This window comes from Arcanobacterium phocae, assembly GCF_900105865.1.
Classification (GTDB): Bacteria; Actinomycetota; Actinomycetes; order Actinomycetales; family Actinomycetaceae; genus Arcanobacterium; species Arcanobacterium phocae.
The window spans coordinates 634,386-749,728 of record NZ_LT629804.1; the positions used below are offsets into that span (position 1 = coordinate 634,386).

General features: G+C 50.5%; 92 protein-coding genes, 5 tRNA genes, 3 rRNA genes and 1 CRISPR repeat array (2 of these 101 cut by a window edge). Of the genes, 56 read left to right on the forward strand and 44 right to left on the reverse strand.

Annotated elements, in window-relative coordinates:
* The 5 genes from BLT51_RS02685 to BLT51_RS02700 all read left to right on the forward strand — a co-directional run.
* A protein-coding gene (locus BLT51_RS02685; RefSeq protein ID WP_091279607.1) for a galactose-1-phosphate uridylyltransferase crosses the window boundary here: on the forward strand, window positions 1-1,018 show its 3' portion. Its footprint begins 470 nt before the window's first position; the window shows 1,018 of its 1,488 coding nt (coding positions 471-1,488); its start codon lies off the left edge, out of view; it ends in the stop codon at window positions 1,016-1,018.
* A 373-nt stretch (window positions 1,019-1,391) separates the two neighbouring features.
* Window positions 1,392-1,646, forward strand: a complete 255-nt coding sequence (locus tag BLT51_RS09470; protein WP_407922102.1) for a MuF-C-terminal domain-containing protein — start codon at window positions 1,392-1,394, stop codon at window positions 1,644-1,646.
* A 210-nt stretch (window positions 1,647-1,856) separates the two neighbouring features.
* A complete protein-coding gene (locus BLT51_RS02695) occupies window positions 1,857-2,105 on the forward strand; it encodes a hypothetical protein (RefSeq protein WP_091282516.1) in 249 nt (82 codons plus the stop codon).
* 590 nt (window positions 2,106-2,695) lie between these two features.
* Window positions 2,696-2,965 (forward strand): hypothetical protein, encoded by a 270-nt coding sequence (locus BLT51_RS09475; protein ID WP_407922103.1) that lies wholly within the window; start codon window positions 2,696-2,698, stop codon window positions 2,963-2,965.
* A gap of 224 nt (window positions 2,966-3,189) precedes the next feature.
* A complete protein-coding gene (locus tag BLT51_RS02700; protein ID WP_157672847.1) occupies window positions 3,190-3,402 on the forward strand; it encodes an integrase core domain-containing protein in 213 nt (70 codons plus the stop codon).
* 46 nt (window positions 3,403-3,448) lie between these two features.
* Window positions 3,449-9,515: a CRISPR direct-repeat array (repeat unit 29 nt; unit sequence GGAAATACCCCCGCGTGTGCGGGGAAGAG).
* 20 nt (window positions 9,516-9,535) lie between these two features.
* Here the strand turns inward: BLT51_RS02700 and cas2e are convergent.
* From cas2e to BLT51_RS02720, 4 genes are read right to left on the reverse strand one after another with little or no spacing between them, the layout of a single operon-like run.
* Complete coding sequence (gene cas2e / locus BLT51_RS02705; RefSeq protein WP_231943972.1) at window positions 9,536-9,850, reverse strand: type I-E CRISPR-associated endoribonuclease Cas2e; 315 nt, start codon at window positions 9,848-9,850, stop codon at window positions 9,536-9,538.
* Window positions 9,847-10,800: a type I-E CRISPR-associated endonuclease Cas1e gene (cas1e, locus tag BLT51_RS02710; protein ID WP_091279613.1), complete on the reverse strand. Its 954-nt coding sequence runs from the start codon at window positions 10,798-10,800 to the stop codon at window positions 9,847-9,849. Before cas1e ends, cas2e begins: the two co-directional genes overlap by 4 nt.
* Before the next feature lie 4 nt (window positions 10,801-10,804).
* A complete protein-coding gene (locus BLT51_RS02715) occupies window positions 10,805-13,456 on the reverse strand; it encodes a CRISPR-associated helicase/endonuclease Cas3 (RefSeq protein ID WP_091279616.1) in 2,652 nt (883 codons plus the stop codon).
* Window positions 13,453-14,151: a type I-E CRISPR-associated protein Cas6/Cse3/CasE gene (locus tag BLT51_RS02720; RefSeq protein ID WP_091279619.1), complete on the reverse strand. Its 699-nt coding sequence runs from the start codon at window positions 14,149-14,151 to the stop codon at window positions 13,453-13,455. The genes BLT51_RS02715 and BLT51_RS02720 overlap by 4 nt, the downstream gene beginning before the upstream one ends.
* Before the next feature lie 248 nt (window positions 14,152-14,399).
* Between BLT51_RS02720 and BLT51_RS02725 the strand changes: the two genes are divergently transcribed.
* The 4 genes from BLT51_RS02725 to cas5e are packed head-to-tail and all read left to right on the forward strand — an operon-like array spanning window position 14,400 to window position 18,500.
* Window positions 14,400-16,049: a type I-E CRISPR-associated protein Cse1/CasA gene (locus BLT51_RS02725; RefSeq protein ID WP_091279621.1), complete on the forward strand. Its 1,650-nt coding sequence runs from the start codon at window positions 14,400-14,402 to the stop codon at window positions 16,047-16,049.
* Between the two features lie 20 nt (window positions 16,050-16,069).
* Window positions 16,070-16,678: a type I-E CRISPR-associated protein Cse2/CasB gene (gene casB / locus BLT51_RS02730; RefSeq protein WP_091279624.1), complete on the forward strand. Its 609-nt coding sequence runs from the start codon at window positions 16,070-16,072 to the stop codon at window positions 16,676-16,678.
* Window positions 16,679-16,710: 32 nt separating this feature from the next.
* Window positions 16,711-17,766 (forward strand): type I-E CRISPR-associated protein Cas7/Cse4/CasC, encoded by a 1,056-nt coding sequence (cas7e, locus tag BLT51_RS02735; RefSeq protein WP_091279626.1) that lies wholly within the window; start codon window positions 16,711-16,713, stop codon window positions 17,764-17,766.
* Window positions 17,763-18,500, forward strand: coding sequence for a type I-E CRISPR-associated protein Cas5/CasD (gene cas5e / locus BLT51_RS02740; RefSeq protein ID WP_091279629.1), 738 nt, complete (start codon window positions 17,763-17,765; stop codon window positions 18,498-18,500). The genes cas7e and cas5e overlap by 4 nt, the downstream gene beginning before the upstream one ends.
* A gap of 77 nt (window positions 18,501-18,577) precedes the next feature.
* Here the strand turns inward: cas5e and BLT51_RS02745 are convergent, their stop codons facing one another.
* Window positions 18,578-20,077, reverse strand: coding sequence for an SPFH domain-containing protein (locus BLT51_RS02745; protein ID WP_091279630.1), 1,500 nt, complete (start codon window positions 20,075-20,077; stop codon window positions 18,578-18,580).
* 39 nt (window positions 20,078-20,116) lie between these two features.
* Window positions 20,117-20,608 (reverse strand): hypothetical protein, encoded by a 492-nt coding sequence (locus BLT51_RS02750; RefSeq protein WP_091279633.1) that lies wholly within the window; start codon window positions 20,606-20,608, stop codon window positions 20,117-20,119.
* 125 nt (window positions 20,609-20,733) lie between these two features.
* Here BLT51_RS02750 and BLT51_RS02755 point away from each other — a divergent pair, with 125 nt between their 5' ends.
* Window positions 20,734-21,249, forward strand: a complete 516-nt coding sequence (locus BLT51_RS02755; RefSeq protein WP_091279634.1) for a hypothetical protein — start codon at window positions 20,734-20,736, stop codon at window positions 21,247-21,249.
* A gap of 66 nt (window positions 21,250-21,315) precedes the next feature.
* Here BLT51_RS02755 and BLT51_RS02760 read toward each other — a convergent pair whose 3' ends face one another.
* The 4 genes from BLT51_RS02760 to BLT51_RS02775 all read right to left on the reverse strand — a co-directional run bounded on the left by BLT51_RS02760 (window position 21,316) and on the right by BLT51_RS02775 (window position 25,119).
* The gene (locus BLT51_RS02760) at window positions 21,316-24,018 is read right to left on the reverse strand and encodes a transglutaminase domain-containing protein (RefSeq protein WP_157672874.1); all 2,703 of its coding nucleotides are present in this window, start codon (window positions 24,016-24,018) and stop codon (window positions 21,316-21,318) included.
* A gap of 225 nt (window positions 24,019-24,243) precedes the next feature.
* Window positions 24,244-24,738, reverse strand: coding sequence for a carboxymuconolactone decarboxylase family protein (locus tag BLT51_RS02765; protein ID WP_091279642.1), 495 nt, complete (start codon window positions 24,736-24,738; stop codon window positions 24,244-24,246).
* Window positions 24,739-24,873: 135 nt separating this feature from the next.
* Window positions 24,874-24,965 (reverse strand) — tRNA-Ser (locus tag BLT51_RS02770).
* 66 nt (window positions 24,966-25,031) lie between these two features.
* A tRNA-Ser gene (locus BLT51_RS02775) sits at window positions 25,032-25,119 on the reverse strand.
* A 127-nt stretch (window positions 25,120-25,246) separates the two neighbouring features.
* On the opposite strand from BLT51_RS02775, the gene BLT51_RS02780 reads away from it, so the two are divergent.
* The gene (locus tag BLT51_RS02780; RefSeq protein WP_157672875.1) at window positions 25,247-27,508 is read left to right on the forward strand and encodes a DUF2339 domain-containing protein; all 2,262 of its coding nucleotides are present in this window, start codon (window positions 25,247-25,249) and stop codon (window positions 27,506-27,508) included.
* On the opposite strand, the gene BLT51_RS02785 is transcribed toward BLT51_RS02780, so the two are convergent.
* Window positions 27,398-28,333 carry an HAD family hydrolase gene (locus BLT51_RS02785; RefSeq protein ID WP_231943973.1) on the reverse strand — a complete coding sequence of 312 codons (936 nt, stop codon included), beginning with the start codon at window positions 28,331-28,333 and terminating at the stop codon, window positions 27,398-27,400. The two genes, BLT51_RS02780 and BLT51_RS02785, sit on opposite strands and share 111 nt — an antisense overlap.
* Window position 28,334: 1 nt before the next feature.
* Complete coding sequence (gene serS / locus BLT51_RS02790) at window positions 28,335-29,603, reverse strand: serine--tRNA ligase (protein WP_091279647.1); 1,269 nt, start codon at window positions 29,601-29,603, stop codon at window positions 28,335-28,337.
* Window positions 29,604-29,705: 102 nt separating this feature from the next.
* Between serS and BLT51_RS02795 the strand changes: the two genes are divergently transcribed.
* Window positions 29,706-30,866 (forward strand): diacylglycerol/lipid kinase family protein, encoded by a 1,161-nt coding sequence (locus BLT51_RS02795; RefSeq protein WP_157672876.1) that lies wholly within the window; start codon window positions 29,706-29,708, stop codon window positions 30,864-30,866.
* On the forward strand, window positions 30,866-33,043 hold the full coding sequence (locus BLT51_RS02800) for a hypothetical protein (protein ID WP_091279653.1): 2,178 nt from the start codon (window positions 30,866-30,868) through the stop codon (window positions 33,041-33,043). Before BLT51_RS02795 ends, BLT51_RS02800 begins: the two co-directional genes overlap by 1 nt.
* 27 nt (window positions 33,044-33,070) lie before the next feature.
* Here the strand turns inward: BLT51_RS02800 and BLT51_RS02805 are convergent, their stop codons facing one another.
* The 6 genes from BLT51_RS02805 to upp all read right to left on the reverse strand — a co-directional run bounded on the left by BLT51_RS02805 (window position 33,071) and on the right by upp (window position 40,355).
* Entirely contained in the window at window positions 33,071-35,554 is a 2,484-nt protein-coding gene (locus BLT51_RS02805; RefSeq protein WP_091279655.1) for a SpaA isopeptide-forming pilin-related protein, read from the reverse strand.
* A gap of 239 nt (window positions 35,555-35,793) precedes the next feature.
* Complete coding sequence (locus tag BLT51_RS02810) at window positions 35,794-36,735, reverse strand: LuxR C-terminal-related transcriptional regulator (protein ID WP_091279657.1); 942 nt, start codon at window positions 36,733-36,735, stop codon at window positions 35,794-35,796.
* Between the two features lie 134 nt (window positions 36,736-36,869).
* Window positions 36,870-37,640 (reverse strand): glycosyltransferase family 2 protein, encoded by a 771-nt coding sequence (locus BLT51_RS02815; protein WP_197672589.1) that lies wholly within the window; start codon window positions 37,638-37,640, stop codon window positions 36,870-36,872.
* 128 nt (window positions 37,641-37,768) lie between these two features.
* On the reverse strand, window positions 37,769-38,626 hold the full coding sequence (locus BLT51_RS02820; protein ID WP_091279661.1) for a DUF5926 family protein: 858 nt from the start codon (window positions 38,624-38,626) through the stop codon (window positions 37,769-37,771).
* A 90-nt stretch (window positions 38,627-38,716) separates the two neighbouring features.
* Window positions 38,717-39,715 carry an alpha/beta hydrolase gene (locus tag BLT51_RS02825; protein WP_091279663.1) on the reverse strand — a complete coding sequence of 333 codons (999 nt, stop codon included), beginning with the start codon at window positions 39,713-39,715 and terminating at the stop codon, window positions 38,717-38,719.
* Between the two features lies 1 nt (window position 39,716).
* Window positions 39,717-40,355, reverse strand: coding sequence for a uracil phosphoribosyltransferase (gene upp / locus BLT51_RS02830; RefSeq protein WP_091279665.1), 639 nt, complete (start codon window positions 40,353-40,355; stop codon window positions 39,717-39,719).
* Window positions 40,356-40,405: 50 nt separating this feature from the next.
* On the opposite strand from upp, the gene BLT51_RS02835 reads away from it, so the two are divergent.
* Both BLT51_RS02835 and BLT51_RS02840 read left to right on the forward strand, forming a co-directional pair.
* Window positions 40,406-40,894, forward strand: a complete 489-nt coding sequence (locus BLT51_RS02835) for a nucleoside deaminase (RefSeq protein ID WP_231943974.1) — start codon at window positions 40,406-40,408, stop codon at window positions 40,892-40,894.
* A 13-nt stretch (window positions 40,895-40,907) separates the two neighbouring features.
* Window positions 40,908-40,998: transfer RNA gene (locus BLT51_RS02840), tRNA-Ser, on the forward strand.
* A 1,562-nt stretch (window positions 40,999-42,560) separates the two neighbouring features.
* Here the strand turns inward: BLT51_RS02840 and BLT51_RS02845 are convergent.
* From BLT51_RS02845 to BLT51_RS02895, 11 genes are all read right to left on the reverse strand, one after another.
* Window positions 42,561-44,369, reverse strand: coding sequence for an AAA family ATPase (locus tag BLT51_RS02845; protein ID WP_172801305.1), 1,809 nt, complete (start codon window positions 44,367-44,369; stop codon window positions 42,561-42,563).
* A complete protein-coding gene (locus BLT51_RS02850; protein ID WP_091279671.1) occupies window positions 44,366-44,617 on the reverse strand; it encodes a hypothetical protein in 252 nt (83 codons plus the stop codon). Before BLT51_RS02850 ends, BLT51_RS02845 begins: the two co-directional genes overlap by 4 nt.
* Window positions 44,614-44,799 (reverse strand): hypothetical protein, encoded by a 186-nt coding sequence (locus BLT51_RS02855; protein WP_091279676.1) that lies wholly within the window; start codon window positions 44,797-44,799, stop codon window positions 44,614-44,616. The genes BLT51_RS02850 and BLT51_RS02855 overlap by 4 nt, the downstream gene beginning before the upstream one ends.
* Entirely contained in the window at window positions 44,799-44,981 is a 183-nt protein-coding gene (locus tag BLT51_RS02860) for a helix-turn-helix domain-containing protein (RefSeq protein WP_157672877.1), read from the reverse strand. The genes BLT51_RS02855 and BLT51_RS02860 overlap by 1 nt, the downstream gene beginning before the upstream one ends.
* A 162-nt stretch (window positions 44,982-45,143) precedes the next feature.
* A complete protein-coding gene (locus BLT51_RS02865; RefSeq protein WP_091279682.1) occupies window positions 45,144-45,887 on the reverse strand; it encodes a hypothetical protein in 744 nt (247 codons plus the stop codon).
* Window positions 45,880-46,212, reverse strand: a complete 333-nt coding sequence (locus BLT51_RS02870) for a hypothetical protein (RefSeq protein WP_091279687.1) — start codon at window positions 46,210-46,212, stop codon at window positions 45,880-45,882. Before BLT51_RS02870 ends, BLT51_RS02865 begins: the two co-directional genes overlap by 8 nt.
* A 15-nt stretch (window positions 46,213-46,227) precedes the next feature.
* The gene (locus BLT51_RS02875; RefSeq protein WP_091279691.1) at window positions 46,228-47,508 is read right to left on the reverse strand and encodes a tyrosine-type recombinase/integrase; all 1,281 of its coding nucleotides are present in this window, start codon (window positions 47,506-47,508) and stop codon (window positions 46,228-46,230) included.
* 350 nt (window positions 47,509-47,858) lie between these two features.
* Entirely contained in the window at window positions 47,859-48,917 is a 1,059-nt protein-coding gene (locus BLT51_RS02880) for an acyltransferase family protein (RefSeq protein WP_091279694.1), read from the reverse strand.
* Between the two features lie 33 nt (window positions 48,918-48,950).
* Window positions 48,951-49,166, reverse strand: a complete 216-nt coding sequence (locus tag BLT51_RS02885) for a hypothetical protein (RefSeq protein WP_091279697.1) — start codon at window positions 49,164-49,166, stop codon at window positions 48,951-48,953.
* 30 nt (window positions 49,167-49,196) lie between these two features.
* A complete protein-coding gene (locus tag BLT51_RS02890; RefSeq protein WP_091279700.1) occupies window positions 49,197-49,565 on the reverse strand; it encodes a hypothetical protein in 369 nt (122 codons plus the stop codon).
* A 15-nt stretch (window positions 49,566-49,580) separates the two neighbouring features.
* The gene (locus tag BLT51_RS02895; RefSeq protein WP_091279703.1) at window positions 49,581-50,573 is read right to left on the reverse strand and encodes an endonuclease domain-containing protein; all 993 of its coding nucleotides are present in this window, start codon (window positions 50,571-50,573) and stop codon (window positions 49,581-49,583) included.
* 69 nt (window positions 50,574-50,642) lie between these two features.
* Between BLT51_RS02895 and def the strand changes: the two genes are divergently transcribed.
* The 10 genes from def (at window position 50,643) to rbsK (ending at window position 66,508) form a co-directional block, all read left to right on the forward strand.
* Window positions 50,643-51,314 (forward strand): peptide deformylase, encoded by a 672-nt coding sequence (gene def, locus BLT51_RS02900; protein ID WP_091279706.1) that lies wholly within the window; start codon window positions 50,643-50,645, stop codon window positions 51,312-51,314.
* 197 nt (window positions 51,315-51,511) lie between these two features.
* A complete protein-coding gene (locus BLT51_RS02905; protein WP_091279709.1) occupies window positions 51,512-53,005 on the forward strand; it encodes a DUF1846 domain-containing protein in 1,494 nt (497 codons plus the stop codon).
* A 48-nt stretch (window positions 53,006-53,053) separates the two neighbouring features.
* The gene (locus tag BLT51_RS02910) at window positions 53,054-55,411 is read left to right on the forward strand and encodes an HAD-IC family P-type ATPase (RefSeq protein WP_091279712.1); all 2,358 of its coding nucleotides are present in this window, start codon (window positions 53,054-53,056) and stop codon (window positions 55,409-55,411) included.
* Window positions 55,412-55,768: 357 nt separating this feature from the next.
* Window positions 55,769-56,023, forward strand: coding sequence for a GlsB/YeaQ/YmgE family stress response membrane protein (locus BLT51_RS02915; RefSeq protein WP_091279716.1), 255 nt, complete (start codon window positions 55,769-55,771; stop codon window positions 56,021-56,023).
* Between the two features lie 244 nt (window positions 56,024-56,267).
* Window positions 56,268-58,958, forward strand: coding sequence for an SdrD B-like domain-containing protein (locus BLT51_RS02920; RefSeq protein ID WP_157672878.1), 2,691 nt, complete (start codon window positions 56,268-56,270; stop codon window positions 58,956-58,958).
* 287 nt (window positions 58,959-59,245) lie between these two features.
* Window positions 59,246-61,966, forward strand: a complete 2,721-nt coding sequence (locus BLT51_RS02925; protein ID WP_091279719.1) for a sialidase family protein — start codon at window positions 59,246-59,248, stop codon at window positions 61,964-61,966.
* 134 nt (window positions 61,967-62,100) lie between these two features.
* Complete coding sequence (locus BLT51_RS02930; RefSeq protein WP_172801306.1) at window positions 62,101-63,075, forward strand: sugar-binding transcriptional regulator; 975 nt, start codon at window positions 62,101-62,103, stop codon at window positions 63,073-63,075.
* Between the two features lie 159 nt (window positions 63,076-63,234).
* Window positions 63,235-64,578, forward strand: coding sequence for an L-fucose:H+ symporter permease (gene fucP / locus BLT51_RS02935; protein ID WP_231943975.1), 1,344 nt, complete (start codon window positions 63,235-63,237; stop codon window positions 64,576-64,578).
* A 5-nt stretch (window positions 64,579-64,583) separates the two neighbouring features.
* Entirely contained in the window at window positions 64,584-65,603 is a 1,020-nt protein-coding gene (locus BLT51_RS02940; protein WP_091279728.1) for an aldose 1-epimerase family protein, read from the forward strand.
* A gap of 2 nt (window positions 65,604-65,605) precedes the next feature.
* Window positions 65,606-66,508: a ribokinase gene (rbsK, locus tag BLT51_RS02945; protein WP_091279731.1), complete on the forward strand. Its 903-nt coding sequence runs from the start codon at window positions 65,606-65,608 to the stop codon at window positions 66,506-66,508.
* Between the two features lie 60 nt (window positions 66,509-66,568).
* Here rbsK and BLT51_RS02950 read toward each other — a convergent pair whose 3' ends face one another.
* From BLT51_RS02950 to BLT51_RS02970, 5 genes are all read right to left on the reverse strand, one after another.
* Window positions 66,569-67,765, reverse strand: coding sequence for a zinc ribbon domain-containing protein (locus BLT51_RS02950; protein ID WP_091279733.1), 1,197 nt, complete (start codon window positions 67,763-67,765; stop codon window positions 66,569-66,571).
* Window positions 67,766-67,800: 35 nt separating this feature from the next.
* Entirely contained in the window at window positions 67,801-68,052 is a 252-nt protein-coding gene (locus BLT51_RS02955) for a ribosomal protein L7/L12 (protein ID WP_157672879.1), read from the reverse strand.
* 150 nt (window positions 68,053-68,202) lie between these two features.
* A tRNA-Pro gene (locus tag BLT51_RS02960) sits at window positions 68,203-68,279 on the reverse strand.
* 80 nt (window positions 68,280-68,359) lie between these two features.
* The gene (locus BLT51_RS02965; protein WP_157672880.1) at window positions 68,360-69,376 is read right to left on the reverse strand and encodes a metallophosphoesterase; all 1,017 of its coding nucleotides are present in this window, start codon (window positions 69,374-69,376) and stop codon (window positions 68,360-68,362) included.
* Window positions 69,349-71,739, reverse strand: coding sequence for a penicillin-binding protein (locus BLT51_RS02970; protein ID WP_091279740.1), 2,391 nt, complete (start codon window positions 71,737-71,739; stop codon window positions 69,349-69,351). Before BLT51_RS02970 ends, BLT51_RS02965 begins: the two co-directional genes overlap by 28 nt.
* Before the next feature lie 156 nt (window positions 71,740-71,895).
* Here BLT51_RS02970 and BLT51_RS02975 point away from each other — a divergent pair, with 156 nt between their 5' ends.
* Window positions 71,896-72,216, forward strand: a complete 321-nt coding sequence (locus tag BLT51_RS02975) for a WhiB family transcriptional regulator (protein WP_091279743.1) — start codon at window positions 71,896-71,898, stop codon at window positions 72,214-72,216.
* Window positions 72,217-72,260: 44 nt separating this feature from the next.
* Window positions 72,261-72,419: a DUF4177 domain-containing protein gene (locus BLT51_RS02980; RefSeq protein WP_091279744.1), complete on the forward strand. Its 159-nt coding sequence runs from the start codon at window positions 72,261-72,263 to the stop codon at window positions 72,417-72,419.
* A gap of 100 nt (window positions 72,420-72,519) precedes the next feature.
* Here the strand turns inward: BLT51_RS02980 and BLT51_RS02985 are convergent, their stop codons facing one another.
* Window positions 72,520-73,197 carry a Crp/Fnr family transcriptional regulator gene (locus BLT51_RS02985; RefSeq protein ID WP_091279747.1) on the reverse strand — a complete coding sequence of 226 codons (678 nt, stop codon included), beginning with the start codon at window positions 73,195-73,197 and terminating at the stop codon, window positions 72,520-72,522.
* Between the two features lie 185 nt (window positions 73,198-73,382).
* On the opposite strand from BLT51_RS02985, the gene nth reads away from it, so the two are divergent.
* Window positions 73,383-74,072 (forward strand): endonuclease III, encoded by a 690-nt coding sequence (gene nth, locus BLT51_RS02990; protein WP_091279749.1) that lies wholly within the window; start codon window positions 73,383-73,385, stop codon window positions 74,070-74,072.
* A 1-nt stretch (window position 74,073) separates the two neighbouring features.
* Here the strand turns inward: nth and BLT51_RS02995 are convergent, their stop codons facing one another.
* Together BLT51_RS02995 and BLT51_RS03000 are read right to left on the reverse strand one after the other, a co-directional pair.
* Window positions 74,074-74,988, reverse strand: a complete 915-nt coding sequence (locus BLT51_RS02995; RefSeq protein WP_091279751.1) for an alpha/beta fold hydrolase — start codon at window positions 74,986-74,988, stop codon at window positions 74,074-74,076.
* 23 nt (window positions 74,989-75,011) lie between these two features.
* The gene (locus BLT51_RS03000) at window positions 75,012-76,043 is read right to left on the reverse strand and encodes a hypothetical protein (protein ID WP_091279753.1); all 1,032 of its coding nucleotides are present in this window, start codon (window positions 76,041-76,043) and stop codon (window positions 75,012-75,014) included.
* A 182-nt stretch (window positions 76,044-76,225) separates the two neighbouring features.
* Between BLT51_RS03000 and BLT51_RS03005 the strand changes: the two genes are divergently transcribed.
* From BLT51_RS03005 to BLT51_RS03035, 7 genes are all read left to right on the forward strand, one after another.
* Window positions 76,226-77,248, forward strand: coding sequence for a hypothetical protein (locus BLT51_RS03005; protein WP_172801307.1), 1,023 nt, complete (start codon window positions 76,226-76,228; stop codon window positions 77,246-77,248).
* Window positions 77,248-78,408: a TadA family conjugal transfer-associated ATPase gene (locus BLT51_RS03010; protein ID WP_091279759.1), complete on the forward strand. Its 1,161-nt coding sequence runs from the start codon at window positions 77,248-77,250 to the stop codon at window positions 78,406-78,408. Before BLT51_RS03005 ends, BLT51_RS03010 begins: the two co-directional genes overlap by 1 nt.
* A complete protein-coding gene (locus BLT51_RS03015) occupies window positions 78,390-79,085 on the forward strand; it encodes a type II secretion system F family protein (RefSeq protein WP_091279762.1) in 696 nt (231 codons plus the stop codon). Before BLT51_RS03010 ends, BLT51_RS03015 begins: the two co-directional genes overlap by 19 nt.
* Complete coding sequence (locus tag BLT51_RS03020; RefSeq protein ID WP_091279764.1) at window positions 79,086-79,613, forward strand: type II secretion system F family protein; 528 nt, start codon at window positions 79,086-79,088, stop codon at window positions 79,611-79,613.
* Between the two features lie 154 nt (window positions 79,614-79,767).
* Window positions 79,768-79,965: a DUF4244 domain-containing protein gene (locus BLT51_RS03025; protein WP_091279766.1), complete on the forward strand. Its 198-nt coding sequence runs from the start codon at window positions 79,768-79,770 to the stop codon at window positions 79,963-79,965.
* A 106-nt stretch (window positions 79,966-80,071) separates the two neighbouring features.
* Window positions 80,072-80,416 (forward strand): hypothetical protein, encoded by a 345-nt coding sequence (locus BLT51_RS03030; RefSeq protein WP_091279769.1) that lies wholly within the window; start codon window positions 80,072-80,074, stop codon window positions 80,414-80,416.
* A complete protein-coding gene (locus BLT51_RS03035; RefSeq protein WP_091279771.1) occupies window positions 80,409-80,789 on the forward strand; it encodes a flp pilus-assembly TadE/G-like family protein in 381 nt (126 codons plus the stop codon). Before BLT51_RS03030 ends, BLT51_RS03035 begins: the two co-directional genes overlap by 8 nt.
* Here BLT51_RS03035 and BLT51_RS03040 read toward each other — a convergent pair.
* Window positions 80,692-83,031: a DEAD/DEAH box helicase gene (locus BLT51_RS03040; RefSeq protein ID WP_091279773.1), complete on the reverse strand. Its 2,340-nt coding sequence runs from the start codon at window positions 83,029-83,031 to the stop codon at window positions 80,692-80,694. The genes BLT51_RS03035 and BLT51_RS03040 overlap by 98 nt on opposite strands.
* Before the next feature lie 260 nt (window positions 83,032-83,291).
* On the opposite strand from BLT51_RS03040, the gene BLT51_RS03045 reads away from it, so the two are divergent.
* The 11 genes from BLT51_RS03045 to rrf all read left to right on the forward strand — a co-directional run bounded on the left by BLT51_RS03045 (window position 83,292) and on the right by rrf (window position 99,564).
* The gene (locus BLT51_RS03045; protein ID WP_091279776.1) at window positions 83,292-85,100 is read left to right on the forward strand and encodes a ribonucleoside triphosphate reductase; all 1,809 of its coding nucleotides are present in this window, start codon (window positions 83,292-83,294) and stop codon (window positions 85,098-85,100) included.
* Window positions 85,101-85,862 carry an anaerobic ribonucleoside-triphosphate reductase activating protein gene (locus BLT51_RS03050; protein ID WP_091279778.1) on the forward strand — a complete coding sequence of 254 codons (762 nt, stop codon included), beginning with the start codon at window positions 85,101-85,103 and terminating at the stop codon, window positions 85,860-85,862.
* A 7-nt stretch (window positions 85,863-85,869) separates the two neighbouring features.
* Window positions 85,870-87,357 (forward strand): DUF7059 domain-containing protein, encoded by a 1,488-nt coding sequence (locus BLT51_RS03055; protein ID WP_091279781.1) that lies wholly within the window; start codon window positions 85,870-85,872, stop codon window positions 87,355-87,357.
* A gap of 90 nt (window positions 87,358-87,447) precedes the next feature.
* Complete coding sequence (gene topA, locus BLT51_RS03060) at window positions 87,448-90,189, forward strand: type I DNA topoisomerase (RefSeq protein WP_091279784.1); 2,742 nt, start codon at window positions 87,448-87,450, stop codon at window positions 90,187-90,189.
* A 1-nt stretch (window position 90,190) separates the two neighbouring features.
* Window positions 90,191-90,856 carry a dTMP kinase gene (gene tmk / locus BLT51_RS03065; RefSeq protein WP_091279787.1) on the forward strand — a complete coding sequence of 222 codons (666 nt, stop codon included), beginning with the start codon at window positions 90,191-90,193 and terminating at the stop codon, window positions 90,854-90,856.
* Window positions 90,857-90,858: 2 nt separating this feature from the next.
* A complete protein-coding gene (locus tag BLT51_RS03070; RefSeq protein WP_091279790.1) occupies window positions 90,859-92,058 on the forward strand; it encodes a DNA polymerase III subunit delta' in 1,200 nt (399 codons plus the stop codon).
* Between the two features lie 26 nt (window positions 92,059-92,084).
* On the forward strand, window positions 92,085-93,653 hold the full coding sequence (locus BLT51_RS03075; protein ID WP_091279792.1) for an alpha/beta hydrolase: 1,569 nt from the start codon (window positions 92,085-92,087) through the stop codon (window positions 93,651-93,653).
* 180 nt (window positions 93,654-93,833) lie between these two features.
* A tRNA-Thr gene (locus tag BLT51_RS03080) sits at window positions 93,834-93,909 on the forward strand.
* A 565-nt stretch (window positions 93,910-94,474) separates the two neighbouring features.
* Window positions 94,475-96,001, forward strand: a 16S ribosomal RNA gene (locus BLT51_RS03085).
* Window positions 96,002-96,256: 255 nt separating this feature from the next.
* Window positions 96,257-99,350: ribosomal RNA gene (locus tag BLT51_RS03090) — 23S ribosomal RNA — on the forward strand.
* A 96-nt stretch (window positions 99,351-99,446) separates the two neighbouring features.
* Window positions 99,447-99,564 (forward strand): 5S ribosomal RNA (rrf, locus tag BLT51_RS03095).
* The 16S, 23S and 5S rRNA genes sit together here, the layout of an rRNA operon.
* A 492-nt stretch (window positions 99,565-100,056) precedes the next feature.
* On the opposite strand, the gene BLT51_RS03100 is transcribed toward rrf, so the two are convergent.
* A complete protein-coding gene (locus tag BLT51_RS03100) occupies window positions 100,057-101,916 on the reverse strand; it encodes a solute carrier family 23 protein (RefSeq protein ID WP_407922104.1) in 1,860 nt (619 codons plus the stop codon).
* A 193-nt stretch (window positions 101,917-102,109) separates the two neighbouring features.
* Between BLT51_RS03100 and BLT51_RS03105 the strand changes: the two genes are divergently transcribed.
* The gene (locus tag BLT51_RS03105) at window positions 102,110-103,618 is read left to right on the forward strand and encodes a purine-cytosine permease family protein (RefSeq protein ID WP_091279796.1); all 1,509 of its coding nucleotides are present in this window, start codon (window positions 102,110-102,112) and stop codon (window positions 103,616-103,618) included.
* 44 nt (window positions 103,619-103,662) lie between these two features.
* Here the strand turns inward: BLT51_RS03105 and BLT51_RS03110 are convergent, their stop codons facing one another.
* The 4 genes from BLT51_RS03110 to BLT51_RS09285 all read right to left on the reverse strand — a co-directional run bounded on the left by BLT51_RS03110 (window position 103,663) and on the right by BLT51_RS09285 (window position 106,143).
* Complete coding sequence (locus BLT51_RS03110; protein ID WP_091279799.1) at window positions 103,663-103,917, reverse strand: metal-sensitive transcriptional regulator; 255 nt, start codon at window positions 103,915-103,917, stop codon at window positions 103,663-103,665.
* A gap of 25 nt (window positions 103,918-103,942) precedes the next feature.
* On the reverse strand, window positions 103,943-105,568 hold the full coding sequence (locus BLT51_RS03115; protein WP_091279801.1) for an FAD-dependent oxidoreductase: 1,626 nt from the start codon (window positions 105,566-105,568) through the stop codon (window positions 103,943-103,945).
* Window positions 105,569-105,868: 300 nt separating this feature from the next.
* Complete coding sequence (locus BLT51_RS09420) at window positions 105,869-105,988, reverse strand: YccF domain-containing protein (protein WP_253282140.1); 120 nt, start codon at window positions 105,986-105,988, stop codon at window positions 105,869-105,871.
* 11 nt (window positions 105,989-105,999) lie between these two features.
* Window positions 106,000-106,143, reverse strand: a complete 144-nt coding sequence (locus BLT51_RS09285; protein ID WP_231943976.1) for a YccF domain-containing protein — start codon at window positions 106,141-106,143, stop codon at window positions 106,000-106,002.
* A 180-nt stretch (window positions 106,144-106,323) separates the two neighbouring features.
* Here BLT51_RS09285 and BLT51_RS03125 point away from each other — a divergent pair, with 180 nt between their 5' ends.
* The 4 genes from BLT51_RS03125 (at window position 106,324) to ispF (ending at window position 109,043) form a co-directional block, all read left to right on the forward strand.
* Window positions 106,324-107,064 (forward strand): phosphoglyceromutase, encoded by a 741-nt coding sequence (locus BLT51_RS03125; RefSeq protein ID WP_091279804.1) that lies wholly within the window; start codon window positions 106,324-106,326, stop codon window positions 107,062-107,064.
* Between the two features lie 185 nt (window positions 107,065-107,249).
* Window positions 107,250-107,795 (forward strand): CarD family transcriptional regulator, encoded by a 546-nt coding sequence (locus BLT51_RS03130; RefSeq protein ID WP_091279807.1) that lies wholly within the window; start codon window positions 107,250-107,252, stop codon window positions 107,793-107,795.
* Window positions 107,796-107,858: 63 nt separating this feature from the next.
* A complete protein-coding gene (gene ispD, locus BLT51_RS03135; RefSeq protein ID WP_091279809.1) occupies window positions 107,859-108,554 on the forward strand; it encodes a 2-C-methyl-D-erythritol 4-phosphate cytidylyltransferase in 696 nt (231 codons plus the stop codon).
* 6 nt (window positions 108,555-108,560) lie between these two features.
* The gene (ispF, locus tag BLT51_RS03140) at window positions 108,561-109,043 is read left to right on the forward strand and encodes a 2-C-methyl-D-erythritol 2,4-cyclodiphosphate synthase (protein ID WP_172801308.1); all 483 of its coding nucleotides are present in this window, start codon (window positions 108,561-108,563) and stop codon (window positions 109,041-109,043) included.
* Window positions 109,044-109,109: 66 nt separating this feature from the next.
* On the opposite strand, the gene BLT51_RS03145 is transcribed toward ispF, so the two are convergent.
* Window positions 109,110-110,525 (reverse strand): MFS transporter, encoded by a 1,416-nt coding sequence (locus BLT51_RS03145; protein ID WP_091279815.1) that lies wholly within the window; start codon window positions 110,523-110,525, stop codon window positions 109,110-109,112.
* A gap of 181 nt (window positions 110,526-110,706) precedes the next feature.
* Here BLT51_RS03145 and cysS point away from each other — a divergent pair, with 181 nt between their 5' ends.
* The 5 genes from cysS to BLT51_RS03170 form a co-directional block, all read left to right on the forward strand.
* Window positions 110,707-112,131, forward strand: a complete 1,425-nt coding sequence (gene cysS / locus BLT51_RS03150; protein ID WP_091279818.1) for a cysteine--tRNA ligase — start codon at window positions 110,707-110,709, stop codon at window positions 112,129-112,131.
* Window positions 112,131-113,114, forward strand: coding sequence for a 23S rRNA (guanosine(2251)-2'-O)-methyltransferase RlmB (rlmB, locus tag BLT51_RS03155; protein ID WP_091279821.1), 984 nt, complete (start codon window positions 112,131-112,133; stop codon window positions 113,112-113,114). Before cysS ends, rlmB begins: the two co-directional genes overlap by 1 nt.
* 2 nt (window positions 113,115-113,116) lie before the next feature.
* Window positions 113,117-114,403: a hypothetical protein gene (locus BLT51_RS03160; protein WP_091279825.1), complete on the forward strand. Its 1,287-nt coding sequence runs from the start codon at window positions 113,117-113,119 to the stop codon at window positions 114,401-114,403.
* Between the two features lie 15 nt (window positions 114,404-114,418).
* Window positions 114,419-114,943 carry an ASCH domain-containing protein gene (locus BLT51_RS03165; protein WP_091279828.1) on the forward strand — a complete coding sequence of 175 codons (525 nt, stop codon included), beginning with the start codon at window positions 114,419-114,421 and terminating at the stop codon, window positions 114,941-114,943.
* Window positions 114,944-115,037: 94 nt separating this feature from the next.
* Window positions 115,038-115,343: the start of a uracil-xanthine permease family protein gene (locus BLT51_RS03170; RefSeq protein WP_091279831.1), read on the forward strand. The gene runs 1,059 nt beyond the window's last position; only the first 306 of its 1,365 coding nucleotides appear in the window; it begins with the start codon at window positions 115,038-115,040; its stop codon lies off the right edge, out of view.

Genomic DNA, 115,343 nt, shown 5'->3' on the forward strand with positions numbered 1-115,343 from the left:
TAAGAGCAGTGCTACCGCGAAGGCCGGGAATGCGGTTGCCGGTGGATACCCGCAATGCTCGATCTGTCACGAGAATGAGGGCTTTGCTGGGCGTGCAAAATTCACCCTCCGCACGATTCCGGTAACTCTTGGGGATCGGCCCTGGTTCTGGCAGTTCTCGCCATATGGCTATTTCCATGAGCACGGTATTGTGGTTAATCAGGAGCATAAGCCGATGCACGTGAGCCGAGGAACGTTCCGGCGGCTGCTTGATTTCGTCGATCAATTCCCGGAGTTCTTTATCGGTTCTAACGCGGCGCTTGCTGGGACTGGTGGTTCAGTTCTGGGACATGACCATTATCAGGGCGGTAGGAAAACCTTGCCGATGCATACGGCTGGCACCTGGAAATCGTTGCGTTGCCCGGATTTCCCGAACGTGACTGTGGAAATTTTGGACTGGCACAATACGGCAGTTCGGGTCGTGTCCACTGATCGTGATGCGATCGAGGAAGTATCGGAGCGGATTCGGGACGGTTGGGTCAACTATCGTAACGACGAGTTGGGCATTATTCCACGCGATGGCGATCAGGTGTTCTCGTCTGTTTCACCAACGGTGTTGATGACCGATCGTGGCTATGAAATGTCCATTATTTTCCGGTCAAATATCACCAGCGAGAAATACCCTGAAGGCGTGTTCCATGCGCATCCGGAATACTTCGCAATCAAGCAAGAATCGATCGGGCTCATTGAGGCTCAGGGCTTGTTTATTTTGCCGGGGCGTCTGGACGGGCAGCTTGCGCAGATCGGGGAATTGTTGGCTGAAGACCAGAAGCTTCCGGAAGAACTGAGCGAGTTTGCTGGAGTTTTTGCTGAGCTTCGCGAGCGGGTAGGTGATAGCCGAGATCCAGAGCGCATCGCTCAAGCGATCCGCGACGAATTAGGAAGCGTATGCCAGCGAATCTTGCGGAACACTGCCGTGTTCAAAGAACATTCGACGACGCTCAGCTTCCTGGAGGACCTCGGGTTTATTGCTGAATGATAGTGACTGTGCGGTGGAAGATTAGTGATGTTTTCCGCCGCACAGCAGATGGTTATGCACATATGGCTACAAGTTGAAACTCATTCGGTAAACAACCGGAAAACAAAAAGCTCATACCGTCAGCCGAGCTACAATTGCTCGGAACGTATATGAGCCTTAGTTGGTATTGTATACTAAATCTACTGATGTTTGCGCTGAAAACAGAAGTGGTTTGCTAAATATAGTTCGCCTGAATTTTTGGGACGTGGCATATCTATCAAGACCCGTACTATAACGTGTTGTTGTTCTGGACAAAATTCCCCTAGTCAAATAAGCATCCAGCTCAAGAACCATCCCGCGTGTGCAGGGAAAAGCTCCATCGATCTATAAAAACATGGGTTGGAGCAACAGCAATATCTCCCATACACAAAAACATATCTATAAAGAGGTAGAACCCGAGCCGCAAGGGCACGGTCTAAGTGTCGAAACACTAAAGCAGCTACCAGAATTATTAGAGAAGCCCGCAGCAGTGTTCAATAGCCTTACAAAAAGTAATGCATACACTGTGCTCTTGGATATAAAAGACAATGTTGGTCGAGTCATACTCGTTGCTTTACAGCCGGACAGTCGAGCATACTACCGAGGGTGACACGTTAATGAAGCTATCGCACTAAGTGTCTACGGTCGAAGCAGTATTGAGCAATTCCCGCAAAGGAATGTCGAACAAAGCGCTGTCAAGTATGTAAATCTAGAGATATTAAAAGAGCTTATATCGATACCCGCGCTACAATTGCTCGGCTCAAATATAAGCTCTATTGAGAGCGTACAGCAATCACCAGCTATTCCACAACCCCAAACTATGAACAGAATAATGGTCTGCGTACCTATCAGTGGAGCCATAACACAAACTCCTGACGGCGCACGCTTCAGTGTGCGAGTAGAGGATTTGCGAGTAATAGTTGAAGCCCCTGGCGAAGTAGGATCGTTCTTGATCGAGAACACCGATATTTTTCCCGACGGGCAAGATGTATTCATATCCGGAACCCTCAATGAAGCTTCAACACCAATAGTGATTGAAGCTACCAACGTTGGTCTACCAGTGATCTAGGGGCGTAATGAAGTGTCCCGGGTTTTCTTGCGTTTGAGTAGATGGGATAGTCGGGGCTATGTCAAGGAAATTTGTTTCGGATGCTAAGGATCGGGTGGTCGGGCTTATCGTAGATAGGATTCTGAGTGAGGGGTTGACTATCTAGGCTGCTTGCCAAGCTATAGCACCCAAACTTGGGGTTTCGTGGCACTCGGGGCGTCACTGGGTTCAACAATCACGGCGTTCGGGTGGGGTTAAGCGGGCTCAAGAAGAGGTTATTACGGTAAATGCTCGGCTGGGCCGAGAATTCCAGGAGCTACGTGATACGAATGAGGTCAGATAAGCTGCGTCAGCTTTTTCGCGTCCGAACTTGGCTCGTGGGCGTTGGGAAATGATTGCGTTTATTGATGAACATAAGGATCGTTTCGCATGTCGTGTTTCATGTGCGTGACGTTGAATTAAGCATCGTGAGGGAGGATTCATTACCTTTCGTGGCTATCGTTATGCCAGGTCGGTTCCGTTAAGCGCTCGAGCCAGACGCGATAATGATCTTGTGGGGATTATGCGTGGATATTCATGTCTCGAATTATGGTGTGTATGGGGTGGGTAAGATGTGGCGTGCTTTAGGGTGTGCCTGGATCATGATTGGGCGTGAACAAATAGCTAGGCTTATGCGTTTAGCCGGGTTGTCAGGCAAAGGTATAGGCCGATCCTCGGTGGTGAGTCGGCCAAGAAGATGTGAAGATACTCGTCTTGATTTAGTTAATCGTCATTTCCGTGCTGCTAAACCCGGCCAGTTATGGGTGGGGCGGTATGACGTATGTTCGAATACGTCAGGGGTTTGTGTATGTGGCTTTTGTTGTGGAGGTTTTCAGCCGTAAGATCGTGGGGTGGGGGTTGTTGGATTCTATGCGAACCCAGGCTTTACCAGGCGTTAAACCAAGTAATTGCTTGTGCGAAGGAGGTGCGGGCTAGTAGATCATGGTGAGCATGGTTCTCTGTACGTTTCGATTGTGTATAACGAGCACCTAGCACAGGGGAGGGATTATTCCCTCAACCGGTAGCGTGGGTGATAGCTACGATAATGCTTTAGCTGGGAATGTCAATGGTTGTTATAAATAACGAGCTTATTCATCCTCGTACATGGCAAGACGTACTCGAAGTGGAAATCGCTACTTTTGAATGGGTAAGTTGGTGGAATAAGACACGGCTACATCAAGCACTCGACTACCGCACACCGCTCGAAGTTGAAAACGATTACTGGTACACCGTTAACACAACACAGAAAATACAAACACCAACCAGGGCAAAAGCCTAGGAAGAAAACCCGGTACACTTCACTCCATCGAAATTAAAGACAACAAAGAAATACCCCCGCGTGTGCGGGGAAGAGTTAAGCCAATACCTTTTGTTACTGCTCGTACAGGAAATACCCCCGCGTGTGCGGGGAAGAGCTGTCATAACATAGGCTACAATCACCATGAATGGAAATACCCCCGCGTGTGCGGGGAAGAGTCGAGACAGCGTGTAAACAGTTATCTCTCGATGGAAATACCCCCGCGTGTGCGGGGAAGAGATTTTTAAGCAGCATGCCGGCGTCGTTCACAAGGAAATACCCCCGCGTGTGCGGGGAAGAGACCCATACGGGCAAAACAACTGCTCATTCCACGGAAATACCCCCGCGTGTGCGGGGAAGAGCGTTGGTGATCCAAGTGAAAGTAATTTCTGCGCCGAATACCCCCGCGTGTGCGGGGAAGAGGCGATTCTTTTGGCTAATGGCGGTTCGGTTGAGGAAATACCCCCGCGTGTGCGGGGAAGAGCCTTGATTCACCGCAGAGCCAAGGCCGCGTAGTGAAATACCCCCGCGTGTGCGGGGAAGAGTCTTTGGCAGCGTTGAAAGCGCCAGTTAATTTGGAAATACCCCCGCGTGTGCGGGGAAGAGCCCGTAAAACGCAGCGTAACCTTAATGCGCTTGGAAATACCCCCGCGTGTGCGGGGAAGAGCAACTCCAGCCGGTTCTTCCAATCGCGCGGCCTGGAAATACCCCCGCGTGTGCGGGGAAGAGGCGAAAGTTGAGCAGGACGCGCCGAAAGTCCTGGAAATACCCCCGCGTGTGCGGGGAAGAGCCGGACTAAGACACATGGGACAGAGGATCGTCGGAAATACCCCCGCGTGTGCGGGGAAGAGCCTTGATTCACCGCAGAGCCAAGGCCGCGTAGTGAAATACCCCCGCGTGTGCGGGGAAGAGCCTCTCTCTTTAAAGGTGTTTGGGAAAGCCACGAAATACCCCCGCGTGTGCGGGGAAGAGTCTTTGGCAGCGTTGAAAGCGCCAGTTAATTTGGAAATACCCCCGCGTGTGCGGGGAAGAGCCCGTAAAACGCAGCGTAACCTTAATGCGCTTGGAAATACCCCCGCGTGTGCGGGGAAGAGTAAACTGCGCGATCCCTAACGCCATGTGCTGCGGAAATACCCCCGCGTGTGCGGGGAAGAGCCAGAACGGAATCTAATATCTTTAGAAATGATGGAAATACCCCCGCGTGTGCGGGGAAGAGCTTAAAAATAGCGTCCAACCGTTCTAACTCAACGAAATACCCCCGCGTGTGCGGGGAAGAGAAATCAGAAGCTTTCTCCAAAGGACGATCCACGGAAATACCCCCGCGTGTGCGGGGAAGAGGATCTTTGAGCGTTGGTGCTGGAATATCGTTTGGAAATACCCCCGCGTGTGCGGGGAAGAGTTGTGACCGTCGCGTCCGACGGTAAAGTGTTTGGAAATACCCCCGCGTGTGCGGGGAAGAGCACTCAAAGACGCGCAAGAGTTCAAGCATCTCGGAAATACCCCCGCGTGTGCGGGGAAGAGTTGCTCGTGAATACTACTCGCAGTATGCAGGTGGAAATACCCCCGCGTGTGCGGGGAAGAGCGGCGAGCTTTCCAGATTTAACAGGGATGAGCGGAAATACCCCCGCGTGTGCGGGGAAGAGCTGCGGGGTGCTAGCCTGCGGGGTGCTGTCCTGGAAATACCCCCGCGTGTGCGGGGAAGAGGTCGCGTGCGACTAGGACCTCGGTCTGCAACCGGAAATACCCCCGCGTGTGCGGGGAAGAGCGTAAAAGAAACATCACACAAGGGGAACTTATGGAAATACCCCCGCGTGTGCGGGGAAGAGCGTAAAAGAAACATCGCACAAGGGGAACTTATGGAAATACCCCCGCGTGTGCGGGGAAGAGCGCCGGTCAAATCATCACCACGATTCTAAGCGAGAAATACCCCCGCGTGTGCGGGGAAGAGGCGGTAGCAATGATTTGCGTTTCTGGATGTCCGGAAATACCCCCGCGTGTGCGGGGAAGAGGAAAGGTGTATTAGCTGGAGTAGCTTCAAAAGAAATACCCCCGCGTGTGCGGGGAAGAGCCTAATTCAGAGGTGAAGAAATGATCACAGTTGGAAATACCCCCGCGTGTGCGGGGAAGAGACCAGCGTCCAACCCGCCAAGTCTTCTATAAGGGAAATACCCCCGCGTGTGCGGGGAAGAGGCGTGGAATCCAGACGGGACAACCGCGCGTATGGAAATACCCCCGCGTGTGCGGGGAAGAGAGACTAAATCAGTGGGCAATCGAAAACTTATCAGGAAATACCCCCGCGTGTGCGGGGAAGAGATAAGGTCACATCGGGACCATTCCCTTTCGTTGGAAATACCCCCGCGTGTGCGGGGAAGAGTATCTGGCGTTCGCGCACTTATCTACACTGGCGGAAATACCCCCGCGTGTGCGGGGAAGAGGTGAAGATGTTGTTTTTACTCGATAAATAAACGGAAATACCCCCGCGTGTGCGGGGAAGAGAGTGCCGGTAAGTTTGTGCATATACTTCTCTTGGAAATACCCCCGCGTGTGCGGGGAAGAGCTCGGGCTTCGCTCGAAAAGATTATTTCTAGCGGAAATACCCCCGCGTGTGCGGGGAAGAGCCAGGGAAACGCGCGACGTGCATTTCACACATGGAAATACCCCCGCGTGTGCGGGGAAGAGGGTTTGCCAGCAGTCAAGCCAGATCTTGATAAGGAAATACCCCCGCGTGTGCGGGGAAGAGTGGATCCATATTTGCCGGAAAGAAAATTTATCGGAAATACCCCCGCGTGTGCGGGGAAGAGCAAACCGAATCTATTGCGCTTTGGCTTTGGCAGGAAATACCCCCGCGTGTGCGGGGAAGAGTGAGGGTTAAGATCGGCTCACGTTGTGTACCGGGAAATACCCCCGCGTGTGCGGGGAAGAGCTCATAGTCCAAATAGCTAAGCGAGCCAAGGCGGAAATACCCCCGCGTGTGCGGGGAAGAGAATAAAGCAATCGAACACCCGACCACATATTCGGAAATACCCCCGCGTGTGCGGGGAAGAGTGTACCGATTGTTGCTAGATTCTCCATTACTTAGAAATACCCCCGCGTGTGCGGGGAAGAGCGCTGCCGAGGAAAACGCCGCTAATGATTCCAGGAAATACCCCAGCGTGTGCGGGGAAGAGGTAAGATCTCCGAGTAGACGACCCAATGCCCGGGAAATACCCCCGCGTGTGCGGGGAAGAGCCTGTTTAAGGGCTCCAGTAACTAATATAGGTGGAAATACCCCCGCGTGTGCGGGGAAGAGACGGTGCGGATACTTGCCTGCACGGTAGGTGTGGAAATACCCCCGCGTGTGCGGGGAAGAGTTGCTATTACACTAGCTTTATACGGATTAGAAGGAAATACCCCCGCGTGTGCGGGGAAGAGTGGCTAACTTCCTTGCTATTGTCGGTGTGGTTGGAAATACCCCCGCGTGTGCGGGGAAGAGTTGTCTTGGGGTGGCTCTTTCCATATCTGGACGGAAATACCCCCGCGTGTGCGGGGAAGAGCAAACGCTGGCGCTTCATCAGGCTTCTCCGGAGGAAATACCCCCGCGTGTGCGGGGAAGAGCGCCAACGCCGAAATAACACCATTCTTAAAAGTGGAAATACCCCCGCGTGTGCGGGGAAGAGTACGCGGCTACTAGGATTCCAGCCGTAAAATTGGAAATACCCCCGCGTGTGCGGGGAAGAGGACGCCAATCTTTGAATAACGCATAGATCCGCGGAAATACCCCCGCGTGTGCGGGGAAGAGTAGATGGAATACGAAAAACTAACCGGGCTAGAGGAAATACCCCCGCGTGTGCGGGGAAGAGCTAAAACGGCAGTGCCGGTTAAGTGCCGGTTGGGAAATACCCCCGCGTGTGCGGGGAAGAGGTGTGTTACCGGACCAACACTCAAATCTCTACGGAAATACCCCCGCGTGTGCGGGGAAGAGCTGATGCGGTTAGGATCACCGAGGATGCGTCGGGAAATACCCCCGCGTGTGCGGGGAAGAGCTGCGCTAGTATCTTCCCTTGTAGGTGTAAGTGGAAATACCCCCGCGTGTGCGGGGAAGAGGTTAGCATTTTACGTTTGCCGTTTTTATCGTAGGAAATACCCCCGCGTGTGCGGGGAAGAGACATTAGCCTCGCCGAAAATCTCCTTCAACACGGAAATACCCCCGCGTGTGCGGGGAAGAGTCTAGGTAAATGCTGATTCCGCGCTTAATATCGGAAATACCCCCGCGTGTGCGGGGAAGAGTGTGTACCTGTGTGTGTACCGGCTTTTGTATCGGAAATACCCCCGCGTGTGCGGGGAAGAGGCGTAACCAGTCTGGGTATCCGATCAATGAGCGGAAATACCCCCGCGTGTGCGGGGAAGAGTCATACGATCGGTAAGCGCAGCGTACTGTGCCGGAAATACCCCCGCGTGTGCGGGGAAGAGTCATACGATCGGTAAGCGCAGCGTACTGTGCCGGAAATACCCCCGCGTGTGCGGGGAAGAGTAGTCGCACCGATAATCGTCGCACCAGTGATAGGAAATACCCCCGCGTGTGCGGGGAAGAGGAGATCGCGGATGGCGTATTTGACGATTTCGAGGAAATACCCCCGCGTGTGCGGGGAAGAGTGTTTTTAAGATTGAAACTCGAAATCTTGGCGGGAAATACCCCCGCGTGTGCGGGGAAGAGCTAAATCTTCAACAGTCGCGTAAACAGTCATCGGAAATACCCCCGCGTGTGCGGGGAAGAGTCACCGATTCGGTAAAAGCGCAAGAAATCAGCGGAAATACCCCCGCGTGTGCGGGGAAGAGAGCGCTAGTGCGGCTTGTTGCGGTACTACTCCGGAAATACCCCCGCGTGTGCGGGGAAGAGCGGCAAAGACTGGCAAGAAATCAAAAACGGACGGAAATACCCCCGCGTGTGCGGGGAAGAGTACCCAACGGGTGTCGATTTCGCCGAATGCGAGGAAATACCCCCGCGTGTGCGGGGAAGAGTTAGACGAATCAGTAGCCCTGATCCGATACCTGGAAATACCCCCGCGTGTGCGGGGAAGAGATCAACGTCCAGATCAACTAGGCTAATGAGTTGGAAATACCCCCGCGTGTGCGGGGAAGAGATTCGCGAGCGCGTCTACTTCGTCGCTGGTTAGGAAATACCCCCGCGTGTGCGGGGAAGAGCTTCTATTTTTCCTTGGCTTCCCAATAAAAAGTGAAATACCCCCGCGTGTGCGGGGAAGAGACGTCGTCTAAGTTCGTTTCGTCCTTGAATACGGAAATACCCCCGCGTGTGCGGGGAAGAGTGCGATAGTCTCCGCCTAATATGCGGATTTCTGGAAATACCCCCGCGTGTGCGGGGAAGAGCGCCTATTATTATGGCGATTGTTTCAGTGGTTGGAAATACCCCCGCGTGTGCGGGGAAGAGACGGCCGCTACAGACTGATCCAAATAGAATTAGGAAATACCCCCGCGTGTGCGGGGAAGAGCTGTGGTTACGCGCCAGCGCCCGGCTGGGTCGGAAATACCCCCGCGTGTGCGGGGAAGAGACTCCGACGCCATAAGCCCGTGGGGAGCCGCCGGAAATACCCCCGCGTGTGCGGGGAAGAGCTAAGATTTCACTTACAACCGGTAGGACTAAGGGAAATACCCCCGCGTGTGCGGGGAAGAGTAGCAGCCGTTGCTATGGGCGGCGTATATGTAGGAAATACCCCCGCGTGTGCGGGGAAGAGAGATCTTGGCACGGGCTTCCACCCGCAATGATGGAAATACCCCCGCGTGTGCGGGGAAGAGTTTTGAAAGACGGTGCGCTGCGCAGCGTGTCAGGAAATACCCCCGCGTGTGCGGGGAAGAGGTACACGGGGGGGCAAACGGCAACCCGCTAAGGGAAATACCCCCGCGTGTGCGGGGAAGAGCGGCAGCGATTGTTATCGCGATTGCGAACCTAGGAAATACCCCCGCGTGTGCGGGGAAGAGCTTCAGCACTACGATTAACAAACGATGCACGAGGAAATACCCCCGCGTGTGCGGGGAAGAGGCGGTAATGCAGATATCGGGAAATACACGCTAGGAAATACCCCCGCGTGTGCGGGGAAGAGACTAACGAAACCCTTTATTTTCAACGATTTCGAATTTTGGATTTTCCACGTCCGGGACGCATAGCTATAACGGTCAGGCCGTCCAGGTCCAATACTTTTCGTGAATTTTTTCCTGCAGTGAGCATCGAGAATCCTTGTTCTTGTCGCGGGTCGTTATAAATCATAGTAGAAGTTCCTTCGTCGAGCGTAGTGCTCACACGTTCCCACAAGCGTTCACGAACGTTTCGTGAAATATTTCCAACGTAAACACCACTTTCAACCTCAGTGAGGAATCGGGTCACGTACCCATGAAGATGCTCGGGAACTGCGGATATTGTTAAGACTGCAAACATCATTCATCGTCTTTTCCATATTGGACATGCCCAGAAACTTCACCGTGATCGTTGATCAAACGGTCATCATCACGGTTTGGCAGGTGCGGCTCTAGAATTTCCATGAGCGTTCCAAGCATATCTTCCAATATATGCTTGTTGTGAATTTGCCTCCGTAAATCGCGTCTAATTTCGCTGATAGGATCCTCATCGTGTGCATGGCTAAAAACGAGAGGCAAAACGATACGCGCTTTATATAAGTCTGCTAGGTCAAACAGTAGTGCGCGAATGTCTCCACGATGAATAATTCCTAAAGCAGGATTAACCCCTATCGCTGCACACACTGTGGCTGCTACACCGTACATAATGGAATTTGCAACATTAAGGCCAGTATTTATTGGGTCAGCGGCGGCGGTGTCCCTTTTAAAGCCTTTAATCTTGGCTTTTTTAGCTAAATCGCGGTAAGTGGTGCGCATGATGCGCCCTTCAATACCGCGCATTACTTTGATCGAAGCGTCCCTGACCTGTCCAGCGCCGAATTGTTTCGAATAGAGCTTAATAGCAGCAACTTTTTGCGCGTCAAGGGAAGATATTAAACGGGCCTGCGCTATCGCCCATTTTGCAGAAGACGATAAAGGGGTTGCATGTGCATAGGCATTGACGCCGCCACCTCCTGAAAAGGCGACAGTGCATCCTGAACGAGCGCATGACGTTATTGCAGCATTAGAGATACTAGTCCCAGGTCCAAGGCATAGAACTCCTAGTCCGGCAACAGGGAGTTGGATTCGAGTTACGGTTGCTTCGGAGTCTGGGTTATCGTCGTCGTCAGTTGCGTCTTGAATGGCGACGACGCCGGTGCGATCTTGTCGTACGAGGCAATACTCCAGATATAAAAACGATATTCTGTCTTCAATTCGCACCTGATGGTTTGCGGGTATTGTACTGAACGCGAGTGCTTCTTGGGAATAACTCATAGTGTCACGAATTCTGTAGTAGGCCAGTAAAACCGATGGAAGAGTCGTAGAACTGGTCGGCGTTGGGAACGAAATAGTAACCACTCAAAAGTGTACGGGATTCAGTTAATGGGATGGCGCCAAGTTCTTCGAGAAAATCTTCCTTCACATGCGGGTTACTCTCCGAATTGCGGGGAATTGAAAGTGGCATGGAAGCGCGTAAAGCCTCACGAAGGTTTTCTTTATCTTGTGAAGATAAGGCGAGAAGGTCCTCCACCGTTCCAGGCCAAGCACCTGGAATCATAGATTCTGAGCTACCCAGAATAAACCGACCATTAGACCCTTTGTCGATAAGCCGTGTTGTTGATTCGTCCGCCGGGTTATTCGTGGTGAGTGCAACGAAATTCCCAACGATAGAGCGCTCTGTTAAGGCGTCTGTTATCCGGGCGCGGTTAGATTCTGCACGCATCGCCTTCAAAACTCCTTCAGTAACAGCCTCCATGTCAAAATCGGTGAGTGCGTTCTCAAATTTAACGTGAGCAGAGTCAATAAACTCTTGTGCATCGTCTGGAATCACAAGTTGGGAGTGTTGATCAAGCCACTCATGGGTGTGTTTAATCTCCGCAGCTAAATATGGACGGTAGGGCCAGCTTTGGTCAGAATCAAACCAAGTCACAGTGAGTGTTTTCTGGTTTTCTTCAGGGCAACGAGATTCGCGAAGAGGATCATTTCGGCGCCATTGCCTGCCGGCACGCTGAACGAGTGACGGTGCTGGACAAACTTCGGTATTCAAGAAATCAAGATCAATATCGAGAGAAGCCTCGATCGCCTGTGTTCCAACAACGGTGATGTTAGTGCCGGTTCCGTGCGGCCCAAGTAAATCAAGGAGTAATTGTGCATTTTGACGACGATGTTCCGCAGTCATTCGTGAATGTAAAACTACGACAGTCTCGCCGCTTTTAGCGATTTGTCGTGCAGTTTCTTGCGCTCGCGCTACAGTGTTACAAATAATTCCCAGGCGCGCTTGTGGAAACTTCGCACGTACTTCTTTGTGCCAAAGTACGTGGGAGTCAACGAGGGAATCATATTCTGTTTGACGCAGGTCAATTGCCATAGCTGCAGTGAGAGACTCAACTGGAATTGAGGCAGTTTTATTTTTGGTAACGACGTCGATCGATGGGAAAACTGGTGGCTCAAGTTCTTTTTCTACTTGAGAATATGCGGAAATGAGTTGCTGACGTTGTTCACTGGGCATCGTGGCAGTTAGGAATGTTACTCGAGTCCGAGTTTTTGCTAACCACGGCAGTAGCTCCTCCAATAACTTGGTTTGGTAAACATCGAGGGTATGAACTTCGTCGATAACAATATGTGCATTAGCTAGCGCTAGAAGTCTGAAATGTATCCACTTCCCAGGTAATGCAGAAGCCAATGCTTGATCGATTGTTCCTACACAAACAGGAGCGAAAAGTCGGGCGGCTCCGGCTCGCACAAATGATGACGGATATAGTCCACTGGGTTGATCGGTCTGGTTTTCATGTGAAACGTATTGTGCTTCGTCGTCGTAGAGTGAAAGCGGCTGCTGGTAAAAATCTTCCACGGAAGCTAAGCCGTGGGCTAGTGCTGCTACGTTGCTTGTGTCTCGATAAGCATGTTGGACTCGGCGCATAATAGCGTTAGACGTAGCTTGAGTGGGTAGCAAGAAAATGAGACGTTCAGGTCGGGTAGAATGACGCAACAATGCTGCTTCAGTTTTACCGCTACCAGTAGTAGCCATCAATGACCATAACCCTTCTCGAGCATTGAGGGCTTCTTGCTGAATCGGGCGTGGGTCATAATCACCTAAAATTGCATGCTTAGCCGCCTCTTCGTCCTTCCATGGAGAATAAACACCCACTGTGGCACGAACCCGTGATACTGCTTCTTTTTCGCGTTCGATTATCCAACGTGCTGGATTTTCAAGTATGTCAGGGGAGCTCTCAAGCAAAGCAAATCCGCCGTCAACGAATGGTTCTCCAGAAGCGATCCGATCAGCTAAAACAATTAGCCCGGAAAGAAACAACGTCAAAGTTGAATCTAGCTTTTCTGGAATATCTTCGCGACCGAGGTCGCAGGATTTCAATACACCGTCCGTTAAGTCGTTCTGGGCGGCAGACCAGCCGCCGTATTCTAGTTCTTCGAGGAGTTCTTTGGTATCCGATGCGGAAATTATAGTAGTGAACTTTCCGTGATGGCCGCCGAGAGTTAAATGGAGCCATGCTCTCTTAGCTAGTTGGCGTGAAGACGGCAGGATTGGTTGACTAGCGTACGCAGATAGTTGTTCATGTCGGCGAGCTTGCGGATTTGACCGTTCTAAAGCTATTGAATCGTTTGAAAGGCTGGAGTAGCTACCAGATTCCTGTATGTTTTTTCGAATCTTTTCCCAGCGTTGTGCTTTATCTGCTGGACGTTGCTGAAATAGTGGAATGGCTTTACCAACATCATGGAGTCCCGCAACGCATTGGACGATGGATTTAGCTTTGTCTCCAAGATTTTCACGGAATAGTTCGCGTAATCCTTCGCGGAGCCACTGGTCATAGAGAACACCAGCAATCGTTGTGGTGTCAAGTAAATGAGCAAGTAATGGATATGTTTTATCAAATCCGTCTTGTTTTGCCCACAGTTCAGATCGTGTGTTCATGCTAGAGCCTGTACTGTTAATAGGCCACATCCGTACGCTTTGGCTCGGCCAACGCCATGAAGAATGAGGCTGTTGAGTTCTGTCCCATCTACAACAGTTGCTATCGCGTCTACAGTATCGACTTGGACGATCATAGAACCTGTAGACTTCCCGTTTCGGTCAACACCCAAGAGTTCACGTTGATGATTGGTTATTGTTACGTCACCGAGGGCTTTTTTGAGTTTGTTCCTCAGCCAAGGAGTCATTGTTTCGTGATTCTGTGATTTTTCGGAGGCTTTTGGAGAGAAATCGAATGGGATAGGTGCGGCAATAATTTTAGGCTTTGTTAAAGAGGTGCCATCGGTAGTTGTTTTCCGTCGAATGGCGTTAACTGACAATCTCAACCGAACCGGAGTTGCTGTGGGCAGCACTTCAAGTTTCCGTTCGACTGTGAGTGTTCCGGTAGGGGCATGTGTTGGTGGAATTTTTGATTGAACTAAAAAGAAGGGAGCTTGGCCAGCGAGGTAATCTGCACGGAAAAGGATAGCGGCATTCTCACGGGGTTGATCTGACTCAATGGTGTCAAAGAGCGCCATGACTGCACGGTGACGGAATTGTGGATCGGTTTCATCCCAGCCGTGTCGTGGTTTGTTAGCAGCCTTCTGACTAAGCGCAAGATGAATAGGATACTTTGTCAGATACAGTGACTCGACCATGTCCGCCCCTTAAGTGTAGATGCTATTATTATCCAGTTCCCCATTCTTATGGGGGTATTTCCATTGTTTTACAAGTTAGATTCCCCGCATACGCGGGGGTAGGTTTCTCCGAACTTTTGGAGGAATTGCCTTCTCTTATAAAAGTACATGGCTCTTTCAATAAAATCAACATTGTTTTACAAGTTGAAATACCTATATTCTGATACTACAGTTTATGTTATACCAATCACTATGAGGAGTAGGGGAAGATGGATATTAATGCATTAACAGACATTAATTGGGTCTCCACAACACAAGGTGACGTTTCTGTGCGTGAAGCGCTAATACGAGCCCATGAACCGGATTTCATGCTAGATCTACAAAAACCAGCATACGATGTTGCGGCAACGTTCAGATTTCTGCTATCTGTTGTTGCGCTCGTGCTTCGTTATGAAGAGAACTCAAAGTGGGAAAACGCGGGAGACATGGCAATTTTGTCTGCTGATGGTCTGAGTAGTTTTGCAATAGACCGTGCTTTGGGTGTGCTCTCGTCTAGTGCCAATCTCTTTGATTCAGCACATCCATTTATGCAACGGCCGGTTTTGCCCCTCAAATCAGGTAAAGACACTTCGCGTAAAATAGGGCCTGGGGATCAAGAAGTCAAGAAACTTTCTCCTGCCATGCCTTCTGATCGCGGAGAGGATTATTGGGATCTTATTGTCAGCTTTCCAACGAAACTCTCCCTCTCAGAAGCTGTTATGAAGCTAGTGACCTATCATTACTATTCCATGGCCGGAAATAACAAATATGATGGCGATAAAACACGCATGGGTGCTCCAGGAATTAGGTTTCTCGGAAAAGGCAATGCGGCTACAGAATTTATTTGGAAAGTCGATGGAGAGAGTTTCTTATATTCGCTTCTTGCGTCTTTACCAAAGAATTGGGTTGACGGGCAAGGGCTTCCGGCATGGGCAGACCGTGAGATGAATGCATCGAAGCTATTAAATGGGTTACCTCATCCGTTATGGATGGGGACCTGGAGTTCGAATACTGCAGCCTGCTACTGGGAAGAAGAAAACGGCCAGCAACTCCTAACCGGAGTTCGTGTTGGGGGTGTTCCACCACAATGGTTACCAATTGCTTATGTTGGTAAAGACTCAGAAAAAGCATTAAAAGAATGGTGGGATATCCGAAACGAAAATGATCCAATGTATCTCTACATGGGAGATTCGAAAAATGGTGATGGAGCTAAAAAAGCTCAGCGCATTGACTTTGGTCGAGATGGAATCGATCTAGCAATAGAATGGGCTGCGGAAGACAAGCTTGCTGCACTGCTGAACTCCGGTAATGCAAATGTTCTTCCAAGTGACGCGGAAGATCGTACACCTATCTTTTTTAGACATCAGATTGAAGGTACAGCTTCCTCGCCAAGCGTTAGAGCATCGGATGTCTTTTACGCAGATCCAGATGTTTGGGGCTTCGGGTTGCGGTCTCGACAACAGAAAGTGATCAAGCGTAAAGCAACGTTAATTCGTGCTATTCATCGCAAGGTCACTGGAGTGTTCCGACGTCGGAATGCGTCAGATGCGAAAACTGAAGCGAGCGGTTATCCGGCACTCGTGTTGGACGCTCTGGAAAACTCTAGAGCTGATGCCTCGGCAGAATTTTGGCGCCAAATAACGCCAGTTTATGAAGCGTATATGAGTGAGCTTCGAGCTGGTAGCCCAATCGATGAGGAATTATCAAAAGGAATATATCGCGCGGCAATGCAAACTTTTGATCATGTGACAGAGCCTTTTATCGGCCAATACTCGCAACAAATTTATGCAGTTCGAGGAAGCCTTTCCCGCATTATTCAGAAGATCATTCGTGAACACCACAACGTAACCGAAGAAAACAACGTTACCGAAGAAAACTAAGAAGATATAGGAGGAGTAGCGTGGTTAATGATGTACACCAAAGTGCGGAATACGCGTTGATCTATCAAATTCTGGACCGTCGAAGTGTAGATACTTTCCGGCAACAAAGAGCTAATATTCGACGCGGAGCTGATCCGTTTACCGAACATTACGCATATCCGTACATATATCCAGCTTTAGGGCCCGATGCGCGATCTGAGGTCCGGAAGACAGCAGTGCGAGTCGCTGCCCTTATCGCTGAATTCACTGATATTCCACAGTCTCAAGAAAATGGGGAACGAAAATTCAAATCATTTGGTACCTGGTGTAGTGAATTGTCGGTAGCGTGGGCTCGGCAAAAGAAACCAGACCAGCAAGTCTCGTTCGATCCGCGAAACCCTGATGCGGTAGCTCAACGATTGGCTTACATTCACACTCAAGACTTTGAGGAAGCATACAAGTCAATCTGGCGATTGATGCAGATGGCTAACTCATTACAGATCTCACCAGCATGCGACTATTTCTCAATTTATCGTTTACTCAGCCGATGGGGAAATGGTGTAAGCGAGCAGTCACGTGCGTTAAGAATGCAAATATTAAAAGACTATTACGGCAATATCGGCCAAACTGCTGATGCTTCTGAGAACTAATCATTATCCATATAGCAATTGAAGGAACAATCATGGCAAAGAACCTAACATTACACATTATTTCTAACGTCCCATATTCCAACCTTAACCGTGACGATTCCGGAACTCCGAAACGCCTGATGCAAGGTGGTGCATTGCGTGCAATGCATTCCTCTCAGAGTATTAAGCGCGGTATTCGAGGGAAATATGAAGAAGCTAGCCTAGATATTTCGGTGCGTTCTGGAAAACTTGTTGATGAAGTACTTGATATCGCTACCAAGCTGAATCCAGAGACTGATAAAGAAGCGTTACGTAAGCCAGCAGCAAAGCGTATTGGCGAATTGACAAAGGGCGAAGCTGTAGATAAAGAATCAGATCGTTCGGCATGGCTATCAGTCGAAGAACTCACAACTCTCGCGCAGAGCCTCCTTGACGGCGAAGAGAAGAAAGAATTTATTACCGGTGGCAAGACTGGATCATTAGCGATTGCGGCTTTTGGACGTATGTTTGCCAATGCGCCAGGGAAAAACACTGAAGCTGCGATTGCAGTATCGCCAGGAGTTACTACTCACGCTGCAACAATCGAGTCAGATTACTTCTCCACCGGAGATGATGTACGTGAACGTAACCGTGAATCGGGTGCGACTTATCTGGGCGTATCGCGATATGTGAACGGCACATTTTATCGGACAATTTCGATAGATAAAGAGCAACTGAAGGCTGTTTGGACTGCTTTTGACCTTCCAGAAGCGCGGGATAACCTGCGCGAATTCATTCGAGCTACGGTTTACGGCATGCCACGCGGTAAGGAAAATTCTACTGCTCCTTATACAATGCCAAGTCTTGTTTTTGCGGAAGAACAGCGTTACCGCACTGCATACAGCTTTGAAAAGCCAGTAAAAGTAGGTGCAGACGGTGGTTATGAAGCTGAATCTATCAAAGAACTTGCTGCACAATATCAGCGAGCACGATCGTTTGATCCGCATAATTTCGGCCCGCTCGAAGTCGTTTCAGGAACTGCTGAAATCTCCGAAGAACAGTTCGCAGGCGCAGAACGCGACAGCCTTGACGGCATGATCGATCGCATTGTTGATTGGATTGTCCAATGATTGAATCGCTATATATCCGACTGAGTGGACCACTTCAATCGTGGGCTGGCCCGGCGGTGAGCGGTAATATCATTCGCACTGAGCCATGGCCTACCCGTTCTGGCCTTATCGGTCTACTTGCGGGCGCCCTGGGTGCTGAGCGTGGAAAATGGCCGGAGTGGTTAAACGATATCGAATTCGTTGTACGTCAAGATCGGCGTCCTAATATCGTCGATGATTTTCATACAATTAATCCGCGAACGGAATCCGCGCTTTTTCGCAGAAGGCATCTGATTGTTCAGGGACTTTCCTCCGGTAAAGCCAAGGGCAAGGCACTGATTTTCACCCCTGATGCACAAGGTGGGACGTCGGTTGTTAACCGTACCTATCTCGCAGACGGCGAGTTTATCGTGCGAATTACATCCGAAAAACATCTTGATGAGCTGGAAAACGCCTTAGCAACACCTGGTTTTGTAACCTATCTTGGACGCAAAGCGTTTGCTCCAGATTTCCCGTTCTATCTGGGGCGGGGATCTGCCGATTGCATTAACGAGATTCCAGTAGTTTCCAATCTGCATCGAACTGTTGAGAACGAACAACCTCAATCTCAGCCGGTAACAATGGTGACTTATGGTCCATTCCATCCGGCTAGTGGGCGGCGGAATCAAACTGCTATTACCGTAGTCAACCAACGCGATGAGCAATTATCTTTTATCAGCGACCATTTGGTTATCCGACGGCAACTAGCTGCCTGATCCAGAACCGAATAGCGAGGTGGGGGAGTAAACCAAACTTGGTTTACTCCCCCACAGCTGTCAATAGCTACCTGCGCTTACTTCTCATCCGTTTCAGGTTCGGATGCTCCGAACCTGTCTCCGAAGGCGTCAGCGTCATGCTTGACGGCTTGGCCGAGCTTGGTGGATTGCACGATGCTGCCGGTGAGCGCACCTAAGTCGATGCCGAGCAGGTCATGAATCACCTCGTTGAGCTGGCTGACGTTGTTGGTGACGCCGCGGGTGAGCGCGGTGGTACCGTCTGTCGAGATGACGGTCATCTTGTCAACGCCTTCGTAAGCCTTGGCGTATTCGCCGGCGATTTGTGGCAGTGCCTTCACGAGTGTCTCGATAATAGCTGCCTGGCCATACTTCTCTAATGCTTCAGCCTTGGCATCCATCGCGGTTGCTTCAGCCAAACCTTGCGCTTGTTCGGCTTCAGCGCGTGCCAAACCTTGTGCCTTTTCAGCTTCTGCACGTGCCAAGCCCTGAGCCTTGTCTGCTTCTGCCTGAGCCAAACCAAGAGCCTTGCTAGCTTCTGCCTGGGCGTTACCGGTCTGCTTGATCGCTTCGGCTTCGGCTTCTGCCTTTACCAGACGGGCGCGAGCATCAGCCTCTGCCCGCAACACGGCCTCAACCTTGCGTGCCTCAGCCTCTACCTCGACGCGGTAACGCTCCGCATCTGCCGGCTTACGAACCGTTGCCTCCAGCTCGCGTTCTTTCAAGACTGCCTTCTGTTCAGCAACTTCCTGCTCACGTAACGTGATCAGCTTTTCTTGCTTAGCACGTTCGATCGGTTCGGCCGCATCCGCAACCGCGCGAGCTTCCATCGTCATGCGCTTCATTTCAGCCTGGTACACTTCCAGGTCCTTGTTTTGCTCTGCAATCTTGCGCTTCGATTCGGCTTCGGCCTCGTTAGCTTGGGTTTCGTTCTCTGCCGTTGCCACACGCGCAATACGCGAAACTCGCTGTGCTTCGGGAGCACCTAGCGCCATAATGTAGTCGTTCTTATCGGAGATATCTTTGATCTGCAGCGTATCAACTGTGATACCCATACGTGCGAGATCTTCTTCGGCGCCTTGCGCTACCTGGCTCGAAAACATTTCCCGATCAGAAATAAGCTCCGATACAGAAAGTCGGCCAGCAACCGAACGCAGCGTTCCAGAAAGGACTTCGACGACGGAGTCCGGCAAGGTTTCCTGCCGGCCATTAAAACGTTCTGCCGCAGCTCGGATAGAAGAATTTGACGAACCGATCTTGACCATTGCTACCGCCTCAATATCGAGCGGAATCGTGGAGCGGTCTAGGCAGTCAATCAACAACGGAATCTTGTAAGCTTCCAATGAAATTTTGGAAACACTCTGGACGATCGGTACAACAAAAACTTTTCCGCCCGGTGGGACAATTTTCATTGCGCCGGATTCGCCAGCACCCGAAATGACGAGTGCTTCATCAGGGCCAGCAACCCGCAATCGAGATACGAGAAGTTGGAGTGCTGCTAGCACGGCAATGATTGCTAATGCAACAAAAAATGGTGTTGAGGTAAAGAGACCTTCCATGGTTACACCGTCTTTCTTTATAACAGGTTGAAGTAGTTTTTATGACTCAACAACGCGAGAAATTTTAATATATGGGCGCACATCGGAGAGCACAGTAAACCGGTCACCCGGAAGAACAGGCCCATCGTTAGGAGCGTGGGCCAGGAATTCGACGTCGGCACCACGGAACCGCACCGTTCCACGAACGATGTTGTTCGTCGTCGAAACTGCAACGAACTCTTTTCCAACAACCGATTCTTCAATGTCGGAAGTTTTTGCTGCAGAATCTAACAAGCGATAAAGCCCAAGGAAAATCAGTAATCCCACAATAGTCACGGCGAAAATAACGGCGTAGATTGTTCCGCCACGTGCTCCTGCACCCATCGCAATAGCACCCGAACAACCGATTAACGTCAGTGCCAAACCAGCTGAGAGCAGGAGCGGGAAACCGAATAGATCGTCCGGGATAATTAAGTCGAAAATGCCATCAAAAATCAGCGAAAGCACAATGACGGCAGTGCCGATGATAGCTAAAATAGCGAAAGTCAACATAGTAGAATTCCAATTCTTATGGGTATGGAAATATGTCTATATCTTACTGGAATGTGGCTCTAAGATACTCATGTAGTTGTGCTTGATATGCGTGAATTAGCAGATATATGTTTTATATTTAAGATATGAATAAAAAGATTACCATGCTTATCGGTGCTGTTATTCTTGTGTTCCTTATGTATGCTGTTTTTTCTCAAAAACCGCACCATAGAGATGACGAGGAAGACACGTTCCTGAGCAAAAGTGAATCCGGAGCAACACAAGTTGTGAAAATAGGGCAGTCGGTGACGTTCCCCGACGGAATGAAGATTACAGTCAAAGATATGGGCGAATTTACCCCCAGCGCACACGTGACGCTGCCACTTAATCGGATATCGCACGATATTGAAATAACTTTAGAGAACACCGCAGATGAACCACTGAGTCCGGCAACATACACAGTTACTGCCTCATCGTCAACCGAAGAAGCAAAAGGTTTCCGTGACGAAAAGCGTGGCCCCACCGATAGCCCAACAACGAGCATCCTGCCGGGGAGAAAGATTGTTTTCCACCACTTCTTTTCGTTTATAGATCCAACCGACATGGTCGTTGAAGTCCGGCCACATTCCACGTCTAGCTGGCGAGCTATTTTTACCCAATAAACAGGCAGAAAAGCAGGTGGGGAGTAGACCAAACTAGGCCTACTCCCCACCTTGCTATTTCAGGTATTAGTCGGCTTGATCTGCCTGGTCAGCCGATCGTGAATATGTGAAGACAATCTTTTGACCATCTTTGGATAGCTGGATAGCTTGTTCCGTCGTATCCACTTGGTATCCCTTATTTAAGAGATAGCTTTCCGCTTTTTCACTGACTGTAGCGCCAAGGAAATCGATCTTCTTGACTGGGTAGGTCAGCGGTTCGCCAGTTTCCTTGTCTATATGCTCAACTGTGTACGAAACGAAGGTCTTTTCTGAGTGGTCATTCTTGGCTCGCTCAACGACGCCATTGATAGCGCTTGTTGAAGACAGCTCACGAATTTGGCGCTCGTACTTGATCTTCGACGTCATCGAAAGGTTGTTGAGTCGGTCAACGGTCATGATCGCTTCATGCTGGTCAGCCGCAGATGCTGTGTCCGTATCGTCTGTAATATTAACCGTCAGTTCGCGGACTTGAGGAGCTTCTTCCTCATATCGGGCAGTCACCTTTATGCGATACGAACCTGGTTTGCGAACCAAGTCAACCATCTTGATTCCATCAAATAATCGGTTGCCGTCAGCGTCAATAAACATATCTTCTTTCTCATCGTATGGCCATTCCTTGCCAGTGGAATCGATCAGCGAAATGACATCGTTGACTTGAGAAGAAAAACCGAGAGATGTTGTACGTTTAGCAATAAGGTTGACGCTTTCACGCTTGCCTAGGAAGCTATGGAATGATGACGGTGCAATATAGTATTTCGTGTCGGCGGCGATATTAAACGCATCTGCGTTGTTATTAGTAGAAATCGTAACGCTACTTGGTTTTAGTTTCTTATCGACGACGACGGTGTAGTCGGCTTTCGTCCGTAAACCATCTTTACCCTTAGCAACCACGAGGACGGGATAGCTTCCGGGCACATCGACTTTAACGGTATCTAAGCCACGAACGGAGAGCTCAATGCTCGACGTATCGGTAGTTCCGTCTGCGTAGGAGACTTTAACGCTGTTAAGAATTGTCTTTTCTGCTTCGGTACGGCGCTCATCAAATGCTTCTTTATCAGCGCGCGCATCGTAGCTGTCGCCACTTGGATGGATCTGTTCAACATGGATAATGCCGTCTCCGGTGTTGATGCGTGCTAGAGCATGCGATTCTTTTCCCGGTTCTACGACCGAAACAGGGATAGTAAGTTTAGCGCCATTCTGAGCAAGTAGCTGGAGAGTAACATTTTCACCGATCGTGTCTTTAACCGATTCCCAATCGGCTGCGTTGTCAACGAAGACTGGTGAATCTTCAAGTGTGCCTAATACGTAGGGCTTTTCCGATGTGCTAGTAGTGATCCCTTGAATATTCAAAGCCTGTGGAAGGTCTGCAGTTGACGTGCCTGCAGGTACCTCAACTGCGACGTCGTTCTGATGTGGAGAGATTAGTTGTGAAACTGGTTGGGCATTTCCCATTTTCGTGTGTGAAGGGAGATGACTTTCAGTCAGATCGTTAAAATTACCAAGCAGGTGATTCGATCCGTTGAACGCTGGAGATATTGCTCGATACATATCACGTGGGCTAAATAAAGAACCAAAAGACATCGGAGTTAGTGCAGGTTCAGCTTCATTTTTGTTCCAGGTTACGTTGGCATAACCGGTGTAGCTCTTGTTGTCATAAATACCAAGCCACCATGTTGCTGGCTTGTCAAACTCTGCATCTGTTAGTAAGAATGCGCCATAGGTGTATTTGTATAAGGATCGTGCAGCAACCGCATCCACTGTGAGATCCAGGTGGTACCAGTGCCCGTCGATCTTTACCTGATTCCATGCGTGATTCGCCTCTGACCAGCGGCCACCTTTAGCAGCGATTTTTTTATCTGCTTCGGCTTGTTTGTCCAAACGGTCCTTTGTCTTTGTGTCACCTTCGACGTAATAGTCGAATGTTTTCTTTCCACGAAGGAACCGAGTTTCTAGCCCCATTCGAGAAGCAATCCGGTCAAACATAATAGCGTAAGTTTGGCAGACGCCCTTTTTTGCAAATAGACCAGCTTCCAAGGAATGGATTTCGTATTTCTTTCCGTCGCCTTCGGCGGAATTCACAAAATATTGACCATTTGCCGTTTTATCGTCAGCTTCTGGTTCAACATTTTTAATGATGTAATCGTGAATCAGCCGAGCTTTACGGAAATCGTTACTACCATCTGTTCGAGGGATCGGTTTTTGTTCGTCAAGCTTTTTGGTCAGAAACTGTGCAATTTCGTCAATGCGTTGATCGGCGCGAATAGCGTCATTCTTATTCACTAGATAGGCAAAACGAACAGTGTGTTTATAAAGGCCTTTTTCAAAAGAAACTTCTTCTTTGTCAATTTTCCACTCGCCCGCAACATGTTTAACTAAAGAGCCGTACGATGGGCTATAAATAACAGATGTGATAGCTCTATCAGACAAATCATAGTCGCCGTAAAAAACTAGTACCCCTTGCATTTCGCTAATACCTTTAATGAGATATTCTTGTGCGGCTCGAAGATCGATTTTTCCTTGTGGGGCTAATGTGGGTTTACTCCAATCGATCTTGCGAGAAAGATATGATTTTAAACCCTGAGAGGGCTGCCATGGATGTTGGTCACTTTGAGTTTGTGATGCGTGTGCGACAGAATTCATTCCAAAAGGGTCAATGAGTCCAACATGTGCTGAAGTTGTTGCAACACATAACGCAATCGTTGCTCCAATTAAACTTTTCATTTTTTGCATGTGACTCTCCATAAATTACGCGATCAAAATCGCTCAATGCAGTCCTCTAATAGACAAGATTGATAGTAATGAAATAGCGGACTAATTTCCCTATCAACCACTTTTAGGAATTTCACACAACCAATAAACCTTGTAAAACCGGCGAATTGGTAACTTAAGAAAGCGGATGTATCAAACTTCACAGAACGATTTGATACATCCGCCTCATACTAGTAAAAGTGCTAACTATCGCGGATACTTCCGGGTTGGGTGCTGTGAAACTACCGAAACTCGGTTAAATGCGTTGATAGAAATAATGCCCCACTCCAACGCAACTAGCTGTTCCTTCGTAAACAGTGTCAATGCCTCCCCGATCAGCGCATAATAATCAGCGCTTTCTGGTAATCGAGTAATAGTCTCTGCCAATCGGATTGCCATAAGCTCTTGCTCAGAGAAAACCCGCTGTGAATGACGCCATGCTGGCAACATGTCGATCTGACGCTGGGAAACTCCCGCCTGCAATGCGCGTGGCACATGAACAGACAAGCAGGTTGCACAACCGTTAAGTTGTGAAGCACGCACATAAGCAAGCTCAACAAGAGTGCGCGGGAGTTCGACGTCGTCATACGCCTTCCCTAACGCAACTGCAACGCCCTCCATCGCGTTATAAACATCCGGAAGTACCTGATCGATATAAGGTGGCTTAACAGGTGTAACCGGGTTTGAAATCTGCTCAGTCATATATGGTCTCCTGACAATTTTTTCATTAATTCCACACAGACTGTACCAACCTGTCCAAGAGCTCAACCACTTTGTTCACTGAACGCGGTGCGTGGGAATAAAAAATGTCCCGGTAGGTTTTCCTACCGGGACAAGTGGCGGAGACAGAGGGATTTGAACCCTCGAGCCGCTTTTAGGCGACTACTCCCTTAGCAGGGGAGCGCTTTCGACCACTCAGCCATGTCTCCAGGTCTCCAACCATAGCTGACTTGAGGAGGTTTTCACCAGCCCAAATCCACCACAGTGGCAACCAGCGGAGAGTAAGGGATTCGAACCCTTGATGCAGGGTCACTGCATACTGGTTTTCAAGACCAGCTCATTCGGCCGCTCTGACAACTCTCCTTAGCCTCAAAACTACACTATTAATCTTGACGCTTTCATTATTGTAAGGGAATTGATCCTCAAGTAAAAACTGGTAGAGAAGATTTTTGTTTTAGTATGGAAGAGGGAACTGTTTGAAGGGGTGGACGTGCGGGTACGTTTAATAGCCATATTGGTAGCAATGCTTGGCATTTTTCAGGTCGTGAGCGCAAGTGTTTTTGCGTCCGCTTCTTCGACGACGACGCCGACTTCTCCCAACGATTCCATACTGTTTGTGGGGATGGCAGGGGTCCGCCCCCTCGATATTGACAGCACCAACCCGCAGCTGTCACGGCTCCTAGCTAACTACTCGGTTGCTGCTCTCAGTCCTCGTTCCGTATCTCCATTGACCTGCCCATCAGAAGGTTGGATGCAGTTACGAACATCACGTGACGTATCTGATCGCCTTCCGGAATCTTTCGTCGTCAGTCTCGGAGACGAATGTCATCCAGCTACTATTTTGGAAGACCCAGCGACGCTCTACAAGGGATACCCACAAACAGTTCATATCCGTAACTTTTCCTTACGTTTGGGTGAAACCGAATGGCCCGACGAGCCGCTCTTTTCCCGCAATGTTACGGCAGTAGGGCGCAACGCCGGCATTCCTATTGCCACGCAAGATGGCACAGTTGACCAGTGGCTGGCGTTACCGGATGCCGGTTTCCCGGACGCCGCCGCAAAAGCCCAAGGGGACCTGACTCGTATTCTCGACACAGTTGATGACGACGTCGTCGTCGATCTGGGCAGCATCCGGGGATCGCCCCGCTATCTCAACGTTGCCGATCAGCGTGCCTTGATGCAACAAAAACTGATCAACATTCTCACCGCGAACGAAAATAGCGAACATCCGCGCAAAGTTATTATTGCCTCGCTCGGTGACCAATGGCGTCGGGCACACCTACATTTCTTTGCCACAAATATTGCGCTCGATGGGACAACCTCCGGCGCTGGCACAATCCGCTCCGACCTCACCCGTGCCGACGGATTCATCACCATCACCGATGTTCGAAACCTCATCACTGGCAAATATTCCGGTCTACATGTCCAGCCACAGCCATCGTTGACTGCGGCAATGAAACCCGTCCTCGACACTGCCCAACACGCCTATATTGCTGCTTCATCATCCGCAAAGTGGTACCAAATCTTCAACACCGTGGTTCTCCTAGGCACCCTGGGTGTCCTCGGCTTATTCCTGATTACACCTGGCCCAGAAGGCCACCGTTGGGGCGCTCCGAGGCGATTCTGGTCCGGTTTAGAACAATTCAACTTGTGGGCATTCGCTTGGGTTCCCAGTGCTATGATTCTCAACCTGCTCCCGTGGTGGGATCTGCCAGGATCGCCTGGTGCCATGCAAGCGTGGGCAATCGCGATGACGGCACTGATTGCTGTTGCGATTGTTGCACTGTCACACCTGAGCGCGCACCGTGCTGGCTTTATTAGCTTGGTGGCGTTCGCCCTCTTGTGCATTGACATCGTGGCCGGATCGGTCCATCAGCGTAACGGATTTATGGGCTCACTTATGCTCACGTCCCGTCGGTACTACGGAATCTCCAACCGCACATATCTGATTCTTGTTGTGTGCGGTTTGATCGCATCGTTGCTGGTTATCGCGTGGCTACGCAAACGAGCCAAGAACGACGCCGGTGCCCGCCTGCCATTGTTCGTGCTGCTTGGAATCGGAATAATCGCGGTTGCAGTAGATGCACTGCCGCTATGGGGTGCCGATTTTGGTGGCCCGCCTGGACTTATAGCCTGCTTTGGCATCACCGCTATCCTGCTTACCGGGAAAAAGCTACGCTGGTGGCATGGACTGGTGTGGCTGGTGAGTACCGTTGCCGTAATGGGAGGAGTTGGTTTGATCGATGCTCGCCGTGGCGGTGAATCCCATATTGGCCGGTTCTGGGCTAAGTTCGGCACGGCCGAAAGCTGGGCAATCATCGGCGGAAAAATCCGTGACGTCACCCGGTCCTTCATCGGCCGGCCAGATCTGCTTGCACTCATCGCCATCGCAATTATGATTGGAATCTTGGCCGTCTTCGCAACCCGGTACTTAAATTCAGTCAGCGGAATCCATTTAGGATCCCTTCGTGCCCTCACCTCTGACTACGGTTTCATCCCAGTCGCAATTGGCATAGCCGTAGGTATTTTGGTTGCCGTACCGATCAACGATTCTGGTGCAATTATGATTAAAGAGGGCATGTATATTGCTCTACCAGCATTGGCAGCTATGGTTGCCGGGCAAGCAACGCGCCGCAAGCCCTTAGAGCAAGGCCTCCAGGACGGCAGCGCATCCGTCGTCGTCAACATGATCCGTAACAGCATTGGCATGGTTACGAACGTAATCCGGCGCATTACCCATCGCAACTCCTAACCCAGCCCAGGACAGCATATCGACGTCGTTACCAGAATCTCCCACACAGACCGTGTGGCTGGAATCGACCCCAAAGAACGCTCGAACTTCCTCTAATGCAGAGGCTTTCGAAACGCCTTCGGGTGTAATATCCATCCAAGCCGACCATCCCACCGCATACTCCACACCGCGCAACCCTAGTTGCGCTACAGCTTCCATCAACTCGTGAGCAGTCATCTGCGAAGCTCGGACCGTTAATCGAGTAGCCTGAGCAGACGCTAATTCGGAAATCGGAACAAGCCGGCTCGGGCCAGACAGCTCATCTTCGGGGAATGGGAACGTTACTCGAGTCGGCTCATCAAGCGTCTCCAAAGCGAACCAGACATTATCTGGCAGCCCTGCCGATAACAGCTCAATCTCACGGCTTGGATCAAACGTGTGGGCAGTAACCAGGCGGTAAGCCGGGCCGCTATTATCTAGAAAGTCAGGCAAGGGGGTAGTCAATGAATCCGGGACAGCGCCACCAACAGACGTTATCGCAGCACCATTACACACCACGGCAATGCCGTGATCGAAGCCGACATCCTGCAACGCCACCTGCGTGCCTGTAATACCGCGACCCGTTGCAAAAACAAGGCGCGTCCCGGCGTCCAGATGAGCATGAACCGCTTCGCGAACTCGCGGCGAAAGTGACGTGTCATGGTGAATCGTAGTGCCGTCAATATCTAACGCCACCATCAAATCTGGCCCGGCAGGCGGAAGAGACTGCTGGGTAAGCAGATCAGTAAAATATGGTAGCGGTCCGGGAGTCAGACCCCCGGACCGTTGAGGATCTCTGATCGTCACGTTACTGAACACTAATGAGTTCGCGGCCACCCAGATATGGACGCATTGCTTGCGGAATATACAACGATCCATCTGGCTGCTGATGGTTTTCAAACATCGAAACCAGCCAACGAGTAGTAGCCAAAGTGCCGTTCAACGTCGCAACAGCGCGAGTAGAACCCTCAAAACGTTCCCGAATACCAAGTCGGCGTGCCTGGAACGTGGTGCAGTTCGACGTCGATGTGACCTCCATGTAACGATTTTGAGTAGGCAACCAAGCTTCACAATCAAACTTCTGAGCTGCCGACGAACCCAAATCACCAGCTGCCGTGTTGATGACGCGATACGGAAGCTCCATCTTCTGGATCATTTCCTCTTCCCACGCCAAGAAACGCTGGTGCTCATCGGTAGCTTGCTCTTCTGGGCAGAACGAGAACATCTCAACCTTGTTGAACTGGTGAACGCGAATAATTCCACGAGTATCGCGACCATACGAGCCAGCCTCGCGCCGGTAACAAGTAGACCAGCCAGCATAACGCTTCGGACCATCGGACAGATCCAAAATCTCATTCGAATGGTAACCTGCCAAAGCAACCTCAGATGTACCGGTTAGGTACAGGTCATCGGCTGGCAAGTAGTAAATCTCATCCGAGTGAGCACCCAAGAAACCAGTACCACCCATAACTTCTGGGCGAACCAAAGTTGGGGTATTCATCAGCGTGAAACCGTTAGCTTCTGCCTGATCGGCAGCCATAGTGAGCAACGCCAACTCCAACCGGGCGCCAATACCTTTCAAATAGTAGAAGCGCGAACCAGAAACCTTTGTGCCACGCTCCATATCAACTGCGCCCAAACCTTCAGCCACATCCAAATGGTCCTTCGGTTCAAAGCCACGCGTAGCGAAATCAGGAATCGAGCCAACTTCGCGCAGAACTTCGTAATCATCCTCGCCACCAGCAGGGACACCCGGCAAAACAGGGTTAGCGATTTTATACATCGCAGCCTGAAACTGCTCTGCGGCCACATTAGCTTCAGCTTCGAGCGCCTTGACATGCTCAGACATTTCCTTAGCTTGTGCCAAGATTGCCGGCCGTTCTTCAGCAGACGCCTTACCAATAGTGCGAGAAAGATTCTTTTGTTGCGCACGCAAATCTTCAAACGCCTGCTGGGAAGCACGACGCTTTTCATCTGCGGCTAGGACAGCATCAACAAGCGCGGGATCATCGCCGCGGGCTTGTTGCGAGGCACGCACGGCCTCTGGGTTTTCGCGAAGAGTACGGATATCGATCATGATTACAAGAATAGTTCTTTTCCGGCCCACCATGCTAACCGTGACTAATCATTGAGACAATGCCTGCTCATGGAGTGGCACACATCGAGTAAACTAAGTCCTATGGATTGGGAATTAATTCTTGTCGTGGCTACATTCGTGATAGCACTGGTAGCACTCTTCGGCATGCTCCGAAATCGGCGAGTCATAAAAAATATGCGTATTGACCGCCGTCGATCAGGTGTAGCTCGGGACACGCAAGTAACAACTAGCGAGCCATACCTAAACCAAGGCCCACCCTATATTATTTTCAATCCAACGAAAAAAGCTGACTGGAAGCTTATCCGCGAAGCCTTGGCTCGAAGTGCCCGCGATGCGTCACTTGGCGAACCCGTATGGTTAGCTACCACTGCTGACGATCCCGGAGTTAGCCAAACTCAAGCGGCTATCAAGGCCCGGGCAGCCGTTGTTATTGCCGCTGGCGGTGACGGGACTGTACGCGTAGTTGCCGAAGGCCTTGCCAATACCGGAATCCCGATGGGACTCATGCCAGTAGGAACAGGGAACCTCCTGGCTCGTAACCTGAATTTTCCACTCGATGATATTCACGAACTTGCCATCATCGCTGTCACCGGTGCGCCACGCAAGATCGACGTCGGCATACTCACCGTTAAGGAATCATCGGGACCGGTACCCGAATCAAAGAAAAATCATGATGTCCATCCGGCAACGCCTGGCGAATACGCCTTCGTAGTGAACGCCGGCATGGGGCTCGATGCCACCATCATGCTCGAGGCAGACGCAAACAAAAAGCTCAAGGAAGTCATCGGTTGGGCTGCCTACTTCAAGGCCGCTATGCCACACATTCTCGCCCCCAAAATGAGCGCCACGATCACAGTAGGAAACAGCACCACGCCAGTAACAACTGACGCTCGAACCGTCATGTTTCTCAACTGCGGCGAACTCGTTGGCGGTCTCGTTTTTGACACCGCAGCAAAAGCCGACGACGGCTGGATGGAACTCGTCGTCGTCGATACCCGTGCCGGACTCATCGGCTGGGTAGACCTCCTCCGGCGAACCGGAATGCGAAGCAAAGGAATCAAAAAAGTTGATATCCCAGGCGTGCCCGCCCAAGGAGACCTCGACATCCACCGAATCGTTGAAGCTTCGCTCGATATCGACAAACCCCAACCCGTCCAAGTCGATGGTGATGTCCTTGGCTACACAGACCACGTCCACGCACGAATAATCCCCGGTGCGCTAACGGTACGGGTAAAAAACTAATGAAACAGAACACTGCACGTACATGGCGATGGTGGGGGACCGCCGTCGTTATCATCCTGCTACTGATCGGGACACTACTGGCTCCAGCATGGCGTGGCAAAACTATTAGCCAAGCCGGAACCATAACAGGCATCCCCGGAAACAAAACAGTTTTCATCGGAGTTAGCGGCGTAACCTGGGCAGATATCTCTGCCGAAAAAACGCCAACCCTCTACGACTTCGTCGGGCGAGGCTCCTCAGCAAACCTAGTCGTTAAAACAATCGGCGTCACCACCTGCCCAAATGCCGGATGGTTGACGATTAGCCAAGGAGTGCGCGCAGCTGACCCCATCGAAAAAGGATGCGCGAAACCCATCACCGCAGCAACAGACGGCGTTCTGCCAGCACGAGTAGACAAAGCGCGGATAGCTGGCGAAGCAACATCGCCGTTCACCCCACCCGAAACCACATTCGGTGACGAACTAGCTAGTCGCGGAATGTCCGTTGGTACAATCGGCTCTGGAGCTGCGCTCGCGTTACGAACTTCTACAAATCTGCCCGCTGGTCAACGCCATCATGCCAATATTACTTACACCAACGGAATCGCAACCCATCCGGCAGACGTATATCCAGCTGTTTCGCAAGCCGACCTCGTCGTCGTCGATCTAGGACGAGTAACGAACACCAGTCACGCCATTGCGCGGGCCAAAGGCAAAGGAATCCTCGAAGACATGCGGGCCGCCTTTGTGCCTCCGGTTGCGCGGTCAGTCCATGCCACTGCACAAATCTCGGCACTTGACCGAGAACTTGGCGAACTATTAGACGTGATCGATCCGAACACCACAATCATGATCGGATCCATAGCAGATTCCGATTCGCGCACCGCACAACTGCAATTTATGAGTGCCGCGGGACCAGGCATTACCCCCGGAACCGTGTCCTACACCAACTCCACTAGGCATCGGGGCCTCGTCCAACTCACCGATATCCCACAAGCCCTATTGACTCTTCTAGGGCAACAGCCAATTGCAGATTTCGTAGGATCGCCAATCGCATTCCATGACGACGACGCACAGGCAACCCCGGACATAGTCGCCGAGCTTCGGGACAACAATGCACGTGCTATTGCAGTGCGACCCGCCGTCGGACCGTTCTATCTTCTCATGAGTATTTCCGCTGGTATCTTCCTTATCGGCTCTCTCGTGCGCTGGTGGCGTCTGTCTCGTGCTGGGAAAACTGCTATCTTGAGCAACACTCAACGAGCCATCGGGCTCACCATCGCACTCCTCCCGGCCGCATCTTTCCTAGCAAATCTTGTCTCGTGGTGGGACGCCCCGGCTCCTACTGTAGCCTTCCTCGGATGCGTTCTAGGCATAAGCATCGCAGGAGCAGCCTTGAGCCGCCGAACACCATGCGCAGCTGGATGCGTTGCTCTCATCAGCGCAACCACAATCGGGCTCGATGTTGTTTTCGGTTCTGTCCTGCACGCATCATCAGTACTTGGCGACCAACCGCAACAAGGTGGCCGCTTCTATGGCCTATCAAATGCGCCGTTTACCGTATTCGCTTTATCAATGATCTATCTAGCTTTCGTAGCTGCACGCATCCTGCGTACTCGCTACGAACAGGTAGCTGTTCCAGCCGCGGTTATGGCCCTGGGAATCATTGCCGTCGTGATTGACGGTGCAGGTTCTCTTGGCGCAGACTTCGGTGGTGTTCCGGCACTCGTTGCAGCCTTCCTCGTACTCCTATTTTCGATGGGCGGGCGAGCCCTGACGCCGCGCACATTCGCCATTATCTTCGGGACTGCAACCCTCATAGGAATCGGCGCAGCCTTCGTAGACTGGCTCCGACCCCAAGAATCCTGGACCCATCTGGGACGATTCTTCCAAAGTATTATCGACGGCGAAGCCATCAACGTGGTCTACCGTAAACTGATGTTTATGCTCGGCTCGGCCCCGTGGTTTGTGTGGCTCCTGCTTGCAATCATTGTGCTCGCAATGTGGATATGGCGAGACCAGATACGCGTACTTACCCTCAGCGCTCAAGACAGCGATATTCGCTGGGCGATTCGGGCGATGGCGACGCTCGTCGTCGTCGGAGTGGCACTCAATGATTCAGGTCTAGTCATTTTGTTACTCGGGGTAGCATATGGCGCCCCGCTTATGATGGCAACCGATACGCGTTACCACCCATGAGCTAGGGCACCATAAGATGCTTGGGGTTTACTTGATAGTTAAGCGCTGCCGTAACATGATCGCTCCAGCGAAACCGATCAATGCAAGCCCACCAATGACGAACGGTAATGTTCCAGTCCCGCCTGTTAATGGCAATTGGGGTGGGGTGATTTTCGTGTTAGGGATCGGGTCAAGCGCGATATTGAGTTGCTCAGGCGCCTCACCAATGGTAAAGGGATACGTTTTATCGCTCAGGTAGTAGCCAGCTGGAGCGGTTTTCTCGACAAGCGTGTACTCGCCCAACGGCAGTTCACTAACCCTAAACTTTCCTGGCTCAGGATCAGTGTCCACGAATGAAGAATCGGTGGCTCCCGCAAGACATGGGGCTTCCATACAATCACTAACAAGCGCGATCTTTGTTGTCCGTCCGTTGGCGATATGGTTTAACATCCACTCGGAGTTACTCAAGGTAATAGTCCGATCTTCGTCATCAACTTTGGACCAGCTAACTGAACCCGTGGACGGTTCTGGTTTCTTCTTCTCATTAGTAGCCACACAATCAACTGTGTCACCGGCGCGGATTCCGGCAACACTTACTGACGTATCGGTTAGCCGTGTCACCGTAATAGTTTCGGGATCTGCTTTTGGCGTCACCGAGCATGAGATATCTTTTAACGAGTAGTCGGGCTTCTGTGCAGTATCTTCAGTAATAGTGACGCTGGCTGGTGCACTAATCGGGACGTCAAACATGACTGTTTCACTTGCCGATACTGATTTGTTGTTTTTTATGTCAGAATTCTTCGTAGTTATCGGCTTAGTGTAACTACCATCGGTCAGCGTAAACGTCCAACCATCGGCGTCAGCTTTGGACACTGCCGAGCTGTCAGGCGCTATTACCTCTTTACGAATTTCTACTTTCGCTGGCGCTGGCTTCGGAGGATTATCGTAGGAATTAATCGCGGTAACTTGAACAGCAGGATAATCTTGACCGTTATGAGAGTCTGGAATCGTGAATTGGGGAGCGGCAACGTCTTCACGTCCGATTCGCCATCGAACAGTTGGTTGAGAATTGTTAAGAATCGCAGAATCTAGATTTTCATTTACTGTACACATCGAGTTTTTGCTGACATCTTTGATGTGTTTGTACTGGTTAGCCTTAACTTTAACTGTTCCACTATTGGTTGTTGATGAGGTGGTACATTGATACGTGAACTCAAATTCTTTATCTGCCAGTTTAGCGGAATCAATTCCTGTTACGCGTTTGCCGATAGTGAATCCACCGAGTAAGCCAGATCCTTCACCAGAAGCGCCAGGAATGAAAACGTCACCTTCATATAGTTTTCCGTTAATATGCACTCGGTTAGTCACAATAGAATTCGGTTCAGGAGTTTTTGATACTTCTTTTAAAACAGTTTTTGCTTGAACAATGATGTCATATTTTGCTGATATTCCGTAAGGGAACGTGGCGGTTATCTTGTTATCTTCGCATGAGAGTGTGTACGCGGGATTTTGGTCATTGAAACTAGCTTCGCGGTAGTATGCATGAAAGTTGAAGTCAGCGAAATAATGTGATGTGGTATTAACTGGTTTACTCAGAAGTGCATTTTTCATTGCTGTTTGGGCTGCAGGTAACGATATTACTCCAGCCTCGCCCCATACCTGGTAAGCGTTATAAGGATTATGAAAATGAGTGTTTGACGGAAGGAAAACCACATGATCCATCCAAATCGCTTGACGGGCGTGTGTAGGATGGTTATCTGGAAGATTAACCAGAGTCTTGACGTATGTGGGAAGCGTGTTATTTTGCGGTATAGGCTCGCACATGAATTTCCAGCCGGCCGGAGCCGTATCTGTTACGGTAAACGGTTTTTCTTGTTGACCGGTTCCATTAACACCGATGGACCAGATGATGGATGAATCTTGTGGGCGATACTCGCCTTGTTTACCGTTATCGTGATGGAATCCGGGTGGACCATCAGGGGCAATATTTCCTTTAAGTTCCTCTTTTCCGCATCCACTAAATTCTAGGTTGAACTCACCGCCTGTTTTGACGCGGTCGTCATTACGATTCCACGTGATCGATAGACGAGCGGTACCAGCGATATTGGAATGGTTTGTGGCGTAATCTGTTGCCGTAATAAGAAACTTGTTTCCGCTCCATGTCCCAGTAGCAACATGATTTCCTTGTGAATCGCGAAGGATAACCGTATTTGTAGTTGCGGCCTGTAGCTCTGCGGGAAGGTCCGTATGGAGCGCATCGCCTTCTTTGACGGGATCGTTAAACTTCCACTCAAATTCAATATCTGCATAGCGTCCTTTCTCAGAATAAACACCATTCTGAGCACCACTACCTGGAAAGTCTTTCCACTTCAGACCGTTCCAAGAGCCGTGACACTGGGGATCGCTCTCTTCAGCTGCAGAAGAGGATGCTGGCAAGAAACTCAAAAGTAGTATAACTATCAAGCTAGTTGTTAAAAGAAAAGAGATGAAAAAATCTTTATGCGTGGCAGACTTATAATTCTTTTGAGACACCCAATCTCCTTATAAAGTAATGATGGTGCAGATTGATCCACTGGAAAGCACTGATCGTCAATCGGTGCTATTGAAAAGTTATTAAGTAAGCTAAGTAGACTTAAAAATGATGTACCGCTAAACCCATTTTCAGTCTAACGTTTGTCCTTAAATATAATGTGATCTACGCGAGGAGCGAATCTGCCATGTCGACAAAATGCCACTATCTGTCAGTTATTTGCTTATGGTTCATCACTCATCTACAGAAGATCAGAACTGTCAATAAGAGAATTTTGTTGGACCTTAAGCCCTAACTGGAAGCGGGTATTGATATTTAACGACGACATTAGCGCACCAATACGTCGCGCTACAGTGCGAGAACTGATGTTCAAACGCCGAGCAATTGCCTCATCGGTAAGTCCCAAGGTCATCAGGTTGATAATATCCTTCACATTTTCTGGAAGCTCGCCATCTGATAGATTCTGGTTCAAACCAAAAGGGATGCTCCGGTCCCAGACATGGTCAAAGCCCTTATGCATGATGGCAATCAAGCTAGGATCGTTCGATACCAGTGCGATAGGAATGTCAACATCGTTCTTCCACATAATCAGCACCTCACGATCGTCAGAAATGACCATGCGGAAGGGTAATTTGGCTGCAATGCTAACGTGCTCGCCCATCTGCACACAAGACAAAACAGAATCAGTGAATTCAGAGTTCTCGAATGATTCCGACTCGTAAATCGCTTCGACGAAAATATTGCGATCAAAAAGTGACGAATAGCCAGGAAAAATAAGCTCGTTTCCTAGGTGAGGTTCACTATCCCAATAGCGGATCCGCTCACACGCTTCCGTAAAAATTCGCTCATACCAAACACCGATTTCATACACGCTCACGCTCGTATGGTAATAATTGTCTTGGGTGCGAGTCTCCATTGCCTCAAACGCCACCAATGAATCTTTAAGCGCTTTAACCTCATCGTATTTGACGTGAAGAGCATTCTCAATCACCTTAGATGCCGAAATCGGTTTAGGCCCATCAGTATCAGGCAAGATTAATCCAAGGTTTTCAAGCTCGTGTTCAACTGAATCTTCAAGTTCATGATCATCTTGCAGTAAGAGTTTCAAATATGCCTCTTCTGCCGCTGGTGATACTCCGAGCGGTTTAAGAAGACGGTTTCCATCCGAACCAAAATTTCTCATAGCATCCTCCAAGAACAACGAAACGTGATCAAATGTAACACGATGTAAATATTTTAGTGTAAGCCCGTTGGCTTGGAAAAGGATGGCAGATAGTCATTATGACATGACAGAAAAATGACAGGCTTTAGTGCGTCCTATTTTTTATATGCGTTAAACGGTTGACCAGGTACCGACGGAGCTATTGCGGTAGTGGTGACTTTATGACGACGCATTGTGCGAACCGCCAACGCTTTGATGACACCACGTAACTGAGCTGCACGATGAAGCTGTCCAGCCAAATCATTCGTTGATACACGATGCCGTAAATCGCATGGAACTTCTTGGACAGTAAAACCTGCAACAAGAAGATCGACTGTCATTCCAACTTCCACACCCCAGCCAGAAGCAAGCGGAGTGACTGCATCAAAAGCAGCCCGAGTCAAACAGCGTTGCCCAGACAACGGTTGTTGAGGAGACCAGCCAGTAAGACGCTCGATGCCTTTGCGGCCCGTCGTCGTCACAACACCATGCCCGCCCGCACCAGACTGTGGCGGAAGATAAGCTATCGCACAATCAACCCCGCCAGCAAAAATAGTTGACACCAGCGGAGCGCACTCGACCGCCGACTCAGCCAAATCTGCATCAAGGAACAATAGCGCACGCGGCGGCTGCCCGTTAATATCACGCATAGCAACAACAGCAGCGCCAGTTTCCATCGCAGCTGCCTTGCCACGATTAACAGTATGGCGAGCTACTGAAGCTCCAGCATCTCGCGCCACACCTTGGGTATCATCAGTTGATCCATCGTCGATAACAACAATAAGATCAACATGAGGAATCGAACGAGCCGCTTGAATAGTGGCTCCAATCCGATCTTCCTCATTCATGGCTGGAATAATAACTGCTACACGTTGTTCTTCATTCACAATACGTAACATTACTCTAAAAGGTCAGTAAGTTTATTCCGAATGTTCAGATTCATTACCGTGAGCACACTCGAAAAGATCACATAAAAAGGTGGCCCGGTTACCCGAGCCACCTTTACATCAAAAGACTATCGCAACGTCACCTGGCGAGAAATAATACCCGCACGTGCGCGCCGCTCCTCAGCCGTCAACGGCTCTGAAACAGCCAATGCCTCCTCGAACCGCTCCACGAACGCAGACATCGACGTCGTCAACTCATCAGCTTCCGAACCAGCATCAAGCTCAAAAACAGGAATCAGCAAACCCAACGCGCGGAACGCCCCAACAAAACGAGCACCCTCAAAACCAAGCTCACGTACTTGATGCAACCGAGCAAGCGCATCTAGCACTGGTCCTTCTGCCTCTGGACGTATCCAGCGCACAAACTCGCGCTGCATCCGGCACCAGAAAGCACCCGCAACTTCAGGAACCTCAGCAGTAGGAAGAATCTGCTCACGAGTCTGCTCAAGAGCCGACTTGATCTCCGGATTCTCCAACTCGGCAGGATCGATCCAGAACGCATAATCCTCATGCAAAACCATCTCAGAATCAACGCTCAGATCAAGAATGTCCTGCAACCGTGGACCCGGAACCGGCTGATCAGCCTGACGCAACGTCTCGCCCGGCTTGAGCTCCAAACCCTTGAGAATACGATCCGCAATATCAAGCGAAACATCACCAGAATTCATAACCGTCTGCGCAGCAACCAACAACATGCCGTCCTTGCGACGCATCGCAGCAGCCATATCCGGTAGCAATGTCACCAACAGCAAATCCTCGCCACCATGCTCAGCTACCGTACGAACCGGCAACGTTGCTGCCGGCAAAATCTCGCGCATCGCAACGAGCTGTGGTTCAAACGGCAAACCCTCAAACGGGCGATCCACAAACTGAATCCGAACCTTCTTAGGCTTCTTGTCTTTATTACGGCGGCTTGCCTTGCCCATCGGCCTATCTCCTTTGAGTAACAGGTTACGCCGCCTCGCGCGGCACACAATACGTATATAAGAGTAAACGCTTACGTGGCACGGTGCGAATCAACGCTGAAGTTGGCTGACCGCCCACCGAATCGAATCGCGCGTATAGCGACTACGAGCCGGAAGCTCCGACAGCGATAAATCGTGACGACCCCCGATAACCTCCAAGGTGTCCACATTCTTGCCCAGTGTTGGCGCCAGCCGCTTCATATCCTCGACGTTTAACACCACATCAGTATGAGCCAGCTCCCACTCAGACGGATGGAACTGATCGCCGGAAGCATCCGAATGAGCTACCAACACTGGCTCTTGGATATTCAGCCCCTCTGCAACCATCGCATGACCGCGGCGAGCAGCCGTGAAGAACGCAGCAAAAACCGGGACAGACGTCAGCGGCTTATGTGCCGGCTTAAAGTAGAAATCCCCGCCGTAATCAACATGTAAACTGCGAGCATACGCTGGCTCAAGCCGAGCAATCGGCGTCAACGGTGCAACCTTCGCCAACTTTGCTACCGCAGACGTCAACACAGTTCGCTGCCAAGCAGGGCCATTATGCTCAAGCCACGGCGAATTCAAAACCACCGCCGAAACCTCTCCCGGATGGCGATCAGCAAACAATGCTGCCTGCAAACCACCCGTAGAATGTCCAATCAACACAATCTGCCGAGCACCATGCGCCCGCAGATGCGCCAACGCCGCAAAAATCTCTTCCTCGCGAATCAACATGTCGCGCAGATCGTCGCGCCGATTCGGCACCCGCAACGCCCGGCCCGAGCGCCGAAAATCTAGACCATACAAGGCGATTCCGGCCTCACGCCACGCTTGTGCCTGCTCGACATGATAGAACGAGTCCACAAAACCGGGCAACCACAAAGCTGCCACACCGCAATCCGCCACATGAGCATCGGCGTCGGCCTCGCTCACCAGCACCGCAACATCCGGGCGTCCCGGCGGAGTACCGGCGTCGACGTCGTTCAAAAACGCTGTGCGCGCAACCCAATTCGGCCCCAAATAATCTGGAACCCGCGGACCAAATGTTGGAATAAGGCCGGAAAACATGTCAGTCTACGATTCCGTACAGACGATCGCCAGCATCGCCCAAACCAGGAACAATGAAGCCCTTCTCGTTGAGCTTCTCGTCAACCGCGGCCACCAAAATACGTACATTGCCACGATCGCCGATATGTTCCTCAAGAGCCTTCAAACCCTCCGGGGCTGCCAAAATACAAATAGCAGTCACATCGCGTGCCCCGCGCTCAAGCAGGTAATCAATCGACGCAATAAGAGTGTGTCCGGTAGCCAACATCGGATCCAGCACGAAACACTGACGATCGTGCAAATCATCTGGAAGACGGTTCGCGTATGTGATCGCCTCGAGCGTCTTCTCATCGCGCTTCATGCCCAAGAAACCAACCTCGGCAGCTGGAATCACACGAACCATGCCCTCAAGCATGCCCAAACCAGCGCGCAAAATCGGCACCACAACCGGGCGCGGGTGCGCCATCGTGGTGCCCACCATGTGAGCGACAGGGGTGTCGATTTCCTTCGGCTCAGTAAGGACTTCACGGGTTGCCTCATAAGAGAGCAACATGATGATTTCCTCAACCAACTGGCGGAAAACAGGAGACGGAGTGCGCTTGTCACGCAACGTGGTGAGCTTATGTGCCACAAGTGGGTGGCTGATAACTTGAAGTTCCATACCTCTAATCTACCGGTTTTCTGGTGCCGAACGTGCATAAAATAGGAGACATGTTTGAATCTGAGATGGGTGCCATGCGTCACGCTATGGAATTAGCGCGCCGTGCCGGGGATGCTGGGGACGTGCCAGTTGGGGCAATGGTTTTTTCCGACGACGGCGGGCACGGGCTAGGCCCGCTTATCGGGTACGGCTGGAACACCCGGGAAGCGGACGGCGACCCGTGTGGTCATGCTGAAATTAATGCGTTGCGGGCGGCTGCGCGTCAGTTGGGGAACTGGAATTTAAGCGGTTGCACGTTGGTGGTGACGCTGGAGCCGTGCACGATGTGTGCTGGCGCAATCGTTAATTCTCGTTTATCGCGGGTAGTGTTCGGTGCGTGGGATGAGAAAGCTGGGGCAGCCGGTTCGGTACGGGATGTTCTACGCGACGCTCGACTCAACCATACTGTTGAAGTCGTCGGCGGGATCTGCGAAGAAGAAAACGTTGAGCTACTGCGGCAGTGGTTTCAGCATTTGCGCGGTAGCTACTTGTCAAGCTAATATTAACAGTCGAGGTAGCGTGTCCGAGCGGCCGAAGGTGCAGCACTCGAAATGCTGTGTACGGTAACCCCGTACCGAGGGTTCAAATCCCTCCGCTACCGCCATAGGAATCCCCGGGATATCAACGAAAAGTTGGTTCCCGGGGTTTTGTTCTAGGGGTTCGTGGTCCCTACGTGGACCAGTGAAATGAAAATGCTCCCCACAGTCATGAACATAAGGTGGCGAAACACCACCCCACAGGCTTGATCCGATGGGGTCGCAAAACGCTACCCCGTTACATGGTTGAGTGCGTCAATAGTGTTTACATCCTTTTAACCGTCCACAGTATAGACACCCTTTAAGGGTTGGCAGATCGTGCCAATGGTGACAACCAGCCTCCACAGTATGGAGAACACGCACCACAATAAACACCCGTACATCACCCCACCCCAATACCCCTAACCTTGTTTGTATGACCGCTACGCGTTTAGGAGCTGACAGGCTGTACGGGTTTTAGAGTTTCGTTGTGTTTTCGGCGGGGGGATATATCGCTACGCTGTGCCTAGGGTGCGAACCAGGAGGGGGAGGGTAATGCACCCCATGGGTATGCGCTCGCGGTCAGGCTAGAAACTTATGGGCTTTCAGGTATGTTTAACGCTGTTTTAACGCACTATTTGTGGTTGCCAACTATCTTTGTTGGCAAACATTGTTAGTGCGTGTAATTCACGTGTGTGGCGTGCTGTGGGCACTGTTGTACGGTTAATGTGTGAATACTGTTGCTAGTTGGCTGTATTGCTAAGGCGTGTAAGTATCTCGGTCGGGTCGTACTGGTTTTGTTCACACCACGTGAGGAACTCGATCAGGTTCATGTTTAGTAATGCTTCATTGTCCATAGGTTCACTCATACACTGTTATCTCGTTGTGTGTCTGCGGTGTATGCCTGCTGTGGGCTAATGAACTTAGGGGGCTGTATCCCCTCCCTGCCTGTGTTTGTCGCTCCACGGGTCATAGCGATATCTCTCCCCACTATTTTTTCCACAAACACACTCATGTGGGGGGGCGGGTACTCCCTCCCTGCCGGGTCTGTGCATAACCGCCGGATAGCAACATAATTTGAGCTAGCTTCGATGGAACGCTGTTTTTTATACCAAACACGCTTCAAATGGTGGGAGATCGTTGCAATATCAACGTTTTAATCGTTACAAGGCTGGGCGCTCGCGGTATGTTGTTTACTTGTTTTGTGGTGGTAGGGCGCTGTTTAAGCGTTGCTGTAGCTGTTTGAGCGCATGGGAATAAGTGCGTTTAGATAGCTGTTTTCATGCCATAAACACATGGTTAGGGTGGGGGATGACTCCCTTGCTTGTTTTGTGTTTAACCGCCGGATAGTGGCTCTGTGCGAGCGAGCGGTCAAAGTTCTGTTTTTTATTAAGCGTGGCGGGTTTATGGCGTAGCGTCAACGATTGTGCCTAGGTTCAAGGGTGAGCGGTTTGTGGGTGGCCGGGGAACCTGTGCGCGTGTGACTGGCTCCCCGGCCTTTTGTTTGTTTAGGTAGCCTGTTGGTGATGTTGGATTTGTTCTCGTTCCCATTGACACCACGGGTGGAGAGTTAAGCCTTTGAGGTGGACGCGTGGTAGTCCACACCAGCTACACCAGTAACCGGTGATGGGGTAGGTGTGCCCATCACCGGTTATAGTTCTTCTTTGCATTGATCGCACCCTCCCTCATGGTCCAGTACCGTCCCATGCCGTGGGCATGTGGCTTTGTGGTCACTGGCTTGCTCGCTGGGTGACGTGTGACCTGAATGGGGTTCTAACGGCTTGTTTTCGTTGCTATCAAGCGGTTTTGTCATTGTGGTCACAATGTGGTCATTAGGGCTTGTTTGACCTGAATGTGACCGCATTGCAGAAACGTTGCTAGAGTGCGGAAAAGTGGCAACTGTTTCCCCATTGTGGTCACCGTGGTCACGTTGAGCGGACTGCGTGACCTTAATAGTGTCTTCCGTGTCCATGCTTGGGGGAACATGCCCGGGCGCGTAAACGATAGAACCGCCTTGAAAACCTTTCACACGTTCAGTTATTAGACCGGCTCTATTCTTAGCACGCTGGTATGTAGACTTAGACCCTAGGCCTGCCGCCTTAAACTTGTCGTGCAATTCCCTATCTTTTATAGACGTGGTTTGCCCGGTGAATTGTTCTAATAGCCATTGGGCTTTGTCCTCTGTCTCCTGAGCGTCTTCGTAAGATGATGGAGAGTAGTTGGTTACTGCCTCAGCAGACACGTCAGATTCTCCAACGTAGCGCAATGTCCCCATATCTTTTTGTTGTACCCCTGCGATAGTTAAGGGTACTGAATCGAACATATACAACCTGTGCTTACCGGCTTCTCCGTGGTTAAACTTTATTACCGACATTACAGATTCTTTAGCATCGGGTTTTTTAGCCATTAACAAAAGACTGCGGGAACTGTCACGCCATTTAGTTGAGCCCAATAGTGCGTCTGCGCCGCGCCCGCCGCCTTTTTTCACGTGACTTAAACACAAGAATGTGACACCGGTTTGCTCAGCAACACGGGTCAATCCTTGTACGAACCGTTCCACTTGTAGAGGGTTATCGTTATCGCCTTGGAATAATGCACTAACGGGATCGAGAATAACAAGGGTCACGCCCGTGTCTTTAAGGTCTCCGAGAACATCAATCACGCTAGTTGCGGTTAATTCCTTATCCCCGTCTCTAGCGCTCATGTCGTAAAACTCGTTCAGGTCTATACCAGCGGCGCGCGCTCGCGGCCGGGTAATGGATTCTTTAGAGTCGTCTAGTCCAAGATAGGCAACTTTCCCGGGTTTGCCATAGTAGTCACCCTCTAGAGTGCCTTTAATGACTTGTGCGGCTATTTGTAGCGCTAGCGTGGTTTTACCACTACCGCCACCACCTCCGAGCATGGTTATTGATCTTGCGGGTATGTATCCCTCCCACAGCATGTAGCTTGGTTCTTCTTCTATCTGGCTGTAAGGGGTCAGGACAAGACGCTTGCTAGTTCCTTTAGTGGAAGATTCGGTGTTAAGGAACTGTTTAGTTGCCTCTATCTCACTAAGAATCACATCACGGTCTGCCTTACCATCGCGTAACTGACTTAACCGCTCTATGCGGCTACCAAGTTCCTTATCAACATAAGCGTCTTTGAGTTGCTTTATATAATCAGGGATAAGCGAAGCTGCGGGCTCCTTGTGAACACAATCGCCTATATAGGCTCGGTTGATTCCCCTGCGGTCTTGTTCGTTGATAGTTTCAATGATCGGCCATGAGGTTACATTGTCGAACTGTGTACCAGACTGATCTAGCTCACTGAACACGTGCCAGATATGTTGGTGTCGTGGATCGTTGAACCATTGCGGTTGAACCTCATGTAAGTGTTTCCAGTTGCCACTCGATAAAGCCGCACCTATTAAACCCTGTTCAACGTCTTTCAGGTGCTCAAGCATGTCATTACTAGCGCTCATGCCTGCACCTCCAACCCATACCATGTGGCTACCGCGTCTAATAGTGCGTGTCCAAGGCTGCGCCCGGTGGCCGGGTCAAGATCGACGACGACACCATTGACCCGCACCCTTATCGGCGCGTACTGGTTAGACGTGATCGCAACCAACCCATGAGGCTTACGTGTTGGGTCTATAGGTGCATTATTTGCGAGCGCATGAGGTAGAATATTGGTAGACCGTTTAGCACCCCCTAGATGGTCTTTTTTCATGCCACATCACCACCCATTACCAGATAGTCAGGCAGTAGGTCAGCCAACATGTTATAGACGGCTTGGGCTTGTTCCCACGTTAAAACCATCTGCTGGTTATCGACTTCTAGGGTTGCGCCTTGCGCGCTCGCGGTTACTGAGGCGATTTCACGCGTGGTGTCTGTGTTGGGTACTAGTCTCATTAGTTCACCCCCTCATCAATGATGGTGTTGAGGGTGGTGTCACTGATCATGACGCGGCGGCCTAGGCGTGTTGCTTTAATTTTCCCGGCGTATTCCCATTTGCGTAAAGTTGGGACTGCTATGCCTAATACTTGAGCGGCTTCGTGGAGTGTGTAGAGTTTCTTTTGGCTAATGTTTTCCATTGGTATGCCTTTCGGCATTGCGGAATTAGGCGCGGTTAATCCTCCGGTACGTTAACCGGCTTTCGACACAGACAAGTTTTGCCTGTGTGGTGTTCGCGCCGCCTACATATCAGGCACCATGTCACCACTAGCTAAAATAGTATCAAAACGTGTGAATGTACATCAAATAATCTGTTTGTTGAGATCAATAGCTTTAATCAAGCTACTAGCGCTTATCTCTGTAATATTGTGCTCTTTCAACTGGTCAAGTACAGGGGAGAGTTCTTCATCGCTTATTGCTCTGTATCTGCGCCTGCATGGGCAATTTAATTCGTACACCCAACGTCCAGCATGTTTTTGGGGTAAAACGCCGTTGAAAAATTGAGACAAGTTGGTAAGCTCAGGCTCTAATGCGATATCCGCGGGGGTTATAATTCTAGGATTATAGAATTTTGCTGGCGTAATGCCGATGATATTGTCTCCCGTTTCAGAGGCTAGGTCGTTTTCATCTACAAGGCCAACATCTAGGGCTTCGGATAAAGGAATGTCATAATCTACATCATGATAACTATCGCTTATGAATATGGTCGTGTCGTCCTCCCCATAGGCTGATCTTTCGACTTTTTTTAAAACAAAATCAGCCGCAATATCGTAAGGAATATTGTCCAGTAGAACTCTCTTGATAGTCTCTTCGTATTCTCGTTTGCGTGGCAGTAAAACAGTTCCCCATGTTTTTGGTTCGAGAGACACTGGGGAAAATAGTGCTAGCCATCTTTTTTCCTTTTTGGAGTGGAAACTACGTTTCGCATTGCAAAATATGGCAATTCCTCCAGATTTTTTCCAGTCATCTGCCGTGGTTGCATAACGGTCTATGTCTTCTAGAAATGCTTCTTCTATCAGTTCTTGAAAGTTATTGAACTCAAACATCGCGCTGTCTCCTCACGCGCGCTCCTGTTGTGGCCTTGAGGAACATAGCGGCCTGTGAAACGTCCTCAGCATGTTTCACTAAATAGTCGCCATCTAAACTTTCCCCATTGTCTATTGTGATATCCACGGGGCATAGCTCCCCGCCGTTACCGCTTGCGTGTGCCACATACCCTAAGGCAATGAGGCCAAAATATTTAAGCCCGCAAACACTGTATGCGTGACCGTCAGGACAACGGGTGTCAGCATTGTAGTTATATTCGTCAAGGTTATCTGGCAGTAGTGCGCGTAGTTCTTCGCGTGGTTGTGTTGGTTCTGTCGTCGTCATAGTAGAGTTCCTTTCTCATTTAGCCTGCTGGCTTGTGGTGTTGTTCTGGTTTTCGTGTTCTCTGCGTTTAGCGTCGAGTGAGGGGATATTCTTTGCCGATTCAAACGCGCTGTTAATCTGATCCACCGCCTGTGCGTTACGCTCTTGCGTGGCCTTGGCATAACGCAACGTCATGTGTGGGGTTGTATGTCCAACAATGGCTTGTACCTTGTATTGCGGTATATCAATATCAAGCATGTTTGTGATCGCTGTACGACGGAAATCATGCGGTGAGAAACTCTCAATACCCACACGTTTAGCGGCGCGCTTTAAGTTGATCTGATAAGTGGACTCAGGCAAGTATGCCCGCCTATTCGTAGACGCATGAAACATGATCCCGTTTAGCCCAACTTGTTGTGCGCGTTCTTTCATCTCAGGAACTAGCACGGTTGGCACTTCCAGCACGCGAACACCGCTAGCAGTCTTAGGGGTATCCAATCGTAAGTTTTCGCCCTGCCCACTAATGGCCTTGTTAATAGAAATCTGCATACGCTCAACGCCGTCTTTATCTTTGTAGAGAATACAATCCCCGCCAGTAAGCGCACGCGCTTCACCAGACCTCAGACCTAACAGGCCAGACAACCGCACTAACAATGACATATATTGGGGTACTTCATCGGCTATAGCCTCTAATTGTGCCCATGTAATAGCCCGCTGCGAACGCTCATGGCCTTTACCTGGCTTAGCACACTCAGGGGCTTTTACTTTCCCCAATAACCCGCGAGTACACGGGTTATGGTCAAGTAATTCATCATCAAACGCCGTAAGAATCACGCTACGGAACAGCTCATAAGACTTTTTACGCGCGCCGGGACTACCGGGACTAAGTACGCTTAACCATTGCCGTATATCTAACGTTGTGATCTGTTTTAACGGCACATTACCCCACCGGGGCAACACATGGTTATCCATGCGCGCTTCTTCAGCACGCCGGGTTGAATACTTCCAAGCACGGGTAGGCAACCAAGAATCACGCACATACTCCCCAAACGTATATGCCTCTGCCCGCGCCCGACGTTCAGCCTCTACGCGCTCGCGGTCTAGCTGTTCGGGGGACTTCCATACGCCGCGTTCTATGTCCGCCTTTACTTGTGCGAGCCATGAGCGCGCCGCGGTCTTGGTAGTGAATGTGGTGGGAGCGTTAATGTAGTTGCGTTTGCCGTCAGTCTTGTAGGGCTGATTTGGGTGTATATATCGGGCTCTATATTTGCCGTTTTTCGTTTTTGGAGTGTCTCCAAATGCTTGAGCTCTAGCCATTTAATGCCCCTTAAAGCTGAGTAGCCATTGAGTAGCGAAACAATATAATTTAATGGTACTACAGGGTAAATGAGAGTAATAGCTAAATAAGATAAATTATTGCTACATCAACGAAAACACGGGAAAACGTTGAAAACTCAAGCCGGCCAAAAAGGCGTACGCGAGGGTTCAAATCCCTCCGCTACCGCCATAGGAATCCCCGGGATATCAACGAAAAGTTGGTTCCCGGGGTTTCTTTTTAGGGATTTGCATACTGTACGCAGGACTAGTTTTCCAGTCGCTGTACGCGGGGCAGCGTCGCCGAATCTCGGCAATAGCGCAAACCTAGACGTATATGGCCTTGGTTTGCGCTATTGCCGTGTTTTGCCTACACCTACGATTCGCCGCAGCACTGGTCGCATCAACCGGGACATCACAATCGTCAGCCCAACAGTCACCATCAGCGATACCACCACAAACACATAGCGGTATTCCGCCCACCCGGCAGACGTCAGCACCATCATCGGCAGCCGCTGCAGCACATAAATCCAAAACAGATTCCGGCCACACCACGCCAACACCGGGCTGTCCAGATGAACCACCATCGTCACCAACACTGCTACTGCGCAATACCACAGTGCCGCCATCTGAAAAACCAAATAATGCATTCCGGCATAATTGTTAACGACGACGAAGCCCGCCGTCGTCGTCACCAATAAAAACAACCAACGCCGCCAAGAATGAGCACCGCGCAACCACTCCTCGACTGGGGCACGATAAGCCGACCAAGCCATACCCAACGGATAGCACAGCGCCGTATTGTATGAATACGTGGCCGAAAAATCCTTCGCCCACCACATGAGCAGACTAAAAGCGAGCGTCACCGCAAACATTGCAGCGAGCGCAAGATGCGGGCACGAACCCACCAGCGAATAAACCACGAACGTCAGCGCATACAACACCAAAATCGCAAAAATATACCACGCCGAATTGCCAACACTCGTCCAACCAGTAAATGCCAACACAACCTGTGCCAGGGTAAAATCCCGACCCAATAGCAAACCAACGAGAGCATAAATTGCTACCACACACGCGAAATTAACCCAAGTTACCCCAAACCGCTTCACCGGAATCGACTGAACATATCCTGGCTTGCGGCGGATAGACTCATGCACCCCGAACCCGGAATAAAACAAAAACAAAGCCACCATGAGCTGACCCAAACCCGTTGCTAAACCAAGCATCCAGCTATCTGCGTGCGGATCAACCGGAATATAGGTGCGCACATGTGCATAAAAAACAATCAAAATAAACAGGCCATTAATGCGCGTTGTGTGAGCATGAGAAATATAGGACTCCACATCCGGTTGGTGCATAATCCGCGCCCGAAAAACCGTTACCGCTAGTAAAGCAACAAGAAAAATATTCACGCACCTAGCCTAAACGACGATTGGCAGGAAACGTCACTCGGGAGAGTCGGTATTGTCGCGTCGTTTCTTAGCTCGGCGGTTGCGGATAATCGCAATGATTCCGGCACTCACTCCGGCTAGCACAGGAAGCCATAGTTTTGGATGAGTAACGAGCCATGATAGCCAGTCTGGGAGCTCCGGGAGATCGGGGAGATCGGGAAGGAAGGAGCTGAGCCAACGGAAAAACTTGACGATTGGAGCCCAGAGCATGGCTAATACGTACGATATTGGTTTCCAGATCTAGCTCAGTAACCAGCCGATTGGCGATAGGAGCGTGCCAACTAGCCACCAAAATGATTGCCATAGCCAAATGACAGGATAGAAGAACCACTGTAAGAAAGATTTTGTGGCATCCCAGTAGGGGTGAAAGAACGCTTCGATAATCGGAAGTACAAGGAGCACAATCCACGCCCACCCAACTTTGCCTAGTCCGATAAGGATAGGAAGGAAAAAGCGTTTGAGAGGAGCAGTTTCTAGCATTTTCTGGCGTTGCTGGGCAGGCTCAGAGTGTGGTTCTGACTCGGGTAGAGTGCTCTTTTCGGGCTGCGGTGAGCGTCGAGTAAACCCGGCAATAGCGCAAACCTCGGCGAATATGGCCTTGATTTGCACTATTGCCGGGTTTAGCTACCGGAAGCCGCGTCTATTAATCGGCATCCTCAATGGACGCGGCGGTTTGAGGTGGTTTTGGGTGTGCAAAACAGCTTGAATATAGGCCTGTGTTGCCTCCCAATCTAGCCAAACCTGGTGATAGCTCAGTCGCACAACGGTGTAGCCGAGCTGAACTTGTTGGGCATCCCGGCGCCGATCTTCATTGACATTAAGGGGTTCGCTGTGGAACGTAGTACTGTCACATTCGATAACGAGCGAACGACCAACCAGCAGATCTACTCGTCCCACTCCCGGAATAACTTTTTGGGCATGGACCATGACGCCCAGTGACTGTAGAAAATTTCGGACTCGTGTTTCGCTACCGGATTGGGCAGTGCTGATTCGGCGCCGGAGAATAGGCTGCTTGCGTTTTTGGGCACTACTAATAATCTGATCCGCCGTGACCAAATCGATTTTGCGTTGGTTTAATGCAGACTCGAGAACTATCAACCCGGTTTCTGCATCGTGGTAGTGAACGATCTGTTCCAACGCTTCGATCAACGAACATACGATGTGCGGGGCTTTACATGGCGGATAGTGCACCCCTAGACGCCCATATCCATCGAGTGCACGGTGAATGATCGCTCCGGCAATAGCCTGTTGGCACGATTTTCGATCGCCGATAAGATGTGGAGTTTTCTCGAACGGAACCCATAATCCCCACTTGCGGGCAGCGGTGCAACAACCGATAAGCATTCCGGAGTTGGCAGCGGTAACTGCTAGTCTGTCTGTCTGTGCAACGGCATACCAGCGGTGTTTAAGCCGAACAAGAACGCCTTGCTCCACGGCACGGCGAAGTTTGCGCTCGCTGGTATTCAACGGAGCGGGCAGCTGCCAACGGCGAAATACCTGTTTTTCCATGTTTTCTAGGGTGCCAGATATAGGCAACAAGGCATCGCGAGCAGTCCACAGTTGTGGATAAGTCGGCTGGCGTCGAGCAAACTCGGCAATAGTGCAAACCGAGGCCATATACGCCGAGGTTTGCGCTATTGCCGGGTTTAGCCCACATCCGCGCCCACAATCCCGTAGGCTATAGGTATGCTTTATCCAATTCACGTCTACGGTTCGCCGGTTCTCCATAAAACCAGCGCAGAAGTAAAGATTTTTGACAGCAAACTTGCCACCTTGGCTGAAGATATGTTCGAAACATGCGAAGTTGCTCCAGGCGTAGGTTTGGCCGCTCCGCAGATCGGCCTTGATCTGGCAATGTTTGTATGGATGTATGACGGTCCAGAACATACTGGCCCGAAACGTGGTGTGGCCATCAACCCTTCGCTCTTGATTGAGCCAGTTGATGTTCTAGAACCAACTGTTTCAGATGAAGAAGGATGCCTATCCTTCCCTGGCTACCAGTACGGCCTGCGCCGCTCGCCACGCGCAGTCTTGCATGCTCAAGACGAAAAAGGCAAGTGGTACGACCTCGAAGCAACCGGCTGGTTCGCCCGCATTTTGCAGCACGAGTATGACCATCTCAAGGGCCGTATTTATGTTGATCGCCTCACTGGTAAACCGGCTCACCAAGTAGAAAAAGTGATGAAGCGCGAGAAGTGGAACGTCCCCGGTATTGTGTGGATGCCTGGTGAAGACGAACTATATGAGGCAAGCGCGGAAGAATTAGCACACCTGGATGAGATGTCGAAGTATTTTGCGGATATTAAAGATGAGCCGCAGCAACCTGACAAAGGGGCGAGCTTCGGTTTATCAAAATGAGTAAGCATTTGACGAGGAAAGGCATCGGCGCGTAAGCTCCGTTGTTGGGCTCCCTAGAAGTCGTTCGAGGTTATTCTCGTGGATTTCTGCAGGGAGCTTTTCCTTATTCTGGCGGCTTGCTGATATAACGCAGTTATCCAGTCAGACCGCTGAAATAGGCAGGGGCTTCGGGCCCACGAACGTGAAGGAGTTAGAGCATGGGCTTCCATATTGGGTTTGACCGTGAAAAGTACATCGAGATGCAGTCCAAGCATATTGTGGAGCGTCGCGCAAAGATTGGCGGCAAACTATATTTGGAGATGGGCGGGAAGCTTTTCGATGATAACCATGCATCGCGAGTTTTGCCTGGGTTTACTCCGGATAACAAGATCGTCATGTTGGAGCAGATTGCCGATGAGGTGGAGATTGTTGTCTGCTTGAATGCGAAGGATTTGCAGCGGCAGAAGATGCGGTCGGACGTGGGGATTACGTACGACGAAGATGTGTTGCGGTTGATTGATATTTTCCGAGAGCGTGGGTTCTTGGTGGAAAATGTGGTGATGACTCAGTTTGAGGAGTCGAATGCGCTCGCGGTGACGTTCATGCAGCGTTTGGAGCGGATGGGCGTGCGGGTGGCTCGTCACCGGATTATTCCGGGCTATCCGTCAAATGTTGATGTGATTGCTTCGGATGAGGGTTTGGGCAAGAACGATTATGTTCAGACGTCACGTGATTTGGTTGTTGTGACGGCTCCGGGGCCGGGTTCTGGCAAGTTGGCTACTTGTTTGTCACAGATTTACCATGAGGCTAAGCGTGGCGTGAAGGCTGGTTATGCCAAGTTTGAGACGTTCCCGATTTGGAATATTCCGCTCGATCATCCGGTGAATTTGGCTTATGAGGCCGCTACTGTGGATTTGGATGATGCGAATTTGATTGATCCGTTCCATCTGGAAGCCTATGGCGAATCGGTTTCTTCGTATAACCGCGATATTGATGTGTTCCCGTTGTTGCACACGTTGTTGCAACGGATTGCGGGTGAGTCGCCGTATAAGAGCCCTACCGACATGGGCGTCAACATGGCTGGTTACTGCATTTCGGATGACGAAGCTGTCCGGGAGGCGTCGCGTCAGGAGATTATTCGTCGTTATTACCAGGCTCGAGTTGAGGAACGTAAGGAAGCGTTGGATTCGACTTTGTCGGATCGCGTTCGTCATATTATGCGTAAGGCTGGGGTGACGACGGCGGATCGGAAGGTGGTTGCGCCAGCACTGAAGCGGGCGCAGGAAACTGGCGGTCCGGCGTCGGCAATCGAATTGCCTGATGGTACGATCATTACTGGTAAGACCACCCCATTATTGGGATGCTCGGCAGGAATGTTGCTGAATGCGCTGAAGCATCTGGCGGGGATCGATCAGGATGCGTTGCTGCTGTCGCCGCAGTCGATTGAGCCGATTCAGGCGCTGAAGACGGAGCATTTGGGTTCGCGTAATCCGCGGCTGCACACCGATGAGGTGTTGATTGCGTTGAGTGTGTCTGCAGGTACGAGCCAGGATGCGCGTAATGCGATGGCGCAGTTGAAGAATCTGAAGCATTGCAATGTTCATGTGACAACGATTTTGGGTTCGGTTGATGAAACTATTTTCCGAAACTTGGGTGTGTATGTGACGACGGAGCCGGTTTTCCAGCGCAAGTCGTTGTACCAGAAGAAGTAGACGGTTGAAGTAGACGGTTGAAGTAATCGGTTGAAGGGAGAGGGAATCATGTCGGTTGGTTTGTCGAGCGAGCAGGTTGCTGAGCGTTGTGCGGATGGCCGGGTGAATACGTTGCCACCGCGCACGGGTAAGACTGTGGCTGATATTGTTCGGTCGAATGTTTTTACGCGGATTAACGCTATTTTGACGGTGTTGTTCGTGATGGTGATGACGACTGGCTCGATTATCAATGCGGCTTTTGGTTTGCTGATCGTGGTGAATTCTGGGATCGGTATTGTTCAAGAGTTGCGTGCTAAACGGACGTTGGATTCCCTCTCCTTGATCGGTGAAGAGCGGCCTCAGGTGTGGCGTGACGGGAAGATTGTTGAGGTGGCTCAAGAGGAGCTGGTTCTTGATGATGTGGTTGCGTTGCGTGCTGGATGTCAGATTGTGGTGGACGGCGAGGTTGTTGATTCTGATGGGTTGAGTGTTGATGAGTCGATGTTGACGGGCGAGTCGGATGCGGTGCGTAAGGCACCGGGCGATGAGATTTTGTCGGGCTCGTTCGTGGTGTCGGGGACGGGCGCTTATCGGGTGAGTAAGGTCGGCGCGGATTCGTATGCGGCGCGCTTAACGGCGGAGGCTTCACGGTTTACGTTGGCGAAATCGGAGTTGCAGGCGGGAATTAATTCGATTCTGAAGTACATTACCTGGGTGCTGATTCCGGTTGGGATTCTCATTATTTATTCGCAGGTTTCGCAGGGGACGAGCGCTTGGGATCAAGTGATTTTGAAGATTACCGGCGCACTAGTTCCGATGGTTCCAGAGGGGTTGGTTCTGATTACCTCGACGGCGTTTGCGCTGGGCGTTATCCGGTTGGGTAAGCGTCAGTGCTTGGTCCAGGAGTTGCCGGCGATCGAGGGGTTGGCTCGCGTTGACGTGGTGTGTGCGGATAAGACGGGTACGTTGACGGAGAACCGGATGGTTTTTGAGTCGTTGCGAGTGTTCGACGACGGCGATGCGCCGGCTGCTCGGGAGGCGTTAGCTCAGTTGGCGGCAGCGGATCGGGATCCTAATTCGACGATGAAAGCAATCGCGCAGGCGTGTGGAGATGTTGAGAAACCGTGGATGGTGGCGAGCCGCCATGCGTTTACGTCGGCAACGAAGTGGTCGGGTGTGTCTTTTGACGGTCACGGTAGTTGGCTGCTGGGTGCTGCTGATGTGCTGGCGGGTGGTACGTCAGCTGCGCACGCGGCAGAGGAGCTGGGTGCTTCGGGCTTACGAGTTGTCATGTTGGCCCGCACCGATCAGCGGGTGAATGACGATACGCAGCTGTCCGACGTCGAACCAGTAGGACTTGTTGTGCTAGAGCAGAAGGTTCGTCCGGATGCTGCTGATACGCTGGCATATTTTGCGGAGCAGGATGTTACGGTCAAGGTTATTTCGGGTGATAATGCGGCGTCGGTTGGGGCTGTGACTCGCAAGCTTGGTATGGATGCCGGGCAAACGGTTGATGCACGCACGTTGACGGCTGATGATTTTGACCAGCAGGTGGCAGACCATCTTGTCTTTGGTCGGGTGACACCGGATCAGAAGCGGAAAATGGTTGGTTCGTTGCAGCAGGCCGGGCATACGGTGGCGATGACTGGTGATGGTGTGAATGATGTGTTGGCGTTGAAGGATGCCGACATCGGGGTGGCGATGGGTTCGGGATCGCCTGCTACTCGGTCGGTTGCCAAAATTGTGTTACTTGACGATAAGTTTGCAACTTTGCCGTATGTGGTTGCTGAGGGGCGCCGGGTGATTGGCAATATCGAGCGGGTTGCTAACCTATTTTTGACCAAAACTATTTATTCAGCAGTGCTGGCTATGTTGGTGATCATTTCGGCCGTGCCGTTTCCGTTCCAGCCGATCCATGTGACTATTACGGGATGGTTTACGATTGGTGTTCCGGCGTTTTTGCTCTCGTTGCCGCCGAATAATCAGCGGGCGCGTAGTGGCTTTGTGCAGCGCGTGCTGTGGTTTGCAGTACCAGCTGGTTTAGTCGTTGGTGCTAGTGCGTTTACGACTTTTGTAATGGTTGCGCAGGGTAACTTTGATGAGATGTTTGTGCAGAGTTCGACGGCGGCATTGGCGGCTTTGATTATTCCGTCTACGTGGGTTCTGGCTTGCGTAGCGCGGCCGTGGTCGTGGTGGAAGATCGGTCTGATTGTTTTGCCGCTTGTGGGTTATGGTCTTATTTTTAGGTGGCGCTTTACTCAAGATATTTTCATGCTGGATTCATCGAATAGCAGCGCTATGTGGTGGGCGGTTGTTATTGGCCTGATAGCTGCCGGGATTATCGAATTGCTGTGGTGGGTTGTGAAATATTGGTTGGGAGAACCTGTGGTGTTATGGAGAAATGATCCACTTGTTGATCAGCACTAAAACTTTCAGATAATTCCCAGCCCCTGCGCATAAGTTTTAGAGGGATGGCTGGTTAGATAGAAACATCTGAAGGAACTTCTTAGTGTGTAACTCCTGAAGAATGCGGAAAGTGAATATCTGACAGTTGATTGGTTCGATGGTTTGTGCGCCTTGACCCTAGTTGATTGACTGTCATTGTGAAAGTGAGCGACTCTCGTGTAGATAGTCGCTCACTTTCCATATGTGTCTTATATGTAGTTCCACGAATAGCTGATAAAGCCGAGTTACATTTTTGCCTTAGATAGACTGAAAGTAGTGCTCGTCTTTTATCATCAACAAAACTCATGGCGAGCTGAGTGCCGTGAAAGGTTGTGTTTTATGTTTAATATCATCGGAACGATTATTTTTGGTGCGGTGATTGGCTTTCTCGCGAAGTTCTTTAAGGGGGCCAACTTATCTGTAGTAGCAACCTTTACACTCGGTGTTGTGGGAGTGGTTCTAGGTAATCTGGTGCTGTCTGCTTTCGGGTACCCAATTGATACGCCTGGAATCGACTGGATTCGCTGGGTAGTCTGTACTGTTACTGCCATGGTCGCTATTGGATTCTATGCGGGTAGTCAGATGAAGAAGTGATGTGAGGCGTGGGTGGGATGTTAGGGGTGAACGGTCTTGACATTCCAGCATTTATCAGATGTGATTTAAGACTGTTTTTGTTGAATGTTGCAATACTATGTCTCGTAAAAGGAGTGCGTGTCCTTTATGTCTTGACATGATGTCAAAAAAGTCATTGCGGTATGTAAATGAATGTCATAGGGTGAGAGTAGTTCTAAAAAATCAAAGCGGGCTATGAGGGTCCGGACAGGGAAGAGGGGCATCGGTGAGTCAACTCCGATATATTAAAAAAGCTGCTGGCGCAGTTTTAGCTGCGAGCGTTTCGCTAGCTGGCGTAATGGCAGCAATGCCTGTGGCGAGCGCGGCAGTGGATGATGGGTCAAGTGCTTTTACGAGCAATAAGAACGCGAAATTTGCTAATGAGATTTTCTTTTTCGACTTTGGCAAATTAGCTTCAGGTGAGGATCGTAAAGATTCTTGGGGTACTGAATCTACTGAGAACAATGAAGCGAACTTTTCAGGAAAAAGAATTAAAGATGGAGATTTTTACACCTATTCGTCTACAGACGGTTTGCCGGCGGGGTTAGAAGTTAAGGTTTCTGTTACAAACGTTCAAGCCATGTATGATGAAGCCACCGATCGGCATGGGAAAAAGCTAGATGATGGTCTGTGGGCGCGCACGGTTAGTTGGAATGATTTTTTCCGTCCCTTTGACGTAGATCCGCAAAATGGTCGGCACGCTCAACGAAAAGAGTGGTTTGATGACGGAGTCTTATATCCGAGTGATAAAGGTACAAATTGGTTAATTAGCCAGTATATAGATCCATCGCGTTTTGATAATAATCCACATAATGTGGGCAATCAAGGCTACAGATTTTCACTTTCCGTTGAGGGGAAACTGAACGGGAAGAGAATCCCACTTGATTTAATTGCAAGCGACGGCGAGTCTACGGGAATCCGGGTTGAGGAGCATTCGAATCCATATGGTGAGCGTTTCCCTGAAGATAAAAAAGAAGATGGAGTAGTGCGTAAAGGTGGAGCTCCTGAGAATCTAGGAATGGTAACTAATTCTCCTAATGGGTGGGAGGCTATTCAAGACTTAGTAGGTGAGTATCAAGGAAAAACACGCTATTATTTTGTGGATGACCAGCCAAAGGTCCCAACTGAAGTTCCGAAGGGGAAAACTCCTTATCCTGAGATTAATGTTCCCAAAGGTGCCGCGTGGAGCCAAGCTAACGGTGATAAATCCTATGGTTGGGTGGATACTGAGCTAACTGAAACTCCGGGACCTTGGAAAGAGATTCCACAAGCACAACCTCTTCTGGTTTCGCGTGGAGCGACAGAAATTGCTGTCGAACTAAATAATTTAGCTCGTGGTAAAACAGGCTCGCGACAAGGGATTGTTGCTGGAATCTTCTTGCCAACAGATCAAGGGGATGCACCTGAAAGTTATGGGGAAGCTAGCCATATCCTCTCCAACTGGGAAGTTACTGGGCAGCCAAAAGGCGAAGGTGTGCAAGCTCCAGACGTCAAATTTAATGATGGTAACTTTGTTGGATCTAAGTCAGCAGAAAAAGATGGCGGAAAAAATTGGAACGCGATAGGGAAGTCTGCGACGGCAGATGGAGACGCTGAAGAAGACGTCAACCCGAAAGCTTTTAAAGAAGGTTTTGAAACCGATGGGAAAGTGACGATCCCAGTTACTGCCAAAAATGCAGATGTCGTTGCGTGGGTAGACACAAATAACAACGGAAAATTTGATAACGATGAGCGTCGTGTTGCAACTGTTGAAGACGGGAAAGCAACTTTTGACTGGAGCGGTAAAAATCTAGATCCAGGCACGAACTACTACGCACGCATACGAGTGGGACGAGACGGAGTTAATAAGGATTCATTAACTAGCCCAACTGACACAGTTGTCGGTGGTGAAGTAGAAGATCTAAAATTCACAGTGTCGAAACATCCCAGCGTGTCTTTGGGTGATCGTGTTTGGTTTGATAAGGATCGTGATGGTCTTCAGGGTGCTGGTGAGTCTGGTGTTCCTGGTGTGAAGGTTTCTTTGCTTGATGGTGCTGGTAAGCCGGTTGTTAAGCCTGGTACTGATAAGCCTTATGTGGTTGTGACTCTTGAGGATGGTAAGTACTTGTTTGAGGGTCTTGCTAAGGGTGAGTATCGGGTGAAGTTTGATTACTCTGATGCTAAGTTGCCTGAGGGTTTGACTGTTGAGGGCTTTACGAAGTTTGTTAAGGCTGATCGTGTTCAGATTGGTTTTAAGAATTCTGATGTTCGTGGGTCTGAGGGTTTGACGGATGTTATTGATCTGACTGCTGATCGCAAGGATATTGATGCTGGTTTAGTTGCTAAGGCTGAGTCGGTTGTGTCTTTGGGTGATCGTGTTTGGTTTGATAAGGATCGTGATGGTCTTCAGGGTGCTGGTGAGTCTGGTGTTCCTGGTGTGAAGGTTTCTTTGCTTGATGGTGCTGGTAAGCCGGTTGTTAAGCCTGGTACTGATAAGCCTTATGTGGTTGTGACTCTTGAGGATGGTAAGTACTTGTTTGAGGGTCTTGCTAAGGGTGAGTATCGGGTGAAGTTTGATTACTCTGATGCTAAGTTGCCTGAGGGTTTGACTGTTGAGGGCTTTACGAAGTTTGTTAAGGCTGATCGTGTTCAGATTGGTTTTAAGAATTCTGATGTTCGTGGGTCTGAGGGTTTGACGGATGTTATTGATCTGACTGCTGATCGCAAGGATATTGATGCTGGTTTAGTTGCTAAGGCTGATGTTCCTACTCCGCAAGATCCTAAACCTGTTGATCCAAAGATCAACAAGCCGTCGACAGGCGCCCGAACTGGTCTTGCCAAAACCGGATTGGGCCTGAATTCTCTGGCGTTGTTTGCTCTTAGTTGCATAGCACTAGGTGGCATCTCTATCGCTCGACGTGGACGTTCGGATAGTTAATGTCCATAATCTGAACTCAGTTTTCTAACTGAACAGCGACTCCTCGAATGAAATCATTTGGGGAGTCGCTTTTTAATGCGCAACTCGAACACCTTTAATTAACTTGTGTTGGTTGTTAGGTTTCTGAGCTGCAGTGGGAACTGTGTTCAAAAAAGAATGTTCATTTAGTTTTTGCTCAGTATCTGTAATTTTGCGAAATCTCTTTCATGTGGCATTTGTGAGATGTCTGCTGACTGGATGACGTAATATACGAACAAGACAATGGTGTTTAAATAAGGAGTTCTATTATGAGGATTGCCTCGAAGCTCATTGCTACTGTGGCAACTGCAGGCTTGTTGCTACTGCCAGCGTTGCCGGCTTATGGAGCAGAGGAAGGATCAGCCCCAGAGTTAACCCCAGGTTCGCAGCAGGTCGTCACACAAAGCAATATCGGTATGGCCAAAATAATACTGAATGCGCCAGAAAAAGGTGATGCATACAGTAAGGGAGAAAAAATCGAAGCAAAGCTACGCTTCGAATCTGGACTCCACACGAAAGTTCATATCGTTGGATCATCAAAAACATTTACGGGGTCAGAAAATTGCAACTGGTCTAATTTTCCGGCAGCAGAGCATGGTGGGCGATTTGATTGTAAGGTGGGAGCACAGCAATTCAAAGAGATTCCTTCCTACATTGTCACTGAAGCTGATGAAGAGCGTGGCTGGGTAACTCTCGATTTCACGTTCACTGCCAACTCGATCTCTGATAGTTCAAGCGAAGGTTCGGTGACAGTCACTAAGAGCGTCAAGGTATATAAGTCAGGTGAAGCAGAATCTGTTCCGGAAGATCCGTATCGCGATATTCTTTTGGCAAAACCCGGATCCTTTGGCTATACCTGTCATCGGATCCCGGCATTAGCCAAGGTGCAGGGGCGTCTGATCGCAGCGTGGGATGGCCGTCCGGGGAGCTGTCAAGATGCACCAAATCCAAACAGCATCATTATGAGATATTCAGATGATAATGGGAAGAGCTGGAGTGGTGTCCAGACTATTGCTCAAGGAAAACTAGGACCACAAAAGTATGGTTATTCTGACCCGTCTTTTGTTGTTGACGAAGAAACAGGTACTATTTTTGCTTTCTTTGTGAAGAGTTTCGACGCCGGTATTGCGGCTTCTGAGCAAGGAACAAACCCAGGTCAGCGCAGCGCTATCCACACCGTCTATACGAAGTCGGATAATAAAGGGCAAACATGGTCTGAACCAGTATTGGTTACTGAGCAGGTATCTGAGGGGCAACGCCAGGCAGGGCGTTTTGCAGCATCTGGACAGGGCATCCAGCTCAAATATGGCAAGTTTAAGGGGCGATTGATTCAACAGTACACGGTTGTTAATGATGGAAATTGGAAGTTGGGTAAGCACCAAGCAGTTTCATTGTATTCTGACGATCACGGTGAAACGTGGCAAGTTGGTACCCCTGTTGGCGGTAGCCATGGCGCCAAGATGGATGAGAACAAAGTAGTAGAGCTGTCTGATGGACGTGTTCTTCTTTCTTCGCGTCCGTACGAAGCGGGCTGGGGTGGTCGCCATTACGCTATTTCCGACGACGGCGGACAGAACTATACTCTGGACCAGTCGAATGATCAGCGACTGAAGGATCCGCGCAACAACGCATCGATTTTGCGCGCCTTCCCGGATGCCCCAATGAATTCTGCACGAGCTAAGATACTGTTCTCCTCACATGCGAATAGCACAACGAATCGGCAAGACGGCGTTGTTAGCTACAGTTTCGACGATGGCAAGACGTGGGGTGATTCCCCGCTGTTTAAATCTGGAGCTATGTCATATTCGACTATGACACCGCTTGGAGATGGTGAATTTGGAATCCTGTATGAAGGTGACAATACAACCATCATGTTTAAGAAAGTTGATTTTGCATGGTTAGGCCTGAATCAACAACTTTCTCTGTTATCAGATGTTGTTAAAGCCGAGACGGATGCTGCTATGCTCACCGACCAAGTAGCTCAAAAAGATAAAGAACTGGGAGCTAAGAACGCAGAACTAAGGAAAGCTTCGGAAGAAAAAGCTCAACTGGAATCTGACAAGGCACAGTTGGTAGCAACCAAGGCGAAGCTTGAAGCTGATAATGCAAAGCTCGTTGCCGAAAAAGCAACTTTGGAAGCTGACAAAGCGCAAGCCCAGTCAGATTTAGCTGCAGCTGAAGCAAAGGTTGCGAAGCTTGAAGCTGATTTAGCTACGGCACAAGGTGATGCGAAGAAATTAACAGCCAATCTAGCCCGTGCCGAAGCAGCGAAGGTTGAGTTTGCTAAGAAGTTTGAAGAAAAGAGCGCGAAGCTCGATAAGAAGATTGCGGACCTAGAAAACAAGAAGCAAGAACTTCAAACTGATAACGATAAGGCGGTAACAGATCTGAAGGTAGCCCAGGATAAGATATCGCAATTGGAAGAGCGGAATAAGGCTCTTGTTGAGCAAAAAGAGGAGTTAGAAAAGGAAATCAAGGAGCTGAAGAATAAGCCAGAAGTCTCGTTCGATGCACCAAAGCTAACGCCAGCAACACCGATTAAGACGAATCCGGACCAGCCAGAACAGAAACCTGTTGTTGCGATCAGCTCAGATTCTATTGAGCCCGGTAGTGACGTTGTCTTCACTGCAACCGGTTTCCAGCCGGGTGAAGAGATTACGTTTAGTGTCCATTCGAATCCAGTGGTAGTTGGATCTGTGAAGGCAAATCCGCAAGGAATAGCTACCATAACATGGCATGTTCCAACGGATTTCGTCGTGGGTAATCATCATGTTGAAGCTCGTGGTAAGAAGGTGGTCGCTACTGCTGAGCTGACGGTTGTCTCTGGCAACAAGAAAGCTCCGCAAGAGCCACAGAAGGTAGCTGCTATTAAGAACGAAAACGTATTGGCCAAAACCGGTGCCCAGGTGGTCATCTCAGCAGGAATTGTGGTTCTCCTGTTGAGCCTTGGTTCTGCTTCGTTAGCTGCTCGACGGCGGTCAAATTCCTAACTGTGTATAACCGGTAGGTACTGTGTCCTCGATGGCTCCCTAGCCATCGAGGACACAGCTACCTTGATGGTGTAATGTATGGCGGAAAACATCGATCTATTGTTCTGCCGGCTGTTGTGTTCTATTATCCAGTTATGAACCCTCTGAGTAGCCGCGATATTCAATCTCTTGATGCGGCCAAATTGTATTACTCGGGGTTGAATCAGGAACAAGTTGCCCAGCGTCTTCACGTATCTCGGCCTACAGTGTCAAAACTTTTAGCTCATGCAAACGCCCAAGGTTTTATTGAGGTGCGGGTACTTGATCCGCGTGAACAAGATGAATTACTGGTTGCTGAATTGCAACGTCGCTATCATTTGCTAGACGCTGTTTTAGTGAGTCCGGCACGTTCTGGAGCAGACGCGATGCGAGATGCGCTAGGACGGGCTGGCGCACACCTGGTAGGTTCGCTAGTACGTGATGGTGACACTATTGGGTTGGTTCCTTCACGGACGATGAGTACAGTTGCGGATTATCTTGAACCGCGTCCACGCCGGAATGTCGATGTCATTCAGCTCAGTTGCGGATTATCTGATCCGGCACCACGCCCTGGACGTCCTAGCACTCTGGAACGATTCGCGGCTGCATTCAGTGCACGATGTTACGACCTGTCAGCGCCGACTTTTTTGGCGTCTGTTCCATTGCGAACACGGGTTACCCAGACTCCGCACGTACGCCGAGTGCTGGACGCAGGTGTCCATGCTCGTATCGCAGTCTATACGGTTGGTGATGTAAGAACGAACCGGGAATTAATCAATGCGAGCCCGCTGTCTCTTCACGAAAAAGAGATTATTTTTTCGCGTTCTGTTGGCGATATTTGTGCTCGATTTGTTGATCGTGAGGGTCGAATTTGTTTACCGGATCTCAATAATCGCACTGTCGGAATTACGTTGCCGCAGTTGCGTCATAAAGAACAAAAGATTCTTGTGGCTGGGGGTACGGAGAAAGCCGACGTCGTTAAAGCGGCTCTCGAACATGGCTACGTCAATAGATTAGTGACAGACGTACACACTGCCCGGTATATCGTCGGCACAAATGTTCCATTCAAGCACGAACGCTCTAAAAAATAGCTTAAATACAGCCTAAAATACTTAGTATTCGTTGCTATAGCAACGTTTTTGTGGCGGAACAATCGTTACTTGTAGTGGTTCCCTGCTCGTTATCGAAAAGCTAGATTAAAGGTAATCCACATCATAAGTTCAATGACGAACTCCATGAAAGGTTTACCAATGGCTACCAATTCTTCCTTTGGACTAATAAAAGATCCTACGGTGCAACAACCAGACGGGTACTTAAATAAAACCCCAATCCTGCAATACATTTTACTATCCATCTGCTTCCCCATGTGGGGTGCAGCAGCATCTCTTAACGACGTCCTAATTACCCAATTCAAATCAATCTTTGAATTATCAGACTTCGCATCCGCCTTTGTTCAGTCAGCGTTTTACGGCGGCTATTTCCTACTCGCCATCCCAGCCTCGCGTGTGATTGGCAAATGGACCTATAAGTCTGGTCTGCTCGTAGGACTCAGTTTCTACATCATCGGCTGCATGCTGTTCTTCCCGGCCTCACACATGGCAACATATACTGTTTTCCTAGCAGCATTATTTGCGATCGCTGTAGGTCTATCCTTCCTCGAGACGTCAGCAAACACCTATTCGTCAATGATCGGCCCGCGCAAATATGCAACATTACGCCTCAACATTTCACAAACGTTCTACCCGCTAGGATCAATTTTCGGCATCTTGCTTGGCAAGTACCTCATCTTTACCGAGGGTGAATCGCTCGGAAAACAACTCGATTCACTCACTGGAGTTGAACGGCAACAATTTGCTGAAGACATGCTTCAGCGCACCCTTGGACCGTACCGCTGGATCATTGTAGTCTTGGCAGTCCTGATGCTTGTTATCGCTATTACCCAATTCCCGCATTGCAAGCCACTATCGAACAATAAAGAGGTCAAAGCCTCGATTGGTGAGACGCTGCGCTACTTAGCTGGAAACCGCACTTTTGCTACCGGTATTTTTACCCAATTCATGTATGTTGGCATGCAAACTGCAGTGTGGTCGTTCACTATTCGTCTCGCGTTAAACCTCGATGAATCCATCAACGAACGTACCGCATCAAACTATATGATTTGGGCATTCGTGGCTTTCTTTATCGGAAAGTTCGTAGCAAACATTCTGATGACCAAGTTCAACGAAAACCTTGTTTTGATCGGCTATTCAATATGTGGTGTTGCCGCTCTTATTTGGGTCATCACAGTTCCTAATATGACCGCAGTGTATGCCGCCATTCTGACGTCTGGTTTGTTTGGTCCCTGCTGGGCAACCATCTATGCTCGTACCCTTGACTCGATCAAAGACAAGCGACACACCGAAACCGGTGGTGCGGTTATCGTCATGTCCATCATCGGCGGTGCTGTTATCCCAGTTATTCAGGGCCTGGTCTCAGATACCACAGGTTCGATGCAGCTTGCGTTCTCGGTGTCGCTGGTGTGCTTCGTCGTCGTTCTTCTTTACTTCGTCAAACAACACCGTGCCGAAAAAACTACCCAAACAATTGAAAGGTGAGAAAAATGATTACTGTTCCATTGCATCGTCACCAGTTTAGTGAGCGCACAACTACTATTATCGAAAGTCATGACATTATTGTTCGAGCCTTCCGTTACCCGTCTGGAGTCGAATCGCTCCGACTAGAAAACAGCCGCGGGTATGTTGAAGTTCTTCCGTTTATGGGCCAGATCATTTGGGACGCGGAATTTGACGGAACGTCTTTACGGATGACGAATATGTTTAGTCAGCCTAAACCATGCCAGGAAATCGTTGATACCTACGGGTGCTTTGCGTTCCATTCCGGTCTGCTCGCCGCTGGCTGTCCATCGCCAGAAGACGATCACGTTCTTCACGGTGAATTCCCGTGTTCAACAATGGATGATGCCTGGTTAGAAGTCGACGACGACGGCGCAGTTCGCATCGTGTCAAGCTACGAATACGTGCAAGGCTTTGGTCATCACTATCGGGCCGTACCTCACGTTGAACTACGGCCAGGATCGTCGATGTTCGACATCGGAATGGAAATAACGAATTTGTCGAAGTATGCTCCGATGCCACTGCAATACATGTGTCACATGAATTACGCATTCGTGGAGAACGGAGTGATGACAGAAACTCTTCCTGACGATGCGTTCAAGCTACGAACAACAGTTCCAGCGCATGTTCATCCAACTCCGCGCTGGACCGAACTCAATGAACAGATTCTTGATGGTCGCATCGATGGATCTTCACTAGCTTACGCGAAAGAATTTGACCCAGAAATTGTTTTCTTTGCTGATGATTTACCCCAATACGGTGAACATTTAGGATTCGAACTCGCGGGTGAAAACGGCGTCGTCTTCCGCACCGAATTTGACTCGTCACAGTTCCCGGTAGCAACACGCTGGGTGCTTTATAACGCGGATCAGCAAGTGGCCGCATTTGTTCTCCCCGGAACGTCCCGGCCAGAAGGCTTCTTGGCAGCAAAGGAAGCTGGTACGCTCATTGAGTTAGCAGCTGGAGAAACGCGTAAATTTATCGTCACCACAGGAATTAAGGAGTAAATATGGATATCGCAGTCATCGGATCCAACATGGTTGATTTGATTACCTATATCGACCGTATGCCAGCTGAAGGTGAGACGCTTGAAGCACCAGATTTCAAGATGGGGTGTGGTGGTAAAGGAGCAAACCAAGCAGTGGCAGCTGCCCGGCTTGGTTCTGAAGTGCTGATGGTGACTCGTGTTGGCAACGATATTTTTGCAGATAATACGGTTTCGAATTTTGAAAAGAATGGAATCGATACCCGGTATGTCATGCGAACCGAAGGCAGTTCTGGTGTGGCACCAATTTTTGTAGATGCCGAATCGCATAATTCGATCCTGATTATCAAAGGAGCAAACGCCCAGCTTTCATCGGCAGATATCGATAGTGCAGCAGCTGATATAGCACAGTGCAAACTGATTGTACTGCAGCTCGAAGTTCCACTAGAAACAGTCTATGCTGCGATCCGATTTGGCAAGAAACATGATATTCCAGTTCTACTCAATCCGGCGCCGGCGCAGCCAAACCTAGTGCTCTCTGATGTTAAAGATTGTGAGTACTTTATGCCGAACGAATCTGAGCTCTCACTATTGACAGGTATGCCAGTCGATACCCTTGACGACGTGCGCAATGCGGCTTCAGCTCTCTTAGAAGCAGGCATGAAGAATGTTATTGTCACGCTGGGGTCGCGGGGCGTTTTGTGGATGGCAGACGGGGTCGATGAGCTCCTTCCTGCGTGCGACGTCCAACCCCGCGATACTACAGGCGCAGGGGACGCGTTTATTGGATGCTTCAGCCATTACGTCGTCGAAACTGGTGATGTCCGGTTGGCTCTTGAAAAAGCTAACCGGTATGCGGCTGACTCGGTGACTAAGCTAGGCACTCAAACCTCCTACGCTACAGCGGAAGAATTTATCAAACTGTAGACATAGGTAAGGGGGCCGGACGATGACCATCGTCCGGCCCCACCCATAGAATATGAAAGTTCACCGCATAGTTCGTGCGTTATAAAGCTTAACTTTAGGTTCGCCTTTTTCAATGCTGATGTAACCTTCGAAAACAAATTCGATTTCTTTGGCTTCTGGATCCTCATTAAACGGAGTCGGATTCGGCTTGATCCGGATTGTCCCCTGACCCGAAGTGAAGTCATAATCTCCCATGTGCTCGATAGTAGTAATCGGAGTTACAGGTTCAAGCAATGCTAAGTTCTTGTTTCTAACGGCATAGGGGCATACCTGATCTAAGTTTCCTTCGATGGAAGCACAGCGGTCATACTGCTTTTTCACTGTATCAAGAACAAAAGTTTCTGCAGCGTCAGTGAGCTGAGCATCCATGTCGATGTATTCATTCTTCGCATCAACTGAAAGAGTTTCTTTAGCTGCCAGATACTTTGAATCGCTCGATTCAGTTATTGTATAGATTCCAGGATAGACATATATCTTGGTACGGTAAGAATCTTGTTCAACTTCTGCGTCGGTGTTTCCAATGCTGATTCCCGGAAGCTTGGTATTTACTGTTACCGACCGGATGAGCGGGGTCTTGATATCCCATGTGTGAAGAATGAGCTTCTCGTTTTTGCCTGGCGTAGCGATGAAGTAACTGCTGTGACGTACGCCGTCAAGACTATATGTGGCCTCTACTACCGCAGAAGATTTATCACCGAGATAACGAGAGGCAGCAATATCAGTAGACAGATTAGTTGACAGTGCATCGATGATTTCGTAGCGGCGCTGATCGATTTCATCTGACGAAAGCTCATGAATGTCGACAACTTTGATTCGTTGATCGGCGTTCTTCAACACGTCATCAGTAAGGAAGGTTCGATCACCATTTGCGATACCTGGATCAACGATGGAATTCGCTTGATCTGCCTTCCCCGCTGAGATAGCGCTTAAATACGAGCGAACTTGAGCTTCGGGAGTGCGATTGTGGTTGACAATCGCAGCGAAAATGAAACCAGCTGCTACGAGTACAACAACGCTAAGTACTCCGATAATGATCAAGAGACGGCGCTTCTTTTGTTTTGGAGTGAGTGGGACACGTGGTGCTGGTGCTGGCGCTGGTACCGGCGCCGGTGGAATGAACTGCCCCTGTTGCGGTGGCATTTGCTGGGTACTTGCTGGAGGCGGGGTTACCGCAGCTGGAGTCGTTACTTCGTCATCAAAGCTAGGAAAATCATTCATGAGGTATTACTTCGTGTGTAGAGAATGGAGGAAAGTTAAAGAGAATCAACTATGTCTTTAGCATCTTTTAAGGAAGAACCAGTGCGTTCGCGGTACATCTTTATAGCCGCAATCTTTTTACCCTGTGCTACTAGTTGCTGTTCTTCTGCGGTGAGTGATAAATCGATCTGAGGTTTGACACCGAGCTCGTCAAGCTGCGAACGAAGCTTCGCAATTATTGATGCTAATTCGGAAATTCGAGTTCGTAGTTCTTCGCTTTCATCTGATCGGCCAAACCATTTTCCCATAATATACCTTCCTTGAGAAATCCATAGATATGGTATAAGTGCATTTCCAATCATATTGTAAGTAAGTTCTAGAATGGAATTTTTGGCCAAAACAGGAAATAAATAAAATGTCCTCTAGTATACAATCACGTATACCAGAGGACATTGTTTTGGTCGGGGTGGCGGGATTTGAACCCACGGCCTCTTCGTCCCGAACGAAGCGCGCTACCAAACTGCGCCACACCCCGATGTATGGTTTTACCAACCACATAATGATAACGCTGATAGACGATTTTAGGAAATCCGTGCTTTCAGCCTGCGGAAGAGATCACACTGCAACAATATCAAGAACGATTGCTTCCGGTGCACAAAACGTTCTAATAGGGGTAAAAGGTGAGGTGCCAATACCCGCGGAGATATTAACCAACATGTTATCGTGTGCCACGACTGTTCCGTTGCGCTTCACTACATGTGGTTCTTCTAGGTGATTTTTCGGCGGCGGCCATTCAAACAAGCCATTAGCGTACCTGCGGGGGAGATCGCAGTTAGTGACAAGGGCATGAGAGCCGGGAAGATTGACCTGGCCGCCATGTGTGTGCCCAGCAAAAGCAAGAGTAGCGTCGTCGTCGTCCATCATATCCAGCACCCACGTATACGGAGCATGTGCGAGCGCAAGCCGGAGAGCCGGACCAGTAGAAGCGGATGCTACATTAAGAGGCTGAGGCATCTGATGCAAACCGATATGGGGATCATCAATGCCCACTAGGTCAAGCGTCCAATCGTTGACATTGAGCTGGTGTCTTGCATTATTAAGATCAATCCAACCGCCGCTTGTTAAACCAGATCTCAGTTCCTCGGTCGCTAAGCGATGGCCTGCTGACGCTTTCTTTTCTACATCTGTCCCAGTATGCCCGCGCAAATAACGTAGTGGATTCTTCAACTCGGGCCCAAAGTAATCATTTGAACCAAAGACAAAAGCACCAGGGATGGACAACAAAGGTTCTAAATCGGCTAATAGCGCGGGGATCGCAGAATCAGCTGCGATAAGATCGCCGGTAAGAACAATGAAATCTGGACTTAACTCAGCAAGAGATTCTAAGAAAGCCCGCCGGCGACGTTGATGAGCCAACAAATGAGTATCTGAAATATGTACGATGCGTAGCGTTGACGCAGTGGTAGCGTTCTTTTGGCTCTTGATACGCGGAAGAAGAACGGTCCGACGTCGAACCTGATATGACTGAGCGTGAATTAACGCTCCACATAGCGATAACGCTCCAGCAGCTGTGAGTGCGCCAAGAATACGGGTCGCAATATTTTTCATGGACGAGGACCGATCGATAACCACAGATTGATTTGACTACCCGGTTCGGCATGGCCACTAGGCTCTTGGCGAGCTACCTGTCCAACTGGCTGATCAGAATAATCAGATCCGACTGCCACCACATATCCGGCGGATTGTAACGTCGAAACAGCATCTGACTCAGTCATACCAATAACTGACGGAATAGTAGTTCCCTCTTCGTTTTTATTCTCTGAATCTGCTTTTGCTGCCGCCTTAATTGGCTTTGATGGACGAGCGAACTGGACAATTGGCTGATTAGCTAGTGCCGCGTTCATATACGACTTGAAGGCCGGTCCGGCCAAACTACCACCGTAAACAATCTTGTGGAATCGCCCGTTAACAGTAACATCAAGCATTGGAATATTACCGCTCATATGGCCAGTCCATACTGCCGATGCTAATTGTGGAGTGTAGCCAATATGCCACGCATGGAAGGAATCATCGCCGGTACCGGTCTTGCCGGCAGACGGACGGCCGCCAGCGAGTTGAGCAGTAGCACCGGTACCACCGGGTTGCACAACACGCTGGAGCACGTTTGTGGTGGTACGAGCGACATCTTTATCGATGACCTGTTGACATTCTGGTTGCTGCTCGGCAATAACTTTCCCGTTGCTATCGGTAATTTGGGTAAATGAATGCGGGGTACAGGCGTTACCTTCTGCGGCAAGTGTAGCGACTGCTGAAGCCATTGACAGTGGGATAACTGGGTTGACACCGAGTACTTGCGAAGGGCGCGGAAGGATCGGGGCAATATCGCCTTCTTTCACGCCTTGCATGCCGGCATCTTTTATTTCTTTAGCAAGATCAGGATCAACATAAGATCCACGCCGTACTCCCATGGAAGCGGCGGTTTTCGTGATGTCACACAGATCGAGTTTAGATGACATTTGAGCAAACGAAGTATTCAAAGAGTCACGAGTCGCATTTGCTACTGTTACCCGACCATATCCGATTCCGAGATTGTTGGTTGGGCTAAACGGAGCCGCAAACCCTGGGGCGCATGAAATCTTCCAGTCTTGCGCTGGAATGGTGATAGTGCGATCGCCGGTGACGACGTCGTTCGGGCTATGTCCCTTAGCGAGCCAATCAATCAAAGTGAAGACCTTGAAAGTGGAACCAGCCTGGAATCCAGCACCACCACCCATGTCTTCGCCAACGTTGTTATTGACCTTAGTAGCAGTGGGCTGTTCTTCCGAAGGGTTGCCGAACGGACGATTTTGAACCATAGCACGAATCTTTCCGGTACCTGGCTCAACCGATGAAAGCGCAATATCAATTCCGGACGGGTCGCCAACTGGAACCTGTGCAACAATCGAATCGTAAGCAGCCTGCTGATCAGATGGGTTGATCGTGGTGTGGATGGTTAAACCACCGCGATAAAGTTTTTGGATTCGCTCGTCACGAGTCTTACCGAGCAAGTCAGAATTGAGTACATCGCGTACCACGTATTCACAGAAGTATGCGGAGATTCCGGCTTCGGCACAACCGTTATACGACGGCGAAACCTGCAACATATCCTCGATCGATACGGCTGAAGCAGCATCGTATTGTTCTTGATCAATGTATTTTTGCTCAAGCATCGTGCCTAACACGATATTTCGACGCTTGAGTGCACCTTCTGGGTTAGTCACTGGATCCCACCGGCCAGGAGCCTGAGTGATACCTGCGAGCATTGCAGCTTGTTCCAAGGTCACATCTTTAGCAGATTTCGAGAAATAGTAACGCGATGCCGCTTCAACACCATATTGGGAAGGGCCGAACTGGGCGATATTCAGATAAGCGGTGAGGATCTCGTCTTTCGACATCTGATTTTCCACTGCTACTGCGTAGCGGGCCTCATTAAGCTTTCGGGCAATAGTCTGCTCAGTGGCAGCAGCGATTTGTTCGTCGTCGTCAGCAATGCGCCCTTTTTCGATCAACGCATTTTTTACATACTGCTGGGTGATCGTAGAGCCACCAGCTAGTTGCGAGCCAGTCAAATTAGAAAACGCGGCGCCTAAAATTCCTTGTGCGTCAATTCCGTTGTGCTGATAAAAACGTTGATCTTCGACCGAAACGGCAGCGTCTTTTATGAACTGCGAAATATTTTCGGAAGCGACAACAATGCGGTTCTCGGAATAAAAACTAGCAAGCTTCGTGCCGTCTGCAGCGACGATCGTTGACACTTCGGATGGTGTGGTGAAGTCTATCTTCGTCGGTAAATCATCGAATATTCTTGTCACTGCGTTTACTGCGGTTCCAGAGGTTGCCGCAACGGGAATTGCCATTGCTGCCAATAGGCTGCCGCCCAGTCCGCAAAGCATGAAGAAAGACAGCAGAGCTGCTATTGCTTGCTGCATCGTTAAGTTCCGTGAATGATTAGGCATATGTTTAGAATACTGCCAAAATTACTTCTGCGCGCGTGACGTTGACCAACTTGCGAAATTTATCGATGTGACGTTTCCCCGACGAACCGCTATTATGGTAGTGATAGAAGTCACGAGATTATAAGGCAACGGAGCCGTAATCGGAAGGTTTTCGATATGAGTTTGGCATATGAAGAACAAACATGGGCTGTTCATGCGGCATGTGCCACGATGGATCCTGATTCACTTTTCGTTCGTGGTGCCGCCCAACGGCAAGCGCGTAATGTATGTTTTTCCTGCCCAGTACGGTTAGAATGTTTAGCCGATGCATTGAACTCGCATGCTACTTTCGGGGTATGGGGTGGTTTAACAGAACGTGAACGGCGGGCGATACATCGTCGCTACCCTGATGAAGATAATTGGTTTGAACGCCTGAGTAATTCCACTGAACAATTTGCCGTCGAATTACGCGCTGGAAGAGTTCCCCGGCTCGGATAAAATTGCGTATTCCGTGATCGGCATTTTGCCAGTAGGCTAGAGTTATGAAGAAATTTGAATATGTCACGTTGCCGTTATTAGTCCACAATACGAAAGCAATCCTTGACCAATGGGGCGAGGATGGATGGGAACTCGTCACAGTAGTTCCTGGACCCAACGGCAGTCAGAACCCCGTTGCCTATATGAAGCGTGAAAAGCAGTAACTTTCGACAACAGGGCGTAATTCGCCGTCGTCGTACAATTGACAACGCAATTCGGGGGATGGACCGTTAAGTCCATCCCCCGAATAGTGAAAGTACGATATCAGTGAGCGCGACGCTGCAGGCGCTGTACCTGAATCAACAAAACTGCGCGACCCTCAAGACGAATCCAACCACGTGATGTGAAGTCAGCCAGTGACTTATTCACGGTCTCACGCGAAGCGCCAACCAAGTGAGCCAGCTCTTCCTGAGTTAGATCGTGCGCAACGTAAATACCTTCTTGGGTACGTTCGCCGAAGCGCTCCGCTAAATCCAACAGTGCCTTAGCGACGCGGCCAGGAACATCGGAGAACACCAAGTCTGCCATCTGCTGATTCGTGGTACGCAACCGGCGTGCCAATTCGCGCAACATCGACTTCGCCATTGCCGGGTGGGAATCAATGTAGGTCATCATGTCCTTATGAGACAAGGACAGCAGGCTGGTAGCTGCAATAGCGGTGACAGTTGAGGAGCGTGCACCCAAGTCAAAAAGAGTGAGTTCGCCGATGATTTCGCCTGGGCCGAGCACTGCAATAAGGTTCTCGCGGCCATCGTCAGCAGTATGGGAGAGTTTGACTTTACCGTCAGTGACTACGTAGAGACGGTCTCCCGAATCACCTTCGTGGAAAAGCGATTCACCACGCTTCAAAGTGGTCTCGGACATGAGGGAGAGAAGATCGGCGCGATCGGCGTCGTCCAATTCCCGGAAAAGCTCTACATGAGCCAAAACGGTGGAATCCATCCGAATTCCTTTCAATAGTAACGGCTTCTAGGACAAGACCTGCGCGTGTGTGCGAGGTCATACGTAACTAAGTTTGCCACGTTTTGGCTCATTAGGCACGCTTAACGGAAGATTTGGTTGAATGAAATCGTTAAATAGGTGTTTGCTAAGTGTGGCATTTAGGCTTATAGGCGAAGGGGAAATGTATGGGACAACCGAAAAAATCGCGCTCGCGGCGTTTTCCGCCCCGGCCGCGTTCGTTAGCTGGTCGGCGCGAACAAGCGGCAAGTATTTTAGATCGCCTAGCTGAAAACTATCCAGATTCGGCGTGTGCGTTGGTGCATCGTAATGCTTTCGAACTGCTAGTGGCCACTGTGCTGTCTGCGCAAACAACTGATGCGCGAGTCAACTCGGTGACCCCAACGTTGTTTGCTCATTTTCCAGATCCGACGACGATGGCAAGCGCCCCCTTAGAAGTGCTGGAAGAAATATTGCATCCGCTTGGATTTTATCGTGCCAAAGCACGCTCGCTTAATGGGCTTGCCAATGGTTTGATAGAACGGTTTAACGGCGTAGTGCCAGCCACGCTCGAAGAGCTTATTACCCTGCCGGGAGTGGGACGTAAAACCGCAAATGTGGTGCTTGGGAACGCGTTTGGGATCCCCGGGATTACTGTTGATACCCATGTTGGCCGGTTATCGCGGCGCTGGGGATGGACCCGAGAAACGGATCCGGTTAAAGCTGAAATGGAACTGGCGAAGATTTTGCCACAGCCGCAGTGGACTACGATTTGTCACCGGGTGATCGATCACGGCCGGCAAGTGTGTCATTCGCGTAAACCTGCATGCCTAGAATGCCCACTGGCAGATATTTGTCCCAGTTTCGATATCGAATAATTTACCCGGCAATACGGTGTAGGAAATTCACAATCAGCGAGGTTGCTTGGTTGGGAGCTTCTTCGGGAACAAAATGGCCGGCGTTCGCAATAGTGACGTGTTGATAATCTCCGATAGCAAATTCGGTGTCTTTGCTCCATGCTCGGGCAGGAAGTAGCGGATCATATTCGCCGCGAACTGTGAAGACTGGGATTTTAATAGCGTGCGCCGATTCGCGTAAATATGCGCGACCGGACGGGCGTTGCTGGGCAAGATACGTCCATCGCAGTTGATCGACGGCGATATCTGCCGCCATTGGCAGGGCTAACGCCTGCGCATAGTTATGGGCTTCGCTCACAGCACCCACGTTTCCGGGGGCTGACCATTCGCGGAGCATCCGCTGAATACGGTTTTCGTCAAGTAAGGCGCGTTTTGACAGCGAACGAGATGCGGTAACGAGCGCATATTTCCAGGTGCGCAGGGTGACATGCGTTCCGATGCGCTGTAGCGTGCGCGGATGTGGTGAGGAGAAGGTCATGAGTCCAGCAAAGAGATCTGGTTCCATTGACGCTGCTGACCATGCCAGTGCGCCACCACGACCTTGCCCGACGAGCACAGCTTTGCGAGCACCAAGCGTATGAACAATTTTGATGAGGTCATTAGCTAACGTGAAACCGTCTTCTGACCGTGGTGTTTTATCAGATCCGCCAATGCCACGTTGATCGATAGCCACGACTTGGTAGCCGGCTTCAGCGATTGCGACGATCTGGTGCCGCCATGCCCACCAATATTGCGGAAATCCGTGGACAAGCATCACGAGAGGTTTGGAGTCGGAGTATTCTCCGGCACTCACAATATGGAATTGTGCTCCGTTAGCTTGGATTAACCGGTGCTCCCATGGGCCGGGGAGAGTAACGCAGGTGATATCGGCGGGCATAGCGAGCTGATCTTTCAGATAACTTAGTTGTTCTCGGTTGACTCGGCGGATTCAGCAGGGAGCATGAGCTCACGTCGTGTTACTGCGGTTGCGTAAACCTGGCCACGACGGCGAGCTGCGTGTGCCACGATGCCGGTCATGAAGAGCATGAATCCAAGAATCGCAACCCGGCCGGTGCCGAAATCGAGTTCGATGTGGTGAATAACGTTGCCGGTGAATGCGTTGTAGCTACCGATCTGGTTATCGAGCCATGTGATTGCGCGTTGTGCCGACGACGGCGTGATGAGCGCAGCTAGTCCACACAGCGTAATGACAGCACCCCAGAATTGTGCGCCAAGAGAAGTTGCCCGAGCAGTCAGCCAGATCAGCGTGATGACTGCTAATCCGCCGATAAGTTCAATGAACGGGAATAGTGCGAAGGACTTGGTTTCCCACGGGTTGTTGTCAACCAAGTAAAGGCGAGCTCCGGCGTCGGAAATAAAATACCAGGCCACCGGAAGTAGCAAAATGGTGAGGAAGAATCCGCCTACGTGTAGCCAACCACGGCCTTTCGGCTCATCTGGGATGGGGTCGAGGTCGCCGGGGTCCGTTCCCCAATCGTCGTGGGTATCGGCAAATGTTGGTTCGCCGTCGGAACCTTCCATGACCGACGTGCGCGTTGGTGATACTGGCTCGGGAGCACTTGTTTCGGCAGGTGCGGAGGGTATTGGAGTGGCCGCTGGCTCTCCGAGAAAGTTTCCTAGCGTTGGATTCGGATTGACTTGTGTGGTCGACGACGCTGCCGGTAGATCTGGATCTGGCATGGTACTGTACGGTTCGTCGAGTGCAAATTCATTAGCGCTGTAGTGCGGTTCGGCTGTTGTTTGTGGCTGAGGAATAGGTGCCAGTTCGCCGAAGTCTGGAGCGTCATCAGTCACTACCGTGTCCGCACCGATCTGTTCGGGCGCAGCGTCTGGCAGTGAGCGTTCGGGATTCTCGGTGATTGGGTCGAGAATGTCGTCGTCGTCAAATGGCCGTGGGGTGGCCGAGTTATACGGATCGTTTGGTGTAGTCACGATTCCTCCTGTTACTTGTTAGTTCCACGCTATCGTTATCACGGCAATATTTCTGCGAAGTTGCCGGTGTTTCGGCGGAAAAGTTAGACAGACCATGCAGAAAAACTGTGGATAATTTACGTTTTCCACGGATTTTGATTCTGTTGCACGACAGACGCGCCAAGTAGCGCACAGTGGATTACATGAAAACGATGACGCACAAAGTGCCCGAACTAGAACTAGTCTCAGTGCTATATCGTGGCAATGACGAAAACATAGAAAGCGAACTACGCCGATTAGCACAGATAGTCGGGCTAGATTTTCAAGCCGTCCCGGAATCGGATCGGACTGTAGATGGGGTTTTAACGTTCCAATCGCACGGTACCACCCCGCTGATGGTGACAGCACAGTTCCACGATATGTTCGCCTCGTATTTTGCTCGTGGCATAGCCAAATTCCATATTCGCGATGATTCGGCCGATGTGATGGCACTGATGAGCTCTGTTGGTGCTACCGTTCGAGGAACAGTTGTTGGTCTAGCTGGAGCACATGGGGGTGCAGGAGTTTCTAGCCTGTCAGCTTGGCTCTCCCGATTGGCCAGTAGTGAGGGAACCCCGGTAGCGCTTGCTGATCTCAATCGGGCATCGGATTCATGGCAAATGCTCTTGGGATCGGCGTGCGAAGGGCGTTCTCGGCTCGATGTTGGACACGTGCGAGGTACACTATTGCCCGGAAAATTGGCAGATTCCCTCGCTAATTGGCACGGTGTTCACGTTCTTGCAAGTAATGAAGGCGATCACACGAAGTTCCCTCGTAGCTGTTCGGGTATTATTTCGGCACTGGCCCAAGTTCATGCCTGGACGTTCCTTGATATGGGAGTCATGGGAACTGATTGGGACACCCAACGCGACTGGTTGCGTTGGTGTGACGTTCTTGTACTAGTGACCGGTCCATCAGTGGCAAATGTGGACGCCTGCCGAATTAAAAAGCAGGAGATAGGTGCTCAGATACATCCAATTATTGTTGCCAACACGGTGAAATCACATCTTGAAGCAGACCACGTGGCTACCTCCTTAGAATATGGCGATGTGTATGGGGTCAGACGAATGCGATCCATGCGAGCTGATTGCGATCACGGGTTAGTTCCCGGAGACCGGGCAAGATCTAAAACGGGGAAAGATATTACTCGATTGTGGACTGTCATTAAAGAATCAGTGGCGTCATAATGCGTTTATCAGTTCAACAAATCGCCATGATTCGACGTCGCTTGGCTGCCGGGGACAGCCAAGCTCAAGCAATTCGAGTGCAACACGATCTACTTACTAGTGATGATGTCGCAGCTGCAGATGCTCAGGTCCGCCACGAAGTTATCGGAGCTGGAGCAACGATTGGGCCATTGTTGGAAGATCCGCGCGTAACTGATGTAGTAGTTAATGGACCAAGAAATGTTTGGGTCGATCGGGGAGCAGGTATGACTGCGGTCAAGATCCATCGTGACGATGCCATGCTACTAACTGGTGCTGGCGTGCGTGCGCTCGCGGTTCGGTTGGCTGCTTTATGTGGGCAGCGCTTAGATGATTCCAGTCCAATTGTTGATGGCACATTTGCCTCAGGTGTCCGACTGCATGCGGTAATACCGCCGCTATCTGCCTCAGGTACGTTGATCTCGTTACGTACCCATCGGGCCCAGGTTATGCCACTTGAAGAATTGGCTCAGGCCGGTTCGGTTCCGCACCAGCTTGTCCCCGTAATGGAAGCGATGGTACAGCACAAAGCCAACGTGATTATTTCGGGTGCTACGGGTGCTGGAAAAACCACTTTTCTCAACGCGATGTTAAGCCGGATATCGCATCGAGAACGCATATTGATTATAGAAGAATCAGCGGAGTTAGCACCAGAGCATCCGCATGTGGTTCATATGCAGGTGCGCCGCGCAAATGTTCAAGGAGCTGGCGAAGTGACAATGAGCGATTTGGTACGTGCGGCAATGCGTATGCGTCCAGATCGGATTGTACTCGGCGAGTGCCGTGGAGCAGAGGTACGCGATGTGCTTGGTGCACTCAATACGGGGCATGAGGGAGGATGGGCTACGATCCATGCAAATTCAGCACGTGATGTGCCGGCTCGATTGGTGGCGTTGGGCGCGTTGGCACATATGAATGAAGGGACTGTTGCGGCACAAGCGGCAAGTGCTTTAGACGCGGTGATCCATGTGGAACGTCGTGGGCCGTGGCGTGGAATAGCAGAGATTGCCACTTTAACTCGCGTTGGTGGAGAACTGGTAAGCGAACCTGCCCTGACGGTGGCTGGTGGGAAAGTTACGGCTGGACCGGGAGTCCAACGTCTGTCGAAGCGGTTAGGAGCGTCATGCTTATCGTTGTTGTGATTATGGTTGTGGCGTTCGTGAGCGTCCCTAGAGTTTCGGAAAGAGCTGTGCGTGTGGGGCTGCGTCGCCGTCGGAAACCGGCAAGGAAAAAGTCGCGAAATCTGGACATGGGGATGGTGATGTCGGAGGTAGCAACGCGGTTGCGTTCTGGTTCTTCAGTGGAGCAGGCCTGGCAGCGCACGTTACGTCAGTGCGGTATCGATGGAGGTTATGGCGGGGAAACAGGTGGCCGATTTTTGTCCGATGACGGCGTCCCAGTGCCATTACAGCAGATATGGAATTTATCGTGGTGGCAACGAAAACGACGTCGAATTTCGCCTGGCGCAATGTCTGCACTGCCAGCTGCTTTCTTGGTTTGCCGAATGTCTCAGGGTACCGGAGCTCCGGTGGCTGATGTGTTGGATTCGTGTGCCAATGGAATAACTGAAGCCGGTGAAGCAGTGGCAGCGCGCGATATTGCTTTAGCGGGACCGCAAACGTCTGCTTTTATGTTGGCGTTTTTACCAATCGCGGGAATTGGTTTTGGAACTTTACTAGGCGCGCACCCCATCGAGTTTTTTGTTTCGTCCCTGGCGGGATTTGGCGTATTAGTACTTGGACTAGGCACAGAATGTGCCGGATTGTGGTGGGTGCGGAGACTAGTTGTTAGAGCCCGAAAAGAAAGTGAGGAACTATAAATGCTGGTTGTGCTTGCAATCATGATGGGATTCATGATGGTTGTTCCAGTTCGAAAACCCTTGACAATGAATAAGCCTCGGATCGGGCGAGTTGATATGGCGGTCGTGCTAGATGTTGCGGCCGCTACTTTATTATCTGGAAACTCTGTTCCAGACGTTTTACATAGTTTAGGGAGTGCCTTAAGCGGGATTGAGGTTGGCGTGAAATCTAGCCAAGGAGAGAAGCTACATGAAGTGGCAAACATGCTGGTTATGGGGACTTCGTGGGAAGAAGCATGGGAAGGCGTTGAGGGCTTCGATCTTTTTGCGCAGACACTCCAGCCCGCCTGGGTTGATGGCGTTGCGCCACTACCGTTATTGGAGCGCGGCGCGCGGACATTGCGGCTTACTCAAGCACGCCGTGCAAAAGAAGCAGCGGCTCGGCTTGGAGAAGCCTTAGTACTGCCTTTGGGACTATGTTTCCTTCCCGCATTTGTGATTCTTGGTGTTGTGCCAGTAGTTGCGGGTGCGGCAGTAAGCCTGTGGTAAGAGTACCGCGGTGTGCGCCACTTTTCCACAAAATTTACGAATGTAAAAGAAATCCACGGGTTCGGAATCGAAAGCAAAAAGCTAGTAGGCATTTGCCATACTAGAAATGTCACCAAACGTGACTAAACGTTACCAAACATTAAAGGAGAATGAAATGAAAGCTCTCGCAAAGCGTCTATGGAAACAACCACGTTCACGAGTTGAAGATGGAATGGTGTCTGCAGAATATGCGGTGGGAACAGTGGCTACAACGAGCATTGCCGGCATCCTGATCTGGATTGCTCAGCAAGATTGGTTTAGAGAATTGTTCGCGGCACTCTTCAAATTTCTGTTTCGATCTTTTATTGGGTAGTCCTCGCCCGATGATGTACCTGATTACCTAATAATCGCAACGATTTTCTGTGGTGGCTACCAAGCGTGGTCACCACAGAAAGGTATGTAAATCTAGAGGAGCTAGTATGAAAAGAAATCGTGAATCGGGGATGGTGAGCGTTGAAACTGCCCTGAGTATTGGTCCGCTACTTGCAGTTATCGTCATGATTTCTATGCCGTTGATCGGTTGGATGTATGTGATGGAAGCAGAGCATCAAGCTCGCGAAATTTCGCGTGAATATGCACTGCATGGTGAAAGTGCAGTAAATGGGCTTGTATCGCAGGTAGAAGCGCGAGGCGATGAAGTACGAATTAATCGTTTTGGTCCGTACGCCAATATTACAGTGATTAAAAAAGTTCCAGCTTTTATGACTTGGCTAGGAGTAGAACTATCTGGTTCTCGTCAGGTGGTGATGGAACCAGATGACTAATAGCAAAGAGCACATAACAGAAGTTGGGTCAACTACAGTTTTAATGATCGGGGTGATAGCAATACTGCTTGCTCTGGGTGGAGTATTAACTGGGCTTGGGTGGGCTGGTGAACGTCAGCAAGACATTCAAGATGTAACGGATTTGGCGGCGCTATCTGCAGCTCAAGTGTATCGGGAAACTTCTGACTCTCAGCGTGCTTGCCAAGTTGCGAGCCAGCTTGCCGCAGGGATGGATCTTTCTTGCTCAGTTGCTGGAGCTAAAGTCAGTATTCTAGCTACAAGTCACCCGCAGTTAGGATGGATTCGTCTTGATTTTCATGCCAAGGCCACTGCTGGGCCGCGTTATGAAATTGATCCAGCCCTGCTGCCGTGAGTAACAAAGCGTCGTCTTTCGATAATGGATTGTTGTTGTTGCCGCACTTGGGCGATTGGACACATGATGGGCATCCGTCCACGCATGGACACGTAGTCAATGTTTCCAACGTTGTTTTTAACCAGTGTGGTCCGGCGTAAAATCCTCGCAAGGCGGCGCCGGAACCGCCCGGAATAGCATCGTGAATGATGATGGTTGGTTGTGTTGTCTGTGGATGGGCAGCGGTGGATAATCCGCCTATATCCCAACGGTCACAGGTAGCAAGTAACGGAAGTAGCGCGATCATTGTATGTTCCGCGGCGTGTAACGCTCCCGGTAAGTTTGCCGTTGAGATCCCAGCTTTTCTGGTAAGAGACTCGGTAAGCGTCAGCCAGGTTCCTGCCGTGACAAATTCGCGAACAGGGAGTTCCAATGGAACAGTGCCAAGAAAAACGCCGTCACTTACTCGGCGCATGTCATAGCCAACTACTTGTGAGCGAACATTGATCATTCCGTAGCACCATTGTCCATCAGGGAGGATAAAGCGGTGCGTAGTAGAGACGATGTCAACGCTTGTTTCAGTACGAGCATAGGTGCGGATATCTGTGTCTGGAGCTGGATGGGCCAGAACAATATCCTCCGTTGCGCCTTCGATCTCAAAAGGTGCCCCTTGGTGAAGATAGATCGCGCCAGGAAAAACGGTGGTGTCTGCCTGTGCGGCGTCGACTGTCCCAAGCACACTTCCGTCTGCGGAATTGACGATGGAAATAGTATGACCTGCTTCGCGTAGGTCTAAGAGACCGTGAGGATCTATTCGGGTATCGGTATTCCAGAACCAACCACGTGGTCGTTGACGTAGCAGATCTGCAGCGGTCATATCATCAAGTGGTTTGGTGTCAGTGAGTGAGAAGATTGGTAGATCTTGCGATGTTAAGGGAAGCTCATGTGCGGCAGCAGTCAGATGTGCTGGCAAAATCCAAGGATTGGTTGGATCGAAGGTAGGTGACTCTGTGCCGTGAGATCGGAGCATCTCCGGGTGACTAGCGATGAACTGGTCGAGTGGATTGTCGCGAGCGATAAAAACTGCTAAGCCAGTTGTGCCGGAGCGTCCAGCTCGGCCAATTTGTTGTTGGAAAGATGCATGAGTCCCCGGCCAGCCGGTCACGACTACGCAATCTAATCCAGCAATATCAATACCGAGTTCTAAAGCTGAAGTTGTAGCAAGCGCACGAATCTTCCCGCTGCGTAACTGGGATTCTAACTCACGTCGCTCTTCTGGTAAATATCCACCGCGATAGGCGGCTACTTGGGAACTCAACTCTGGTGAAATATTGCCGAGTTTTTCGCGGATTAATTCCGCAACTCGTTCGGTGCCTGATCGGGAACGAACAAACGTCAACAGTTGATTTCCACTTGCCACGAGTTCGGCAGCAAGGTCACTAGCTTGTTCATAGGAATTGTCGCTACCAGTCATTGTGTAAATATCGCGCGGGCCGGCCGATGATCCGTCCTCAGTTATTGCAACTACTGGACCGAAGGCGTCACCCAGGAACCGCTGAGCTGCATGCGCAGGATTATGAACTGTTGCAGAAAGGAAAATGATGCGCGGATGGGCGCCATAGTGAGCAGCGATGCGCAACGTGCGCCGTAAAATAAGAGCGACATTTGCGCCAAAGTTTCCCCGGTAGTGATGGAACTCGTCTACCGCAATGTAGGTCAGTCCACGCCATAACCGTGCCCACTGAGTATGTCTGCTGAGCATCGAATAATGGAGAAAGTCAGGGTTAGTTAGCACAATATCGCCGTAGTCTCGAGCGAAACGGCGAGCCGCAGTATCGCAGTCACCATCGGCTGAGGCAACAGTAATATGGGGATCGAGGGCGGTGGCTAACTGTTCGAGGTTTGTGCGCTGATCTGCACCGAGGGCTTTTGTAGGAGAAAGATATAACGTTGTTGGCCGGTGAGTGTGGTTAGATAACGATGCTGACGTCGAAAAATTAGAGAGCATACTAAGGGCAGGAACCCATGCAACAAGGGATTTTCCAGAACCGGTTCCAGTGGCAATCACGACGTTAGAGCCGCTGGCAAGTGCCTCGATTGCTCGAGCCTGATGTAGCCACGGGCGCATAACTCCGTATTGCTTGAGTGTGCTCTGAACTGCTTCTGGTACAGCTTTTCCCCATTGTCCATAGCGGGGTTCGCGTGGTGGGATCTGGATATGGCCCGTGATGAATTCAGAAAACGATTCAGGCAAGGAAGTCATGAACGTAGTGTCTCATTTTTTAACCAAATCAGCTCGCTGGATGATACAGCCCAACGTCCCAACAAGTGACGTGAGTCATAATGAAATAGTGAACTTTTGAGTCGAGGGGTGTGTCCTCCGCGAGTTTTAGCCATAGTTTAACGCTGAGATTTTTGGCAATGTTATCACTATATGTAGGGTGGGCGTGTTTAGCTATGTCTACATATAGTGATTGAGGTAGGCTGGTGGCACACAAAGCGGTGAAGTAGAGAGGCGCAATGATGAATCATCATATTGACCCAGTCGAATCAATCCAGGAATACATCACACGTTCAGATTGGCGCGTGAATGCCAATGCCAACCAAGATTATTCCCTCGGTGGTTTGATACTTAACAACGCCGGAAAAATGGTTGCCAACTATTGGCTTGATGAGGTTTTCTCCGATGAAGCTGGCCAGGCTCACCGTGACGGCGATTTTCATATCCACGATCTCGATATGCTCTCTGGTTACTGTGCTGGTTGGTCCCTTCGTCGTCTCCTAGAAGAAGGCTTCAATGGTGTTTCCGGAGCTATCGCATCCAACCCGCCTAAGCATTTCTCTTCTGCCTGCGGCCAGATTGTCAACTTCCTCGGCACTCTGCAAAATGAATGGGCAGGAGCTCAGGCATTCTCCTCCTTCGATACCTACATGGCACCCTTCGTGCGGCTCGACCAGCTTTCTTACGATGATGTCAAACAAAATATCCAAGAATTGATCTACAACCTCAACGTGCCATCACGGTGGGGTAGCCAATGTCCGTTCACGAACCTCACCTTCGACTGGAACTGCCCAGCAGACCTCGCAGAACAAAACCCAATCATCGGAGATGAGCTCTGCGACTTCACCTATGGCGAGCTTGCCGAAGAAATGGCTATGATCAACCGTGCTTATATGGAAGTCATGATCGAAGGCGATGCCAACGGCCGCGTATTCACCTTCCCGATTCCTACCTACAACATCACTAAAGATTTTGAATGGGACTCCGAAAACGCCACGCTTTTGTTTGCAATGACTGCAAAATACGGCCTGCCCTACTTCCAAAACTTCATCAACTCCGAGCTCGATCCGGGCATGATTCGTTCCATGTGTTGCCGCCTGCAACTGGATATGCGTGAGCTGCTCAAGCGCGGAAACGGACTGTTTGGCTCAGCTGAATTAACCGGTTCCATTGGCGTAGTTACCATGAACATGGCGCGCTTAGGCTATCTATATGCTGGTGATTTGCCGCGTTTGTACGAACGATTGGATGCACTGCTGGAGGTGGCTTGCGATACGCTTGAGCGTCGTCGTCGAGCAGTCCAAGGGTTTATGGACGGTGGGCTATACCCATACTCCCAGCGCTACCTCGGCACACTCAACAACCACTTCTCAACCATCGGTGTTAACGGTATGAATGAGATGGTTCGCAACTTCACCCTTGATGAATTCGACATCACTGATCAACGCGGACACGCCATGGTGGCAGACATGCTTGACCATATTAATGCTCGCCTCGTCGATTTCCAGGAGCGCACCGGAAATCTGTACAACCTCGAAGCAACCCCGGCTGAGGGCACCACCTACCGGCTGGCAAAAGAAGACGCCAAGCGTTACCCGAATATTATTCAGGCCGGTACCCCTGACCAGCCGTATTACACGAATTCTTCGCAGTTGCCGGTGGGCTTCACGGACGACGCATTCGAAGCTCTCGAACTGCAAGATGAATTGCAGTGCAAGTACACTGGCGGCACCGTCCTCCACCTGTATATGAACGAAGCGATTTCGTCTCCAGATGCCTGCAAGGAAATCATTCGCCGTGCCTTGACCCGGTTCTCCTTGCCGTACATCACGATCACACCAACATTCTCGATCTGCCCTATCCACGGATACCTCAAGGGTGAGCACGAAACCTGCCCGACTTGCGCACAGACCCGTCCCGAGGCTGAACCGCAAGAGTGTGAAGTGTGGACGCGCGTGATGGGCTACTTCCGTCCAGTTCAGTCCTTCAACATTGGTAAGAAGGGCGAATATGCAGAGCGGAAGATGTTCGTGGAGAAAGCTCTATCATAAATGCCTACCGCAGTAACCAGTGCGTCTGACCTTGCGATTGCCGGCTATGTTCCATTGTCAACGATCGATTGGCCGGGCGCACTGTGTGCATCTGTTTTCTTGCAGGGCTGCCCGTGGTCATGCGTGTATTGTCAAAACACGGAGCTGATGGATCCGCGTGCAAATGGCCAAGTTGCATGGGAGGACGTGCGAGCCTTTTTGGAACGCCGCCGGGGACTGCTCGACGGCGTGGTGTTTAGCGGTGGGGAAGCGACCCGTCAGCCGGCGTTGGTTCCAGCAATTCAAGAGGTACGCGAGCTCGGATTTCGGATCGGACTACATACTGCCGGAGCTTATCCAGCGCGGTTTGCCGACGTGGTGTCCGACGTCGATTGGGTAGGTTTAGACATCAAAGCTAGCGCCACTGGCTACCGTCCTATTATCGGGGTCGATGCGGGTGCTAAAGCTTGGCAGTGCCTTGATCTTTTGTTAGCCGACGTGGCTCGCCGTCGTACGACGAATCAGCCACTCACCTACGAGGTGCGAACCACCGTCTTCCCAGGTTCCACTGTTGCCCGCGAGTTACCGGACATCATCAGCGCGTTACGGGAGCGCGGGGTTGAGAATTTTGCACTCCAAGAGGCCCGCGAGCGTGGCACGTCACCGCAGTTCCAAGAACAAGCACGCGAGTGGGATCTGCCGGCATGGCGGCATACATGGGAGGGTCTCGTAGCTCAGGTAGAACAAGCTGGGTTTACGACTGCAGTGATTCGCCCGGCATAATAGTGCTATGAAAGATTTCCAGTTTTTTGATGCTTTGCGGGCCGATCTGCGTAATTACACCCTCGATCACATTGCGGAAACCTTGGGCGAAGACGCGCTCACGGCTCTGGGACGTGACGAAGCCGTGCCGGCACAGCTTGCTGCCGAACGAGTTGGTGGTCAGTTGGGGCTACTTGTCCGATTGTGGTGGACAGGCGATACCCTATCGGACGACGACGTTGCGCTCGCGATTCCGTGTACCTACCGTGACGCTGATGGTTGCGATGGTTTGGCAGAGTTATTGGAACGTGCGGATGATGGGGTGCGGGCACGGTGTCAACTTGTGCCGGTGGCTGCTGGCGAGGAACTGGTGTGGATTGCCTCTGATCGGGGCTCTCTCCAAGGAGCACGGCATAACACCGATCATGTGATGGGCGTTGGTGGAGCGACTCGGACCCTTGCCGGTCTTGCTCATTATGAGCCGGGCCAACAGGTGTTGGATTTGGGAACTGGGTGCGGGATTCATGCAATTCTTGCGGCAAAAGCGGGTGCGCATGCGGTGGCTACCGATATTTCTGCCCGCGCGCTCGACTATGCACAGTTCAACGCGGCACTGAATGAGGTTGAGATTGAAACCCGGTTGGGTTCGCTGTTTGAACCGGTTGCTGGTTCGCAGTTCGACGTCGTCGTCTCTAATCCGCCTTTTGTGATCACGCCCGGTGAGGTACGGGACAACTTAGGTACTCTCGAATATCGTGACGGCGGTGTCCCGGGTGATACGTTGGCGGCGGACGTGGTTGCTGGTTTGGGAACATGTTTAGCGCCCGATGGTTCGGCGTATATGTTGGCGAACTGGGAGATCGCTGGTGACGTTCCAGACTGGTCGGAACATCCGCGCGCGTGGTTAGCATCGCAGCACTTGGATGCGGTCGTTATTCAACGCGAGGTAATTCCGGCCGATAGCTATGTGGAAATGTGGTTGCACGACGGCGGTTTGCGCGCCGGACACGCTGACTATGCCAAGGCTTATCGGGCGTGGCTGACCGATTTTCAGGCACGCGCAGTTTCTCATGTTGGATTTGGCTATGTGCTGGTGCAGCGCGACGGCGAGGGGCGGCTACCGTGGCAGGTTTTCCACGATCTGCGCGGTGGTATGCCTGCCGATGTGCCGGGTGCTTTGGAACTCTTGTGGTCAGCTCGGGAGATTGCTGAGGAAACGTTGTCTTCGTTACGTTTAACAAATGCGAATGTGGAAGAACATCGTCGTTATCATCCGGGAGAAACGGATCCGTGGCTGATCAGTTTTGCCCCGAAGAATGGTTTCGCGGATCAGATCCAGGCGGACACAGCATTGGCTGGTTTTGTCTCAGTTTGCGACGGAGAATTAACGGTTGGTCAAATTTGTGACGCGCTAGCTCAGCTCTTGGAAATGCCAGCCCCGGAGGTGCGTTCATCCTTGTTGCCAAAAGTTATGCACATGGTCCGGTTGGGGATGCTCCAAGTAGTGGATAAATGATGAGTCTGTGGATTGCTGTGGGTTTTCGAACTGAACATGAGGTATGTTTACAACCAGAACCGATTCCTTTCCTATATATAAGGATGTAACGTGACTAAGCTCGTGATTGTAGAGTCTCCTGCCAAGGCGCGCACTATCGCCAACTATTTGGGCGATGAGTACGATGTGACTGCCAGTATTGGACACATTCGTGATTTGCCGAAGCCGTCAGATCTGCCGGCGGACATGAAAAAGGGTCCATTCGGTAAGTTCGCGGTGAATGTCGAGAACAATTTCGAGCCGTATTATGTGGTGAACCCGGATAAGAAGAAGAAAGTCAGTGAACTCAAGGCGGCGTTGAAGAAGGCCGACGAACTCTGGCTCGCAACTGATGAGGACCGCGAGGGGGAAGCCATTGCTTGGCATCTGCTCGAAGTTCTTAAGCCGAAGATTCCGGTTAAGCGCATGGTGTTCCACGAAATTACTAAAGAGGCGATTCAGCGTGCGTTGGAGGCCACTCGTGATGTTGATACGAAGCTGGTTGACGCGCAAGAAACACGGCGAATCTTGGATCGCTTGGTGGGGTATGAAGTCTCGCCGTTGCTCTGGCGTAAAGTTGCGCCGAGTTTGTCTGCTGGGCGAGTCCAGTCAGTAACGACGCGGCTTATTGTTGAGCGCGAACGTGAGCGGATGGCTTTTGTTCCAGCCGGATACTGGGACGTTTCGGTTGATCTGCAAAAAGACAGTGAAGCTTTTTCTGCAAAACTTCTCGACGTCGACGGCGCTCGCGTTGCGGTTGGAAAAGATTTTAACGACGATGGCTCCCTCAAACCAAAATCGGTAGCCGATGGCGTTCGCGTTCTCAATCAAGACGATGCCAAGACTATTGCGGATGCGTTAAGCCACGGCACGTCTCAGGTGGTACGGGTGGAGACGAAACCGTATCGTCGTCGTCCAGCAGCGCCGTTTACAACGTCAACGTTGCAGCAGGAAGCATCGCGTAAGCTACACATGAACTCGCGCGATACGATGCGAGTGGCGCAGTCCTTGTATGAAAATGGTTTTATCACCTACATGCGTACCGATTCGGTGAATTTGTCGTCGCAAGCGGTGCAGGCCGCACGTTCCCAGATCAAAGAAATGTATGGGGCTGCCTCGTTACCGGACAAGCCACGGGCATATGCAACAAAGTCGAAGGGCGCGCAAGAAGCCCACGAAGCTATTCGCCCAGCTGGCGATTCGTTCCGTACCCCAGCGCAAGTTGCTAACCAGTTGCGCGGCCGCGAGTATGAACTCTACGAATTGATTTGGAAACGAACAGTTGCCTCGCAGATGGCAGATGCTACTGGTTCAACGGCGTCCGTTCGGATGGTTGCAGATCTAGGCGGTAATGGTGGCAACCAAGCACAGTTAGGTGCTTCGGGAACAATTATTACCTTCCCCGGTTTCATGGCTGCCTATGAAGAAGGCAAAGATAAGAAACGCTATGAAGAACAAGCCGAATCGCGATTGCCAGAGCTGAGCGAAGGCGAAAAGATTCATAATATTAGCTCGCAAGCTGGGGGTCACGAAACTGCGCCACCGCCACGCTATACCGAAGCTTCGTTGGTGAAAACCTTGGAAGAAAAAGGGATTGGTCGTCCATCAACTTATGCGGCAACAATTTCTACTATTACGGATCGTGGCTATGTGGACCGGAAGGGACAAGCACTAGTGCCAACTTGGTTGGCGTTCGCAGTTATCCGTTTGCTCGAAGAGAACCTTCCTGATTTGGTGAACTATGACTTTACCGCGGATATGGAAGAGGATCTGGATAAGATCGCTGCCGGTAACGAAAACCCAGTGGAGTATTTGGGTAATTTCTATCGCGGTGATAACGGTAAGCAGGGCTTGCAAGCACAGGTTGATGGCTTGGGTGACATTGACGCTCGTGCAGTGAACACGATTGAAATCGGCGATTCCATCGCGGTGCGGGTGGGTCGCTATGGTCCATATTTGGAGCAGACGAATCCAGATGGAACACCCGGGAAACGCGCCTCAGTGCCAACTGATGTTTCGCCAGACGAGCTCACGGTTGAGCGTGCTCACGAGATTCTTGATAGTGCCATGGCTGAGGATCGAGTTTTGGGTCAGAATGAGAAGGGCTGGGACGTCGTCGTCAAAGATGGCCGGTTTGGTCCGTATGTTTCGGAAGTTGTTCCCGACGACGCCGTGCAACTCACTCCTACCGGGAAAATCTCGAAGGTTAAGCCGAAGCCAGCAACAGCATCGCTATTTAAGTCGATGAATCCGGAAACGGTGACAATTGAGCAGGCGTTGCAGTTGTTGTCTTTGCCGCGTGAACTTGGTGAGTTAGACGATGAACCTGTGACGATTCACAATGGCCGGTTTGGTCCGTATATGAAGAAGGGGTCTGATTCGCGGTCGCTAGAATCTGAGGAACAAATCTTTACGATTACTCTCGATCAGGCCAAGGAGATTTTTGCTCAACCGAAGCAACGTGGAAAGCGTCAGGCGCAACCACCGTTAGCTGAGTTAGGTAAAGATCCGGTTTCGGGTGGAACAATTTTGCTGAAAGATGGTCGCTTCGGTCTTTACGTCACCGATGGTGAGACGAATGCGTCGTTGCCACGTTCTGAAGATCCGAACCAGATTACGGCGGAGCGGGCGCAGGATTTGCTTGTTCAGCGGCGATTGAAGATTGCCGAGCAGGGCGGTCCGAAGAAGCGCAATGCCACTAAGCGGACTGTTAGTGGTGCCGGGAAGAAGGCTACCGCGAAAAAGAAGACGGCTACTAAGAGTGCGACGGCAAAGAAATCGACGGCGAAGAAATCGACAACGAAGAAGGCATAATATGGCTGGGTTGTTCATATCGTTCGAAGGTGGCGATGGTGCTGGTAAATCAACCCAAGTTCAGTTGCTGACTCGATGGTTAACTGAACAGGGGCATACCGTCGTCGTGACTCGGGAGCCGGGTGGAACTGAGCTAGGTGCACAGATTCGTCAACTGCTTTTATATGGTGGGGAAGTCAGTGCCCGTGCCGAAGCTCTGTTGTATGCTGCGGACCGGGCGCAAAACATGGATACGAAGATTGCGCCGGCACTTGGCCGGGGTGAGATCGTTATTACGGACCGATATCTGGATTCGTCAGTGGCCTATCAAGGTGCTGCGCGGGCTTTAGGTAAAGACGAGGTGCGTGACTTATCGCTCTGGGCAGTTCAGGGGCGAATGCCAGACATAACCTTCTTGCTTGACGTGCCAGTAGAAACCGGCAAAGCCCGGGTTGGTGAGGAAAAAGATCGACTCGAATCGGCTGGTGTGGCATTCCATCAACGAGTGCGCGAAGAATTTTTGCAATTGGCTCAGGCACAGCCACAACGGTGGCGGGTTATTGACGGCACTGCAGAAATCGGGGAGATTGCACAGCACATCCAGGATGAAGTTTCGCAGGTATTGAATTCTCAGCAATCTCGCAGTGAATGCCAAGAAATTATGTCGGATCACTCCAGTAGCATATAAGTATGAGTATTTTTGATGGTCTAGTTGGGCAGGCATCTGCAGTACATGAGCTGCAACGGGCAGCAGATGCTGCTCGTGTTTCCCAAGCCAGGATGGCAGATCCGAATGCGGAGCACGTTGCCAGCCAAGCGATGAGCCAAGCGTGGCTGTTCACTGGGCCGCCCGGTTCCGGGCGGTCGTTGGCCGCATTAAGCTTGGCCGGAGCGCTATTATGTACTGGGCCAGTAGCTGGTTGTGGGCAGTGTCCACAATGCCGGTCTGTGTTGGAACGTAATCATCCTGATGTCACCCTGGTTTCTACTGATCAGGTGACAATTAGTGCTGAGAACGTGCGGGAATACGTTGCTCGTTCCTATGTGGCTCCTACCAGTGGTGCTTGGCGCATTATTATCATCGAAGATGCCGATCGGATGCTCACTCGAACCACTAATGTGTTGTTGAAAGCGATTGAGGAACCGGGAGCTCGCACGGTATGGATGCTGTGCACTGCCGCGGCCGCCGATGTGTTGCCAACGATTCGCTCACGGTGCCGCAATATTAACCTCGTTACCCCGCATGCTTCTTTAGTTGCAGATCTACTTGTTCAGCGTGACGGAGTAGAGCCTAAACTTGCCCATGTTGCAGCGCGTGCAGCACAATCGCATATTGGTGTTGCACGCGCCTTAGCTACTGATCCGCAAGCAGCTGCGATCCGAACGAATACATTGAACGTATTAGCAAAAATAAAAGGCGTGGGAGATGCCGCTTTAGGAGCACATCTGCTTGCTGATACGGTTGCTATGCGCGGCGGGGAACTCACGAAAAAAGATCTCCAAGAAGAAGATAGTAGAGCGTTAGAAGAGCAACGCATGGCTGCCTTGGGATTGGATACAGGGTCTAAGATTCCGGCATCGGTACGTAGTCAAATAAAGGAGAGCGCGGAGGCAACACGCCGTCGTCACACCCGGCAAGAGCGCGATATTCTCGATCGGGAAATGGTGTATATGCTCGCATTCTATCGTGACGTCTTGATACAACAAATGGGTGCCAAAGTAGAACTGATCAACATTGATTATGAACAAGCAATCAATCGTATTGCTAGTAGCACTACAACTCAGACAACTCTGAGGAGGCTGGATCTTATTAGTCAAGGTCGAGCGCGACTCAAAGCAAATGTTCCATCGCAACTCGTGATGGAAAGTATTCTCGTTGGGCTTCGTTAAGCGGAATAAAATAGGTAAGGAACCACATGAAGAAACGTCTAACTGTCGCCTTGAGTGCGGCCGTACTCCTACTGTCCAGTTGTTCTGGTGGTCTTTGGGGTCTTACTGATGATGAGTCAGGGAAGTCGAAAAAAGCCGAACTCGCGGCAATCGATGCCCATGCCATTGAAGCTAAGATGCCGGAGATTCCGGCTGGACTTGAGCCGTTTTATACGCAGGATGTTTCCTGGAAAAAATGCGGTATTGGTTTAGATTGTGCCACGATTACCGTGCCGCTTAACTATGCTGATCCCACTGGGAAAACCATCGAGTTAGCACTCAAACGGCGTCATGCTGATGGAGATAAAATTGGCTCGTTACTGGCAAATCCTGGTGGCCCTGGTGGTGGGGGTCAAGAAATGGCAGAAAGCGCATTCCAGTTCTTTTCTAAGCGGATCTTAGACAAGTTTGATGTGGTTGGGTTTGATCCGCGAGGAGTTGGTGATTCTACCCCGGTTGACTGTGTCTCTGATGCAGAACTTGATGACAACCTTGCTACTGTGTACCCGGAAACTCCAGCTGGTAAAGCACAATCACATGCCGATGAGAAGGATTTCGGCGAAAAATGTGTACAGAGCTCCGGTGATTTGGTTGCCTACGTCGGAACCGAAGAAGCTGCCCGCGATATGGATGTTATTCGGCATATCGTTGGAGATCCGAAGCTCTACTATGTTGGTTTTTCCTATGGAACTAAGCTCGGTGGCATGTATGCGGAATTGTTCCCAACTCATGTGGGCCGATTGATTCTTGACGGCGCGGTCGATTCGGATGTGTCCGAGTTTGAGCAGTTGAAAGCACAACTTAAAGGATTTGAGCTGGCAACGAATAACTACATTGATGACTGCCTGAAACAAAAGTCGTGCCCATTTGACGGTACACGTGATGAAGCTCGGGCGGAAATTCGTGCCATGTTCGATCATGCACGAGAAACTCCGTTGCCCACTGCAGATGAGAACCGGCCTCTAACACAGTCGGGCCTACTTTATGGCTTTATTACGCCACTTTATGATGATGCCTCGTGGCCAATCCTGACCCAAGCTATTGAAGAATATAAGAATGAAGGCACCGGAAATACCTTCCAAGTCATGTTCGATGCTTATGTAGGACGCACTCCCAGCGGAACCTACTCCAACAACTCGATGGAAGCACACGCAGTCATTAATTGTGCCGATACTGTTGTCACAGATACTCCTGAAGATTGGGACCGACTAAGCGAAGAATTAGCGAAAGAGTCCCCACTATTTGGCGACATGATGGGCTACTCGCAAGGAACTTGTATGGCAATGCCTAAACCAGATCATCCAATTACGCAACGGTTCACTGCCTCGGGTTCGGATCCAATTGTTGTCGTAGGGACTGTGGGCGATCCAGCAACTCCGTATGAATGGGCGGTAGCCTTCGAAAAAGCATTCGAGAATGCGGTACTCGTGACGTGGGAGGGCGAAGGCCATACCGCATACGGTCGAGCATCTGGTACTTGCGTCAAGGACGCACTGGATGCATACCTACTCAATGGCACTGTCCCTGAAGACGGGCTTCGCTGTCCAGCGCAATAGTGGCTCGTGTTAGTGTACGTGGGTGGGAGGAACCAAGTTCCTCCCACCCACTAATTATTCATGTGATTTATGACGGAATGTTGGCGAACTAGCGATAATCAGTTGTGCTGGACGGTGATATTCAGTTACATTGTTAGAGCTGTAAAAGCAGACGGTTCGAAAGTTAAATCGTTTCGATCCGCCGCCTTAGCTCAGTCGGTAGAGCGTCTCACTCGTAATGAGAAGGTCGTGGGTTCGATTCCCACAGGCGGCTCCACTAGTTCCCCCTGGTATGTCAACGAAAAGTTGAAATCAGGGGGGTTCTGTTTTAGGGCTTTGCATACCGTATGCATACCAATGAAATGAAAACGCTGCCCGTAGCTATGAGCCTATGAGGTCGTAAAACGCCATCCAGTTACGCATCTGGTGTCTATAACATGAAAACATCGAAATAATGCCAAAAATTCGAATGTGATAGGGGTTACGTTGGTTTGGTTTGACGTGGGGGTGGTTGGTGGGTAAAGTATTTATCTGTTGCGAGGCGCTGGTCTGGTTTTCTGGTCTGGTTGTTTTCGCTGGTTTTCCTTCTTGCTTGATGCATTGTTGTGGTGTGTCTTGTGGGTGTGGGTGTGTTGTTTGATATCTCAATAGTGTGTCAGCTTTTTATTTTGATCATATTTTTTTGATGGCAGATGGTGGGCTGGTCTTTTGGGCTGGTTTGTTGTTTGTTGTTGTTTTTATTTTGGATGAGCTAGTTTTGGTTTGTCTGTTTTTAGAGTCTGTTTTTCGGGCTTTTCGAACGTGTATTGATTGGATGCCCTTTTTGTGGGGTGTTTGGTTTTTGTTTGGAGAGTTTGATCCTGGCTCAGGACGAACGCTGGCGGCGTGCTTAACACATGCAAGTCGAACGATGAAGCCCTAGCTTGCTGGGGTGGATTAGTGGCGAACGGGTGAGTAATACGTGAGTAACCTGCCCCCTTCTTTGGGATAAGCCTTGGAAACGGGGTCTAATACTGGATATTCTGCTTCTGCCGCATGGTGGGGGTTGGAAAGGTTTTTCTGGTGGGGGATGGGCTCACGGCCTATCAGCTTGTTGGTGGGGTGATGGCCTACCAAGGCGTCGACGGGTAGCCGGCCTGAGAGGGTGACCGGCCACATTGGGACTGAGATACGGCCCAGACTCCTACGGGAGGCAGCAGTGGGGAATATTGCACAATGGACGAAAGTCTGATGCAGCGACGCCGCGTGGGGGATGAAGGCTTTCGGGTTGTAAACTCCTTTTAGCACTGAACAAGGCGAAAGTTGAGGGTAGGTGTTGAATAAGCGCCGGCTAACTACGTGCCAGCAGCCGCGGTAATACGTAGGGCGCGAGCGTTGTCCGGAATTATTGGGCGTAAAGAGCTCGTAGGCGGTTTGTCGCGTCTGCTGTGAAAGACCGGGGCTTAACTCCGGGGCTGCAGTGGGTACGGGCAGACTAGAGTGCGGTAGGGGTAACTGGAATTCCTGGTGTAGCGGTGGAATGCGCAGATATCAGGAGGAACACCGATGGCGAAGGCAGGTTACTGGGCCGTTACTGACGCTGAGGAGCGAAAGCATGGGGAGCGAACAGGATTAGATACCCTGGTAGTCCATGCCGTAAACGTTGGGCACTAGGTGTGGGGCCTATTTCCATGGGTTCTGTACCGTAGCTAACGCATTAAGTGCCCCGCCTGGGGAGTACGGCCGCAAGGCTAAAACTCAAAGGAATTGACGGGGGCCCGCACAAGCGGCGGAGCATGCGGATTAATTCGATGCAACGCGAAGAACCTTACCAAGGCTTGACATACACTGCGACATGCTAGAGATAGTGTGGCCTTCGGGGTGGTGTACAGGTGGTGCATGGTTGTCGTCAGCTCGTGTCGTGAGATGTTGGGTTAAGTCCCGCAACGAGCGCAACCCTTGTCTTGTGTTGCCAGCACGTTATGGTGGGGACTCACGAGAGACTGCCGGGGTTAACTCGGAGGAAGGTGGGGATGACGTCAAATCATCATGCCCCTTATGTCTTGGGCTTCACGCATGCTACAATGGCTGGTACAGAGGGTTGCGAGCCTGTGAGGGTGAGCGAATCCCTTAAAGCCAGTCTCAGTTCGGATTGGGGTCTGCAACTCGACCCCATGAAGTCGGAGTCGCTAGTAATCGCAGATCAGCAACGCTGCGGTGAATACGTTCCCGGGCCTTGTACACACCGCCCGTCACGTCACGAAAGTTGGTAACACCCGAAGCCCGTGGCCTAACCTTTTTGGGGGGAGCGGTCGAAGGTGGGATTGGCGATTGGGACGAAGTCGTAACAAGGTAGCCGTACCGGAAGGTGCGGCTGGATCACCTCCTTTCTAAGGAGCTGCCTACATGCCCGTGTTTAATGTTTTGTTTTTTGTGGGTGTGGCTGGTGTCCCTGTTTTGGGGTGTTGGTTGTGGTGGTTTTTAGTGGAAAATGGTTGAGATGAGAAGTTGGCATGCTGTTGGGGTGTGGGGTAATACTCCTTGTGCTGCCTGTGATGGGCTGATGACTGTTTGGGTTGTTGGTTTGTTGTGGTGTTGGTGTGGTGGTTGAGAATTGTATAGTGGACGCGAGCATCTTTGGTTTTTTGTAAGTGTTCAAGAGCGTTCGGTGGATGCCTTGGCATACGGAGCCGATGAAGGACGTTGTAGCCTGCGATAAGCCTCGGGGAGTTGGCAAACGAGCTGTGATCCGGGGGTGTCCGAATGGGGAAACCTGGCCAGAGTTGTTTCTGGTTACCAGCATCTGAATGTATAGGGTGTTTGGGGGTAACGCGGGGAAGTGAAACATCTCAGTACCCGCAGGAAAAGATATTCTGTTAGTAGTGGCGAGCGAAAGCGGAAGAGGCTAAACCATGTGCGTGTGATAGCTGTCGGGCGTTGCGTGTGTGGTGTTGTGGGGCCGTGTTTTGACCTTGCCGATGAGGGGTCGAGTAGTGATAAATGCTGGTGTGTAGACGAATCAGTTGGGAAGCTGGACCGTAGACGGTGAGAGTCCGGTAGTTGGAACATGCTAGTCTGCTTTGCATGGTGCCCGAGTAGCACGGGACTCGTGAAATTTCGTGTGAATCTGCACAGACCACTGTGTAAGCCTAAATACTTCGTGTGACCGATAGTGTATGAGTACCGTGAGGGAATGGTGAAAAGTACCCCGGGAGGGGAGTGAAATAGTACCTGAAACCGGACGCTTACAATCCGTCAGAGCCTCCTTGGTAGGGGTGATGGCGTGCCTTTTGAAGAATGAGCCTGCGAGTTAGTGGCATGTAGCGAGGTTAACCCGTGTGGGGTAGCCGTAGCGAAAGCGAGTTTTAAAAAGCGTTGTTAGTTGCATGTTCTAGACCCGAAGCGGGGTGATCTACCCATGGGCAGGTTGAAGCACGTGTAAGAGCGTGTGGAGGACCGAACCCACTTCAGTTGAAAATGGAGGGGATGACCTGTGGGTAGGGGTGAAAGGCCAATCAAACTCCGTGATAGCTGGTTCTCCCCGAAATGCATTTAGGTGCAGCGTCGTGTGTTTCTTACCGGAGGTAGAGCGACTGGATGGCCGATGGCCCTTATCGGGGTACTGACGTCAGCCAAACTCCGAATGCCGGTAAGTTAGAGCACGGCAGTGAGACTGCGGGGGATAAGCTTCGTAGTCGAGAGGGAAACAGCCCAGACCGCCGGTTAAGGCCCCTAAGCGTGTGCTAAGTGGGAAAGGATGTGGAGTTGCTGTGACAACCAGGAGGTTGGCTTAGAAGCAGCCACCCTTGAAAGAGTGCGTAATAGCTCACTGGTCAAGTGATTCTGCGCCGACAATGTAGCGGGGCTAAGTACACCGCCGAAACCGCGGCAATGAAATATTTTTGTTTTGTTGGGTAGGGGAGCGTCGTGCGTGAGGTGAAGCAGCACAGGTGACTGGTTGTGGATTTCGTACGAGTGAGAATGCAGGCATGAGTAGCGAATGACGGGTGGGAATCCCGTCCGCCGAATGACTAAGGGTTCCAGGGCCAGGTTCGTCCGCCCTGGGTTAGTCGGGTCCTAAGGCGAGGCCGACAGGCGTAGTCGATGGGCAACCAGTTGATATTCTGGTACCGGGCGAAGACCGTCAAGTGTTGAAATATGGGATACTAACCATCCAAACCATCATCTTCTTCCTTCGGGTTGGGGTGTGTGGGGAGCGTGGGACCTGATCGTAGAGTAGACAAGCGTGTTAACAGGGGTGACGCAGAGTGGTAGCTCCGCGTGGCTAATGGCTTGCCACGTTTAACAGTGCAGCCCGTTCCCTAGGTAAATCCGGGGGGCGTGAGGGTGAGGCTGGATGATGACCCACTATTGTGGGGAAGTAGAGTGATCCTGTGCTGTCGAGAAAAGCCTCGACGTTAGGTCTTTGGCCGCCCGTACCCTAAACCGACACAGGTAGTCGAGTAGAGAATACTAAGGCGAGCGAGTGAATCGTGGTTAAGGAACTCGGCAAAATGCCCCCGTAACTTCGGAAGAAGGGGGGCCTGGATCCTGAAGCCTGTACTGGCTAGGGTGAAAGGCCGCAGAAACCAGGGAGAAGCGACTGTTTATCAAAAACACAGGTCCGTGCGAACACGTAAGTGGATGTATACGGACTGACGCCTGCCCGGTGCTGGAAGGTTAAGAGGAACGGTTAAAACACTTTTGTGTGTTTGACGCTGTGAATTTAAGCCCCAGTAAACGGCGGTGGTAACTATAACCATCCTAAGGTAGCGAAATTCCTTGTCGGGTAAGTTCCGACCTGCACGAATGGCGTAACGACTTCTCCACTGTCTCAACCGCGAACTCGGTGAAATTGCATTACGAGTAAAGATGCTCGTTACGCGCAGCAGGACGGAAAGACCCCGGGACCTTTACTATAGCTTGGTATTGGTGTTCGGTACGGCTTGTGTAGGATAGGTGGGAGACTATGAGACAGCCACGCCAGTGGTTGTGGAGTCATTGTTGAAATACCACTCTGGTCGTGCTGGATGTCTAACCTTGGACCATGATCTGGTTCAGGGACAGTGCCTGGTGGGTAGTTTAACTGGGGCGGTTGCCTCCTAAATGGTAACGGAGGCGCTCAAAGGTTCCCTCAGCCTGGTTGGCAATCAGGTGTTGAGTGTAAGTGTACAAGGGAGCTTGACTGTGAGACCGACAGGTCGAGCAGGTACGAAAGTAGGAACTAGTGATCCGGCGGTGGCTTGTGGAAGCGCCGTCGCTCAACGGATAAAAGGTACCCCGGGGATAACAGGCTGATCCTGCCCAAGAGTTCATATCGACGGCATGGTTTGGCACCTCGATGTCGGCTCGTCGCATCCTGGGGCTGGAGTAGGTCCCAAGGGTTGGGCTGTTCGCCCATTAAAGCGGCACGCGAGCTGGGTTCAGAACGTCGTGAGACAGTTCGGTCCCTATCCGCTGCGCGCGTAGGAAACTTGAAAAGGGCTGTCCCTAGTACGAGAGGACCGGGACGGACGAACCTCTGGTGTGCCAGTTGTTCCGCCAGGAGCATGGCTGGTTAGCTACGTTCGGAAAGGATAACCGCTGAAAGCATCTAAGCGGGAAGCCTGCTTTGAGATAAGGTTTCCATAAACATTAATGTTTTGAAGGCCCCCTATAGACCATGGGGTTGATAGGCCAGACGTGGACAACAAGTAATTGTTGGAGCTGACTGGTACTAATGGCCAACCACTTATTTAAAAACATGAAACATTTCTTGTGTTACAAGCGTGTTCGCGTCTACTATACGATTCTTGACTCCCACACATAAAGCATGTGTGTTACGTCAACCATTTTGACGGTGGTCATAGTGGCAGGGAAACGCCCGGTACCCATACCGAACCCGGTAGCTAAGCCTGCTAACGCCGATGGTACTGCACTCGAGGGAGTGTGGGAGAGTAGGACACCGCCGTCATCCAAACTCTGATAAGAGGGGTTCAGCTTTTGGCTGGACCCCTCTTTGATTATCTGCGTAAACCGCTTGGCAAGCGGTCAGTGTTCACTATTAATTCTTTAACTTTATCCGGTGTGTTCCAGCATCGGCTACGCAGAGCAGATTTCCGTTCTGGGATGCCGACTGGTGTCGGTGCGAGACTATTTTTTGACCGTACTTCGTTTGCGATAAGCGAATGTCCTATGTTCGATGTTCTTCGCATACGTCAGTATCACTAGTACTACTGTAAAAAATCGTTCATTTCGATCTGCTAGTTTAGCTGGTTAGCGTCTCTTCCTGATCTAGGTATCGTGTTGTAGTATTGGGAGCCCAATATTCTAGACCGTCGTGACTTATTTGCTTACGAACAGGATTAAGTCGTCTTAGGTTTTCGTGCTCTCAGACGTATTCTTATTTTAAGGTAGGGGGCGAGTCTGAACAGACTCGCCCCCGGTACAATGAGTGTGCTGAATATTAGCCCTGGAACTCATGCGCACGATTGTTAGCACTACGCATCAAGATATCGAGCCGGTCTGTTGTAATACGTAGAATCTGCGAGAGTGCGACAACCTGTTCGACTTGTTGCTCATTACCGAGACGGCGTCGCGCATCGGCCAAGATCATCTCCATCGAATCTTCGGTGGATAGGAATGCAACATACGGCAAGTCAAATTTGTTACCGTATTCTTCAGCGATTGCTGATAGTTCCGCCAACTGCTGTTCGCTGGCTGATCCCAATGCAAGCGAACCGATGTCTCGAGACAGTCCATCCGCCTCATCCGACGTTAGTAGTGCAAACATATTTGGATAATCTGCAATTAGTTCCTGACGCTTGGCTTCGTCTGCCTGTACTACAGCCATGAGTAGTGCATTACGCAGCTCTTCCGATGTATTAAACGGACGGGCCTGCCATGCCGTTTCTAATGGCCACACGTGCGTATTGAATAGGCTCCGGAACGTGTCAACGAATTCTTCTTGAGACATGTTGTTGACGTTCTCCAGAGTAACCCCAGCTACCACGTCGTCTGTAGTCTTCGCAGTGTGACATGTCATGTGGAAGAAGACCAAGTTAAGTAAAATAGCGGTAATCGAACCGATTGACATGCCAGAAGAGAAGAATACTTGTGCCCAGTTGGGGAATACCTGTGCGATCTCGGGACGGAACGTCACCAGCATTGCCAGGCCTAACGACGTCGTAACAATAGTCGCGATCCGGTAGTCAGCAAGATTCGACTTGGCAATCGTTTGCAACCCAACCCAGGCAACATTCGCGAAAAGTGCCAACGATGCTCCACCCAACACTGGGGACGGAATCGACGCGACAAGAGCGCCAACCTTTGGTAGTAAACCAACGAAGATCATGAGTACGCCAGCTCCGGCAGCAACCCAGCGGGACTTGATACCAGTCAGTCGGACAAGGCCAACATTCTGAGCAAACATGGTGTACGGGAACGAATTAAGGACGCCGCCGAGGGTGGTGGATACGCCGTCGGCACGAATAGCGGCGGCTACGTCGGCAGAGGTGATGCGTTTGCCAACAATCTCGCCGGTAGCAAAAACGTCGCCGGTCGTCTCAACCATGGTAATCAGCATGACGATAAGCATGGAAATAATCGCAGTGAACGAGAAAACTGGCCATCCGAAATAGAACGGTGTGGTTACACCGAGGGCAGGTGCGTTCACAACAGCATCGATTTTTTCGGGCTGAATATGGTTCAGCAGTAGCGCGATTGTTGTTCCACCGACAAGGCCGATGAGCACTGAGATTGTGCCCAAGAAACCACGGAAGAATCGTTGCACAAGCACAATAGCAAAAAGCGTCCCAAAGCCGTATGCTAAGTCGCGCACGGATGGAACGCCGTCGGCATAGTTAACGAAATCATTTGCCGATACTGCGAGGAGCGATGTGCCCATGACCAGAAGGACGGTTCCGGTCACGTGGTGCGGGAAGAATCGTAATAGTTTCGCAAAGTAAGGGGCCGCAAAGAAAGTAAACAGGCCGGCCACGATAATCGATCCGTAAATGACAGGAAGTGATGCCTCGCCACCGGCGCCGTCGGTCGCAGCAAGACCGATCGCAATAATAGGAGCGACCGCGGTGGTGGTGACACCCTGGATAATCGGCAACCGCACACCGACTTTGTTGGTGACGCCAACACTTTGAATGAGCGTTGCGATGCCGCAGGTGAAAAGGTCGGCGTTGATGAGATGGATTGTCGTTGCCGGATCGAGCTTCAGCGAAGATGCTATGAGCAGCGGAACGATCACTGCACCGGCGTAGAAGGCCAATAGGTGCTGAAGTGACAAAAGGACAAGTTTCGGCGCCTTAGGAATGGCGTTCACGGAATTATTTTGGTTCACAAGAGTCATGGTAGTGGCTCATTTTCAGTCAGATAAACTACGTCTATTATGTGGACTGTTATAGTCCATTTTTTGAAAAGGCGTAGGAATCGGGAAGGTAACAGTATGGAGACAATTTTGTATCGGTACTATCGAGCGCCCATCGCCTTAGTGCATACTAAGGGCTATGACTAACGACGCTTTTCATAATGGTAGCGGCGCATCGACGTCGGCACCCCACGACTTTTCCACAGAAAATCACTTATCTTTAATAGAAAATAACGGTATTGACATTATTTCGGAGGACGAGCGTACTGCTAAACCAGCCGACTTGTTCTGGCCCTGGTTCGCTGCGAACGTCTCCGTTTTTGGAATCTCCTACGCATCATTTGTCTATGGGTTTGGAGTGTCATTCGTCCAAGGTCTTATCGTTGCTGTGATAGGCATAACTATCTCCTTTGTGCTGTGTGGCGTGATCGCTATTGCTGGAAAACGTGGCTCTGCACCAACGATGATTTTGTCTCGCGCGGTCTTCGGAGTATATGGGCAAAAAATTCCGGGCGTTTTTTCATGGCTTATTTCGATCGGGTGGGAAACGTTTTTAGCGATTATGGCGACGTTGGCTACCGCGACCGTTTTTACCCAGCTGGGGTGGAATGGCGGAACGACGACGAAGATCATCGCGTGCTTAGTGATCGCCGGGATGATCGTGTCAGCGTCGATCGCTGGTTATCACATCATCATGAAAGTTCAGTCTGTTTTAACGTGGCTGACGGGGGCGCTCACTATCGTTTATGTTGGGTTGACGATTCCGCACATTGATATGTCGGTTATCCTGGCTCAACCAGCAGGGTCGACGACGGCGGTTATCGGCGCACTTGTTATGGTTATGACTGGTTTCGGACTTGGCTGGATTAATATTGCAGCCGACTGGTCACGGTACCAGTCACGAGATGCGTCTGCGGGAAAAATTGTTTTATGGAATACCCTTGGCGGAGCGATTTCGCCAGTGCTTTTGGTTATTGCTGGGTTATTGATTGTGGGGTCGAACCCAGAATTGAACGAGGGGATTGCGGTAGATCCGATCGGGACGTTGGCGAGTATTTTACCGGCATGGGTGCTGGTGCCATTTTTAATAACAGCAGTTCTGGGTTTGGTTTCGGGAGCTGTTTTGGGTATATATTCCTCTGGTTTGACGCTGTTGAGCTTGGGTGTGAAGATTCCGCGTCCAGCTGCGGCTGGGATCGATGGCCTCATTTTGACGGCAGGAACAATTTGGGTGGTGTTTTTCGCTCAAGATTTCCTTGGCCCGTTCCAATCATTTTTAATCACGCTAGGCGTACCAATCGCATCCTGGGCAGGCTTGATGATGGCAGATATTGCGTTGCGCAAGCGGGAATATGATGACGAAGCGCTGTTTAATCCGCATGGAATATACGGCTCATGGGACTGGACTTCTTTGTCGATTATGGCTGTCTCGTCATTTATCGGCTGGGGGCTAGTGATTAATAATTTTGCCAACGAGGCTGCGTGGAACAACTGGCAAGGATATTTACTCGGACCTTTAGGATTGGGTGGACGCGACGGCGAGTGGGCGTGGGCTAACCTCGGTGTACTGTGTGCACTGATTCTTTCTTGCCTTGCTGGTTACGTACTGCGTTCGAAAAAAGTAGCATTTCAAGAAAACCGACGGTAGCTATATGTAAGTCGTGGTGGGCGGCTTAGCCGCCCACCACGAGTCTATGCGAAGGAAAGGAACATTTTTTCGAGATGTTCTTCTTCGACATCTTGGCCAGTCGAATAGCAGGTCTTCATACCAGTAGCAATAACCAGATATCCTGCTCTATCCACTGCTTTAGCTACAGCGGCAAGCTGTGGAATGATGTCATGGCAGTCTTGTTCGCTTTCTAAGGCTGCTATCACTGCATCGAGTTGTCCGCGTGCTCGTTTGAGACGGGTAACTGCAGGTTTGACATCCTGTGCTGGAAGTTTCACGTATTATCTCCTTGGGTATGGTCGATTACGCAGTGCGTGCGCGCTGGCCGTAAGACCATGTTATATATCCGCCATCGAGGTTAGCGCATTCAAGCCCGGAGTTAGTAAGCATAGTGCAGGCAATGTGGCCGCGTAACCCAACTTGGCAATGAACCAGAACTTTCTTTCCGCGAAGTTCTTCTACGTGGTCTCGCAATTCGTCGACTGGGATATTGATTGCTCCAGGGATTGTTCCGCGGTTGTATTCTGCCTTAGTTCTCACATCAACGAGTTGCCAGCCATCGGCAAGAGCATCGTCAAGCTCATGCCATTGACGTGTTTGTTCACCTGTACGGCCGTTATCTGCGATGAAACCAAGCATGTTGATTGGATCTTTAGCAGAGCCGAATTGTGGCGCATAAGCTAATTCAAGATCGGCGAGATCTGAAGCTTTCAAGCCAGCTCGCATAGCAGTAGCAATGACGTCAATACGCTTGTCAACACCTTGAGTTCCAACAGCTTGGGCGCCAAGAATAGAATCGCTATCAGCGTCCACGATCAGTTTAAGGTGGAGGCTAGATGCGCCTGGATAATAGCCAGCGTGATGAACTGGATGCGAGTGAATGACACGAATAGTTTTACCTTCGGAACGGGCACGGCGTTCATTCCAACCAGTTGAGGCTGCTGCGAGACCAAAAAGACCGATGATCGCAGTACCTAAGACAGGTAGGCTGTGTGTTTGACGACCAGTGATCACATCAGCTACCAAACGCCCATGGCGATTGGCTGTTTGAGCGAGTGGAACCATGACTCCTGCGCCAGAAATAAGATCAGTTTTTTCGGCTGCATCGCCAAGCGCGAAAATTGCTGGATCATTCGTTCGATGTTGAGAATCGACTGTAATTCCTCCGCGCTGGTTGACCTCGAGTCCAGCGTTTCGTGCCAAATCAGACGCAGGACGTACCCCTAGAGCGGCAATGACTATATCAGCGTCAACTTTTTCGTCGCCGATAGCTACGTAGCCTTCTCCAATAGCAGTAACTTGTGAGTTGGCACGAATGGTCACGCCATGATTAATCATGTGTTCAGTGACCATGGCTGCCATTTCTTCGTCAAATGGTCCCATAATATGAGGAGCTTGCTCGATAACTGTTGTAGCAATCGATCTTTTAGTGAGGTTTTCAGCTAGTTCCAATCCGATAAACCCGCCACCGATAATGACTGCTTTGCGAGCAGAAGTGGCTTGTACATATTCGATGATGCGATCTGTATCTTCGACGTTTCGCAGTGTCAGAGCTGTTTCAATACCGGGGATCGGAGGCATTAGCGGTTGGGCGCCGGGAGACAAAACAAGGTAGTCATACTTTTGAGTGTATGTTCCTTCTGGGCCGCTGACGGTAACTGTCTTTGCTGCGCGGTCAATGCTGGTAGCGGTGGAGTTGATGCGCACATCCAGGTTGAAGCGAGACTTGAGAGATTGGGGCGTCTGTAGGAGTAAGTTCGAGCGCTCAGTAATCTCACCACCGATGAAATATGGCAAACCGCAGTTAGCAAACGAAACATATCCAGATGATTCTAAGACGATGATGTCCATGTTTTCATCGTTGCGCCGCAGTCGAGTGGCGGTGGACATTCCCCCGGCAACTCCGCCAACAATAACGGTGGTAGTCATATTGTTCTCCTTGAAGTGGTTGATTGTTATCCGGTTGTTTTAGCTGAATAGTGACCGGAAGAATCCGCCACCCTTAGCTTGTTTCTTTTCTTCTTCAGTGCATGTGCACCATTGGCTCGCTGGTACTTGAGCTTTGACAGAAGCGATATGTTGACCGCATCCGCCCCAGGTTGTTTTACCGCAGTTTTTGCAGGTGACGGGGTAGCACATGTTGTTCTCCTTGTTTTATTTAAGTAGGCGTCCTTAGGTGGATGTTTTGGAAGTCTAAGAACATTAGTAAATATACCCCCGGGGGTATATTTACTGCAAGGCGAATGAATTCAATCTATGTGGTTCATGTTGCGTGGTGAGAATCGCGGCAGGCAATAGATGACCGATCGCGAGCCAGAATCCGGCGATAATGAACCAAATTATGTTCATGAGTGTGCTACCTATCCTGCTATTTGGCTTTTCATAACTGTTCTGCCAAAAGGCCAGAGTAGATAGCCAGCAATACGAAAGATAGCTAAGCTCATCGGAATAGTGACGATGAAAATAAGTCCGATAGCGCCAGCGATGAGGTATGCGAAAAACATTTCGGTTCCGCTGAAGACGAGCCATAAGAACAGCTTAAAGGGTGGCTCCCACATAGTTTGGGATACAGCGGTGACATAAGGCTTCTGACCTAGCCTAAAAACTTTAAAAAGACGTAAACTGTAAGTAGTGTGCTTAGGCGCATCAGATATAGTGTTACCGACCATGGAAGTTGAACACACATGACATACAAACTCGTTCTCGTCCGTCACGGCGAAAGTGAATGGAATGCGAAGAACCTCTTCACTGGCTGGGTGGATGTTCCACTCTCTGAGAAGGGAACCGAAGAAGCGAAGCGCGCAGGAAAGTTGCTTAAGGATGCAAACGTTCTGCCAGATTTACTCTTCACCTCGCTTCTTCGTCGTGCAATTATGACGGCTAATCTTTCACTTGACGCTGCTGACCGTCACTGGATTCCAGTTAAGCGGAATTGGCGTCTCAACGAGCGTCACTATGGCGCTTTGCAAGGCAAGAATAAGAAGGAAATTCGTGATGAATACGGTGAAGAACTGTTCATGCAGTGGCGCCGTTCGTACGATGTTCCACCGCCGGCAATCGAAGCTGGATCAGAATTCTCGCAGGACTCCGATCCACGCTATGCGGGTGAGCCAATTCCAGCTACTGAATGCTTGAAGGACGTCCTTGAGCGGCTCCTTCCATACTGGGAAGGTGAGATTGTTCCAGAACTTAAGTCTGGAAAGACCGTTATGATTGCAGCTCACGGTAACTCGTTGCGTGCAATCGTCAAGCATCTTGACGGTATTTCGGATGAAGAGATTTCTGGGCTGAACATTCCAACGGCTATCCCGTTGTTCTACGAATTGGACGAAGAAACCCTCAAGCCAATTACCAAGGGTGGAACCTACCTTGATCCAGAAGCAGCCAAGGCTGCTATCGAAGCAGTTGCTAACCAGGGTAAGTGATCTAGCTTAGGTCTTTTGCGAGTATGGGGCATGCGTTTCGCGTGCCCCATACTCGTTATTGAGATACGTGCAGTGCTATGCGTATATTGCACATTATTCACGCCATTAGCGTAGGCCGCACGTGCAGGGCTGGAACTTTGGTAGAATAGTTTTATTCTTGTTCGCGGAGATAGAGAGACTACCACATGAGCTTCAAAGTCGGAGAAACGGTCGTTTACCCTCATCATGGGGCTGCGTACATTGAAGATATATCAGAAAAGATCATGCGCGGTGAAAAGCGTCTTTATTTGACGCTTCGTATTATTCAAGGTGACATGGTTATTCAGGTTCCAGCAGATTCTATTGAACAGGTTGGACTTCGCGATGTGTCGAATGATGCTCAGCTGGAAGAAGTGTTTGCTGTTCTTCGTGAAGAAAATGTGGAAGAACCATCGAATTGGTCACGGCGTTACAAAGCGAACGGTGAAAAACTAACATCCGGTGACGTCAATAAAGTCGCGGAAGTTGTTCGAGATTTGACTCGACGTAGCAGTGACCGTGGTCTGTCCGCCGGTGAGAAACGTATGCTTGCTCAGGCACACGCAATCCTCGGATCCGAGATAGCCTTGGGTCGCGGAATCAGTGATGATGAAGCTGCCGAACTGCTTAATGAAATTCTGGGGGAGTTTGTTATTCCCCTAGACAGTAGCGATACTGCTGAAACTCCGCAATCGGCACAGTCGGCTGAATAGTAAACATTAAGATAAGGGTCGTACCATTGAGGTGCGGCCCTTATCGTGTAGTAGAGAGTCATTATGAGTTGGAGTGCAGTTATCACCGCCGCCGGTTCCGGGACCCGGCTAGGAGCTCAGTGTCCCAAAGCTCTAGTAGAGATAGACGGAACACCACTAGTGGTCCATGCGGTGCGAACTGTTGTTGAAACTGGGATAACAGATTGCATTGTTACTGTTCCGCAGGGGTATGAAGACGAGTTTGGTCAAGTTTTTGACGATGCGCAGATAGAGGTCCGTGTCGTCATCGGCGGCGCAACCCGCCAAGATTCTGTGGCTCGCGGTCTAGCACAAGTGCAAACTCAATCGGTTCTGGTGCACGACGCGGCGCGAGCACTTACCCCTACAGATATGATCACCCGAGTCGTCCATGCGGTGGATCAAGGCGCAATAGCAGCCATCCCGGTTCTTCCTGTTGTCGATACGATTAAGTGTGTTAACAAGAATAAAGTTCTGAAAACTCTCGATCGCTCACAGTTGCGGGCAGTTCAAACTCCGCAAGGGTTCGATACTGATCTTTTACGTCGAGCACATAAATTCGGCGAGCGACTCAGCGCAGCAGAAAGCAGTGCTGCGCCAGATGATGCAGCGTTAGTTGAGCTGATGGGGAACGACGTCGTCGTCGTCGATGGATCTGCCGATGCCCTCAAAATAACAACTCCATTCGACTTAGCTGTTGCTGAGCTTATCTACCAACAGACACGCAACGTAGAAAGGTAACTGATTATGACTCCCGAAATGCGAGTCGGAACGGCTGTTGACATCCATGCCTTTTCTGCGCAATCAGAACGGCCACTATTCTTGGCGTGTATGTATTGGCCTGGAGAACAAGGACTCGATGGGCATTCCGATGCTGATGTGGTAGCTCATGCTGCAGCCGATGCACTATTAATAGCTTCTGGCATTGGCGAACTGGGAACAGTTTTTGGCGTTGATCGGCCCGAGTGGGCGGGTGCATCGGGAAGTTCGCTGTTAGCCGAGTCAGTTCGTCTGGTACGCGAAGCTGGCTGGGAAATTATGAATGTGAGTGTGCAATTATTGGGGCAAAAGCCGCGGTTTGCACCGCGCAAAAAAGAAGCAGAACAGGCGATGACCGCCGTCGTAGGCGCGCCAGTTTCTGTTTCTGCGTCTACCTCAGATCATCTCGGCTTTGTTGGACGAAAAGAAGGGCTGGCGGCGATTGCGACTGCTCTTGTAACACGCAACTGACTATCACAGAACGTAGAAGGAGGGCGACTCGCAAGGTGAGCCGCCCTCCAGATGTCAAGGTCGTTACTACTTCTTATTCAGTTTCCGTAGCTTCTTTGCGTGTCGAGCAACTGGAATAAAGCAAGCTAAACCGCAAAATAGAATAAACACGATGCCGAGGATGCCGAAGTACGCTGCTTCTTTTTGTGTGATATCAAGGAGCCAGGCGCCGGCAGAAATTGCAGTAGCGTACAGCAACGGAGCTAGCGGGGATGCGGCACGGCCGGTTGTTGCATATAGTCCGAAGATCTCAGCTTCTTCACCTTCGGGAGCCAACCGTGCTAGGTATGTGCGGGATGCGGACTGGGTTGGTCCGACGAAGACGCAGAGCGCCAACCCGAAAGCCCAGTAAATTTCATGGCCGGTGAAGCCAAAGAGACCGTCATGAAAGAAGAATACGCATAGTCCGAGGATCACCATTGATGAAACCGAAAGGATAACAACTTTTGCTGCGCCGATGCGATCATCGAGCCACCCAAAGCCGATGGTGAAGAAACCAGCCACGACGTTTGCTGCAATGCCGAACAAAATGACTTCTGAGTTGGAGAATCCGAATGCGACGCCCGCAATGATGGCTCCAAAGGAGAACACTCCAGCGAGTCCGTCACGGTAAATGGCTGAAGAAATGAGGAACCAAAGAACGATACGATCGTTGCGCCATAATTCCGCAATAGAGCGGAACAACTCCCGGTAGGCATTAAAGAAGCCATCTACTGGTGATTCCTCAGCACGCGGCTTATTCTTTAAGGTAAAAATGAGTGGGAGTGAAAACCCTGCTAGCCATGCGGCGGCCACGAGCATTGATACGCGAACATTTAAACCTTGATAGCTAGTAACGCCGAACCAGCCAACCTCCGGATTGATAAAGCCAACGAATAAAATGAGTAAAAGTACGATACCACCAAGGTATCCCAGACCCCAGCCAAAACCGGAAATTCTGCCGTACTGTTCCTTGTCTGCCAAGTCAGATAGGAGCGAGTTGTAAACCACTGATCCAGTTTCAAAGAGAATGTTTCCGATTCCGATGAGGACTAAACCGAGCATCAGGTAATCTTCACCAGGTTTGACGAAGAAGAGCAAGGCGATAATTGCAGCGGTGCCTAATGTGGTTATGGATAGTACGGTGGCTCGTTTTCCAGATCGATCCACGGCTTGGCCGAGGGCTGGGGCGATGAGCGCGATAATGATACCAGCGATACCGAGGGCCCATCCCAGATATGTGTTTGCGTGATCTCCAAAGAGTTTCGGATTGGAAATGTAGAAAGCAAAAATAAACGTGGTGACAATCGCGTTGAACGCGGCTGATCCCCAATCCCACAAACCCCAATAAATAACTTTTTTAGTGAACAGGTTTGTATTTTTTGACGCTTTTTCAGGTGACGGACTTTCCGGTGGAAAGGGGAAAGCATCGTTGCTTGGAAGCGACGTTGTTTCTAGTTTCATATCTGTAATCTATCGTTATTTGCTGGTGAACGGGGCTATAACGGGAATGTATTTTTGTGAAACTTAACATTTGTCAGGACAATAGGGCATTACTTGGTGGTTAAAATCTGTGGATTTTATAGTTTTCCACGGGTGTGATTAGGTGTCACGAAGCGCGCTGTTTCCGTGTAAAATTATCACCATGGCACTACATATATATGACTCTGCAACCCGCTCAATGCGTGAATTTACTTCGTTGACTCCTGGCAAGGCGAGCATTTATCTGTGTGGTGCTACCGTGCAGGGTTCTCCGCATATTGGACATATGCGGTCGGCCTTAGCTTTCGACGTTTTGGTTCGGTGGCTTCGTCGTTCCGGCTATGAAACGATGATGGTACGTAACGTCACGGATATTGACGATAAAATTTTGGCCAAGTCTGCCCAAGAGGGCCGCGAATACTGGGCGCACGCCTACAAGTATGAGAATGAGTTCACCCAAGCATACGATGCGTTGGGCGTTCTGCGGCCTACCTATGAGCCCCGTGCAACTGGTCATATTCCAGAGATGGTGGCTTTTATTGCACGGTTGATTGAGCGTGGGCATGCTTATGCGGGTGATCCGGGAAATGTGTATTTCGATGTTGCGTCATTGCCTGATTATGGTTCGTTAACGCGGCAAACGTTGGATGATTTTGTGGACGACGACGTTGCACCGGACAAGCGTAATCCGCGTGATTTTGCACTGTGGAAGGCGGCGAAGCCAGGGGAACCTGAAACTGCATCGTGGGAGACCCCATGGGGTCGTGGCCGGCCAGGATGGCATCTGGAATGCTCCGCGATGGCTGGAAAATATCTGGGTGAATCCTTTGACATTCACGCCGGTGGAATAGATCTGCGGTTCCCGCATCATGAAAATGAGCAAGCTCAGTCCCACGCCGCTGGTTATGGTTTCGCGCAGTATTGGATGCACAACGCTTGGGTTACTATCGATGGCGAAAAAATGAGCAAGTCACTGGGTAACTCGCTTATTGTGTCGAATATTCTGCAACAGTATCCGGCGGTTATTGTGCGGTTAGCTTTAGGAACTGTGCATTACCGGTCCACTGTCGCATACTCGGAGCGTACATTAACAGAAGCTGGTGCGGTTTGGGATCGTCTTGCTGGTTTCGTGCAACGTTCGATCGATGAAGTTGGCGAAGTATCTGCTGAGGATGTTGCTGGGATTGGATTGGCTGATCTGCCAGAGCAATTTGTCGATGCTATGGACGATGATCTCAACGTATCGGCTGCGCTCGCGGTGATTCATGAGCATGTTACGTCCGGCAACAATGCGTTAGCTGCGAATGAAGATACAGAAGCTCGCCGGGAACAATTACTCGTTCGTGCTATGCTCGATGTTCTTGGCCTAGATCCGTGTGCATCGCCGTGGCGGGAGAAGAATTCCACCGGGGCACAGTATTACGATGCACTTGATGCACTCGTACACACTATCTTGGCTGATCGCGCAGCAGCTCGTGCAGCAAAAGATTGGGCGCGGGCGGACTCTTTGCGCGATTCGCTACAAGCGGCGGGGATTCATGTGGAAGATTCGGCAGCAGGAGCTCGCTGGAAGATCGGAGATAAATGATGGCAGGTCATTTCGGGCGTCCGGGTGCGGTACGTAAAGGTGTTAAAAAAGGCGGCAAGGTTGGTTCTGGTGGTCAGCGCCGGCGGGGCTTAGAAGGCAAGGGTCCAACACCGAAAGCAGAGGATCGCACATACCATCCGGCGCATAAGAAGAAAGTCGCGCGTGAAGCTGCGATTGCTAAAGCTGCTGGACCAAAATTACGCGGTCATTTACATACACCAGAGGGGTTCGAGCTGGTATCTGGCCGTAATCCGGTGGTGGAGATAGTCACCTCTGGAATTCCATTTAGTCGAGTTTTTGTTGTTGGCTCGTTAGCCAATGATGATCGCGTTGCTGCGGTTTTACAAAAGGCAACCGAGTCGGGTGCTGATCTTATTGAAGTAACTCGCCAAGAACTCGACAAAATGACTGATGGGCAGGTTCATCAGGGTATCGCGGTTGAGATCCCGCCATACGAATATGTCGATGTTGACGAATTGGTAACGTTGGGTGCAGATCATCTCGAGCCGGGGCTAATCGTAGCCCTGGACTCGGTAACTGATCCGCATAACCTAGGTGCAGCTATGCGTTCGGCGTCAGCTTTCCGGGCAGACGGTGTTCTTATTCCGGAGCGGCGCAGTGCTGGAGTCAATGCGACGGTTTGGAAGGTTTCTGCCGGAGCGGCAGCACGTGTACCAGTAGCACGTGAAACTAACCTTGTACGAGCGTTAGAGTGCCTGAAAGAACATGGTTATTTCGTCGTCGGCCTGGCCGGTGAAGGCGATGCTCAGATTGATTCTCTTGATATGGCAGATGTGCCCGTCGTCGTTGTTACAGGATCAGAAGGAAAAGGTCTATCCCGTCTTGTTCGCGATACGTGTGATGTGATTGCATCTATTCCAATCGCTTCGGAAATGGAGTCCCTTAACGCAGCGGTAGCTACGGGAATCGCACTATATCAATTAGACGTCAACCGTAGAAAATTCCACCAAAAGAAGGCCTGATCATGACATCATGGAGATCCGTTCGCGGGCATATCGACATTCTTGACCCGTATTTGACCACTCCGGAACTGGTGGCAGAATTCTTTGCTACTCAACAGATTTTGGGTCGAGGCCAGCAGGTAAGTGATGGCTATGATTTTGAAGTGGCAATCAGTGGACGACGTCGCCGTGTTGCAATGCTTGATGACGCCGGGACAGTTATTCGTGGCTTGGCAGTGAGTGATCTTCTTGTTGAAATGCAAGACAAGCTTCGCAAAGTTGCAGTGGAGCTCGACGGCGAAGTGGTTCACGGCCCGTTGGATATCGGAGCAGTCGATATTGACGACGATATCGATATTGATGACATTGACCTTGACAACGTTCCTTCTCAATCTGCAGATGAGCTTGACGCAGGCATTTACGGGGCTAAGCTCCCCGATTTTGACAGTGGCCCCATGATGCTCATGACGGATATGACGATGGCAGAAGTCCCCGGCATGGCTAGTACTTCCCAGTCGCCGATTGCAATATCGAAACTTGGGTCAATGCGGGTATTAGTTTCGGAAGGCTCGCTACTAAGTTACCGCAAGGTATTTCCGCGTCCGAACTATGTGATGGCGTTAGCTACTAGTACCCAGAGTCAATCTGGCCCCGTCCTGATGGTGCGTCGGGACAACATCCGCTTGGTATGGGACTGGAGCGGTGAAATGCCAATGTTTGACTGGATCAAAGAAGACACAATCGAACACGAATTTGTGAGCGATGAGCTAGGAGCCGGTGCGATTGCCCGGTTAGCGATTGCTGATCTGGTGAATGTGAAATTCAGCCAAATGCGTCAGGCTTTATTGGTAGAACCACGGGCTGCCGTTCGGTCATTAGTACGAGTCCTCGGGTTACCATCCGAAATTGCTGACGTGCTCGCAGCCAAAGGTACTCTTTCTGCAATTCCATCAGCACAACTCGTGTCGCCTCAAGAATGGTCATTTGAAGATGTACTGGCGTGGGAGTTCGCAGGCGAAGGGCTCATTGAACCGTCGCTCATGCGGGCAGTTAACAAGGTTTATATTGATCGGCCATGGCTGGTGGCTGTCGGGTCAGCAATGCAGGCGGCTCTGGGCGGAGCATTATTGGCTACTGCCTACCATCGACATAGCCGTGGAATCGGAGCAAAAACGCTCACGGCGATTGCTTCGGGAGTGCTCCTTAGTGCTTTTTCGCGAATCGGCACAACAACGTATATGCGTAGTATTGTTGATCGCAAGCAGACTGAAATCGAAACGTGGCGCAATATGCGCAATTGGCAGAGCTGAAAAATTAGGAGAATCATGTTCGTTCCAGAACCACAGGCAGCAGAACTATCAGCCTTTTGGACTCGTGCAAAAACCCGATCGAAATTGGCCGAAGTACCTGGTGTTATGGGGATGACGGACGTAGTAGCGGTAGAGCCGCCGGCATTCGCATTTGGCGACGGGACACGTGAGCTTGCAAGCCAGCTTGCGCACCTTGTTGTCTCTGGCGTTAAAACTGCTACCTCTAGTTATGCGCCGGTCTATGATGTGAACGATGAAGCCTATCCGCGTGTTGGTGACCTAGCGATATTACTAGATGGCGATGCTCACCCAGTGGCTTTGCTACGGAACCGCAAAGTAGAGATCATCCCATTTAATGAGATCAGCGATGATATTGCGCAGGCAGAAGGAGAAGGTCCGCTAACACAATGGCTTGCGGAGCACACCCGTATTTTTACTACTGATGCCCATGATTTAGGGCTAGAATTCAACGAAAACGCATCTGTCATCGTGGAGTATTTTGATGTAATGTATCGGGCAGATACTGACATTGCACTGTAAGTATCCGTTAGATCACAGCCGAGGAGCTTGCTATAGCTACGCTGTGCTCCGTATAGTTCTGGTCGTTTGAGTAACTTTTAACGAGGAGAATGATATGGCGCAATTATTTACGTGGAAGCTCCATGGTGATGGCACAAAAATTGCCCCCGGTGAGATCGTCCCACCGAATGAGCGGCTTTCATGGCCGATTACGTTTGGCGTTGGCGCCCAACATATGGTGGCCATGTTTGGAGCGACGTTCCTAGTTCCACTTATTACTGGTTTCGACCCGGCAACAACATTGTTCTTCACCGGAGTTGGAACCATTCTTTTTATCCTGATCACGGCCGGCCGGATCCCTTCGTATTTGGGATCGTCATTCGCATTCTTGGCTCCTATCGGTGCTGTGACCGGATATGTT

Bases quoted from the DNA above. Each gene is read 5' to 3' on its own strand.
- BLT51_RS02720 (WP_091279619.1), bottom strand. From the start codon at position 14,151: ATGGTCGAGTCACTGTATCTGACAAAGTATCCTATTCATCTTGCGCTT.
- BLT51_RS03160 (WP_091279825.1), top strand. From the start codon at position 113,117: ATGACATCATGGAGATCCGTTCGCGGGCATATCGACATTCTTGACCCG.
- BLT51_RS02745 (WP_091279630.1), bottom strand. From the start codon at position 20,077: ATGGAAGGTCTCTTTACCTCAACACCATTTTTTGTTGCATTAGCAATC.
- BLT51_RS02860 (WP_157672877.1), bottom strand. From the start codon at position 44,981: ATGGAAAACATTAGCCAAAAGAAACTCTACACACTCCACGAAGCCGCT.
- BLT51_RS03015 (WP_091279762.1), top strand. From the start codon at position 78,390: ATGCTTATCGTTGTTGTGATTATGGTTGTGGCGTTCGTGAGCGTCCCT.
- BLT51_RS03075 (WP_091279792.1), top strand. From the start codon at position 92,085: ATGAAGAAACGTCTAACTGTCGCCTTGAGTGCGGCCGTACTCCTACTG.
- BLT51_RS02810 (WP_091279657.1), bottom strand. From the start codon at position 36,735: ATGAGAAATTTTGGTTCGGATGGAAACCGTCTTCTTAAACCGCTCGGA.
- BLT51_RS03145 (WP_091279815.1), bottom strand. From the start codon at position 110,525: ATGAAACTAGAAACAACGTCGCTTCCAAGCAACGATGCTTTCCCCTTT.
- BLT51_RS02940 (WP_091279728.1), top strand. From the start codon at position 64,584: ATGATTACTGTTCCATTGCATCGTCACCAGTTTAGTGAGCGCACAACT.
- BLT51_RS02905 (WP_091279709.1), top strand. From the start codon at position 51,512: ATGGGCTTCCATATTGGGTTTGACCGTGAAAAGTACATCGAGATGCAG.
- BLT51_RS02755 (WP_091279634.1), top strand. From the start codon at position 20,734: ATGAATAAAAAGATTACCATGCTTATCGGTGCTGTTATTCTTGTGTTC.
- BLT51_RS09470 (WP_407922102.1), top strand. From the start codon at position 1,392: ATGGGTTGGAGCAACAGCAATATCTCCCATACACAAAAACATATCTAT.
- BLT51_RS03005 (WP_172801307.1), top strand. From the start codon at position 76,226: ATGAAAACGATGACGCACAAAGTGCCCGAACTAGAACTAGTCTCAGTG.
- BLT51_RS02870 (WP_091279687.1), bottom strand. From the start codon at position 46,212: ATGACGACGACAGAACCAACACAACCACGCGAAGAACTACGCGCACTA.
- BLT51_RS03025 (WP_091279766.1), top strand. From the start codon at position 79,768: ATGAAAGCTCTCGCAAAGCGTCTATGGAAACAACCACGTTCACGAGTT.
- BLT51_RS02750 (WP_091279633.1), bottom strand. From the start codon at position 20,608: ATGTTGACTTTCGCTATTTTAGCTATCATCGGCACTGCCGTCATTGTG.
- BLT51_RS03030 (WP_091279769.1), top strand. From the start codon at position 80,072: ATGAAAAGAAATCGTGAATCGGGGATGGTGAGCGTTGAAACTGCCCTG.
- BLT51_RS02835 (WP_231943974.1), top strand. From the start codon at position 40,406: ATGTTTGAATCTGAGATGGGTGCCATGCGTCACGCTATGGAATTAGCG.
- BLT51_RS03050 (WP_091279778.1), top strand. From the start codon at position 85,101: ATGCCTACCGCAGTAACCAGTGCGTCTGACCTTGCGATTGCCGGCTAT.
- BLT51_RS03165 (WP_091279828.1), top strand. From the start codon at position 114,419: ATGTTCGTTCCAGAACCACAGGCAGCAGAACTATCAGCCTTTTGGACT.
- BLT51_RS02875 (WP_091279691.1), bottom strand. From the start codon at position 47,508: ATGGCTAGAGCTCAAGCATTTGGAGACACTCCAAAAACGAAAAACGGC.
- BLT51_RS02800 (WP_091279653.1), top strand. From the start codon at position 30,866: ATGAAACAGAACACTGCACGTACATGGCGATGGTGGGGGACCGCCGTC.
- BLT51_RS03130 (WP_091279807.1), top strand. From the start codon at position 107,250: ATGAGCTTCAAAGTCGGAGAAACGGTCGTTTACCCTCATCATGGGGCT.
- def (WP_091279706.1), top strand. From the start codon at position 50,643: ATGCTTTATCCAATTCACGTCTACGGTTCGCCGGTTCTCCATAAAACC.
- rbsK (WP_091279731.1), top strand. From the start codon at position 65,606: ATGGATATCGCAGTCATCGGATCCAACATGGTTGATTTGATTACCTAT.
- BLT51_RS02865 (WP_091279682.1), bottom strand. From the start codon at position 45,887: ATGTTTGAGTTCAATAACTTTCAAGAACTGATAGAAGAAGCATTTCTA.
- BLT51_RS02695 (WP_091282516.1), top strand. From the start codon at position 1,857: ATGAACAGAATAATGGTCTGCGTACCTATCAGTGGAGCCATAACACAA.
- BLT51_RS02795 (WP_157672876.1), top strand. From the start codon at position 29,706: ATGGATTGGGAATTAATTCTTGTCGTGGCTACATTCGTGATAGCACTG.
- BLT51_RS02915 (WP_091279716.1), top strand. From the start codon at position 55,769: ATGTTTAATATCATCGGAACGATTATTTTTGGTGCGGTGATTGGCTTT.
- BLT51_RS09420 (WP_253282140.1), bottom strand. From the start codon at position 105,988: ATGAACATAATTTGGTTCATTATCGCCGGATTCTGGCTCGCGATCGGT.
- BLT51_RS02925 (WP_091279719.1), top strand. From the start codon at position 59,246: ATGAGGATTGCCTCGAAGCTCATTGCTACTGTGGCAACTGCAGGCTTG.
- BLT51_RS02725 (WP_091279621.1), top strand. From the start codon at position 14,400: ATGGATATTAATGCATTAACAGACATTAATTGGGTCTCCACAACACAA.
- BLT51_RS02895 (WP_091279703.1), bottom strand. From the start codon at position 50,573: ATGGCCTCGGTTTGCACTATTGCCGAGTTTGCTCGACGCCAGCCGACT.
- BLT51_RS03020 (WP_091279764.1), top strand. From the start codon at position 79,086: ATGCTGGTTGTGCTTGCAATCATGATGGGATTCATGATGGTTGTTCCA.
- BLT51_RS02975 (WP_091279743.1), top strand. From the start codon at position 71,896: ATGAGTTTGGCATATGAAGAACAAACATGGGCTGTTCATGCGGCATGT.
- ispD (WP_091279809.1), top strand. From the start codon at position 107,859: ATGAGTTGGAGTGCAGTTATCACCGCCGCCGGTTCCGGGACCCGGCTA.
- BLT51_RS03055 (WP_091279781.1), top strand. From the start codon at position 85,870: ATGAAAGATTTCCAGTTTTTTGATGCTTTGCGGGCCGATCTGCGTAAT.
- BLT51_RS03010 (WP_091279759.1), top strand. From the start codon at position 77,248: ATGCGTTTATCAGTTCAACAAATCGCCATGATTCGACGTCGCTTGGCT.
- BLT51_RS02950 (WP_091279733.1), bottom strand. From the start codon at position 67,765: ATGAATGATTTTCCTAGCTTTGATGACGAAGTAACGACTCCAGCTGCG.
- cysS (WP_091279818.1), top strand. From the start codon at position 110,707: ATGGCACTACATATATATGACTCTGCAACCCGCTCAATGCGTGAATTT.
- BLT51_RS02845 (WP_172801305.1), bottom strand. From the start codon at position 44,369: ATGAGCGCTAGTAATGACATGCTTGAGCACCTGAAAGACGTTGAACAG.
- BLT51_RS02995 (WP_091279751.1), bottom strand. From the start codon at position 74,988: ATGCCCGCCGATATCACCTGCGTTACTCTCCCCGGCCCATGGGAGCAC.
- cas2e (WP_231943972.1), bottom strand. From the start codon at position 9,850: ATGATGTTTGCAGTCTTAACAATATCCGCAGTTCCCGAGCATCTTCAT.
- serS (WP_091279647.1), bottom strand. From the start codon at position 29,603: ATGATCGATATCCGTACTCTTCGCGAAAACCCAGAGGCCGTGCGTGCC.
- BLT51_RS02825 (WP_091279663.1), bottom strand. From the start codon at position 39,715: ATGTTTTCCGGCCTTATTCCAACATTTGGTCCGCGGGTTCCAGATTAT.
- BLT51_RS09475 (WP_407922103.1), top strand. From the start codon at position 2,696: ATGTGGCGTGCTTTAGGGTGTGCCTGGATCATGATTGGGCGTGAACAA.
- BLT51_RS09285 (WP_231943976.1), bottom strand. From the start codon at position 106,143: ATGTTTTTCGCATACCTCATCGCTGGCGCTATCGGACTTATTTTCATC.
- BLT51_RS03045 (WP_091279776.1), top strand. From the start codon at position 83,292: ATGAATCATCATATTGACCCAGTCGAATCAATCCAGGAATACATCACA.
- BLT51_RS02765 (WP_091279642.1), bottom strand. From the start codon at position 24,738: ATGACTGAGCAGATTTCAAACCCGGTTACACCTGTTAAGCCACCTTAT.
- ispF (WP_172801308.1), top strand. From the start codon at position 108,561: ATGACTCCCGAAATGCGAGTCGGAACGGCTGTTGACATCCATGCCTTT.
- BLT51_RS02855 (WP_091279676.1), bottom strand. From the start codon at position 44,799: ATGAGACTAGTACCCAACACAGACACCACGCGTGAAATCGCCTCAGTA.
- BLT51_RS02930 (WP_172801306.1), top strand. From the start codon at position 62,101: ATGAACCCTCTGAGTAGCCGCGATATTCAATCTCTTGATGCGGCCAAA.
- BLT51_RS03115 (WP_091279801.1), bottom strand. From the start codon at position 105,568: ATGACTACCACCGTTATTGTTGGCGGAGTTGCCGGGGGAATGTCCACC.
- cas5e (WP_091279629.1), top strand. From the start codon at position 17,763: ATGATTGAATCGCTATATATCCGACTGAGTGGACCACTTCAATCGTGG.
- BLT51_RS02910 (WP_091279712.1), top strand. From the start codon at position 53,054: ATGTCGGTTGGTTTGTCGAGCGAGCAGGTTGCTGAGCGTTGTGCGGAT.
- BLT51_RS03125 (WP_091279804.1), top strand. From the start codon at position 106,324: ATGACATACAAACTCGTTCTCGTCCGTCACGGCGAAAGTGAATGGAAT.
- BLT51_RS02820 (WP_091279661.1), bottom strand. From the start codon at position 38,626: ATGGGCAAGGCAAGCCGCCGTAATAAAGACAAGAAGCCTAAGAAGGTT.
- BLT51_RS02985 (WP_091279747.1), bottom strand. From the start codon at position 73,197: ATGGATTCCACCGTTTTGGCTCATGTAGAGCTTTTCCGGGAATTGGAC.
- BLT51_RS02700 (WP_157672847.1), top strand. From the start codon at position 3,190: ATGGTTGTTATAAATAACGAGCTTATTCATCCTCGTACATGGCAAGAC.
- BLT51_RS02980 (WP_091279744.1), top strand. From the start codon at position 72,261: ATGAAGAAATTTGAATATGTCACGTTGCCGTTATTAGTCCACAATACG.
- cas7e (WP_091279626.1), top strand. From the start codon at position 16,711: ATGGCAAAGAACCTAACATTACACATTATTTCTAACGTCCCATATTCC.
- BLT51_RS03105 (WP_091279796.1), top strand. From the start codon at position 102,110: ATGACTAACGACGCTTTTCATAATGGTAGCGGCGCATCGACGTCGGCA.
- BLT51_RS02715 (WP_091279616.1), bottom strand. From the start codon at position 13,456: ATGAACACACGATCTGAACTGTGGGCAAAACAAGACGGATTTGATAAA.
- fucP (WP_231943975.1), top strand. From the start codon at position 63,235: ATGGCTACCAATTCTTCCTTTGGACTAATAAAAGATCCTACGGTGCAA.
- BLT51_RS02760 (WP_157672874.1), bottom strand. From the start codon at position 24,018: ATGCAAAAAATGAAAAGTTTAATTGGAGCAACGATTGCGTTATGTGTT.
- upp (WP_091279665.1), bottom strand. From the start codon at position 40,355: ATGGAACTTCAAGTTATCAGCCACCCACTTGTGGCACATAAGCTCACC.
- BLT51_RS02970 (WP_091279740.1), bottom strand. From the start codon at position 71,739: ATGCCTAATCATTCACGGAACTTAACGATGCAGCAAGCAATAGCAGCT.
- BLT51_RS02885 (WP_091279697.1), bottom strand. From the start codon at position 49,166: ATGCTCTGGGCTCCAATCGTCAAGTTTTTCCGTTGGCTCAGCTCCTTC.
- BLT51_RS02850 (WP_091279671.1), bottom strand. From the start codon at position 44,617: ATGAAAAAAGACCATCTAGGGGGTGCTAAACGGTCTACCAATATTCTA.
- nth (WP_091279749.1), top strand. From the start codon at position 73,383: ATGGGACAACCGAAAAAATCGCGCTCGCGGCGTTTTCCGCCCCGGCCG.
- BLT51_RS03070 (WP_091279790.1), top strand. From the start codon at position 90,859: ATGAGTATTTTTGATGGTCTAGTTGGGCAGGCATCTGCAGTACATGAG.
- BLT51_RS03040 (WP_091279773.1), bottom strand. From the start codon at position 83,031: ATGACTTCCTTGCCTGAATCGTTTTCTGAATTCATCACGGGCCATATC.
- rlmB (WP_091279821.1), top strand. From the start codon at position 112,131: ATGGCAGGTCATTTCGGGCGTCCGGGTGCGGTACGTAAAGGTGTTAAA.
- BLT51_RS03035 (WP_091279771.1), top strand. From the start codon at position 80,409: ATGACTAATAGCAAAGAGCACATAACAGAAGTTGGGTCAACTACAGTT.
- tmk (WP_091279787.1), top strand. From the start codon at position 90,191: ATGGCTGGGTTGTTCATATCGTTCGAAGGTGGCGATGGTGCTGGTAAA.
- BLT51_RS02955 (WP_157672879.1), bottom strand. From the start codon at position 68,052: ATGGGAAAATGGTTTGGCCGATCAGATGAAAGCGAAGAACTACGAACT.
- cas1e (WP_091279613.1), bottom strand. From the start codon at position 10,800: ATGAGTTATTCCCAAGAAGCACTCGCGTTCAGTACAATACCCGCAAAC.